This is a genomic window from Rhizobium sp. 05N430, from assembly GCF_056396985.1.
The window spans coordinates 505,105-618,679 of sequence record NZ_JBFTMO010000001.1 but is presented as its reverse complement, the minus strand read 5'-3'; the positions used below and the strand labels follow the sequence as shown (position 1 = coordinate 618,679).

The window sequence follows — 113,575 nt, the reverse complement described above, 5'->3', positions numbered from 1 at the left end:
TGCCGCTGGTCACAAAAAGACCCGCTGCTCATCGGAAACAGGCATGCCTGTTCCGGAATGATGCAGCGGGTCCAGCTTTGCGACTGATGCCTGGCTCTTAACGGCTCAGCTTCAGGATGAAATTCTCGGCCTCGACGACAGCAGCACCGACCGCTGCCATCGATGCGGCGTCACCGGCATTGTCCTCAAGCGTTTCCGCCGTCTCCGACACCCGGAAAGCGCCGACAGCGCTTGCCGCGCCCTTCAGCCGGTGCGCGGCTGCGACGATCTTCTGCGCCTCTCCAGAGGCGATCTCTCCGAGACACGCGCGTGCCTGGCGCGCGAACATCTGGAGCACTTCGATTTCGAGGGCCTTGTCGCCCATCGTCTGCTTTGAAAGATGCACCAGGTCGATCGGGCGGACCTTGGAGGAGCACGGCCCCTTCGAATTATCCGGCGCCTCGAACGCGATACTGACTGCTGCCATGTGCCAAACTCCCGTCTTTATCCCCGCGGTTGAACTCTACAGTGCGGTTGGAGAGTGGCGATCGCGTTAAATTCCGGCACATTGAGGGCGGGATTCTGGCGCTATGGTTAATATCCGTTAAACATCGCTAAATTATTGGTTTTTCAACAGGCTCTGCCGTTAAATCATGTTAACAACCCATTAACTGCAGATGATTAGCAAGCCTTCGTTAATTGTCTCCGAAGCCCGGATGTGTCACTACGATACTGGTACAGTGGGTTTGTGCTACGCGCCTTTGCGGGCCAAGTGGATAATGGTAATGTTTTGATACCGTCCGTTTGAAAAAGCGGCTATCCACTCTGAAATGACATGCTTATCCGTCCGTCGTCTCGGATGGTAAGGTCAGAGGCAAAAGGTTGACGTCCGGACGCGGCGATGTCCGGACCAGCGGCTGAACCGGCTGAGATGTAACGAGGCGTAACGGAATGGCGAACAACAAGTACAACGAGTCGATCGAGGACAAGGCGTTCAAGGCATTGGACGAGGCGCTCCAGATCGATTTCAGCCAGCAGAAAGCGCCGTCTCGCAGCGGCAAAACGCCCGACGCCCCGGAGGCCAATGTGTCTGAGAACCCATCTGCGCGTAATCAGCAGGACCAGGACGACAGCCAGCGCCGCCGCGGCCGCTCAAAGGCTGCAGAGCAGCAGGCACCCCGCGCTCCGGCCTTTGCCCCGGCAAACGATGCCAACCGCAACACGCCCGCTTCGCTTCTGAAGTCGCTCGACGGCAGCTCGACGCGCGTCGCCGTGCGCAACGCCACCCTGTTTTCGCTGATCTGGATTGTCGGCGGCATCGGTCTGATGTCCCTGCTCTATTCGCCGCAGATCTGGCAGATCCGTTCGGTCGCCGATCTGGTCGGCCTGCCTGGCGTGATCGCCGGCATCGTCGGCATCATCGTTCCCGTGCTGCTGTTCTACGCTTTCGCGATCATGATCTCGCGTGCCCAGGACATGCGCAATGCCGCCCGCTCCATGGCGGAAGTAGCCCTGCGCCTCTCCGAACCGGAGACGATCGCCTCCGAGCGCATTATGACCGTCGGCCAGGCCGTGCGCCGCGAAGTCTCCGCCATGAACGAAGGCATCGAGCGCACCATTGCGCGCGCCTCCGAGCTGGAAACCCTTGTCCATTCTGAAGTCAACGCGCTGGAGCGCAGCTACGCCGATAACGAACTGCGCGTGCGCGGCCTCGTCCACGAGCTTGGCTCCGAACGCGAAGCGATCGTCAATCACGCCGAGCGCATCCGCAGCTCAATCGTTGGCGTCCATGACCAGCTGAAGGAAGACCTGTCGCTGGCGACGGAAGAAATCGCCGTCCGCCTCTCGACCTCAGGCGAAGCCTTCGCCTCGATGATCGACACGCGCGCCGCGACGCTCACCGAAAAGTCGGAAGCCGCGATCCAGTCGCTCGGCTCACTGCTGGCCGCCAAGACCGATTCCCTGCTGCAGACCCTGACCTCGTCGGGCTTTGCGCTGGCCCATGAATTCGACACCCGCCTGGACACGCTGACATCCAGCCTCAGCGAACGCGGCGAGCACCTGCTCAGCCAGTTCGAGACGCGCGCTTCCACCATGGACAGCAGCGCCGAGAAGTTGAACGCCGCGCTCAACGACCGCGCCCGCCAGCTGAACGAAATCCTGATTGCCCGCACCCGCGAGATCAACGAGACGCTGACCGGCAGCGAACGCGAGATCACCGGCTCGCTGGATGGCGTGCTTGCCAAGCTCAACAGCGCTCTCGACGAGCGTGGCCAGAGCTTCCGCCAGAGCCTGCAGTCCAGCGCCGACGACGCGATCATGGACCTCGACCTGCGTTCGGGCTTCTTCGAAGAGCGCCTGCAGAGCACGGTCGCGCAGATGTCCACCGCTTTCGACGAGCGCGTCGCCGAATTCGCCACCGCTTTCGACAAGCGCGCAGGTTCTCTCGACACCAAGCTGATGGAAAGCCTTGCCCGCATCAACGAGACGCTGGCTGGCGGTTCGGAATCGCTGGATGGCATCCTGACCTCGAGCATCGAGCGTCTCGGCGCATCGCTGACCGACCAGTCCTTCGCGCTGGCAACGGCATTCGGCACCGGCCAGGAAGTTCTCGAAAGCTCGCTCGGCAGCAAGGTCGATGAGATTTCCGAGGCGCTGGCCGCCCGCACCAAGGAAATCAACCAGACACTCAAGAGCGCCTCCGGCGAAGTCAACGAAGCGCTGGCAGCAGGCATGGCCGATTTCCACGGCAGCCTCGCAGGCCGCACCAGTGAATTCTCCGCAGCGCTGCAGGGCGCTACCGGCGAGATCACCAACGCGCTTGCCACCGGCACGTCCGAGCTGCATGCCGGCCTTGCCGACCGCACAGCAGCCCTGTCGTCTGCCCTCCACAACGCCACCGGCGAAATCTCGCTGGCACTGGCAGCAGGCACTTCGGAACTGCACAACAATCTTCAGGCCCGCTCGACCGAATTCCGCGACACGCTGCTGTCGACGACATCGGAACTGACGGCAGCGGTCTCGTCGGGCACTGAGCAGATTACCTCGGCCTTCGGCCGCGCCGACGACCTGAACACCGTCATCTCCGAGCGCGCCGCAGCGATCACCACGGCCCTCGATTCCGCCCATGAGCGCATCGACAGCGCCATGGCCGAACGCGCCAACGCTCTGGAAAGCACGCTCTCCGGTCACCACGATCGTGTTGCCGACGCTCTCGACGAACGCACAATGGCTCTCGCCATCTCGCTCGACTCCGCTCAGGAGCGCTTCGAGAACACCATGTCCGAACGCAGCAATGCGCTCGTCGATGCCATGGCAGGTCACCATGACCGTCTGTCGGACTCGCTCGACGAGAAGACGATGGCAATGGCGATTTCGCTGGATGACAGCCAGAGCCGCTTCGACAGCGCCCTGGAGGCCCGCGCCAATGCGATGCTGGATACAGTTGCCGGCGCCGAAGCCCGCGTTGCCGGCGCTTTCGCCGACAAGTCGGAAGCCATCCGCAGCGCCTATATCGACAGCCAGGAACGCCTCGAGCGCTCCCTGAGCGACCACGCGGCCGCGCTGCACTCTTCGCTGTCGAGCAACAGCGACCGTATCGAAACCGTCACCGGCGATGCAGCCGCACGCCTGCAGACGCTGACCGGCGAAGCCGCCGATCGTATCGAGGCCGTTACCGGTGATGCCGCTGCCCGCATGCAGTCGCTGACGGGAGAAGCTGCCGATCGCATCGAAGCCGTCACCGGCGATGCTGCGCAGCGCCTGCGGACATTGACAGGCGAGGCTGCCGACCGCATCGAGGGTGGCCTGGCATCGGCGCATGACCGCATCCGCTCGACGCTCGAAGACCGCACCAACGCCATCAGCCTGGCGCTCGGCGAAGCCCATGCGCAGATCAGCGATACGCTGTCGGAGCAGGCAACGACGATCAGCGCCTCTGTCGCCGCCAGCGCCAGCATGCTGGAAATGTCGCTCGAAGATCACGAAGCCTCGCTGCGTCAGACGATCGACAACAGCTCCCGCGCACTCGACGAGCGTCTGCGCGAAGGCGCCGGCCAGATCGCCGAACGCTTCCAGGGCGCTGCGGCCGAGATTTCCCGTACGGCCGAAACCTTCTCGACCCATCTCGACCACTCCGTCGGCGGCATGACCGAACGCTTTGCCGAAACCGGCTCGCGTGTCGAGGCCGGCCTGACGGCGCTCGAAAACCGAATCCGCGACGGCGTCGGCGGCGTTGCCGAACAGGTGGATTCAGCTGGTGCGCGTCTCTCCGAAACGCTCTCCGACAGCATCAATCAGCTGCGCGAACTCGGCGATGATGCGGCCTTCCGCGTTACCACGGTTCTCGAAAGCACCAGCGACACGCTGACCGGCGCGATCGACGATCGCACCGCCAACCTCGCTTCGACGCTTGAAGAGCGCGCTCGCAGCCTTTCGTCCTCGATCGAGGCACAGGCCTCCAGCCTCGCTGCGAGCCTCGATGGCCGCGCATCGCAGATGAACGCCTCGCTTGCGGCGAGCTCCGCAAGCCTGACGACAGCACTCAATGAGCGCACCACGCAACTCTCCTCCGCGCTCGACGAGCGCACCGCCCGCCTCGCCTCGTCCCTCGATGATCGCACGGCGAGCCTGACCTCTTCGCTCGATCAGCGCACGGCGACGCTTTCGTCGTCGATCGACGAGCGCACCGCCAATCTCGGCGACACCATGGACCGCGGCGGCGAACGTCTCGGCGAACGCCTGTCCACCATGGACCGGGCGCTGACCATGGGCCTCGACGCCGTCAACCAGACGATCGAAGGCAAGGCTGCCGGCCTCGCCTCGACGCTGCGCAACGCCGTTGCCGATGCCGCACAGGGCATGGATGCCGAAGCACAGCGCACCGCCGACCTGATGGGCCGCACTGGCCAGCAGTTCACGGAAACGCTGGACAACAAGACCGGCGAGTTCGCCCGCTCCATGGACGAGCGTTCCGAGCAGATCGTCGGCCGCGTTTCCGAGGCGCAGAACCGGCTCGCAGGCCAGGCCGCTGCGGTCGCCCAGACCTTCTCCGAGGCCGGCAACGCCATCGTCAACAAGGTTGCCGAAGCCGAGACGCTGGTCAGTGGCCAGGTCAGCGCCATCTCACAGGCTCTCTCCGACGCCCAGTCGTCGCTCGAGACCCGCGGCGACGCTATCCGCACGACGATCACCAGCGCCAGCGAAGGCATCGCCAGCACCATGTCGAATGTCGACCGTGCGCTGGAAGCCCGTAGCACGGCGATCCGCACCGGCCTCGAAGATCGTGCCCGCGAAATCGACGCATCACTGACCGATGTCGAGAAGGCTCTCGAAGCCCGCGGCACCTCGATCCGTGCAACGCTCGACGAGCGCACCCGCGAACTGAACTCGATGCTGGCCGGCCGCTCCTCCGAGCTCTCGCGCCTCATCGACGAAACCGCCCGCCCGATGATCGAGCGTTATGCCGAGACCGGACACGAAGCCGCCGCCCGCATCGCCGCTGCTGCCGAGCAGAGCGCCGATCGCCTGCGTGCCGAAAATGCCGCTCTCGCCAACGCCATTGCCGCCCGCACGGAAAGCGCCTCGACGGCCGTCAACGCCATCGAGACCAGCCTGCTTGCCAACGTCAATTCGCTCATCGAGCGCCTGTCTGATAACAGCGCCTCGATGGCCCTGATGATGAACCGCGCCGCCCAGGATCTGACCGATGTCGACGGCCGCCTCGGCGATACGACCTCGCGCTTCACGGACTCGGCTGCCAAGGCTGCCGAAATGGTCTCCGCCTCCACCCGCCTTCTCGAAGGCAAGGTCGATCGCCTGTCGGATATCTCCGGCCAGACGCTCGCCCAGGTCGGCTCGATCATCGGCCGCTTTGACGAACACTCCAAGGTGCTGACGCAGGCCTCCGGTCTGCTGGGTGCCGCCCAGTCGAACCTGGTTTCGACCCTCGAAGAGCGCGAAGGCGCTCTCCAGAGCCTGTCGATCGGCCTCGTGCAGCGTTCGGAAGAAATCGAAAAGACGATGCGTGCGCTTGGCACCATGGTCGAAGGCGCCTTCGAGCGAGCCGAACAGCGTTCCAATCAAGTCAGCGGCAATCTGCGCCAGAGCGTGCAGTCCTCCTTCGCCGATATCGGCCGCGTGCTCTCCGATACCGAGAAGCGCGCCGAAGAAGCCGCCGAGGCGATGCGCAGCTCGATCGTCAAGGCCGGCGAAGAAGCAAATGCCACGATCGACGGCACCTTAGGCAATGCCGAACGCCGCTCCAGCGAGCTTGCGAACCGTCTCCGCGGTGGCCTCACGGCTTCCCTCTCGGATGTCGAGCGCATGCTCGGCGAAGCAGGCCGCGCCTCGGATGGCGCTGCCCAGCAGCTGCGTGAATCGCTGCGCGAAGCCGTCGATGAGGCGGTTGCCCGCTTCTCGGGTGCGACGGAAGAAATCCGCCGCTCGGCTGGCGATATCCGCAAGGAACTCGACATGACCCGCAGCGAGCTTAAGCGCGGTGCCTTCGATCTTCCAGAGGAAGCCAAGGAAAGCGCTGCCGCCATGCGCCGCGCCGTCGCCGAACAGATCAAGGCGCTGCAGGATATCTCGCATATCGTCGGCCGTTCGGTGCAGCAGTTCGAAGTCTCCGAACCGGCTCCGCGCGCCGCACAGCCGGCACCGGCGCCCGCGCCTCGTCAGGCTCCGCCCGCATCCGCTCCGGCTCCTGTTGCAGCACCGGTCGTTGCTGCACAGCCGGCCCCGCAGCCTGTCGCAGCTCCGGCACCCCGTCCGCAGATCGAAGATGGCTTCGCACTTCGCGGCACCATCGCTCCGGCACCGGCGGCAGCGCCGCAACGCGTCGCGCCGGTTGCGCCCGCGCCCGTAGCGGCTACGCCTGCCCGCCATGAATCCGGTGGCTGGATCAGCGATCTGCTGCGCGGCGCCTCGCGTGACGAAGATGCCGAAGAAGCGCCTGCCCGTTCGGCAGCACCGCGCGCCGAAGCAGCCGCCCCGGCACAGCAGCGCGCCGCTGACAGCCGCAATCCGCGCCACGTCGTCGAGTCGCTCAATTCGCTCTCGGTCGATATCGCCCGCGCCATCGATCACGACGCCTCGGTCGATCTCTGGCGCCGTTACCAACGTGGCGAGCGCGACGTCTTCACGCGCCGCCTCTACACGCTGAAGGGCCAGCAGACCTTCGACGAGATCAAGCGCAAGTATGACCGCGAACCGGAATTCCGCACCGCCGTCGATCGCTACATCGCCGACTTCGAAAAGCTGCTTGCCGACGTTGCCCGCAGCGACCGCGACAGGACGATCACCCAGTCCTATCTGACGTCCGATACCGGCAAGGTCTACACCATGCTGGCCCACGCCGCGGGCCGCCTGACGTAACGGAAGAGAACCTGGACTTCGCTACACAAAGGGCCGCTTCATCAGCGGCCCTTTTTCATTCGGCATGAAGCGCCTCACGGCAAAGTGAGACAAACGGCCGCCGCAAATCCGGGCTTATAAGCAAGACACGCTTGTCATAATGCCGTAGATTTGCTCAATCCGGTGGCCAGACAACGTCACTCCGTCACGACCCTATTCAGGTTGCCAGCGCGCTGCCGCCGTTTTTGAAGAGACCACATTCGATGCCAAAGACCATGCCGCTGCTTCTCTCCGCAGCGATCTCCGCTTCCCTGTTCCTCGGCCTCTCCTCCACATCCTCAGCCGGACAGGCGAGTTTCCTGATCGACGCGCAGACGGGCCAGGTGCTGGCAAGTGCCAATCAGGACGAGCTGAACTACCCGGCGTCGCTGACCAAGATGATGACACTCTACCTGGCATTCGAAGCCATGCATGCCGGCCGCCTCGGCTGGGATCAGAAGCTCACGATGTCCGAGAATGCCGAGAGCAAGGAGCCCTTCAAGCTCGCCGTCGGTGCCGGCCGCAAGGTCACCGTCCGCGAAGCCGTCGAGGGTATCATCGTTCTCTCGGCGAATGACGCGGCCGTGGCGATCGCCGAACAGCTCGACGGCTCGGAAGATGCGTTCGGAAAGCTGATGACCGCCAAGGCCCACCAGCTCGGCATGACCAACACCACCTTCAATAACCCGTCCGGCCTGCCCGATCCGGAACAGATGACGACGGCGCGCGACATGGCGACGCTCGGCGCCGCGCTGATCCGCGACTATCCGGAAGAGTTCAAAATGTTCTCGATGCGCGGCTTCCAGTTCCGCGGCATGAAGCTGCGTGGCCACAACAATGTCATGTATCGCTACCAGGGCGCCGATGGCATCAAGACCGGCTATACGGATGCATCCGGCTATAACGTCGTGACCTCGGTCAACAAGGACGGCCGCCACGTCGTCGGCGTTATCATGGGCGAAAAGACCGCAGCAATCCGCGACGACAAGATGGCCGCCATGCTCGACGCTGCGTTGATCGGCGCTCCCGCCGCGGCGACGGCCTCGGCCGATCCGGCGGCAGCCACCGCCGCCGTTCCCGCCAACTGATCGCGTCTACGCCGGCTGCTTCACATCGGCAGCCGCGAAATGTGCAAGCTGGTCCGCATGGGCCTTCGCAAAAGCCGGCCGCGCCGTCGCGCGGTTGACATAGGCGCGGCAGGCCGGAAAGGCCGACAGCCCGTCGAAACGATCGACGAGGCGCAGCACATCCGCCATCAGAATATCGGCGACGGAAAACTGCCCGGCCAGCCATTCGCGCGCGGCAAGCACCGGCTCCATATGCTTCAGTCTGGCCTTCAGGAAGGAATCCAGGCTTTTCCAGGCCGGCGTATCACCATCCTGCCCGGAGAAGATCATGATCGTCCAGGGCAGGCTTGCCGCCTCGACGGAGTTGAGCGCTGCAAACAGCCACTCCAGCGCCTCACTGCGGCCCTTCGCGTCACCTGGCATCAGCGCTTCGCTCTTGCTGCCGAGATGCAGCAGGATCGCGCCGCTTTCGAAGATCGAGAGATCGCCATCGGTCAGCCACGGTACCTGGCCGAACGGCTGATGCGCGAAATGCTGCGCATCTCGCTTTGTAAAGGGTATGCCCGCGACGCGGTAAGGCAATCCCGCCTCCTCCAGCGCCCAGCGCACGCGGATATCGCGCACATAGCCGCGCGGCAGATCGGGAACCCAATCGAAAGTGGTGAGGACGAGGCCGGTCATTCTCTGTCTCCTTGCTATCTCCTTAGCAAAGGACGTCCCGGCACGTCATGTTCCGACACCGGCAGCCGATTTTTCTCGCCGTATCAGATCGACTGGAGCGTCCAGTCGACGATCTCGGTCGTCACTGCCGAGAAGGACCGGTCGAGCGACTTAATCATGCCCTCGGCTGCACCTCCAGCCGGAGCAGCAGCCCGGAATACCTTCTGGGCGCGCACCGTGCCGTTGCGATCGTTGAGGATCTTCGCGGAGATCTCCACCACGGCCTGGCTGCCCTTGCTGCTGTCGATCTCGAAGGCGCGGATATCGGTCACGACCTGATAGTCGATCGCCAGTCCCTGGCCGGGCTTGCCGACGCCGCCGAACTTGCCGGAGTTTTCATAGGCCTCGATCAGCTTCGACTGCACCATGCGGGGCAGCTTGTCGCTCCATTGCGAGCGGGCCAGATACTGGATCTCGGAGGGCGAGACGCGAACGACGATCTGCTCGCTGTTCAGCGCTGCCAGCGCCGTCGGCTCCGGCACAAGGATCTGGCTGCGCTTGGCGGCCGGACCGGCACCGCTGCCGACGGCCGCCGACAGATCGTAGGTGTCGTTCTTGGCGCCCGTGCCGCAACCGGCAAGGGTCAGCGCCACCAGCGGCAGCGTGAAGGCTGCTCTCGCCAGCAATGAACGGCGCGCCAACAGATGCGATACGGCCATATTATGCTTCCCCTGCTTTTCTCATATCGAAATCAACGGCGCGAGCGGCCGTCGGTCTGTTTCACCGTATCGCCACCGAAGATCAGGCGCTGCGGGTTTCTGTCGAAATTGCTGATCGCGTCGTTGAGGTTCTGCACCGTGTTGCGCGTATCGTTGATCAGCGACTGCACGTCGCGTAGCCCGCCGCTCGAGAACTTCTGCAGATTGTCGGCGATCGGCCCGATACGCGAATTCAGATTGTCGGCGACCTTCTTGAAGGATTCCAGCGTGTCGCGTGCTTCGGCAAACAGCGACTGCGAATTGTCGGTGCCGAGCAGCGCGTCAAGCTTGATCAGGATGCCGTCGACGCGCGTCGAAGCCGAGTTCAGCTTGTTCGCCATCTGCGAGACGTCCTGGATCGTCTGGTTGATGTCCTTCTGGTGCGACGAGACGGTATTGGCAACATCGCGGATCGAAGCGACGGCAACGCGCGCGTCTTTGGTCGCCTGCGAGATATCGTCCACCGAGCCCTTCAGCTTCTGCGGGTCGATCTGCGCCACCAGCGTGTCGACGCGATCGAGCGCAGACTGCGCCTTCTTGCCGACATCGTTGAACGTTGTTGCCGTCTGGTCGAATTTGTCGATCGCGCCCTTCAGGCCGCCGGAGGCGTCGGCAATGTCCTTGCTGACCTTTTCGGCATTGGCGAGGATCGTATCGATCTTCTTTGCATCGACGGCCTTCACCAGCGCCTCGACGGCAGCCAATGTCGAATCCACCTTGCCGGAAACGTTGCGAACCGTCTCGGAAAGCTGCCCGACGCTCTGCAGGAAGCTGTCGATATTGCCGGAATTCTTGGCAAGCGCATCGGAGAAGGTCTCGGCATTCTGCAGCGTCTTGGTCAGCGGCCCGCGCGCATCCTGTACGAAACCCTGAACCTGGCCGACGGCATCATTGGCGCGATCGAGGATCTTGTCGGCGGTGGCGAGCAGGTTGGTCACGCTGGACTGGTCGGCGACGATCACCGCCCGCTTGCCTGAATCGATCGACTTCTGGAGAATGTTCTCTTCACCCACCTTGCCGCCCGACATTTCGATATAGGCAGCACCGGTCAGGCCCTGGATTTCAAGAATGGCCTTGGTCGACGGGTAGATCGGCGCATCGACGCGCACTTCGGTGAAGGCCAGCGAATATTGCGGATCGTCGGCATCGATCGACAGCGACTTCACCGAGCCGACCTGAATACCGTTGAAGCGCACCGGCGAACCGACGCTAAGGCCGTTTGCCGATCCCGGAATACGCACGACAAGCTCGGCCATCGGGCCGCTACGGCCATATTCCGCCATCCAGTAGACGAAGCCGAACGCCGCTGCGATCACCAGAACGGTGAAGATGCCGACAATCGTATAGTTCGCTTTGGTTTCCATCGTCTCCGGTCACTTCCCGCGGCTGTCGTGACTGCCCGCGCGCGAGGCGCCGGCAGTCTCTTCCTGCGGCACGATCGAGCGTGCGCGCTTGCCCTTGAAATAGGACTGAACCCACGGATCATCGTAGGCCAGCATGTCGTCGATCGTCCCTTCCACCATTACCCGCTTCTTTCCAAGCACGGCAATACGGTCGCAGACGGAAAACAGGCTGTCGAGGTCGTGGGTCACCATGTAGACGGTGAGACCCAGCGTATCGCGCAGCCTGGCAATGAGATCGTCGAATTCGGCGGCACCGATCGGATCGAGACCCGATGTCGGCTCGTCGAGAAAAACGAGGTCCGGATCGAGCGCCAAGGCGCGGGCAAGCGCCGCGCGCTTGATCATGCCACCAGAGAGTTCGGACGGATATTTGTCGGCAGCGTCAGCCGCCAGACCCACCAGCTTGATCTTCAGATGCGCCAGCTCGTCCATCAATGACTTCGGCAGATCCAGATATTCGCGCATCGGAACCTGGATGTTCTCTTTGACGGTCAGCGACGAGAACAGCGCGCCCTGCTGGAAGAGAACGCCGAGGCGCATGTCGAGCGAGTTGCGCTCGCTCTCGTTCAGCTCATCGAAATTCTGTCCGAGGATCTCGATCGAGCCGGAACGGCGCGGCAAAAGACGCAGGATCGTGCGCATCAGCACCGACTTGCCGGTACCGGAAGCGCCGACAAAGCCGAGGATCTCGCCGCGGTAGATATCGAGGTTCAGCTTGTCGAGCACGATCTTCGAGCCGAATCCGACCGTGACATCGCGCGCCGAAAGCACGATGTCCCGCTCTTTTTCTCCGCCCGTTTCCGTCTGTTGCTCGTTCACGCTCAAACCCTAGAAATTGATGGCCGCATAGAAGATGGCGAAAAGCCCGTCCATGAGGATGACAACGAAAATCGCCTTAACGACCGCAGCCGTCACATGCTGGCCGAGCGATTCGGCACTGCCGCCGACCTTAAGCCCTTCGACGGCGGCGACAATGCCGATAACCAGCGCCATGAACGGCGCCTTGATCATCCCGGCAAGCACGGTGGACAGCGTCACCGCCTCGTGGAGGCGCGACGTGAAGGTCGCGAAGGTGATGCCGGAATAGGCCCAGGCAACGGTCGCAGCCCCGAGTAGCGACGCGAAATTGGCGAGCACGGTCAGCAGCGGCAGCGCAACAGTCAGCGCCACCAGACGTGGAAAGATCAGCACGCCGACCGGGTTGAGGCCCATGACCTTCAGCGCATCGACCTCTTCGCGCATCTTCATCGAGCCGATTTCGGCAGTGATCGCGCTGCCCGAGCGGCCGGCGATCATGATCGCCGTCAGGAGCACGCCGATTTCACGAAGCTGCAGAATGCCGACGAGATCGACAACGAAGACCTCAGCGCCGAAATAGCGAAGCTGGAAGGCGCCCTGCTGCGCGATGATCGCGCCGATCAGGAACGACATCAGCAGGATGATCGGCACGGCCCGAACGCCCATATGATCGATCTGGTTGACGATCGAGGCCGGCGAAACGCCGCTGCCGCGGCCGAACTTCATCTGCGCGCCGCGCACTGCGGAACCGAGGATGTACATCGCTGCCGCAAAATTATCCCACAGATCGTAGGCCATCTTGCCGATAGGCGCAAAAATCCTCTCGGCAAGCGATCGCTTCTTCGCGGGTTCGGCTTCCTGCTTTTCCGGCCGCTGCGAGAATTCCTCGATCATCTCGTCGATGTGCTGATTGGTGCCCTCGAAATGCACCTGGCGGCCGGCGTCCTCCTCTTCGAGCTTCAGCCGCACCAGCAGCCAGACGCCCGCAGTATCGATATCGGTGACATCTGAAAGATCGAGCGTCAGGTCGCCGTTACCGCGAGACAGCGCTTCGAAATCCTTGAGAACGGTGTGGATGTTGCCGCTGCGCCAATTGCCTTCGAGACGCACCAATCGCCCGGAGCCGTTGGCTTGGTCGTCCACGTGGAGTGAGGCGGCTCTGCTGGGCTCGGGCTTCAAAATGCTTGTGTCTTTCAGGGCTTGCAGCGACATTGCCGACTCGCGAACATCTCGCGCGCCCGGCGGGTTAATATACTCAAGCCCCGCAGAATTTCCATGCTTTCAGGATTGCAAATATGCCACGGTCCCTCGAAATCCAAATGAATTCATTCCCGATCGCGGGCACTTTCACGATATCGCGCGGCGCAAAGACCTCCGCGGAGGTGATCAGCGTCACGCTGAGGGAAAACGGCAGAATCGGTTGGGGCGAATGCGTGCCCTATCGGCGCTACGGCGAGACGATGGAAAGTGTCGAGGCACAGATCGAAGCGGCACGGCCGTTGATCGAGGCCGGTATTTCAAGAGATGACCTACAGTTGGCGATGGCGCCCGGTGCTGCCCGCAACGCCGTCGATTGCGCCCTTTGGGATCTGGAGGCCAAGCTGACCGGTGCCACCGTCGCTGCCACCATCGGCCTTGCGGCGGCAAAGCCGTTGACGACTGCCTACACCATTTCGCTCGGCGAACCCGAGGTGATGGCGGCACAGGCACGGGAACATGCCGGACGCGCGCTGCTGAAAGTCAAAGTCGGCACCGGTGACGACGAAAGCCGCATCCGCGCCGTTCGCGCCGCCGCCCCCAGCGCGGCTATCATTCTCGATGCCAACGAGGGCTGGCCGGAGGCGACGCTCGAGCACCACCTGCGGATCTCCGCCGAAATGAACATCGCACTCGTCGAGCAGCCGCTACCGGCCGGCAAGGACGAGATGCTCGCGGTGATCAAGCGGCCTGTCATCGTCTGCGCCGACGAGAGCGTCCATCACACCGGCGATCTTGCCAGCCTCCGCGACCGCTACGATGCGATCAACATCAAGCTCGACAAGACAGGCGGCCTGACGGAAGCCTTGGCGATGAAGCGCGAGGCGCAGCGGCTGGGCTTCCAGATCATGCTCGGCTGCATGGTCGGCACATCGCTCGCCATGGCGCCGGCGGTGCTGCTGGCGCAGGACGCCGAATTCGTCGATCTCGACGGACCCTTGCTGCTCGCCAGGGATCGTGAGCCCGGCCTGCGCTACGAAGCTTCCCTCGTCTTCCCGCCGGACAAAGAGCTCTGGGGCTGAAGGTAATAGGCGACGAACACCAGCGCCATGCCGATCGCCGCGACCAGCGCCATGACGTAGTAGCTGGCGAGGCCGAGCCAGGCATACAGATAGCCTGAAGCGAGCGTCATCAGGCCCAGGAACATGCCGTTGTAGAAGAAATAGGCGCCCTGCGCCGAGGATTCCTGCGTCGCCTGCACCGAAGCCACGATCCGCCGCTGCACGCCCGTATGCACGAAGGCGTAGGTGCAGGAATGGAAACATTGCAGGAAGAAGAAGCCTGCGAAGTCCCAATGCATCGGAAACAGGATCCAGCGGCAGATGCACATGGCGCAGCCGAAGCGGATCAGCGTCCAGGCATTGAAGCGGCGGCCGAGATGCTTCGAGACGAAGAACACCAGCACCTCTGAGGCCACGCCGGCGCTCCAGAGAATACCGACCTGCGTGCCGGTGAAGCCGAGCTGATGCCAATAGATGGATGCGAAGGCATAGAGCAGCGCGTGGCTGGACTGCTGGATCGCCACGCCCCAGAGCAGCACTAGCAGATGCGGCTGACGCAACGAGCTACCCGTTGCCTGCTGCAGATCGACAGGCGTATTGCGGCGCCGCGTCGGGCCGATACGCGGACAGTAGATCGCCATCGCCATGGTCATCGCAAAGCCAAAGATCATAACCGGCAGCACCATATCGCCACCCCACACGCCGATCATTTCGCCGCCGATCATCGTCGAGACGATGAAGGCGATCGATCCCCAGACACGCATCGAACCGTAATCCAGACCCCAGCGCCGGACGCCCGAAATAACGATCGATTCGACGATCGGCACATAGGGCGCAAAGGTGGCGCCCTGGACGCTGTAGACGATCAGCACCGGCCAGAAGCTTGTCGTCCAGTAAAGTGCGATCGCCGTCAGCAGCGACAACCCGCCAGACCATAGGAGCACATCGGCGCGCTCCTTCATCCGGTCGGCATACATCGCAACAACCGGCGCCACGAGGACGCGCACGACCATCGGCACGGCAAGGATGACGCCGATCTCGTGATCGGTGAATTTGTGAACCGCAAGCCAGACAGGGAAGAACGGAAGCGCGACACCGTTGACGATCAGCGGGGCGCAGTAAGACAGGGCGCTGAGCAGCCGGAAACGCGGCGGAGCCCCCTCATCGACAGAGGCATTCTGGGCGGGAATCATGGTGGACCTGCAGGAAACTGTGCGCTGCCTAACACATCAACCTAGGGGCGACTATGGCGAGAAATTGCCCATTTGAAACGTTTTAAAAAATAAATAGGACCGTTGCCCCGAGGCAACGGCTAAATGTCTTGCATATGGCGGGATGAAAATCAGGCAGCCTGCGGCGCGCGCTCGGGCTGGTGCGTCAGCTTCAAAGTCACCGGCTCGCTGCTGGCGATCGCATTCCATGTGATCAGTTCGAAAGTGCCGTCCTCATGCTCGGCAATCGCCGTGCAGCTCTCGACCCAGTCGCCGGTATTGATGTAGCGCACACCGTCCATCTCCTCGATGACGGCATGGTGGATATGGCCGCAGATGACGCCGTCGGCACCGCACTTGCGGGCCTCGTCGGCGACGACGCGCTGGAACTCGCCGATGAAGTTGACGGCATGCTTGACCTGCAGCTTGGCCCAGGCCGAGAACGACCAGTAAGGCATGCCCATCCGGCGGCGAATGGCAGCCAGAACGATATTGATGCGGATCGCCATGTCATAGGCCCAGTCGCCGAGATAGGCGAGCAGGCGGGCATTGCGGACGACGACATCGAATTCGTCCCCATGCAGCACCAGATACTTCTTGCCGTCGGCGCCCTCGTGCATCATCCGCTCGGCCACTTCGATGCCGCCGAAATGCATGCCCGGGAAGTCGCGCAGGAATTCGTCGTGATTGCCGGGAATGTAGACGACGCGCGTACCCTTGCGCGCCTGGCGCAGCAGTTTCTGGATGACGTCGTTGCAGACCTGCGGCCAGTACCAGCTGCGCTTCAGGCGCCAGCCATCGACGATATCCCCGACGAGGACAATCGTGTCTGCCTCGTGGTGACGCAGAAAGTCGATCAAGAAGTCAGCCTTGGCAGCCTTGGAACCGAGATGCACATCGGAAATGAAGAGCGTACGGAAGTGTCGCGTATCCATGTAATCCATCACAGGCATCCTGCCCGTGCCCCATCGTTCATCTGGCCTTCCAAAATCAGACTCGTGTTTCAGGAAGATGACAGCGCGGTTGTTTGACGCATCCCCCGGGCACAAGAGTTTTCCGCTTTCAACCTCAAATTCCCGCTGTCCCGCCGCACCGATTGTTGTATGGAGAAGGCTTCAAACGACATGACTGCGGTATTGGAGAAGGCAATGGATAATCAGGACAAATCCAAGACGGAGAAGAACCTGACAGGTGGAACTCTTGACGAACAGGCGCTGTTCTTCCACCGCTATCCCCGCCCCGGCAAACTCGAAATTCAGGCGACCAAGCCGCTCGGCAACCAGCGCGATCTGGCGCTCGCCTATTCGCCCGGTGTCGCCGCGCCGTGTCTCGCGATCCGCGACGATCCGGAGACGGCCGCCGACTATACCTCGCGCGCCAATCTGGTCGCCGTCATCTCCAACGGAACCGCCGTTCTCGGCCTCGGCAATATCGGCCCTCTCGCCTCCAAGCCGGTGATGGAAGGCAAGGCCGTTCTCTTCAAGAAATTCGCCAATATCGACGTCTTCGATATCGAGGTCGATGCCTCGACCGTCGAGCAGATGGTCTCGACCGTCGCCTCGCTGGAGCCGACCTTCGGCGGCATCAACCTCGAAGACATCAAGGCGCCGGAATGCTTCGAGATCGAACAGCAGCTGCGCGCAAAGATGCGCATTCCCGTCTTCCATGACGACCAGCACGGCACCGCGATCATCGTCGCCGCCGCCATCCTCAACGGCCTGGAACTGGCCGGCAAGTCGATCAGCAACGTCAAGATCGTCACGTCCGGCGCTGGTGCTGCGGCACTCGCCTGTCTCAATCTGCTCGTCGAACTCGGCGCCAAGCGCGAGAACATCTGGGTCCACGATATCGAAGGCCTCGTCTACGAGGACCGCAACGTGCTGATGGACCAATGGAAAGCCGTCTACGCGCAGAAGAGCGATACCCGCACGCTCGCCGAAAACATCGGCGGCGCCGATGTGTTCCTCGGCCTCTCTGCTGCCGGCGTTCTGAAGCCGGAACTGCTCGAGCAGATGGCCGAAAAGCCGCTGATCATGGCGCTCGCCAACCCGACGCCGGAGATCATGCCGGAACTCGCCCGTGCCGCCCGGCCGGACGCGATGATCTGCACCGGACGCTCGGACTTCCCGAACCAGGTCAACAACGTTCTCTGCTTCCCCTTCATCTTCCGCGGCGCGCTGGATTGCGGCGCCGAGGAGATCAACGAAGCGATGAAGATGGCAGCCGTCCGCGCCATCGCCGGCCTCGCCCGCGAAGAGCCGTCCGATGTCGCCGCCCGCGCCTATTCCGGCGAAACCCCGATCTTCGGACCGAACTACCTCATCCCCTCGCCCTTCGATCCGCGCCTGATCCTGCGCATCGCGCCTGCTGTCGCCAAGGCAGCGGCCGAGAGCGGCGTTGCACGCCGTCCGATCACCGATTTCGACGCCTATCTCGACCAGCTGAACCGCTTCGTCTTCCGCTCCGGCTTCATCATGAAGCCGATCTTTACGGCCGCCAAGGCTGCCGAAAAGAAGCGGGTGATCTTCTCCGAAGGTGAAGACGAACGCGTACTCCGCGCTGCCCAGGTGTTGATCGAAGAAGGCATTGCTGAACCGATCCTGATCGGCCGTCCGCAGGTCATCGAGACCCGCCTGCAACGCTACGGCCTGCGCATCCGCCCGCTCTCCGACTTCGCCGTCATCAATCCGGAAGACGATCCGCGTTTCCGCGAATATGTCGATCTCTATCTGTCGCTCGTTGGCCGCCGGGGCGTCATCCCGGAAGCTGCCCGCACGATCGTGCGTACCAACACCACCGTCATCGGTGCGCTGGCGCTGCGCCGCGGCGAAGCAGACGCGCTGATCTGCGGCCTCGAAGGCCGTTACGAGAAGCACCTGCGCGACGTTCGCCAGATCATCGGCAAGCGCAAGGATGTCCGCGATTTCTCGGCACTCAGCCTGCTGATCTCGCAGCGCGGCGCCACCTTCTTCACCGACACCTACGTGACGTTCAATCCGAGCGCCGAGGAAGTGGCGGAATCCGCCGTTCTGGCTGCCGAGGAAATCAAGCGCTTCGGCATCACGCCGCGCGCCGCCCTCGTCTCGCATTCCAACTTCGGCTCGCGCGAAAGCGAAAGCGCCACCAAGATGCGCAGTGCCCTGCAGCTGATCCGTGACGCCGCGCCCGATCTCGAAGTCGATGGCGAAATGCATGGTGAGAGCGCAATCGCCGACGAAATCCGCAAGCGCGTCATGCCATCCACCACGCTGCATGGCGAAGCCAACCTGCTGGTCTTCCCGAACCTCGATGCGGCCAACATCACGCTCGGCGTCGTCAAGTCGATGACCGACGGCCTGCATGTCGGCCCGATCCTGCTCGGCACGGCCCTTCCGGCCCACATCCTGGCACCGTCGGTGACCTCCCGCGGCGTCGTCAATATGGCGGCTCTCGCCGTGGTCGAGGCGCAGCAGCCGGCGTGATTTGCCGTAGATCGGAAAAATGCGTTAGAATTCCTTCGTTAGCTTGTTAACGGAAGGCAGCTAGACAGAACGGATGCGGCAAATGCTCTGCCGCTTCCGGTTTACTATGCTGCGGGATGATACCGTGAAACGCCGAAGCCTGACCCTTGCTCTCTTTCTCGCTGCTACCGCGCCCGCGGCGGCGCAGACCAGCGCGATCTGCGAAGATCTGCGCGGACGCCTTGCCGACCTGCCGCAGGTGATCGGCAACGGCCCGGAGATCCGCCAATATGCAAGCGCCATAGCCGAACAGAACCTCGAGCTCCGCAAGCTGCGCAACGACCTGCGCAGCAACGGCTGCAGCGTAGACAGCATGGTTGTTATCGGCGGCGAGAATGACCGCTACTGCAGCGACCTGCAGGAATCGGAATCGCGGATGATCGACAACATCCACTACCTCCAGGACCGCCGCAACCAACTGCGGGAGGCCGGCGGCAGCGATGTCAACGAACGCCGCGAACTGATGGCCGCCCTCGACGATAACGGCTGCAACGACGATCCGGGTTATCAGCCGGACGAGCGCGCCGATGTCCCAGCGCCAAGTACCGAAGAACAGGCGATGCGCGGCGATACCTTCATTCCGCTCGGCAACGGCGAGGAAGGCAACACCCAATATGGCGTGCCCCGCGGCGAGATGATGTCGCATGTCAGCACCATGTGCGTGCGCATCTGCGACGGCGGCTTCTTCCCGATCAGCACCAATGCGACCTCGATCGATTTCAGCCGCGACGCCTCGACCTGCTCGAAAATGTGCCCCGGCATCGAGACGGAGCTGTTCTATCAGGACGTCTCCAACACCGACGCGGCCAACATGATCTCGGCCGCGACTGGCGCCCGCTACAGCGCTATGCCAAACGCCTTCGCCTACAAGAACCGAGCGCCCGGCGAGAAATCCTCCTGCACCTGCAATCTGACCGCCTATTACGAGCAGATGCGCAAGAACCAGACGGTCAGCGCGCCGCCGCAGAAAGGCTCGATCACGACGATCACCACCAAGCCGCCGGCAACTGCAGCCCCCACACCGGCTGCGCCGCAGGCACAGATACCCGACCGTCCCTATGACCCCGGCAACAGCAAGGTACGCCAGATCGGCCCGCAATTTCTCGCCGGCGACCAGGGCAGTATCGACCTAAAGAACCCGGCGACATCGGGCCCGCAGCCGCAGCAGCAACAGCGGAATTAGCGGCGGCCCCAGCCATCGCGGAAGATCAGCTCGTCGAGCGGCAGCCGCTGCCGCCAGCCTTTGACGGCCAGCTCGGGCTCGCTATAGAGCGCATCGACATAGCCAACGCAGAGCCAGGCGACGATCTCGATATGCGCGGGCACGCCGAGAATTTCCTTGAGTTCGCTCTCATGGAAAATGCTGACCCAACCAACGCCAATGCCTTCAGCCCGTGCTGCGAGCCAGAGGTTCTGCACTGCACAGACGGTTGAATAGCTATCCATACGCGGGTTATGTGTGCGCCCCAGCACGACGTCACCGCTGCGCGACGGATCGCAAGTGATGCAGATGCCGAGCGGCGCCTTGAGGATGCCCTCCAGCTTCAGCGAGCGGTATGTCGCCTGCCGCTCGCCATCGAACATCCCAGCCGCCTCGCGGTTCGCGCGATCGAAGGCGTTCCAGACGCGCTGCCGCACACCCGCATCTTCGACAACGATAAAATTCCAGGGCTGCATGAAGCCAACCGAAGGCGCGTGGTGCGCAGCTTCGAGTAGCCGCACCAGCACATCGGATGGCACAGGATCCGGCAGAAACTGGTCGCGCACATCGCGCCTGGTCATGATCGCCCGGTAGACGGCGTCGCGCTCGTCAGCGGAAAAGGCGGACGCGCCTTCAAGCGCATCCTTGTTCATGGGCCGCATCGTCAAATCCCCAACAACGCAACCGCCCCGCCGTCCGCGCGGGATCAGTCTATGATGCCAGGCCGGTCTTCTGACTTGGCGTCATCCGCCCGCCGCAGCCTTCCCGGTGTCAACCAGTGGCATGATGCGGCAGGCGTCGGCCTTACAGCGTTGGGCACGTTCCGGGCTTGCACCGGATTCCCGATTCTCCCGCGACAAGCGGGCACCTGACCAAAGCCTCTTGCCCGCTTTTCAGAGACGCTTCAAGTAGACGGGAAATACCGGACATAGGCAAACTCGTCACCTTCTGGTGACCAGCAGGAAACATTGATCGTGCCCTGCCCGCCGAACAGCTCGAAGAGCGTCGTCAGATTGCCGCCGTCCATATCCATCAACCGCAGGCGCACATGCAGGTCGCGCGGATGATCGAAGACGTCAGGGTCGTAGGAAAGCAGCAGCACCTTGTCGTTGGTAGGCGCCGGATGGGCAAACCAGTTGCCGTAATTGTCATGCGTGACCTGCTCCAAACCGGTCCCATCGGGATGAATGCGCCAAATCTGCATCAGCCCGGTACGGCTGGAATTGAAATAGATCCACTGCCCGTCAAAGGAATAATCCGGCCCGTCATTGCGCCCCTCGCCCTGCGTCAGCCGCCGCTCCGCGCCGCCATCGACAGAAATCGTGTAGATATCGAAGAGATCGCCGCGAATGCCGCAATAGGCGAGTTCCTTTCCGTCAGGCGACCAGCCATGCCAGTAGGACGGCAGGTTTTCCGTGATCTGCTTTGGCGCGCCGCCTTCCGACGGCAGCGTATAGATGCAGGATTTGCCGTGCTCGGTCTTGTCGGAAATCACATAGCGGCGGCCATCGGGCGAAATGCCGTGATCGTTGTTGCAGGCCGTGGCAAAGCCGGTATCGACCTGCTGCAAACCGCCCTCACCGTCCGGTGACAAGCGATAGAGAAGGCCATCACCGTTCAGCAGCAGGTAGCGGCCATCGGGCGAGAAATTCGGCGCCTCGATCAGCTGCTCCGTCTGGAACACGACCCGGCTCTTGGCCGTGCGGATATTGTAGATCTCGACCGAACTGCGCATGCATGCCTCCCGCATTTGCTGCGGCCCGGCGCTTAGCCGTTCCGCTTCATTCTGATTTGCATGCGGTTTGTGCCATGCATCTGCGTTTCGATAAAGGCGCATCGCTTCAAAAGCGAGCTGAGGTTCGGAGCGCCGAAATGCTGCGCCTTGAACTCCGGATAGACCTGCCGCAAGAGCGTCCCGAGTTCAGCGATATCGAGCCAGCCTTCGCCCTGCAGCTTGGCCGCCTGCAGCGCCTGGGTGATATAGGGCCGGATATTTGGAGAGGGCTGCAGCGCAATCACCTTCGGCAGCGCAAAGGTGGAATTCGCCTCACCAACATTCAGCTCGAAGAAATCATCGAAGGACTGCCGCAACAGCGCCGATGCGTTGGGCGCGCCCAGTCCGATCGCCTGCTTGCCGCGCATGCGGATACGCATCGCCAGATGGCCGACATCGCGGTCGCTGCTGGCGATACAGAAAAGATCGATCGCCGAACCGGCCAGATATTCCATTGCATCGATGGCAAGCAGGATATCCGCGCCGTTCTTGCCGGAATGGGAGCTGACAGCCGTCTGCAGGCTGAGTGCCTGACGTCCGGCCTCCGCGATCCACGGCTGCGCCGCCTCTTTCGTGAAGTCGCCGTAAGCCCGGCGCTCGATAAGGCGTCCGTATCCGCCGGCGATGCTGATGATCTCTCCCGCACAGCGCGCCGGCAGGTTTTCCGTATCGATGAAGACGGCGACTTTGGTTTCCCGCATGCTCAAACCTCCCGCGTTTCCAAAGCATAGAAACGCGAGAAGAGACTGCCGTCAGCAGCTTTCGGTTGATCGGGTTAACGATCGCTAACCACGATCCCTAAAACGGTTGGTGATCGGATAGCGGCGGTCGCGGCCGAAATTCTTCTTGGTGATCTTCACGCCGGGCGCCGACTGGCGGCGCTTGTATTCGGCAAGATAGAGCAGATGCTCGATCCGGTGCACGGTCGCGACATCGTGGCCGCGCGCGACGATCTCGTCGACACCCATTTCCTTTTCGACGAGGCATTCGAGAATGTCGTCGAGAACCGGATAAGGCGGCAGCGAATCCTGGTCGGTCTGATCGGGGCGCAGTTCGGCGGAGGGCGCCTTGTCGATGATATTTTGCGGGATCACCACGCCTGACGGTCCAAGCGCATCCGGCGGCACATGCGCATTGCGCCAGCGCGAGATCGCATAGACCTGCATCTTGTAGAGGTCCTTGATCGGATTGAAGCCGCCGTTCATATCACCGTAAAGCGTCGCATAGCCGACCGACATTTCCGACTTGTTGCCCGTCGTGACGACCATCGAGCCGAACTTGTTGGAGATCGCCATCAGGATCGTGCCGCGGGCGCGGCTCTGCAGGTTTTCTTCGGTGATACCGCTATCGGTGCCTTCGAAGAGGTCCGAGAGCGCCGAGGTAAAGCCTGTCACCGGCGCCTCGATCGGCACGATGTCGTAGCGGCAGCCGAGCGCCTTGGCGCATTCGGCAGCGTCCTTCAGCGAATCCTCGGACGTGTAGCGGTAGGGCAGCATGACGGTGCGCACCCGCTCCTCGCCCAGCGCATCGACGGCGATTGCCGCGCAGATCGCCGAGTCGATGCCGCCGGAGAGGCCAAGCACGACATTCTTGAAGCCATTCTTGTTGACGTAGTCGCGGAAGCCGAGCAAGCAGGCGCGGTAATCGGCCTCCTCCTTCTCCGGAATATGCGACATCGGTCCTTCACTGCAACGCCATCCATTGTCGCCGCGCTTCCAGGTGGTGACGGCAAGCGCCGGTTCGAACTGGCTCATCTGGAAGGCCAGCGACTTGTCGCCGTTGAAGGCAAAGCTCGCGCCGTCGAAGACCAGTTCGTCCTGGCCGCCGAGCTGGTTGGCGAAAATTAGCGGCAGGCCCGTTTCGATCACCTGACGCAGTGCCACCTGATGGCGCACATCCACCTTGCCGCGATAATAGGGCGAGCCGTTCGGCACCAGCAGGATTTCGGCGCCGCTTTCGGCCAGCGTCTCGCAGACGCCGAGATCGTTCCAGATCTCCTCGCAGATCGGCACGCCGATCCTGACGCCACGGAAATTCACCGGTCCCGGCATCGAGCCTTCGGCAAAGACGCGCTTCTCGTCGAATTCGCCGTAATTCGGCAGATCGATCTTGTCCCGGAACACCAGGATCTTGCCGCCATCGAGCACAGCGACCGAATTGTGCCGCCCGGTCTCGCCCTGCCGCGGGAAGCCGACAATCAGACCCGGTCCGCCATCCGCGGTATCGGCTGCGAGGTCCTCGATGGCCTTGAGGCAGGCCTTCAGGAATGCCGGTTTCAGCACCAGATCCTCGGGCGGATAGCCGGAAATGAACAGCTCGGTCAAAAGCAGCAGATCCGCGCCCTGACGGGCCGCATCGGCGCGTGCCTCGCGGGCTTTGGCAAGATTTCCAGCAACATCGCCGACCGTTGGGTTGAGCTGGCCGACGGCAATCCGGAGCGTGTTCAAGGGAGCGTTTTCCTGTGTCATGTCATCTATTTAGCGCGCGCGCGTTCGCCCCGCAACGTGTCCTGCCATGAAAAGCCGCCGGGTCTGCTCAGACGAAAATTCAAATCTTCGGGAAAAGCAAGGAAACATTAACGGTTCATCTAGCGTTCATGGCGGGCATGTGACAGTTCGGTGAAGGTTTTATGACGCCGGGATGACGGCGGGAATGACATTGGAGTCCGCCCTTGATCGCGTTGGTCATGAAGTCCGCGCAGGCCAGAAGAATGGCGCTGCTTTCTGCTGGTCTCGGCACGAATGTCCGCTCTCCCGCCGCCCGAGCCGCCCTCAGCATCGCATTCACCTTTTCGATGGCACTGCTCAGCGTCATCGCCGTCGAATGGATCGCCCGCAGCAAGCTTGCCGATGTCGGCGATTTCCTGACCTCGACGGCCCGCCCCGGCATGACTACCGTCGTCATGCTGACGATCCTGATGCTGACGCTCGATGCTGCCTTCGGCCGCCGCTATCTCTCGGCGCTGATCCTCGTTCCGCTTGTCTTGATCCCGGCTTTCGTCTCCAATCAGAAGCAGCATTACCTGTCCGATCCCTTCTATCCCTCGGACATCCTCTTCGGCCGCCAGATCATGGAGTTGCTGCCGGTGATGGTGCGTGACCGGCCGTTCACGGCGGTAGCGATCGTCGTTGGCCTGGTACTGCTCGCCGCCGGCATGGTGTTCGGCTGGCGCTATGCCTGGCGCACCTTCCCGAAGCTGTCGAACCAGGCGCGGCTGCGCCGCCTCTGCCTCGGCCTGCCGGTGATCGCCGCCTTCGGTTCACTGATGGATTATTCGCAATATTCCTATATCCGCGATCGCTTGCAGGTCGTGCCGATGATGTGGGACCAGAAGGAAAACTACCGCAGCAACGGCTTCATCCTGGCCTTCATTTTCAATGTGCCAATGGCCGATGTGGCAGCCCCTGCCGGCCTCAACGCCGAAGCGCTCGACGCGATCCCGGCCCGCAACTACGGCTATCTCGCCGGTCCGCGTGAAAAACCCGATGTCATCATGCTGATGAGCGAATCCTTCTGGGATCCGACGCGGCTGAAGAAGCTGAATTTCAGCGCCGACCCGATGCCGACGATCCGCGCCTCGCAATCCGGCTATGTGTTCTCGCCCGAATTCGGCGGCATGACCGCCAATGTCGAGTTCGAGGCGCTGACCGGCTTCTCCAATGCCTTCCTGCCCTACGGCAGCATTCCCTATCAGCAATATATTCGCCGCGACGTCCCCTCGCTTGCGACCTTCTTCCGCGGCGAAGGCTATACGGCGCGCGCGCTCCATCCTTTCAGCGGCTGGTTCTGGAACCGCAACGAGGTCTACAAGGATTTCGGCTTCGAGGAGTTCCGCACCGAGGAAACCCTGCCGCCGATGGAAAAGCGCGGCATCTTTGCCTCCGACGACTCGCTGATGAAGGAAATCATGCGCGAGGGCGACGGACTGGATAAGCCGTTCTTCTTCTTCGCTGTCACCCTGCAGGGACATGGCCCCTACGAGGCCAACCGTTACGCCCATAACTCGATCGACATCCAGGGCGACATCCCGGAAGCCGACCGCGCAACGCTCGCGACCTATACGCAGGGCGTTAAGGAAGCCGACGACAGCCTGAAGATGCTGATGGACTGGGCCTCGCACCGCGACCGCGAGACGATCATCGTGCTCTGGGGCGACCACCTGCCGCCGCTCGGCAATGTCTATATGAGCGCCGGCTACATGCCGGACCAGGTCGCCACCCGCAAGGCGCCCCTCGATGTGATGAAGCAGCAGCACGAGACGCCGCTGGTGATCTGGTCGAACAAGAAAGGCGTCAAGCGAGATGTCGGCACCATCAGCCCGTCGCTGATCTCCTACAATCTTCTGAAGTTCGCCGGCTTCGAGCATCCCTACTACACCGGCTTCCTCGGCCGGGTGCAGAAGAAATACGACATCATCGACCGCTACCAGCTGGCAACCCGCAAGAACGAGGTGACGCCTGACTGGGTGCTCGATCCGAAGAAGCTCGATCCCTTGGTGCGCTATTACCGCTACCTGCAGCACGACGTCATGTTCGGCAAGGCGCAGACGCTCGACCGCTTCTTCCCGCAGCATGTGATGGTCAACGAAGCCAGCCACTGAGCAGCTAAGACACTAATTCGCATTGCATTCAGGCCATCAGCGGGAATACTGGCTCCGACGCGATACAGCATCGGAGCCTCGCATGTATAACCTCCCCAATTTCATCCACACGCATTTCGGCAAGAGTGCCGACGAACTCGGCGACATCGAGAAGCGCGTGCTGCAGAAGGCGCATGAACGGAAGATCATCTCCACCAACGTCAACGCCGTCCTTTCGGCCGAGTCGTCCTTCGGCCAGCGCATTGCAGATGGCATCGCCCGCGTCGGCGGCTCCTGGTCCTTCATCCTGACCTTTCTGGCCTTCCTGGTGATCTGGACTGTCATCAACACCATCATCCTGGCGACGGGCGCCTTCGACCCCTACCCCTTCGTCTTCCTCAATCTCATCCTCTCGATGCTCGCCGCCATCCAGGCACCGATCATCATGATGTCGCAGAACCGCCAGGCCGAGCGTGACCGGCTGGAGGCAGCCAAGGATTACGAGGTGAACCTGAAGGCCGAGCTGGAAGTGCTGGCGCTGCACCAGAAGATCGACATGCGCGTGCTGACCGAGCTGACCTCTTTGCGCGAGGACGTCGCCAGGCTCAGTGCCGCGCTCGACGCCAAACGCATCTAGGCACTTCCGGGATATTGCGGCAGACCGTCGTTGATCTCGTAGAAATCGGCCTTGTCGGCGCAGTAGATATGGTAGCCGATGGACAGCCCGCTCGGCTGATCGAAGGCACCGGCAAGGATCGAAACCGTATCAGCGCCGGTGCGCTGCCAGAACAGCCCCGATCCGCAATTGCGGCAGAAGCCGCGCTCCGCCGCATCGCTTGACTGATACCAGTGCAAAGTCTCCCGGCCGTCAATGACGAGCCCCTCAAGCGGGACGTCGGTTGAGGTAAAATACAGCCCCGTCTGCCGCCGGCACTGCGAACAATGGCAGGCAACGACAGGCCCAGGTTTACCAGTGCCCCGAAACCGCACGGCGCCACAGGCGCATCCTCCAGCATAGTCTTCGCTCATTGCCGCCGTCTCCATTTGAACTCCTGCGAAAACTGATGGCAGACGGCGAAGGCGTCAAATCCAATCTGCTGATGGAAAAGCTCAGTGTTTTTGATGGTTTGAAAGACCGCCCCGCACTGGTCGAGTCAGGCCCTTTCCGGCCAAAAGCCATCGGGAGTTGCATGGAAAACCAGGAAGGCCTTCCCGAAATAGGTCATCTTGCCGCAGCAGAATACACGCATTACTTTTATTAGCTAATCCAAAATTAATAGTTTCAGGCCTATACAGAACGCAGCTTACAAAGCTCGCATGAGGCGCAGTATGACAGTGTTTCGCCGTTTCCGTTCGAACGACAAGGGAGCCGCCGCGATTGAATTTGCGATCATCGCTCCGCTGTTCCTGCTCGTGATGTTGACGCTGATCGCCTACGCGATCTACCTGACCGCCGCCCATTCCGTCCAGCAGATCACCGCCGACGCCGCCCGGACAGCTGTCGCTGGCATTTCCGCCAAGGAGCGCGAAACGCTGGTCGACAATTTCATCACCGCCTCGACGATTAATCATCCTTTGCTGCAGAAGGACAAGATCCACGTTACGGTGACCACAGATCCCGGCAACGTGAACCAGTTCACGGTGACGACGGAATATGATTCCGCCAATCTACCCATATGGAACTTATACACTTTTCCGCTTCCGGACCATACCATCAAGCGCTTCGCGACGATCCGGATGGGAGGCATCTGAATGACATTGAATGCCTTCAGGCTTTGCCGTGACAAGCGCGGCAACATTGCCATCAGTGCCGCTCTCTGCGCGCCCCTCATCATCTACTCCGTTGGCCTCGGGGTCGACTACGGCATGCTGACGCTGCAGCAGCGCCGGCTGCAGCAGATGAGCGACATAGGCGCCATCGCCGCTGCGTCGGACATCAACCGTGCCGCCGACCAAATTCTAGCCAATTTCACAGAGAACGGGATCAACGTGGCGGTGCTTACCGAGAACGGTTACCTGACCGGCAAGGGATCGCTCCCGAAGGGCGCGGATACGTCACAATTCCAGGCTGTCGTCAGCTATTCGCTGGGCGCTTATCTCGCCGACGAGACCGTCGCCCCCGATCAGCGCTTCGTTTCCGGAAAGCAGCCCTACGATGCCGTAAAAGTTGCAGTATCGCAGAAGGGTGAATTGGCCTTCGCCAATATCTTCGCCAGTGCCCCGACGCTGAGTGCCACCGGCACCGCCTCGGCTGCAAAAGTCGCAGCCTTTTCCGTCGGCTCGCGTCTGGCAAGCGTTAACGACGGCGTGCTGAATGCCCTGCTCAGCGCCCTCCTCGGCACCACTGTCTCGCTGAAAGCGGTCGATTACGAAGGCCTTGCTTCGACCGACATCAACCTGCTCTCCTATCTCGATCTCCTGGCGACCAATCTCAACGTCAACGCCGCCACCTATGACGAGTTGCTGGCGACCGATATCTCCTATCCGCGTCTGCTGAACACGCTTGGCAAGACGCCCGGTCTCCCGGCTGCGGTCAACAAGACGATCACGGCGCTGGAGAAGGGTCTCGGCTCCACCCAGCTCAAGGTGAAGCTTGAAGACATCGTTAATCTCGGCTCCACCGGCGAACGCGCCATCGGCAGCGGTTCGCATCTGCAGGTCGATGCCACGGCGATGGAGCTGATCTCGGCGACCGCGCTGGCCGCCAACCAGAAGAAGCAGGTAGCGGCCAACGTCAACAGCACCGTTCCCGGTCTGCTGAACGTCAAGCTCAGCGTCGCCGTCGGCGAGCGGCCGGTCGGCTATGCGGCGACAGCTGTGGGCTCTGCAGGTTCCGCCGTTCGTACCCCGCAGATCCGTCTGGCGATCGAAACCAGCGTGCCGGGTCTCGGCTTGCTGGGCGGCCTGAAACTCCGCGTGCCGCTCTATGTCGAGGTGGCCTATGCGGAGGCCAGACTTTCGAACATCACCTGCCTTGGCGGCGGCGCCAAGAATACCAGCGTCGGCGTCGAAGCCGTGCCTGGTGTTGCCGAGATCGCGCTCGGCGATGTCGATACGACGGCATTCGCGAATTTCGGCAGCAAGCCGCGCGTCAATCGCGCCACTCTTCTCGATGTCTTCGGACTTCTGAAAGCAAGCGCCGTGGCCGACGTCAATGTCACCAACCTCGACAAGAGCAAGCTGACCTTCCAGCCCGCCGACATCGCGGCAAAGACGGTCAAGAACATCTCGACGAAGGATAGCCTGACCTCAACGGTTCAGAGCCTGCTCGGCAACACCGATATCGAGGTACAGCTGCTGACCCTGACGCTCGGCACACCCAAAGCGGTGACCGCGGCCGTGGCGCAGACCCTGACGGGGCTGACCAAGCCGCTCGACGAGCTGCTCTACAACACGCTGATGATGCTCGGTATCAAGATCGGCGAAGCCGATATCCGCGTCACCGATGCGCGCTGCCAGCAATCGGTCCTCGTCCAATAAAAAAGCCCCGCAGTGCGGGGCTTTTCCAATTCAGATCATTTGCACTCAGGCGCTGACGGCCAGACGCTTCTCGTCGCGGCCGCCCTTCATGCGCTCGGCAAGCAGGAAGGCAAGCTCGAGGGCCTGGTCGGCATTGAGACGCGGGTCGCAATGCGTGTGGTAGCGGTCGGACAGCGAGTCCGCCGTCACGGCGCGGGCGCCGCCGGTGCATTCCGTGACATCCTTGCCGGTCATCTCGATATGGATGCCGCCCGGATGCGTGCCTTCGGCGCGATGGATCTGGAAGAAGCTCTCGACCTCCGACAGGATCCGTTCGAACGGACGCGTCTTGTAGTGGTTGAGCGTGATCGTGTTGCCATGCATGGGATCACAGGACCAAACGACCTTCTTGCCTTCCTTCTCGACGGCGCGGATCAGCTTCGGCAGGCTGTCGGCAACCTTGTCGTGGCCGAATCGGCAGATGAGCGTCAGGCGGCCGGCTTCGTTGGCCGGGTTCAGCGCATCGATCAGCTCGATCAGGTTGTCGGGCGTCAGCGACGGGCCACACTTCAGACCGATCGGGTTCTTGATGCCGCGGAAATATTCAACATGCGCATGGTCGAGCTGACGTGTGCGGTCGCCGATCCAGAGCATATGGCCCGACGTCGCATACCAGTCGCCCGAAGTCGAATCGACGCGGGTCAGCGCTTCCTCGTAGCCGAGAAGCAGAGCTTCGTGGCTGGTGAAGAAATCCGTCTCGCGCAGGCTCGGCTGGTTTTCGGCAGTGATACCGATCGCCTTCATGAAGTCCATGGTTTCGGAGATACGGTCAGCCAGTTTGCGGTAGCGGTCCGCCTGCGGGCTGTCCTTGATGAAGCCGAGCATCCACTTGTGAACGTTCTCGAGGTTGGCATAGCCACCCATCGCGAAGGCGCGCAGCAGGTTCAGCGTTGCCGCCGACTGACGGTACGCATCGAGCTGGCGCTCGGGGTTCGGAATGCGGGCTTCTTCCGTGAATTCGATACCGTTGATGACATCACCGCGGTAGCTCGGCAGCGACACGCCGTTCATCGTTTCGATATTCGACGAACGCGGCTTGGCGAACTGACCGGCGATGCGGCCAACCTTGACGACAGGAAGCTGCGCGCCATAGGTCAGAACCACGGCCATCTGCAGGAAGGCGCGGAAGAAGTCGCGGATATTGTCAGCGCCATGTTCGGCGAAGCTTTCGGCGCAGTCGCCACCCTGAAGCAGGAATGCGTCGCCATTGGCAACGCTGGCGAGCTGCTTCTTGAGGCGGCGTGCTTCACCGGCAAAAACCAGCGGCGGATAGGTGGCAAGCGTGGCTTCCGTTGCCGCCAGAGCGGCCTGGTCCGGATATTCCGGAACCTGCTGGATCGGTTTTTGCCGCCAACTGTTCGGGGTCCAAGTCTGTGCCATCTTACTCACCTTTGCTACACCGGATAACGCCGGGCATCGTCCTTGAAGAATAACGGCGGCTTATAAACCTTTAGGCCCGGCTTGCCTAGCGGCGTTTCGGACACTTTCAAGGGCAAAAGGCGACGTTTTTCCTGCATATAAAGGAACGCTGCGCCCGCACTTCAATCCCCGCCATTAAGACAAACTATACCACGTCGTTTTGCTGACGATTTAGCTTTCGCTGTTACAACACCCTTCAATATTAATGGGCCGCACTGGTGCCTTTCCTGAAAATGCAGGCAAGCGGCCGAGACAGGGATTTCGACGCCGATGACCATGCGCCGTTTGCTCGCCGACCGTTCCGGAAACTTCGGTTTGCTGACTGCCCTGCTCGCCGTGCCGCTGATCGGCTCGGCCGGCATGGCGATCGATTTCGGCCATGCGATGAGTCTGCGGACACAGCTTTATGCTGCGGCAGACGCCGCAGCTGTCGGCTCCATCTCGCAGCAGTCCAGCGCGGTCACACAGGCGATGACGAGTGGCGATGGCCCGCTTTCGACCGGCCTGGCGGATGCGCGCAGCATCTTCCTTGCCCAGATGCAGGGAGAACTGAAGGCAAGCGACGTCAGCCTCGACGTCCAGGTCAACAAGGTCGCCAATCAGCTGAATTCCCAAGTGTCGTTCAGCGCCAGCATTCCGACGACCTTCATGCAGATCTTCGGCCGGAACAGCATCCAGATCGACGGCACGGCAAATGCCGTCTTCCAGACCGCCGCCTTCATGAATTTCTACATCCTGCTCGACAACACGCCGTCCATGGGCGTCGGCGCAACGCCGACCGATGTCGCGACAATGGAAAAGAAGACGTCGGATACCTGTGCCTTCGCCTGCCACGTCGTTTCTGACGCCGGCGTCGAGGACCCGAACAGCTATTACAATCTCGCCAAGAAGAACAACGTCACCCTGCGCATCGACGTGGTGCGCCAGGCAACGCAGCAGCTGACACAGACAGCGAAAGTCCAACGCGTCACCGACAACCAGTTCGCCATGGGGGTCTATACCTTCGGCAAACGCGCGCAGGATGCCAACCTGACGACGATTTCCGACCCGATCACTGATCTCGACAAGGTGGCGAATTACACGAATGCCGTCGATCTGATGTCGATCCCCTTTCAGGGATATAACAACGACCAGCAGACCAGCTTTGACAACGCCCTGACACAGATGAAGACGATCATCGGCAACCAGGGTGACGGCAACAGCCAGACCCAGCCGCAGAAGATCCTGTTCTTCGTCTCGGATGGGGTCGGCGACAGCAACAAGCCGTCAACCTGCACCAAGGCGACGACAGGCGGACGCTGCCAGGAGCCGATCGACACATCCTTCTGCAAGCCGCTGAAGGACAAGGGCATCAAGATTGCCGTACTCTATACGACCTACCTGCCGCTGCCCAACAACAGCTGGTACAATAGCTGGATCAAGCCCTTCCAGAGCCAGATCCCGACCAAGATGGCAGAATGCGCCTCGCCCGGGCTCTATTTCGAGGTAACGCCGACCGACGGTATCGCTCAGGCGATGAATGCCCTGTTCCTCAAGGTCATCCGCATGCCGCGCATCACCAGCTGACGATCAGACCTTCTGGCCGTCGACGATGCGATAGCTCGGCGCATACATGGTGACGAGCTCTTCGGCGGCGGTCGGATGAACAGCCATCGTGCGATCGAAATCGTCCTTGGTGCAACCCGCCTTCAACGTAATGCCGAGGATCTGCGCCATCTCCCCGGCATCATGGCCGAGAATATGCGCACCAATCACCTTGCGGCTGGCGGTATCGACGATCAGCTTCATCAGCATCTTCTCGCCACGGCCTGACAGCGTCGCCTTCAGCGGCCGGAACTGGGCGCGATAGACCTCGATCTCTCGGTATTTTTTCGCAGCCGCTTCTTCCGTCAAACCCACAGTGCCGATTTCCGGCTGCGAGAACACCGCCGTCGCGATCAGATCGTGATCCGGTTTGGTCGGGTTGTTCTTGTACTCGGTTTCGATGAAGCACATAGCTTCGTGGATGGCGACCGGCGTCAGCTGTACCTTGTCGGTGACATCACCGAGCGCATAGATGTTATCGACACTGGTGCGGGAATAATCGTCGACGACGATCGCGCCCCGCTCGTTGGTCTTCACGCCCGCGGCCTGAAGCCCGAGGCCATCGGTATTCGGATCGCGGCCAAGCGCCAGCATGACGACACCGGCGTTCAGCGTGCCGTTGTTCTTGGTCTCGACCACGAGGCCTTCACTGCCCTTGGAGACCTTCTCGATCAGATCGTGGCAAAGAATGCGAATGCCCTTGGCCGTCATCGCCTCGTGCAGGCCGCGGCGCAGATCGTGGTCGAAGCGCGAGAGGATCTCGGCGCCGCGATAGATCAGCGTCGTCTCGACACCGAGGCCATGGAAGACATTGGCGAACTCGACGGCAATATAACCGCCGCCGGCAATGACGATCGATTTCGGCAGCACTTCAAGATCGAAGGCTTCGTTGGACGAGATGCAGAGCTCGTGGCCGGGAAGCGCTGCATGCGCATTCGGCTTGCCGCCCGTGGCAATCACGATCGTCTTGGCCGTCACCGTCTTGCCGGTGTTGATGAGCCGGATGGTATGATTGTCGACAAGCTCGGCGCGGGTCTCCAGAATCTCGGCGTTGGCGGTGGAAAGTCCCTTCTTGTAGAGCCCTTCCAGCCGTGAGATCTCGGCATCCTTGGCCGCGATCAGCTTCTTCCAGTCGAAGCTGGTTTCACCAACGGTCCAGCCGAAGCCGGCCGCATCCTCGAAATGCTCATGATACTGCGAAGCATAGACAAACAGCTTCTTCGGCACGCAGCCGCGGATGACACAGGTGCCGCCGTAACGATATTCCTCTGCGATCGCCACCTTCTTGCCGAGCGAAGCCGCCACACGCGCGCTTCTTACGCCTCCCGAACCGCCACCAATGACGAAGAGGTCGTAATCATATGCAGACATGAGGAAATGCTCCGGTTGGGAATCGGGAGGGAAGGCTGACAAAGCATATAGTATCGGTGGCCACGAAAACAAAAGCCCGGCGCGAGCCGGGCTTTCGTCATGGTAATCGTGAAACCGCTTATTGCGGGGTCTGCAGGTTGAGGGCCGGAGCAGCCGGAGCCTTGGCAGGTGCCTTTGCCGGAGCCTTGGCGGGCGCCTGAGCGGGAGCGGCGGAAGCATCGGCCGGTGCTGCCGGTGTGTCGAGCTGAACGGGCTCGACCTTGATGATCTTGCCAAGTTCGTCACTGGCATTCTTCTGCAGGTCGCGGGCGATGCCCTGAGCCCAGATATCAGCCGCACGGTTGGTTTCGCGCGAAGCGATCGGGCCGTCCTTGAGCAGCTTCTTGCCGACGTCGGAGCCGTAGAAATCGGCGATCGCCTTCAGCTCTTCAACGGTGAAAGCCTTGGCATAGTTGGTCGCAGCTTCCTTTTCGAGGTCAGCGCGGCGCGGCGCCAGGGCGAGAGCGGTCGCATCGACCGTCTGCGAAATCTGGTCTTCATAGTTCGGCGAGTCCTGGATCAGGCCGGCCTTGAGGCGCTCTGCCAGACCCGGCAGGATGTTGTCGAACTGAGCGGTGGCGCCGATCGCAGCGATTGCCGCGCGTGCTGCCTTCAGCTGCTCTTCCGTGACTTCCTGAGCCTTGACGGCAGTACCGAAAGCGAAGCTGGAGAGAATTACGGTCGCAGCGGCGATGCGGCCAAGACCTGCAAATGTCTTCATGAGTTCAATGCTCCTGTTATCTGTTCGCTTGCAGCGTGCGGGCACCGGATGGACCAGCAATGATCGCAAGTGCCGCCATATTGAGAAAAAGCCCGTGTTCAACGACACCGGGTATTGAATTCAGCTCGCTCGAAAGCGCCTCTGCATCAGGAATGCGGCCAAATGATGCATCGATAATGTGGTGGCCGCCATCCGTGGTAAAATCTCCGTCACCCGATCGGCGGATCGCAAGACTGCCGCTGAGGCCAAGCTTCGCGGCGACCTTTTCGATCGTGATCCGGGTCGAAACCAGACCGAACGGATTGACTTCGATCGGCAACGGAAACTGGCCGAGCGTCTCCACCAGCTTGCTTTCGTCGGCAATGACGATCATGCGTCCGGAAGCTGCGGCGACGATCTTTTCACGCAGCAGCGCACCCCCGCCACCCTTGATCAGACGCAGCGCGCCATCCACCTCGTCGGCGCCATCGATGGTCAGATCGAGTTCTGGCAATTCATCGAGCGATTTCAGGGGCACGCCGAGTTCGACGCAAAGCCGCGCCGTGCGTTCGGATGTCGGAACGCCCTCGATCTTGAAGCCGCCGGCGACCTTCTCCGCCAGCAGCCGCACGAACTCTTCAGCCGTGCTCCCCGTGCCGATACCGAGGCGCATGCCGCTCTCCACATGGGTCAGCGCAACCGCGGCAGCCTTGATCTTCATCTCGCGGGCATCCATGCGCCGCTTACTCCGATTGTTTCGTTGGATGTGCTGTTAACACGGCTCGCATGCCAAACGAAAGCCAAAATAACCGAAGCAAACTGAAAAGCAAAAGCATCGCGGCAGGCCCGAAACAGGCTAGTCTTGACGTTGCTTTTTCACCGCCCTTCGCCTACTCCGGACCGACCCGTTTTCATGAAGAGGCAACAGACCTTGACCCCTGCCCTTGTCGTATTCGATCTCGATGGCACGCTTCTCGATACCCATTCCGATCTCATCGAGAGCCTCAATCACTCGATCGGCTCGATCGGCCTTGAGCCCGTCAGTTATGACAACCTGACCCATCTCGTCGGTCACGGCGCCAAGGTGATGATCGAGCGCGCCTGCAAGCTACGCGGTCACCCGCTGACCGAAAGCGAGGCGCCGGTGCTGCTGGAGCGCTTCATCGCGCATTATACCGAAACGATGCCCGGCCAGACCAAGCCCTATCCGGGCCTAGTTGCCGCGATGGACAACCTGAAGACCAGCGGCTTCAAGCTGGCAGTCTGCACCAACAAGCTGGAATCGCTGGCGCGCACGCTGCTCGAAAAGCTTGAGCTGACCCACTATCTCGAGGTGATCACCGGCGGCGATACCTTTCCGGTCCGAAAGCCCGATGCCCGCCATCTCCTCGGTACGATCGAAAAGGCCGGCGGCACGCCTAAGCGGAGCATCATGGTCGGCGATAGTTTTAACGATATCGCCGTTGCCAAGAACGCCTCGGTCGCCTCTATCGGCGTCCCATTCGGCTATTCCGACGTGCCGATCGAGAGCCTGGAACCCACCCGCATCATCCAGCATTTCGATGAACTGACGCCCGATTTCGCCAACGCGCTGATCCGCGATTATGCGGCAGGCAACAAGGCCGTACAGACCGCCTGAGCCCGCCAGCATGGCAAACAAAAAAGGCGGCCACCGGCCGCCTTTTTCATGACTATTAAAACGCTCAAATCTGAGCGCCGCGCGCCTTACTGGTGATGTCGAAGGCCTTCATCGTGTAGGTATCGCGATCATAGACGTCGTTGAAATATTCAACATTGCCGTCCTTGTTCGGCCAGGCCGTGAAGTAGGCGATATAGATCGGGATCCGCTGCGGCACCGAAACAGCCTTGTTCTGGCCGCTGGCGATCTGTTTGGCGACATCATCGACCGTCGTGTTCAGCACGGCAGCCGCCATCGCCCGCGGATCGGCAAGGCGCACACAGCCATGGCTCAACGCGCGCATATCACGCTTGAAGAAGCTCCGCTGCGGCGTGTCGTGCATGTAGATCGCATGCGAATTCGGGAACAGGATTTTCAGTTCGCCGAGCGCATTGTCACCGCTCGGTGGCTGGCGCACGGAAACGTTGGCGGTCGAACCGTACCAGTCGACACTCGAAGACGGAACAGCACGGCCGTTGACGGCGACTTCATAGCCCATGCGATCGAGATAGTTCGGATCGGCGCGCAGCTTCGGCAGCATCTCGTTGATGATGATCGACTGCGGCACGCCCCAGAACGGATTGAACTCGACGGTTTGGATCTCATCTTCGAAGAAATTAGTCTGATGCGTCGGCTGGCCGACGACCACGCGCATCGACAGCTGTTCCTTGTTGTCGTTGTGGTAATAGACCATGAAGGCAGGCTGGTTGATTATCACGTAACGCGAGCCGAGATCTTCCGGCAGCCAGCGGGCCTGCTCCATGGCGACGACGAGCTTGTTGATCTTCGCCGTGTTGCTGTCGCCGCCGGTCATGACGCGGACGGTCGCCTGACCGATGACACCATCAGGCTTCAGGCCATGCTCTTTCTGGAAGTCCTCGACCAGTGACACCACCTCGGGCGAATAGTCCGAGCCGCCGGTATAGGCAGCGAGCATCGCAGCATGCTGGGTCTTCAGTGCTTCCGAACCATGTTTGCCGACCGCCTTGACGATATTGGCGATCTCCGGCGAGCTGTCGCCCGGACGCAGCAGGCCGTTGAGCGAGATGGTGATCTGCTCCTGGTCGCCGCCTTCGGCCTTCAGCTTGGCAAGCTCCTTCTTCAGGATATCGAATTCACGCCCATCCGGGCTGCGGCTGGCGAGATAAGAGCCGACATCCGGGCTCATGCGGGCAAGCTTCAGCACCGGATCGAGATTGACGACCTTGCGCTTGAAATCGTGGTAACCCGACAGCTTGTTCGGATCGATACGGCCGCGCACCGTGTCCTGAACATAGGCCAGAACCTTCGACGACAGCTCAAGTTCGAACTGCGTCAGCGCGTGGTCGCGAACGGTCGAGTCAGGATTGGCGGCATCGGCAGCCGGAAGATCGACGGCGTAGTCTGCCGGATCGAGACCGACGGAATCGGCGCTTGCCAGGAAGCTCATGGCTGCCTTGGCGCGATCGTTCACTTCCGTGCCGCTGACCCAGACGAGCGGGTTCTTGGTGTCGCCGTAATAGGCTTCGAGCGACTTCGCGACATTGCCGTCGGCGCGAACCTTGGCATCGGCGAGATAGCGGCGCTGAACGCCAGACTGGTCGCCCGACGTTGCCGACGCATCAACGACGGCACCGGTTACGACCGGGTCTGCAAACTTCGCCGTGTTCACCAGACGCATCGGGTCCGGCTTATACGTATAATAGGTCGGCGACGTCACCTTCGGCAGCGGCGCGTCGACGGGGGCCTGCATGGCCGGCATCTGCGCGGGATTGGAAGGATCGATGATGGTGCTCTGGGTGCGCGGCCGGTCACCGCGGATCATGTCCATCAGCGTATAGGCATGCGCGGGCGCAGCAAGTGCCGCAAAGCCGCAGGAAAGTGCCAGTGCGGAAACCGCACCCTTGAAAAACGATGTCATGCTTTTTCCAGTCCCAGTGTCATGCTGTCTTGGCGTGGGCCCGAGCCCATTCGAGATTTCTACCGCCTGGCTCACTGCTCCATTGGCAGAATCCAGCCTGCGCCGCCAGCGCCGGACGACTCAACTTTGCGTGACGTGATCCTTCGCGGCGGCGCTCCGCAGTTCACACAAAATTATGAAATTATTGGTTAATTTTTTACCCAATTTCGCGCCGCCGCCAAAGCCCGTTTTTCAGCTGTTCCGCATAAAATTCCGGCCGTGTCCCAAATACCACGCCAACCTGGCCTAAAACATGAAAATCACTGTCATATTTTAAGCCGCGAGACGGTTTTCTTGGCGGCGCTCCGGGCCTATAAGACGCCATCCTGACGACAGCAGAGGAAGGCACTGCGATGAGCACGACCCGTACCGAAACAGATACCTTTGGCCCGATCGAAGTTGCGAGCGACCGCTATTGGGGCGCACAGGCCCAGCGCTCGCTCGGCAACTTCAAAATCGGCTGGGAAAAGCAGCCGCTGTCGATCGTCCGCGCACTCGGTATCGTCAAGCAGGCGGCCGCGCGCGTCAACGTCGAACTCGGCCAGCTCGACCCTGAGATCGGCAAGGCGATTTCAGTGGCGGCGCAGGAGGTCATCGACGGCAAGCTCAACGACCACTTCCCGCTCGTCGTGTGGCAGACGGGCTCCGGCACGCAGTCGAACATGAATGCCAACGAAGCGATCTCCAACCGCGCCATCGAAATGCTGGGTGGCGTGATGGGCTCGAAAAAGCCTGTTCATCCGAACGATCACGTCAATATGAGTCAGTCGTCGAACGACACCTATCCGACGGCGATGCATATCGCCTGCGCCGAACAGCTCGCTCATCATCTACTGCCCGCCCTCAAGCATCTGCACGCCGCTCTCGACATGAAGGTGGTCGAGTTCAATCACATCATCAAGATCGGCCGCACGCATACGCAGGACGCCACGCCGCTGACGCTGGGACAGGAATTCTCGGGCTATGCTGCACAGGTGGGTTCGGCGATCAAGCGCATCGAGATGACGCTTCCCGGCCTCTGCGAGCTCGCACAAGGCGGCACGGCCGTCGGCACCGGCCTCAATGCGCCGGTCGGCTTTGCCGAAGCGGTTGCCGAGGAGATCGCCAAGATCACCGATATGCCTTTCGTAACGGCACCCAACAAGTTCGAGGCGCTGGCATCGCATGACAGCATGGTCTTCAGCCATGGCGCTATCAATGCCGCAGCTGCAGCGCTCTTCAAGATTGCCAACGACATCCGCCTCCTCGGCTCCGGCCCGCGCGCCGGTCTCGGCGAACTGGCGCTGCCGGAAAACGAACCCGGCTCGTCAATCATGCCAGGCAAGGTCAACCCGACCCAGTGCGAAGCGCTGACCCAGGTCTGCGCCCAGGTCTTCGGCAACAATGCCGCCCTCACCTTCGCCGGCAGCCAGGGCCATTTCGAACTCAACGTCTACAATCCGATGATGGCCTATAACTTCCTGCAATCGGTCCAGCTGCTTGGCGATGCCGCGATCTCCTTTACCGACAATTGCGTCGTCGGCATCGAAGCCCGCGAAGACAACATCAAGGCAGGCCTCGAGCGCTCCCTGATGCTGGTGACCGCCCTTGCCCCGACAATCGGCTACGACAACGCGGCCAAGATCGCCAAGACGGCTCACAAGAACGGCACGACCTTGAAGGAAGAAGCGCTCGCCAGCGGGCTGGTGACCTCGGAACAGTATGATTCGGTCGTCCGGCCGGAGCAGATGATCGGACCAAAGTAAGGCCGAGCAAGCAAAGCCTGTTGAACAAGAAAGGCTCGCGGAGGTCACTTCGCGAGCCTTTCGCCGTTTTTCCCGGCATAAACGGGCCTTGGGTTTGCCCGGGGCGAACCTCTAGCGCCGCTCCATGACGGACGTATAAAAGCGCCGTGACTTCGAAAAATAAGATTAAGATTCGAATATAGAAATGTAATTACAATATATTATAAAATATAAATTCAACATAAGGATTCATTATGATTATGTAATATATTACCTATAGTTCAGTATATTACAGTACGTTGGAGTTTATATATACATACGCGTGACAAATACGCAACATCGATACTTTACCACCCGTTGTGACAAACTTGTAATTTTGACGTTTCGTTCGCCCTGTACCCACCGCCTCGAAGTTGGGGGCATGCCACCTTCTTCTCAAAAACAAGGGCCGGGAAAGGGAATGCCGTTGGCAAAAAATCCCAGCCCAATCGAAACTTTGAATTGGAGGTTATCCATGAACATCAAGAGCCTTCTCCTTGGCTCCGCTGCAGCTCTCGCAGCAGTTTCCGGCGCTCACGCCGCAGACGCCATCGTCGCTGCAGAACCGGAAGCCGTCGAATACGTTCGCGTCTGCGACGCCTACGGCACCGGCTACTTCTACATCCCGGGCACCGAAACCTGCCTGAAGATCAACGGCTACATCCGTTTCGACGTCAACTTCGCGTTTGGCGACGGCACCGACAATCCGGCCACCGGCAAGGGCGGCGAAGACTGGAACGTCCGTACCCGCGGTCAGGTTCAGTTCACTGCCAAGAGCGATACCGAATACGGCCCGCTCACCGGCGTTATCGTTTACCAGGCCAACTATCGTGGCCCGTCAATCAAGGACGGCGCTCTGAGCCCAAGCGGCGCTCAGAACGCAACCGTTCTCGACACCGCCTACATCGACATCGCTGGCCTGCGCGTCGGTAAGTTTGTCAACTGGTGGGATAACGACTTCTCGGGCGAATTCGACATCACCAACTCCGGCACCACGAGCTTCAACACGGCCCGTTACCAGTACGAAGCCAACGGCTTCTACGCTGGCGTCGCGCTCGAAGAACTCGGCGGTAACGGCTTCGCTTGGGAAACTGGCGGCAACGACCTCGGTATCGACGCTGCAATCGGCGGCAAGGCCGGCAGCTTCACCTACGAAGTTCTCGCTGGCTACGACGTCGATGCTGACAACTTCGCCGTTCGCGGCAAGATCGGTGCCGACATCGGCCCCGGCACGCTCGGCATCGCAGCGATCTGGGCCGATGGTCCTAGCGCCTACTTCACCAAGGGCGAATGGACTGTTGCGGCCCAGTACGCCATCAAGGCGACCGACAAGTTCACGATCACCCCTGGCTTCCAGTACACCGGCAATGTCGATGTTACCGGCCTGGCTGGCGAGCAGGAATTTGACGGTGGTAGCGAGTGGCGCGCAGGCGTAACGCTCGACTATCAGGTCGTTCAGAATCTGGCAGCGAAGCTCGCAGTCACCTACGTCGATCACGACTCTGACACCTCTACGGTTGGCGCAAGCTACACCGGCGTTACGGGCTTCTTCCGCCTGCAGCGTGCATTCTAATCTGATCTGACTCCTTCGGATCGAGGCCCGTCCGGCTCTGCCGGGCGGGCTTTTTGCCGCGACGGAACCAAGACCCTTCTTCAGCGCATTGCATTTCGCCGCGCCCGGATTTAGATCGCTTCCAAACTAGCCCATTCGAAAGGTTTCCAATGGCTGACGATCTCTTCCCGCTCGGCAAAGACACGACGCAATACCGCAAGATCAGCAGCGACTACGTCTCGGTCGACACCTTCAAGGGTCAGGAGATCCTGGCGGTCGAGCCAGAGGGCATCCGGCTGCTTGCCGAGACCGCCTTTGCCGACATCAACCACCTGCTCCGCCCCGGCCATCTGAAGCAGCTAGCCTCGATCCTCGATGATCCCGAGGCCACCGACAACGACCGTTTCGTTGCCTATGATCTGCTGAAGAACGCCAATATCGCCGCCGGCGGCGTGTTGCCGATGTGCCAGGATACCGGCACCGCCATCATCATGGGCAAGAAGGGCCGCCGCGTCTGGACTGAAGGCGGCGATACCGCGGCGCTCTCCAGGGGCGTGCTTGACGCCTATGAAAAGAAGAACCTGCGCTATTCGCAGCTGGCGCCGATCAAGATGTTCGAGGAAAAGAACACCAGGAACAACCTGCCGGCCCAGATCGATATTTATGAAGAAGGCACCGACAGCTACGACTTCCTCTTCGTCGCCAAGGGCGGCGGCTCCGCCAACAAGACCTTCCTCTACCAGGGCACGCCATCGCTGCTGACGCATGACCGGATGGTGGACTTCCTCAAGGAGAAGATCCTGACGCTGGGTACGGCAGCCTGTCCCCCCTACCATCTGGCAATCGTTATCGGCGGCACTTCCGCCGAGATGAACCTGAAGACGGTCAAGCTCGCCTCGACGCGCTATCTCGACGACCTGCCGACCGAGGGCTCGGAAAGCGGCCACGCCTTCCGCGATATCGAGATGGAAAAGGAAATCCACAAGCTGACGCAGCAGATGGGCGTCGGCGCCCAGTTCGGCGGCAAGTATTTCTGTCATGACGTGCGCGTCATCCGCCTGCCCCGCCACGGCGCTTCGCTGCCGATCGGTCTCGGTGTTTCCTGTTCCGCCGACCGCCAGGCGAAGGGCAAGATCACCCGCGACGGTATCTTCGTCGAACAGCTCGAGACCGATCCCTCGAAATACATGCCGGAGATCGACGAAACGAAGCTGTCGGAATCGATGGTCCGCATCGACCTCAACCAGCCGATGGCCGGCATTCTCGCCGAGCTTTCAAAGCATCCGGTCAAGACCCGCCTGTCGCTGACTGGCACCATCATTGTTGCCCGCGACCTTGCGCACGCGAAAATCCGCGAGCGCCTGGAAAATGGCGAAGGCATGCCTGACTATATGAAGAACCATCCGGTCTATTACGCCGGTCCGGCCAAGACCCCGGCAGGCTATGCCTCCGGCTCGTTCGGTCCGACGACTGCGGGCCGCATGGACAGCTATGTCGACCAGTTCCAGTCCTTTGGCGGTTCGATGGTGATGCTCGCCAAGGGCAACCGCTCGCGCGCCGTGCGCGAAGCCTGCAAGAAGCATCAGGGCTTCTATCTCGGCTCGATCGGTGGCCCGGCAGCACGCCTCGCACAGGACTGCATCAAGAAAGTCGAGGTTCTCGAATATCCGGAACTCGGCATGGAAGCCGTCTGGAAGATCGAGGTCGAGGACTTCCCTGCTTTCATCGTTATCGACGACAAGGGCAACGACTTCTTCCAGGAACTCAATCTCGGCTGATACCGGGATCACACGCATTAGCTTCCGGAGCGCTCAAAGCGGCTCCGGAAGCAATAACCTTGATATTTCGCTGAGGGTCAGGCAAAGCCGCGTTCACAAAAGACGGACGCCGTCGCCGCCACCGTCAATGAAATAAGAACACGCTTATGCAAATTTTTTCAGAGATTTTCCGGGAAACTTTCAACCGGCCACAGCCGGAAGACAGCCTCAGGTGTGAGCATCCCTCAGATTCCTGAGTTTTTTCAATGCTATAGTATTTCTGGAATATACAACCAGAATAATCACATGTAATCGTTGGTATATATCGTCTTAATTGTTTCCCAACGAATTTAAGCTAACCAATAGAAGATTGCTTTTCTAATTCCTTGAGGAGTATGCCGGATGAATACGGCTGCAGCGCAGAAAGCGCAGATCCCGGATGTCGCAGGCCAGATCACTTTTGCCATGCGTTCTATGGGCGTCGCGCCAATCCCGCGCAATTACGAACTCTTCTACGAAGCCTATATCGGTTCCAATCCGGCCCTGACGCGCGATCTCGCGGCACTCGGCGGACAGGCGACGCAGGAAGAACTCGACGAGCTCGGCTCGCAATACTTCACCCACTCTCCCGCCCGCGTCTTCGACGATGTCCATTCCCGCATCGCCGCCGAACTTGAGGGACTGCTCAGAGTGCTGCGCCAGGAGCAGACCTCTCTCGAGAGCTACAACAAGCTGCTCGGCGAAACCTACCGCCGTATCAACACCAAGAACACCACCAGTGTCGATCTCCTCGAAAACGCCATCACCCTGCTGACCCAGGCAACCGGCGACACCATGGCCCACGGCGAACGTACCGTCGAGAATGTCGCTCAGCGCTCGCAGGAAATGGATGAGGTCCGCAAGGAACTCGACGAGTACAAGCGCATCGCCAACACCGACTCGCTGACCCGCCTGTCCAACCGCCGCGCCTTCGACGACCGGCTCGCCGCTGTCTTCGACAACGTCGCCCTGAAGCCTGTGACCGCTCTGGTACTGGCCGATATCGACAACTTCAAGAAGATCAACGACACCTACGGCCACCCGGTCGGCGACAAGATCCTTGCCACAGTTGCCTCGGTCATCCGCGCCAATGTCCGCCGCGATATCTTCGTGGCACGCACGGGCGGCGAAGAATTTGCCCTGATCATCGACGGCAACACGCAGGAAGAGGTCATGGGCATGGCAGAGCGGATCCGCCGCACCCTTGAAGCGACACCGTTCAAGAACTCCCGCACCCGGATCAACTATGGCCCGGTCACGGTCTCCATGGGTGTTTGCATGGCATCGCATGCCGACGACGCCGGAGAGCTCTATTACAAGACCGATATCGCCCTCTACGGCGCCAAGCACGCCGGCCGCAACTGCAGCGTCCTCTATGAGGATGGCATGCAGAAGGACTTCACCAAGAGCTGGCTGATCTACAAGGCCTGACCATCACCATCCGGTGACGCGCTACCACATCGTTTTCGCAGCGCGTCCCGCCCATTCGCGGTCATAGGTTTCGTAATCGAAATCGCCGGCCGCCGCCTTCAGCATCATGCCCGGTGTCGGCAGGCTTGCCGGATCAGCGAAGGTTTCCGGGTTCCAGATCTGCGAGCGCATCAGCGCCCTGGCGCACTGGAAATAAACTTCATCGACGGTGATCACCACGACAGTGCGCGGATGCCTGCCGTCCATCTCGAAGCTTTCGAGCAGGCTCTCGTCATCAGAGACCACGCCGCGGCCATTGATCCGCATCGTCGTGTTCGATCCCGGCACCAGAAACATCAGCGCCAATCGCGGATCGCGAACGATGTTGGAAAGCGAATCGACGCGATTGTTGCCGCGCCAGTCCGGAAGATGGAGGGTCTTCTCGTCGACGATCCTGACGACGCCGCCAATGTCGCCGCGCGGTGAGCAGTCGAGACCCTCAGGTCCAACCGTCGCCAGCGCCACGAATGGCGACGCCTCGATCATCTGCCGGTAGAGCGGCGTCAGTACCTTGGTGACCTTGGCAACCGAAGCCTGCGTCAGCCCACCGGCGTAGATCTCAGCGAGCTCTTCCACGGTCCTGATGATTTTCATGATCGCCTGCCATCCTGGTTCACGGCTTTCATTAGCCGCCTAAGATGACGCTACAATGACGCGCGCCTCGCCGGAAGCTCGAAAAGAGAAACGATCTCGGCATCGCTCTTGCCGGGCGCGGCATCAACAAACGACTTGATCTCCTGCAGCACCGGTTCGGCGCCGATGATCCGGCGGTGGCCGAAGCCGTTGGCCCAGAAGAGTCTGACATTCGCTCCCGACGCCGCATAGCGCCGCGCATGATGGGCGCTCACTTCCTTGTCGTCTTCGGCATGGACGGCAAGAACCGGCACTGCGAGACGGCCAGCCGAAGTGCCGACATCGAAATCGGCGAGCTTGCGCCCTGTTACGCGCTGAACCTTGCGCTCCAAGGCCGCCTGCGCCTGCCTGCCAAGGCCGATCATCCGGCCGAAATCATGAAACAGCCAGGCCATCTCGCTTGGCGAGCCGATGGTGACGATCTTCTCCGCTTCCAGTTTGTGGATCTGCGGCAGGATGCCGGTCGCCGATACCATCAAAGCGGCGCCACCGAAGGAATGGCCAATCGCGGCATCGAAGCGGCCGAAACGATCCTGCGCTGCGGCAATCGTCTCCACTGCCATCCCCATATGCAGCAAGCGCCCGCCGGAGATACCATGTCCTGGGAAATCGAGCGCGATGACCTCGGCACCGTCCTTGGCCAGCATTGCGATCAGATCGGTCATATAGGCCATGCCCGATCCCCAGCCATGAGTTACGAGATAGCGCTTGCGCTGCCCGCGCGCGCCGCCATTGATCCTGTAGGCTCTCGCGCAGCGGCCGTTCGCAAGCCGGATCGCGATGCGCTCCGCATCTTTCAGCCACAAGGATCCAGCGGCGTGTGCGGCCTTGGCCTTTGCTCCCTTCGGGCGCAGCGAGGGCGCACGGCAGAACAGGCGGAAGGCCGCCTCGCCCGCCAGATCGGGCGAAAGAGCCTGCAGCGCGCGAAATCCGAAGCGGGTGACCGCAAGCGCAAAGTTTGCCATAGTGGGAATCCAATAATGTTCAACACTGAACAATAAAGTACAACGATGAACAAAAATCAATCCCTTCCCTGGGATCATCCGCGTTTTCGCAGCTGGATCGCCGTTGCCCGCGCCTGCCAACTGATGCAGCAATCGCTCGGCCGCTCGCTTGCCGAACTCGATATCAAGACACCGCATCTCGATATCCTGATCAATCTCTACCGCTTCGAAGGGCTGACGCAGCAGGATCTGGCCCGCAAGCTGCTGGTCGGCCGCTCCAACATGAGCATGCTGCTGCCGCAGATGGAAAAGCGCGGCCTGATCGAGCGGCGCGGCGACGAGCGCGACAAGCGGGTGCTGCGGCTCTATTTGACGGAAGACGGCCGCGCGCTGACGGAAAAGGCCATGGTGATCCAGACCGACCTAATTGACCGCATGCTATCAGACGAGCCGCTGGAGCAATGCATGGCCATGGCGGGCTCCATGGAACGCATCATCACATTGCTGCAGCAGGACCTGAAAGACGACGACTGAGCGCTAGTGCAGCGTCGGCGCGGGCGCCGCCGAACCCAGCGACCGGTACTCCCAGACCGCGACGATGACGAGCACCAGTGCTGCCAGTATCCCCATCACGTAGATCTCGACGGCTGGCGAAAGAAACGCCAGCAGGATCAGAAGGACGATGCCTGCCAGATGCGAGAGCGGCGCTCGCCCGCTGACGGCACCCTTGAACCAGAGATTTCCCGCCAGGAACAACCCGGCGCCGCCAAGCACGGCAGCGGCAATGCCGATATCGCCAACCTCGTGCGGATGCGAGAACATGAATTCCACAGCCACGGCATCGACGATGATGCCAGCCAGAATCGGGATATGCGCATAGGTGAACGCCTGGCGTGCCAGACTTCCTGGCGTCTCCTCGTGTTCGATCCGATGCGCCGCCCGCTCATGGCCGAAACGGAAATAGAGCCACCACATGGCAACGGTTGATGCAAAGCTGGTGACCAGAACGAGGCCGGTCATCGGCGAGAACGGCATTTCGGAGAATGTGCGGCCCGAGACGAGAACGGCCTCGCCGAGGCAGATGATGATGAACAGAGCGCAGCGCTCAGCCATATGCGCACCGGAAACATCCCAGTCGGCGGTGGTCGATTTGCCAAGACCCGGCACGAAGAAACCAGACGCAGGACCGGCATATTCGATGGCGAGCGCAATCACCCAGGCGATCAGTCTTGCCTCATGCTCGAGCAGGCCTCCGGCGATCCAGAACACACCTGATACCGCCAGCCAGATGCTGATGCGCGTGAAATTCAGATAGTTGGAATGACTGGAATGCCGCACCGCATAGACGGTGAAAAGCGAGCGCCCCACCTGCATCAGCACATAGGCGCCGGCAAACAACAACCCCTTGTCGCCGAAGGCTTCGGGGATCGACGAAGAGAGAACGAGGCCGAGCAGCATCAGGACGATCAGCATCGCCCGCACCGGCATTTTATCGGGGTCTAGCCAGTTGGTCACCCAAGCCGTGAAGATCCAGACCCACCAGACCGCAAATGTCATCAGCGCCGCTTCAGCGGCACCGAGCGGTGTGTAGTGGGCGGCAAGCGCGTGTGAGAGCTGCGAAATCGAGAAGACGAAGACAAGGTCGAAGAACAATTCCAGAAAGGTGACCTTGCTGCCACCTGGGCTGCCCTTGGCCCGAAGCCAGTTTCTCATCGCAGTTCCCGCCATCCATGCCCCCTATGGCTGTTGTCAATCAGCGCGGCTGTTCCGCCACGTCCCGGCTCATGCCCTTGTCGGCCAGTTCCTTCTCGTAATCTGCAAACAGCTCGACACCCCGTTCGCCGAGTTCCCGCAGATAGGTCCAGGTGAAGATGCCGGTGTCGTGCATGTCGTCGAAGCCGATGCGCACCGCATAGTTTCCGGTCGGCGTCATGGCGATGATCGCCACATTGCGCTTGCCGGGAACGGTGAGCTTCTGGCCGGGACCATGCCCCTGCACTTCCGCCGAAGGCGATAGAACACGCAGCATTTCGGCCGAGAGATCGAAGCTCTGCCCGTCGTTGAACGTCACGGCAAGACGCTGCCGGTCTTTGGAAACCCTGAGTTCGGTGGGCCAGATGTCGCTCATTGCTGCACTCCGTTCGCATTCGTTGAGTAGGCATTGAGGCGTTTTCTGGCAAGCTCAATCTACCGTGTGCCTGCACCGTTTACCTTGACGACACAGTCACATATGACCACATTAACATGATTGCGGAGGTATTGGTGAACAGCAATGTCGGCACGATAGGAAGCGCTGCACCGCTTGTTGCGGATGCAAGCCCGATGATCGACCCGTTCGGACGGGCCGTCAGCTATCTGCGTGTGTCCGTCACCGACCGCTGCGACTTCCGCTGCACCTATTGCATGGCCGAGAACATGACCTTCCTTCCGAAGAAGGATCTGCTTTCGCTCGAAGAGCTCAACCGGCTCTGTTCCGCCTTCATCGCCAAGGGCGTCCGCAAGATCCGCCTGACGGGCGGCGAGCCGCTGGTGCGCAAGAACATCATGTTTTTGATCCGCGCGCTCGGAAAGCAGGTCGGCACCGGCCTTGAGGAGCTGACGCTGACCACCAACGGCTCCCAGCTCGCCCGTCATGCCGAGGAGCTCTATGATTGCGGCGTACGGCGCATCAATGTCTCGCTCGATACGCTCGACCCGGACAAGTTCCACAGGATCACCCGCTGGGGCGACCTGGAAAAGGTCATGCAGGGCATCGATGCGGCGCAGAAGGCCGGTCTGAAGATCAAGCTCAACGCCGTCGCGCTGAAGGATTTCAACGAGCATGAAATCCCCGGCATGCTGCGCTTCGCCCATGGCCGCGGCATGGACCTGACGGTGATCGAGACGATGCCGATGGGCGAAATCGATGAGGATCGTACCGACCAGTATTTGCCGCTTTCGGAGCTGCGCGCTTCGCTGGAAAAGCAGTTTACGCTGACCGATATCGGCTACCAGACGGGCGGCCCGGCGCGCTATGTGAGCGTCGGCGAAACCGGCGGCCGCCTCGGATTCATCACGCCGATGACCCATAATTTCTGCGAGAGCTGCAACCGCGTCCGGCTGACCTGCACCGGCACGCTCTACATGTGCCTCGGGCAAAACGATGCCGCCGACCTGCGCTCCGCGTTACGCGCCACCGAAGATGACGGCCTGCTCTACGCGGCGATCGACGAAGCCATCACCCGCAAGCCCAAAGGCCACGATTTCATCATCGATCGCACCCATAAAAAACCCGCCGTCGCACGCCACATGAGCGTCACCGGCGGGTGACTTCCTGGAATTTGCGTTAGCGCCTGCGCTACGCCGCCCCCGCGGGATCGCCGATCGGCAGCAATGCCGGATTGGGCGGCGTCGGGTCGTTGGGGTTCTTGTTGTCGGCCGGATCCTGAGCCGGCGTCAGCGACGGCTTCTCCTGAACGCGATCCGGTATCCCGGGTGTCGGCGTCGGGCCGCGGGGCGTTTCGGCAGGGTTTGGAATTTCGGTCGGCATGATGATCTCCCTGAATTTCGAAAGCCGGCGACGTGCTGCTTTCGCTCATGTGGGAAACGCTACCGCTCCGCTTTTGTTCAAGCGGCCGTCGTGGTCGGACTGCTGCCCTTTTGTGCACTGCGCCATCGATTTATGCAGACTGTGACTTGCAATCGATTTCATTCCCGCTTCTTCCCCTCTAAAAGGGCCTCAGCATTATCGGGAATCTCTTTGCATGCCGCGGTCTCGCAATACCCAGGGCGCCATTTTCATGAGCATGGCCATGGCCGGTTTTTCGGCCAGTGACGCCCTCTCGAAATCGGTGATCGGTGACATGAATGCCGGGCAGATCATGTTCATCCGCGGCCTGTTCACCAGCGTCCTGGTTTATCTGATCGCCCGCAAGATGGGCGCCCTGCGCTCCTGGACGATCATTCTGAAGCCGATCATCATCCTGCGCGTCATCTGCGAAATGCTGGCTGCCGTCACATACATCACGGCGCTCGGAATGATGCCGATCGCCAATGCCTCGGCGATCCTGCAATCGCTGCCGCTGGTGGTCACTTTCGGCGCAGCGCTGTTCTTCAACGAGCCGGTCGGCTGGCGCCGCTGGTCAGCGATCCTCGTCGGCCTGATCGGGGTGATGATCATCATCCGCCCCGGCCCGGAAGGTTTTACGCCGGCAGCCCTGCTCTGCGTTGCCAGCGTTTTGACAACAGCCGGACGCGATCTTGCCACACGCTCGATCGATCCGGAAATTCCGTCGCTGATGGTGACTGTCGTCACCGCCATATCGGTCGCCTTCTTCGGCGCCCTCTTGATGCCGCCGCTTGGCGGCTGGCATCCGACGACGTGGACAGCGCTGTCCCATCTGTTGCTGGCCTCAGTTTTGGTGCTGATCGGCTACCAGTCGGTGATCACGGCCATGCGGACCGGCGAAGTCTCCTTCGTGGCGCCCTTCCGCTACACGAGCCTGATCTTTTCCGGCCTCCTCGGTTTCCTGTTCTTTTCCGAACTGCCGGATGCCTGGACGCTGACGGGTGCAGCGATCGTCATCGCGTCCGGCCTCTATACGTTCTATCGTGAGGCCAAGCGCCGCGTTGCACCGCTGGCGCAGGAATCCGAACCGAGAAGCCCAGTCTGAGATCCACCATGGCCGATTTCCCGCCGCAGAAGATCAATATTCCGGGCGTCATCCTCGCCGGTGGACGCTCCTCGCGCATGGGCTCCGACAAGGCCTCGGCCCATCTCGGCGGCCGCACGCTGCTGGACCACGCGATATCGCGGCTCTCGCCTCAAGTCTCGTCGGTTGCCGTCAACGCCGGCAGCGAACCGCAATGCGGCCTTGCCTTCATTCCGGATATCATCCCCGGCAAGGCCGGACCGATGGCAGGCATCCACGCAGCCATGGCCTATGCGGCGAAGCTCAAAGGCGTCAGCCACGTCGTTACCATCTCGATCGACAGCCCGTTCTTCCCGGCCGAACTGGTGGCGGATTTCGTCAGTGCGCTCGCTCACCCGGAAAAGATCGCGATCGCCGCATCGGAAGGCCGCAGCCACCCGGTCTTCGGCCTGTGGCCGGTCGCGCTCGCGGCAGACCTGGAATCCTGGATCGCCACCGACGAAAAGCGCCGCGTCCGCGACTTCCTGTTACGTCATGACGTTGCGGAAGTCCAATTTCCGCTCCGCCCGACTCGTGCCGCCATGCTCGATCCCTTTTTCAACATCAACACCCCTGACGATCTCATCGAGGCCGAGCGCTGGCTGCAGGCGCTGCCGTCATGAGCGGCCCGCGGGTCTTCGGCATCGCCGGCTGGAAGAACTCCGGCAAAACCGGGCTTGCCGTGCGCCTCGTCGAGGAATTCACCCGCCGCGGCTATCGCATCTCGACGATCAAACACGCCCATCATGACTTCGACATCGACAAGGTTGGCGCCGACAGCTACCGCCACCGGCAGGCCGGCGCCCATGAGGTAACGATCGTCTCAGGTACACGCTATGCCATCATGCACGAGCTGCGCGGCGAACCTGAGCCCGCCTTTGAAGAGATCTTGGCCCGCCTCGCCCCTTGCGACCTGGTGCTGATCGAAGGCTACAAGCACGAGAAGATCCCGAAGATCGAGGCCCGCCGCCTGCAGGCCGCCAAGCGCGAACCGCTGGCACCCACCGATCCCTATATCTGCGCGATCGCCGCCGACCATCCCGTCACGGATACCGCCCTGCCGCGCTTCGACCTCGACGACACGCTGGCGATCGCCGATTTCATCGCCGCAACCCTCGGCCTTCCCGCCTTTCAGCCATAGAAAAAGCCGCCGGTCGCCCGGCGGCTCTTATTTCGATATCGGCCTCGCCTCAGTTGTTGGAGGCGACCGGACGCACCAGCGGCGTAACGCGGCGGATGGTGACGCGGCGGTTTTCCTGATTCGGACCGGCCGTGTTGACCTTCAGGTAGCGCTCGCCATAGCCCTGCGTCGCCATGTTTTCAGGCGGGATGCCATAGACATCCGACAGCACGTTGGCGACCGATTCCGCACGCTGGTCCGAGAGAACCAGATTGCTCTGGTCGGAGCCGACGGCATCCGTGTGACCTTCGATCAGGAAGGTCTCGCTCGGATCCTTCTGCAGCACCTCGTTCAGCGCATCCGCGACCTTGCGCAGGCTGCGCGCCTGGCTCATCGGGATTTCGGCACTGCCGGTCGCGAAGGTGATGGTATCGAGGTCGATACGGCGCACCTTGTCGCGGATACGAGCCGAATACTTCACTTCGTTCAGCGAATAGACTCGCTCGACCGGCTCGACCGGTGGCTCGCGCAGGAAGTCGTAATAGTCACGATCCGGGTCGCTGCTGGTGTCGATGATGTAGTCGCGAACCGGGATCCGCAGACGCATCGGCGGCAGATCGGCACCCGGATCCTCGAAATAGTCCTGATCCGGATTGTCGTAGAGCTCCGGCGAGTAATAGAGGACATACTCACGGCCGCGGCTATCGACACGCGAACGCTGGATGATGTCGCCATAGCGGTTGCGGATTGTCACGATGCGATAGCCGTCCGGGCGGTCGATCGTTTCGCGATAGCGGTCACGCGGCAGCTGCTCATACATCGGCCGTTCGCCATCGCGGATGAAGCGGCGGTCGTCGTCGCTACGCACCACGATATTGTTGTTGATCTGCAGCAGAACGCGGTTGTCGTCGCCGACACGTCCCTCGACCTGCGCGCCGTCGGGACGCTGGAACTGCGGACGGCGGTCGAGCCGGCGGCCTTCCTCGGCGGTAACGGCTTCGATCTTGACCGGCGGACGGGCTTCGCCGCCAGCTGCACGCTGTGCATCTGCATCCGACTTCGGCACGAAGACCGGCTGCTGCTCGTCCGCACGCTGCTTGTCGCGCTGGCGGCGGCCGTCACGGCCACCCGAGCGATCGGCATCCTTGTCGCTATCGAGAACGGCCGCACCATTCTCGACCGGCAGAACCACCGTCTCCGTGCTCTTGCTCGGATCGGCAGCGATCTGTTTGCGGCGCTCAAGCTCCTGCGGCGTCACCTTTTCAGGTGCCGGGATTGCCTGCTCAGCCACCGGCTGCTGACCGTTCACGGCCGGCTGTTCGGCAGTATTGGCACCAGGTTGCTGGCCGGGAGCCGGCTGCTGCTCACCCTGCTGCGGCTGGCCTTCGACTGCAGGCTTCTGCGCCTGGCCGGGTTCTGCCGGAACCGGCGGCTTTGCCGGTACCGGCGATTCGGCCGGTACGGGTGCCTGATCGGGGGCTGGCGATTCCGTCGGCACAGGCGTCTTGCCTTCGGCAGGCTGCTCGGCCTGCTGGGCATTCTTCTTGCCAGGCTTTGCGGCAGGCTCTTGCTGCTGCTCGCCTTCGGTCGCCGGCTGCTTCTTGTCGCCCTTGCGCGGACGCTGCTGCTCGGGCTGTGCCTCTTCGGTTACTGCAGGCTTCGCTTCACCGGCCTGCGGCTTGGCCTCTTCTGTCTGCGGCTTGGCCTCTTCGGCCTTTGGCTTTGCCTTTTCTACTTCCGGCTTCGCCTGTTCTACCTGAGGCTGGGCTTCATTCCGTGCCGGAGCGGCCTCCTGCTGTGCAGGCTGCTGATCGCGCTTGCGGCGCGGCTTCTCGGCTGGCTGTTCGGCAGGTTCTGCCTGCGGAGCTGCCTGCTCCTGCTGCTGAGCTTCGGGAGCCGCCTCGCGCTTCTTGCGGCGTGGCTGTTCCTGGTTTTCAGCGGGCTGTGCCGGCTCGGCCTGAGGGGCAGCCTGTTCCGGCTCGGGGGCTGCTTCCCGCTTCTTGCGGCGCGGCTGCTGCTCTTCCGATGGCTGCGCCTGTTCTGCCTGCGGGGCTGCTTCCTCGGCCTGCGGCGCGGCTTCGCGCTGCTTGCGGCTCGGCGCTTCCTGCTGCTGCTCGGCCTGCGGAGCGGCCTCCTGCTGTTGCTGCTGTTCGGCCTCCGGCTGCTTGTGGCGCTTCTTCAGCAATTCCTCTTCCGAAGGCGCATCCTGGGCAACCTCATACGAGCCGCTGATCGCCTGGGGCGACTGCGCCGCGCCGGTATCGCCGAGCGCTGACGCATGCACCGGCGTGACGGCCAGTGTCAGCGAAAGCAGCGGAAAGGCAGCGCTGGCGAACAATCTCGATTTCATTCCCATAGGGTTTCCTCGTTCCTTATTGGCTTTTCAGAGTGCTTGTTGCGCGCACCCCGCATGTTGAGTCGGGACCGAAATTTCCGAGGCCCGGATTTGTTCCATGCGTTTTTTAGGAACACCTCCATTAACCCGCTATGAACACCTCGGTCCGCCTCCGTTCATCTTCGCCATAGTTTGCGACGCAACAAAGGCGCGCGGATTCCAGTTGCAATTTGCGGCAAAAAGGTTTGATTATCGCGTCAAGGCGGTGCTCATGCCCGCCGCATTCTGGCCGCTGGCGGATAAAAAGAAGACGCAGCGGTCGCCAACAGAGAGGATCTCTATGCGTATCTCCAATCTCCTCGCCGCAGCGTCGCTTGCAGCGTTGTCCCTCTTCGCCGGCTCGGCAATGGCCGATGGCGAGAAGCTCGTGATCGGTACCGATTCCACCTACCCGCCTTTCGAATTCGTCGACGCCAGCGGCGAGATCAAGGGCTTCGACATCGACATCGCCAAGGCTCTCTGCGCTGAAATGAAGGCTGAATGCTCCTTCGTCAGCAACGACTGGGACGGCATCATCCCGGCTCTCCAGGCCAAGAAGTTCGACATGATCGTTTCGTCCATGTCGATCACGCCGGAGCGCTCGAAGCTCGTCGACTTCACCAACAAGTACTACAACACCCCGCCGGCAATCGCCGTACCGAAGGATTCGACGATCACCGACGTCGCCGGTCTGAAGGGCAAGACGATCGGCGCCCAGACCTCGACCACCCACGCCAACTATGCTGAAAAGCACCTGGCTGACACTGAGCTGAAGCTCTACCCGACCGCCGACGAGTACAAGCTCGACGTTTCGAACGGCCGTATCGACGCCGTCATCGACGACGTCGTCGTGCTCTCGCAGTGGGTCAAGTCCGACGCTGGCGCTTGCTGCAAGATCCTGACCACGCTTCCCGTCGACAAGGAAATCAACGGCATCGGCGCCGGTATCGCCGTCCGTCAGGGTGACCCGCTGAAGGACAAGCTGAACACCGCGATCGCCGCGATCCGCGCCAACGGCAAGTACAAGGAAATTCAGGACAAGTACTTCGATTTCAACGTTTACGGCGATTGAGAAAAACTGTAACTGACCTGTAAAGATGATGGCGGAAGGCTTGCTCTTCCGCCATTTTTGTCTGACAACATGCTAAAGATCAAAACGGCATAAGCCGTGAGGGGAAAAGTGGATGGGCGGATTGTTTTCCGCGCTGGGCTCGTTCTGGGCCTGGATAGGGTATGTTTTCGATCCGCTATGCGGACCTGCGGGTCTTTTCACCTGGTTCGGCCAGTCGACGATCCTCGCCTGCGGCGATACCGGCTGGGGCGATGAAATCGCCGTCGGCCTGAAGACCACGGTCGCCGTCGCGCTATTGACGCTACCCGTCGGTCTGGTGATCGGCTTTCTGGTGGCGCTCGGCCAGCAGTCGGAAGAGAAGTCCGTGCGGCTCGCCGCCGGCATCTACACCACGATCTTCCGCGGTTTGCCTGAGCTTCTTACGCTGTTCATCATCTATTACGGCATGCAGATCCTGATCCAGTCGGTGCTCGCCTCTTTCGGCTATGACGAGCGGATCGAGATCAACGCCTTCGTCGCCGGCATGATCGCCCTTTCCGTCGTCTTCTCGGCCTATTGCTCCGAAGTGCTTCTCTCGGCCTTCCGCGCTATTCCGAAGGGTCAGTACGAAGCAGGCGATGCGCTCGGCTTCCACCGCGGCCGCACCCTGCGCCTGATCGTTCTGCCGCAGCTGATCCGCATCGCCCTTCCCGGCATGACCAATCTCTGGATGATCCTGCTGAAGGATACGTCCTACGTCTCGATCATCGGGCTCGCCGACATCCTGCGCCAGACCGCCGTTGCCGTACGCGTCACCAAGCAGGCCTTCTTCTTCTATCTTCTCGCCTGCATCATCTATCTGGTGCTTGCAGTCATCTCCTCCTACGGCCTCAGCTATATCGAACGCTGGGCCAAGCGCTCGGAGGTTCGCCGGTGAGCGTCGCAGAAACCCTCATCCCGCCACAGCCGGCGCCGAAAGGCATCGCCAAGCCACTCTCGGCAGCGCGCGTCACCGGCACGGTTCTCGTCCTCATCTGGCTGGCGCTCGCGGCAACACTGATCTACATGGTCGTCGCCGGCTGGGATCCGGACAAGTTCACCCGCTACGGGCCCCGCTACCTGCATGGCCTGATGACGACGATCATCCTGGTGGCGATTTCCGTCGTCTGCGGCGCCGTCCTGTCGCTGCCGCTGGCCTTCGCCAGAATGTCGAAGAACCGGATCCTCAGCACCTTTGCCTATTGCTACGTCTACGTCTTCCGCGGCACGCCGCTGCTGGCTCAGCTCTTCCTCATCTATTACGGCCTTGGCGGTTTCCGGCCGCAGCTTGAATCCGTCGGTCTCTGGTGGTTTTTCCGCGATGCCTGGTATTGCGGCCTGTTCTCGATGACCATCAACACCGCCGCCTATCAGGCCGAGATCCTGCGCGGCGCCCTCGAAAGCGTGCCCAAGGGGCAGCATGAGGCAGCGGATTCGCTCGGCGTGTCCAAGGCAGTATCCTTCCGCAAGATCATCCTGCCGCAGGCGCTGATCGTCGCACTCCGCCCCTACGGCAACGAAATCATTCTGCTGATCAAGGGCTCAGCCGTCGTCGCCATCATCACCGTCCTGGACCTGATGGGCGAGACCCGCTACGCCTTCTCGCGCACCTTCGATTACCAGACCTATCTCTGGGCTGCGATCTTCTATCTGACGATGGTGGAAGCGCTGCGCCATTTCTGGAACTGGATCGAGCGCCGCCTGACCCGGCATCTGATCCGCTGACAGCTTTGGCAGCACTCGCGATGCGATGCTGCCAAACTATTGAAATCAAACAAAAATGAATGGTTCTTTTGCCCGCTTGATGTCAATCTTCGGTTAACCACGCCGTGTTTCCATTTTAACTGCCGCTCATAAGCGGGAGTGGGAACGAAAGCGAGACTGACATGACCAAGGACATGGAAAAGCAGCTCCAGGGTTACGGCCTGACGACGGCCCAGATCCTCTATCGCATGCCGGATCATCCGGCGATCCTGCAGACCTATCTCTGGCAGGAATACGACCTCGCCCCGGATTTTCCGGAGATGCGCGGCTTCCTGAAGTTCTGGCAGGAAAAGCTCGACGGCCCGCTGCATTCCGTCCGCTACATCCACCGCAAGCTGATCTCGGCGACCGAATGGCGCGCGCTACGCGGCGAATTCATCATTCACTGAGCAGCCCGCCGCGTTCCATCACCGTCACGCTTGCCATTGCCAAAGCCGCCTAGCCGGCTTAGAGGCATCCATAAAGCGAAAAGGTGGACCGGCAATGGCAAAGAAGATCGACGAAGACGCACTGGCAGAAGCCTATAACCGCGCGCTCGCCCTCGAAAAGGCAGGTGAAGTTGATGCGGCCGTCAAGGCTTACGAAGACGTGCTTGCAATCGATCCCGACGACCACGGCGGTGCTGCCGTCCGCATCGCCTCCATGGGCCGCGGCGAAACGCCTGCAAAGGCGCCGGACGCCTATGTCGAGACCCTGTTCGACCAGCATGCCGAAGTCTTCGAAGACGTACTCGTCGAGCAGCTCGGCTACCATGTGCCGATGATGGTGCGGCAGCGCCTGCAGGAGCTGAAGCTCGGACCCTTCAAGCGCCTGCTCGATCTCGGCTGCGGCACCGGACTGACCGGCGGCACGCTGCGCGATCTCTGCGAAGACATGACCGGCATCGATCTTTCGGAAAACATGGTCGAGATTGCCCATGAAAAGGATCTCTATGAGACGCTGTTCGTCGCCGAGGCCGAGGATTTCCTCGAAGACAACGACGAAGACGCCTTCGACCTGATCACCGCCACCGACGTTCTGCCCTATCTCGGCGCCCTCGAACCGCTGTTCTTCGGCGCCGCCGAAAACCTCACGCCGCGTGGCCTCTTCATCTTCTCGTCCGAAAGCCTGCCCGCCGCCGACACCCGCCCCTACGCCGTCGGCCCGCACCAGCGCTTCCTCCACGCCGACGCCTATATCCGCGAACGCCTGACGGCGACCGGATTCGAACTGGTCGAGATGACAGAGATCAACGTACGCATGCAGGAAGGTGAACCGAGCCCGGGGCATCTGGTGATTGCACGGCTGGCTGGGTAAACGCCGAATACAACCTATGAGATTATACCGTTGGTAGACAACGTCTGACAGCGGCCAGAAGCTCTCGATGGGAAATCGGGGGCTTTCTTGATGAGCATTTCGGACCAGCATCATGTTTGGGGCCTTATCGTGGCCCTCTTTGCGGATGTCCGCCTTTCGGCCATGGCGCTCGCGCTTTTCGTACCGATACTCCTGCTCTACAGCAGGAACGAAATCCGCGTCAGACGGCTGAGAACCATATCGGACTTCATCGGCACCTATCCCGCCACCAAAGTTCATCACGACGATGGCAGCGATGGCGGCAACCCATCGCTGGAATTCGTCGCATCGAAATACATCGCCGATCTCATCACACCCAAAGCGTCCTCCCACACTAGGAAATGGGACGCCGACAAAATGGTGGAGGAGATCGAGACGGCGATCCGCTCCTCCAGAACGATCGGCAATCTCGGCGATCTCAGGCTTTTCCTGTCGTCGTTTGGTCTTGTCGTCATTTGCTATTTCGGCTTCACCGCGCTCTACGACGTACTGGCCAAAGGCCTGCCGGTCTGGTGTGGACCGACACGCGCGGGTGGAGTTGGTTGCAGCGGCGACGTGGAATCGCTCAAGATTATCGGTGCTCTCGCCTTCGCCGGCGCCTTCGTTGCTGCCGCCCGCCAATTCGTTCGTAGCCTCGCCGTTTTCGATCTCTCGGCCTACACTTTCATCTGGCAGACGGTCGAAATGTTTGCATCGGTCATCTTCGTCCTCATTCTTTTCAGGACATTCCCTGATCCCGTCGGAGACGTGGCCGAGCTTTTGACCGGGCCGAAGACTCAGCCGTCAGGGAGCGGAGTTCCACTGACTTGGGTCGCCTTGGCACCCCTGCTCGGCCTCCTGCCTCAAAGTGCGACCAAATTTTTGGCCTTGCGCATGCAGTCCATCATCTCCTGGGTGAAGATGGATGACGACCGCTTCAACAGCGTGACGCGTCTAACGCCTCTCGATGTCATTGACGGCATAGACTACTTCACGCGCTTCCGGCTGGAAGAATGCGGAATCTACGATGTCCAGAACCTCGCGACCTATAACCCGATCCTGCTGCATATCGAATCGCCGTTCAAAATATTCCAGGCTGTCGATTGGATCAGTCAGGCACAGCTATGCCAGACAGTCGGCCTGGACCGCTTCCTGCTCCTGCGACAGATGAATGTCCGCACCATTTTCGATCTGGAACGTGCGTTGAGCTACAAGCGTAAGGATACCAAGAAAAACGATCCCGACGAGTTCGATAGAATTTTCGCCGGTTTGCTGTTTGCCGCGACAGATGAAATGCGAACGATTGCGAAGATCAGCGGCATGAAACCATTCATGCTGAAATCGGCGTCTTCAATTGAGCAGCCTGCTGACCAAGCGACGACCAGTGCGCAGGCCACAGCTTCTGTCGCTTCAACGCCCCCAACTCCAACGGACACGACCACATCACCGTCACCACCGGAAACGTCACCGGCCGATAAGGTCAAGACGAAAGCATCAAAAGGCTACATCGTCGAGCAGACTAATATCGAGAACTATTGCCGCTGGGTCTGCGAAGTTATCGCAAACCACCCGGAAACGACAACTCGATGTGTCGAACACATGATGAGCTGGATTGCGGACGACCTGCATGTAAGGCGGCTACGGCGCATCTGGCTGGAGATGTCCAAAGATCTGGGTCCGGCATCGAGAACGCTGGATTCCGAGGAGGATACACCATCAAAGAAAGAGGAAGCGAGTGAGACGAAGCAATAGTTACCCAATCAGCAAACTATCCATTGCCACAACCACCCCGTCCTGATACTTAGCCAATCAGCAAAGTTTATCCCAGCTGAAAGGCCGCCTCATGTCGCTCGTGCTTTACGGACATCCGCTCGCCTCCTTCTGCCACAAGGTCCTGATCGCGCTTTACGAAAACGGCACGCCCTTCGAAGACCGGCTGGTCGATCTCTCGGACGAAAATTCCCGGGCCGACCTCTTCCGCTACTGGCCAGTCGGCAAGATGCCGATCCTCAGGGATGAAGCGCGTGACAGCACCATTCCGGAAACCAGCATCATTATCGAATATCTCGACCGGCACTATCCCGGCGAAGCGCATCTGATCCCGGTTGATCCGGACCGCGCGCTGCAGGTCCGCCTATGGGATCGTTTCTTCGATCTCTATGTCCAGACGCCGATGCAGAAGATCGTCGCAGACACGATGCGCGCCGCCGATTCGAAGGACCCGCAGGGCGTTGCCGACGCCCGCGGCACGCTTGAGATGGCCTATGACATGATCGAGCGGCAGCTGGCGGGCAATCTCTGGATATCAGGCGATGCCTTCACCATGGCCGATTGCGCTGCCGCCCCTGCGCTCTTCTACAGCGAGACACTGGTGCCCTTCGGTACGGAACGGCCGAAACTTGCCGGCTACTACCGCCGGCTCGTCGAGCGCCCCTCTTTTTCCCGGGTATTGAAAGAGGCGCTGCCCTATTTCAAATTCTATCCCTACAAGCACCAGCTGCCCGAGACGATCCGCAAGGCTATGCCTGCCGAATGATCATGGAAGCCGCCACACTCGACCGGATGTTCCACGCGCTCTCGGATCGCAGCCGCCGCGGCATGATCGATCGCCTCGGCCGCGGCCCGGCATCGGTCACGGAACTTGCCGAACCCCTGACGATGGCATTGCCAACGGTCCTGAAACATCTGAACGTGCTTGAAGACAGCGGCCTTGTTCAATCTGAAAAGACCGGCCGCGTCCGCACCTACCATCTGCGGCAGGAGCGGCTGGCAGAACTCGAGCGCTGGATCGGCGAGCGCAAGGCCGGGTGGAACGCTGCCTTCGACCGCCTGGACCAGTTTCTTGTCGAAGAGGAACCGACACCGTGACCCAGCCATCCGCAACGCATACGACCTTCACGATCGAGCGTCAGCTGAAGGCGAAGCCCGAGCGCGCCTTTCGCGCCTGGGCCAATCCTGCCTCGAAGCAGACCTGGTTTGCCTGCCATGACGGCTGGGCGACGATCGAATACCGGCTGGATTTTCGCGCCGGCGGCAGCGAGCGCAATTACACCGCTGATGGCGAAGGGGTGCTGCATGCCTATGACGCCCATTATCTCGACGTCGTCGAGAATGCCCGCATCGTCTATGCCTACGAGATGAAGCTCGGCGAGACCCGCATCTCCGCCTCCCTTGCCACCGTCACCTTCGAGTCGTCAGCCGCGGGCACCCGCATGCTGTTTACCGAGCAGGTGGTGTTCCTCGACGGCTATCCCGACGATGGCTTGCGCCGCCAAGGCACGGAAATCGGCCTCGACAATTTCGAGGCCTTTCTCGATCGCGAGGCCAGCGGCACGCATTGACGCTTTCAGCGGCCGGTGCCGAGAATGGCGCCGAGCAGCTTGCCTTCGAGTTCGGCGAGCTCCGGATTGCCATGACGGCGCGGATGGGGATAGGGAACCGCGACGTCAAGCGCGATCCGTCCCTCTTCCAGAACGATCACCCGGTCGGCCAGATGCACGGCTTCACTGACGTCATGAGTCACCAGCACGGTGGTAAAGCCGAGCTCCCGCCAGACGCGGTTGATCAGTTCCTGCATGCTGATGCGGGTCAGCGCATCGAGTGCGCCGAGCGGTTCGTCCAGCGCCAGAACGCCCGGCTTGCTCACCAGCGCGCGCGCCAATGCCACGCGCTGGCGCTGCCCGCCGGATAACCGCGAAGGCCATTCGTTCGCCTTCTCCGCCAGCTGAACTTCGGACAGCACGGCCGCGGATTCTGCAAGTGCCCGCCGCTTGTCGACGCCGTCGCCAAGGCCGACCGCTACATTCTCGACAACGCTCAGCCACGGCAGCAGCCGCGGCTCCTGGAAGACGATGCGAGCGTTCGGCTGGCTTTCCTCGCCATTGCTGCTTTCGAAGCGGATGCTGCCCGCCGTCGGCTGGTCGAGGCCCAGCAGCACGCGCAGCAGCGTGCTCTTGCCGCAACCGCTCTTGCCAATGACTGCGATGAACTGGCCGGCCGGGATATGCAGATTGATGCCACGAAGGACGCGGTTGCCGTCAAAGCTCTTCTCGAGCCCCGTCAGGGTGATCGCGGCAGCAGTCCCCGGCGCGATCCGGGCGGCGTCGATGTCTGCCTCGTATTCGGCCTCGACAGGCTCGCGGAAGCGTTCATGGGTGATCGCGGTCATCGTCTCGCTCCTACTTCTGATAGATCGGGTTCCAGGTGAGCGTGCGCCGCTCCAGAGCCCGCGCCACGACATCGGCGAGCTTGCCGAGCACAGCGTAGATGACAAGCGCCAGCACCACGACATCCGTCATCATGAATTCGCGGGCATTGTTGGCCATATGGCCGATACCTGAGGAGGCGGCGATCGATTCCGAAACGATCAGCGTTAGCCACATGATGCCCAGCGCATAGCGCAGGCCGACGAAGATCGAAGGCAGCGCGCCCGGAAAAATGACCTTCCGGAACAGCGTCCAGTTGCCCATCCCATAGACCATGCCCATCTCAATCAAGTCGCGATCGACATTGCGAACACCATGATAGGTGTTGAGATAGACGGGGAAGAGAACGCCGAGCGCCGTCAGGAACAGCTTGGATTCTTCGCCGATGCCGAACCACAGGATAACAAGCGGGATCATCGCCAGATGCGGGATGGTGCGCAGCATCTGCAGCGTCGTGTCGGTCAGCTGCTCGGAGAGTTTCGATACGCCGTTGGCGATGCCAAGCAGGAAGCCGATCGAGCCGCCGACAAGAAGACCGGCGAAGGCGCGGCCGGCGCTGACCAGCACGTCGTGCGGCAGCTGGCCCGAGGTCGTGGTCGACCAGAAGGCGACGGCGACATCGGCGGGAGACGGCATGATGCGCGAGGAGATGAGCCCTGCCGACGACGCGATCTGCCAGCAGATCACGATTGTCACCGGCAGAAGATAGGGCAGCAGCGCGGAGCCGTCAGGCAGCCGCGGCAACGCCCGGCCCTTCCGGCTTGCCTGCCTTGCGGCGACGCGTGCGAGCGGCGTTTCCAATACCGACATGCTCTTCTCCTCGCTTATCCGTCTCAGGAGCCCGACACGACCTTGAGGTTGCCGCCATGGCTGCCGCCGCCGAAGACCTGCTTCGAGCCGAAATCATTGCGGAGACCGTGACGCTGCTCGCTCTGGCCAAGGCCGAGTTCTGGGAAGAGCAGTTCGGCGACGCGGTAGGCTTCTTCGAGATGCGGATAACCGGAGCCGATCACCGTCTCGATGCCGAGCTCCTGATATTCGCGAAGCCGCGCAGCAACCGTCTTCGGCGAGCCGACAAGCGCCGTCCCGGCACCAGCACGGACGAGGCCGACTCCGGCCCAGAGGTTCGGAGAAACCTCCAGATTGTCACGGCGGCCGTTATGAAGCGCTGCCATGCGAGCCTGGCCGACGGAGTCGGATTCCTTGGCGAAGCGCGCCTGCGCTTCCTCGATCGTCGCATCGTCGAGCTTGGAAATCAGCCGGTCGGCGGCGGCCCATGCCTCCTCGTCCGTCTCACGGACGATGAAATGCAGGCGGATGCCAAAGCTGACTTCGCGGCCCACTTTCGCGGCCGCCGCACGCACGCGCTCGATCTTCTCGCCGACCTGTGCAGGCGGTTCGCCCCAAGTCAGATATTTGTCGACGCGGCCGACCGCAAAATCGATCCCGGCATCGGAGGAGCCGCCGAAATAAAGCGGCGGGCGCGGGTTCTGGTAGGAGGGGAAGCCGAGGCGCGCATTGGTCGCCTTGATATGCTTGCCGTCGATGCTGGCCACACCCTTTTCGAGAAGCTCTTCCCAAACTTCAAAGAACTCGTTGGCATGGTCGTAGCGCTCGTCATGCGGCAGGAAGATGCCGTCGCCGGCGAGTTCTGCCGGGCTGCCGCCGACGACGATGTTGAGGAGAACGCGGCCGTTCGATACCCGGTCAAGCGTCGTCGCCAGACGCGCGTAGTAGGCCGGCGACGCCGTGCCGGGACGGATCGCCACCAGGAACTTCAGCTTCTCCGTATGCTGCGAAAGAGCCGCCGCCGTGACGAAAGATTCCTCGCAGGCAACGCCGGTCGGCAGCAGAACGCCGGAAAAGCCGAGGCGATCGGCCGCCTGGGCGATCTGCGTCATGTAGCCGATTTCCGGCGCACGCGTCTGGTCAGACGAACCGAGATAGGCGCCGTCACCTGAGGTCGGGATGAACCAGAGAAAATCAATTGGTTTGGAAGTCATGAAATTTACCTTTCTTCAAAAACGGATCAGCTGGCCTTCGGGCGCCAGACGATGTCGCCCGTCGTCAATTTCTTCGGCACGATGCCCAGATCGTAGAACTCGTCGGCCAATGCCTGCTGATAGGCGGCTGCGCCATCGGTAATCGTCGTCACCGCGCCGAGATCGGCGCCGGGACGGCTGAGCGTCACCCGGGTCACCTCGGCAGGCACTCCGGTGATCTCGGAAAGCTCCTTGGCCGTCTCGTCGAGCTTGCCCTGCGCCGACTTGCCGACCTTCGCGAGTTCGTCGATCACATCGACGATCACCTGGCCATTGTTGTCGGTGAAATCCTGGTTGGCCAGGAAGAAGCTGTAGGAATCGACGAGGCCTTCAGCCGTCGTCAGGATACGTGTATCCGGATCGGCCTCGGCGATCGCCAGATAGGGATCCCAGATCGACCAGGCATCGATGCTGCCGGTCTTGAAGGCGGCTGCGGCGTCCGGCGGCGACAGATCCAGCGCCTGCACATCTTCGACCTTGAGGCCACCCTTGCGCAGCGCCTTGACGGCGACGTTGTGAGCGCTCGATCCGCGCTTGAAGGCCAGCTTCTTGCCCTTCAGATCCTCAAGCGTCCGGATCGGTGAATCCTTGTGCACCAGGATCGCGGAACCGGCCGGGCTGCCGCGATAGGTGCCGACATAATAGAGATGGCCACCGGCTGCCTGGGCAAACAGCGGCGGGACGTCACCGGTGGCGCCGAAATCCAGGGCACCGGCGCCAAGCGCCTCCAGCAACGGCGGTCCGGACGTGAATTCCGACCAGCTGACAGTGATCCCCTTGTCCGCAAGCCGCTTTTCCAGCGCCCCGCGGCGCTTGGCGAGCGCCAGCACGCCATTCTTCTGCCAGCCGATGCGAAGCTCCGTTGCTGCTGCGGCACGCGCCGGCTTGATGGACGGAAGCACGGCTACAGCGGCGGCCGCACCAAGGAGACCGAGGGTCTGACGGCGTGAGATCATGGCTTTCCCCTTTTCGGCGGCAGTGCAGACGACGTGCCTGCGCGTTGTGATGGCTGATAATGAGAAACTCTATAAATTAGATCGACATTTATATTTGTGAGTTTTGTCCCAACGGAAACTTTCCTCACCTCAAACCGGCGATCCCGCAGAATTTTATTCCCCGACAGCCGGCCGCGGGCCGTACCGCGCTTGCCCGTGATGACTTTTCAGCAACGGCGGTTTCCGCTAAGCATGCCCCCACATCACGAAAAGGATCTGGCATATGGCAAAAGTCGCTTTCATCGGTCTCGGCGTCATGGGTTTCCCGATGGCGGGTCATCTGAAAACGAAAGGCGGCCACGACGTCACGGTCTATAACCGCACTGCCGCCAAGGCCGCCGATTGGGTCGCCAAGTTCGGTGGCGCCTCGGCACCAACCCCGGCCGAAGCTGTCGCCGGTGCCGATTTCGTCTTCACCTGCGTCGGCAACGACGACGATCTTCGCTCGGTGACCACGGCCAACGGCGGCGTTTTCGAAGGCATGAAGAAGGGCGCGATCCTGATCGACAACACGACGGCCAGCGCCGAAGTCGCCCGCGAACTCGATGAAGCCGCCAAGGCCAAAGGTTGCGACTTCATCGACGCCCCGGTTTCTGGCGGCCAGGCCGGTGCCGAAAACGGCGTGCTCACCGTCATGTGCGGCGGCGACGAAGCCGTTTTCGAAAAGGCCAAGCCCGTTATCGACGCCTATGCGCGCATGGTCGGCCTAATGGGACCAGCCGGTTCCGGCCAGCTGACGAAGATGATCAACCAGATCTGCATCGCCGGCGTTGTTCAGGGCCTTGCCGAAGGTATCCATTTCGGCAAGCGCGCCGGCCTCGACATCGAGAAGGTCGTCGATGTCATCTCCAAGGGTGCTGCAGGCTCCTGGCAGATGGAAAACCGCCACAAGACGATGAACCAGGGCAAATACGATTTCGGCTTCGCCATCGACTGGATGCGCAAGGATCTCGACATCGTGCTGACCGAAGCCCGCCGCAACGGCGCCAAGCTGCCCGTCACCGCGCTCGTCGACCAGTTCTACGGCGACGTTCAGGCCATGGGCGGCAATCGCTGGGACACGTCCTCGCTGCTCGCCCGCCTGGAAAAATGATCGGGGCCTCTTCCGGCGCAGCGGAGTTGATCACGCTGCGCAGGACCTGCCATGCGCAGGCGCTAAAACTGGCTCGCCGCCCTGCGGATAATTCCGGCAAGACGGCGAGATGTATCAGCAAGGATGCAATGAGCGAGCTGGCGAGCGATGCAATATCGCCTGTCTGAAATAGCTCAGTCCTCGTTGGACTTGGCGCTGTCGAGCAACATGTAGTCGAGCGGCAGCTGCGTCGAATACTTGATCTGTTCCATCGCGAAGGCCGATGACACGTCGCGGATCTCGATCTTGGCGATCATCCGCTTGTAGAAGGCGTCGTAGGCGGCAATGTCAGGCACCACGACACGCAGCAGATAATCGACATCGCCGCTCATCCGGTAGAACTCGACCACTTCGGGGAATTCCACAACGACCTCGGAGAAACGCTTCAGCCATTCGATTGAATGCGTCGCCGTGCGGATCGAGACGAAAACCGTGACCTTGGTGTTGACCTTCTCGGGGTCGAGGATGGCAACGCGGCGCTTGATGACGCCATCTTCTTCCATCTTCTGGATACGGCGCCAGCAAGGCGTTGTCGAAAGGCCGACCTTCTTCGCGAGATCAGCGACCGCCAGGGTCGAATCTTCTTGCAGCAGGCGCAGTATCTTACGGTCGAGACGGTCCATATGCGAAAGCCCTTTCGAATTATATTCTCTGTATATCGCGATTCCGGCGCAGGAAAAGAATTTTGTTTCAGTTTATAAGCAGTTTAATTCTACTGCGAAGAACTGGAAGCAACTCTTCCTCGAACCATGGATTGCGCTTCAGCCAGCCACTGTTGCGCCAGCTCGGATGCGGCAGCGGCAAGACCGCGGGTGACCGGTTCGAAAACAGCGTCTCGCGCCACGCCTTGACCGTATCAGTCATGTTGGCCTGCCGCGCCGTGCCCATATGCCAGTTCTGCGCATACTGGCCGACAGTCAGGATCAGCTCGATCTGCGGCATCAAATCCATCGCTTGCTTTCGCCATTGAGGCGCGCATTCCCGGCGCGGCGGTAGATCGCTTCCTTTCTCGTCATATCCCGGAAAACAGAAGCCCATCGGCACGATCGCAAAACGGCTTGCATCGTAGAAGGCCTCGCGGCCGACCTGCAGCCAGTCGCGAAGACGATCACCGGAGGCATCGTTGAACGGAATGCCGCTTTCATGGACGCGAAGGCCCGGCGCCTGTCCCGCGATCAGCACGCGCGCGGTTTGCGACAGGATGACAACAGGACGCGGCTCATGCGGCAAAGGTTTCGACGGATCAAGCGGCGCATCCCGGCAGATGCGGCAGGCAGCAATCTCGCCCTGCAACGTCTCGATCGTCATTCCCATCCGACCGCCTGCCCGATCATCCTGACGATGCCGCCGGAATGCGGTCTCTCGTCATCGCGAAAATCCCGCGGCCTCTCGAATGTCCCTGCCCAGAGACCCGAGCGCCTGGCGCGTGCCTCGTCCTCCTGCCACCGATAATCGCCATAGGAGACGGCCATGCCGGTTCGAACCATCTCGCCATTGATGTCGAGAGTGCCGCTCCGGCAGATCACCAGCAGCCGTTGATATTGGTCGCGCTCGGTCCCGCCGCATTGCGTGCCAGCACCGGCGACCAGCCGCTGCAGCGCATCCCGGGCCTCCCGGCCACATGACCACGGCCTGCCGTTCCGCTCGCAGCTCTGCACGAGCTCAGGCGCATCGATGCCTTTCAGCCGCATGCGTTCGCCGCCGATCGCAAGGCTATCGCCATCCGCCGCATGAAACGCGCCGCTATGCACCGTTTCCGGCTGATCGTTGAGCTTGGCCGCGATCAGCCAGATCAGCGCCAGCATGGCAAAGGCAGTCACGCCGTCGCGTATCGTCCTGAAGCCGCGCGTCACGCTTCCGCCTCCTTCAAAAACAAATCCTTGAGAGAAATGGCAAACACCTTCTTAAGATTTGCCGGTTACGGTGGAAACACCCGCGGATCAAGTATTCAAGTGCAAATGAGTAACGGCGTCAGCACATCGACCGATAAGATTATCGTCGACAAGTCCCGCAGTCACCGCAACAAGCCCGTTTCCAAGGCTGTTCGGCAGACACGCGAGCGCTTGCAGTCCGGCCACTCCTCGACCGCAGCTTTCGACCGCGACGTCCTGCGCATGTATATGACGGCCTTCACGCAGGGTGCCGCCCTGATGCCGCTCTTCGTCATCATCATCGCCGCTCTCGGCATCTATTTCACCGGCGACACGCAGATCTTCTTCTGGGCGGTCGCAACGCTGGTCGCCTATGCTGCCAACGTCTATCTCGTCCGCCGCGCCCGCAAACAGGAAATGACGGCAGAATCCGCCCGCAAATGGCGCCGCGCGCTGCTCGCCGGCCAGTTGCCGATCGGACTTGCCTGGGCCTTTTTCGCCTTCCAGAGCTGCCCTGCCTGCGAACCCTCCAGCTTCATTCTCTACAAGGGTGCGACGCTGCTGATCGCCTTGTCGGTGACGGCAATGTCGAATTTCATGCTGGCGCCATCGGTGCTCGTCACCTTTACGCCTGCGATCATAGCGCTCGCCGCCAAGGCCGGGATTTCCCGCGACGTCCTCGAACTCAGCCTCACGGCACTCTTCACCACCACCGTTATCTTCTTCAGCTATATCAGCGACCGTCTGTTCAAGCAGAATCTGCGCATCCTCTCCTTCCAGTCGGAAAAAGACGACCTGATCGCCGAGCTCGAAGTTGCCAAGTCGATGTCGGACGAAGCGCGCCGCCGCGCCGAAGAGGCAAACCTTGCCAAGTCCCGCTTCCTCGCCTCGATGTCGCATGAGCTGCGCACGCCGCTGAACGCCATCCTCGGCTTTTCCGAAGTCATGTCGTCGGAGGTGATGGGCCCGCTCAACAACCCTACCTACAAGGAATATACCGGCGACATCCACCGCTCCGGCCAGCATCTGCTGAACCTGATCAACGAGATCCTCGACCTCTCCCGCATCGAGGCCGGAAAATACGAGCTCAGCGAAGAGGCAATCTCGCTGCTCGATATTTCCGAGGATTGCATCGGCATGGTGCAGCTGCGCGCCAGCGGCAAGAACATCACCATCAGCCAGCAGTTCGAGCCAGAGCTTCCCTCTGTCTGGGCCGACGAGAAATCAATGCGCCAGGTGGTTCTCAATCTGCTGTCGAACGCCGTCAAGTTCACTCCCCAGGGCGGCGAGATCCACGTCAAGGTCGGCTGGACCGCCGGCGGCGGCCAATACATCTCGATCAAGGACAACGGCCCCGGTATTCCCGAAGAGGAAATCCCGATCGTGCTTTCTGCCTTCGGTCAGGGCTCGATCGCCATCAAGAGCGCAGAACAGGGCACCGGCCTCGGCCTACCGATCGTCCAGGCGATCCTCGCCAAGCACGACGGCCAGTTCGTGCTGAAATCGAAACTCCGCGAAGGCACCGAAGTCATCGCCATCCTGCCCGGCAAGCGCGTCCTGCAGAGCCTTCCTGCTGTCGAGGAAGCTCATGCCGTGTCCCGTAAGCGCAAGAGCTTCGCCTAAGGTCAGCCCGCGAGCAACGCCAGGAACGCGGGATCATCGCGGAAGTCTCCCAGGTCGTTGTCGATACTATCCAGCCGCGTCAGATTTCTCAGATTCTCCTTGTAGGACGGGTCGAGCAGGATCGCCTGCTTTGCCGCACTGAGCACCGCCTTCTTCGTCTTCGCCAACTCTTCGGGAGCAGCCTCGCCGACGCGCAATGCGCGATGCCTCTGCCCGTAGGCAGCAGCCATCAGGAACCAGAACTGGGCGATCTTCGAGGCCGGTGTGCTCGCAAGCTTGGTGCCGATCGCGATCGCCTGTTCATAGCCGCCGGGCTGGTAAAGCAGGTCGAAAATGATCTCGATCCCCTGATTGACCGACAGACGGTCACTGCTCGTCAGATATGACAGAAAGGCGTCTCGATCCTCGACAGGCACGCTATCGACGATCTGCTTTGTCGTCTGCTCGCCGAGCTTCTGCTCACCCGGATCCTTATCCAGCAGGATTTCCACCTGTTGGAACAGCGGCGACAGATAGATCCTCGTGTAGAGGTAGAAGAATATGAAGCCGGCGATAAGCCCGAAGACAAGCAGGAAAGGCGACGAGACAGTGACCGCATTGAGTAGCGGTGCATTAGCTCCGGCAAAGAGGCCACCGGCCTGCTTGTCGATAAAATCGGCAAATGAATTCAGATGCGAGGGCAGACTCGCCACCTGCGTCAGCCCGACGCCGACCAGCATCGTTGTCAGCCATTCCGAAATTCGCTCCAGGTTGGTATTCGACGCCAGCAGCCTCTCGCGCCGCGGCAACTTCAAGCCTTCCGCGCCGGCCTTCACATCCGCAGTTGGAACGGCAGGTGCCTCTTTCGTCATGATACGCGGCACGGAAAACAGAAATCCCATGACACCGCCGACGGCGGCGGAGGCAGCAACGATAAGCCCGCCGATGCCGATCGCCGACGAGACGCCGCCCTGTTGCGACAGCCATAAGAAAAGAAAGGTCAGGCCAAGCGCGGCCAGTCCCATATAGCCAAGGTCTCTGGCCTTCTCGCCGCCTTCAACCTCGTGAACCGCATTCGCCTGAAGATGTGCCAATCGTCGCCCCCGTGTGCACCTGTCGCGCAAAACAAAAACAACCTAAACGTACAATTATTATTTACACAACCTTAATATTTAAGGGTCGGTCTGAATATCATCCGAAGACGATGGCGATCAGATGCTTGCCGACGGTGAACAGCAGGTAGAGCCCGCAGGCGCCGAGCATGCAGAGCACAGCGAAGGAGCCGAGGTCCTTGGCATGCTTGCCGACCATCGAGATTTCAGGCGAAATGCGGTCGATGACCTCTTCGATCGCCGTGTTGAGTGCCTCGACTGCAAACAGTGCCAGCAGCAGGATCACCGCGATCACCAGCTCGGAAAGCGTGGCGCCGACAGCGATCAGCAGGATCAGCGAAACGGCGCCGAACAGCAGTTCCTGCCGGAAAGCAGATTCCTTGATCAGACGCTGAAATCCCGCCCAGGAATAGCTCGCAGCGGCAAAGAAGTGGCTGACACCGGTCAGCTTTCGAACGGCAGGTTTTTCCAAGGCGTCCTCGTCTTGCGGTCGGGGACGGCGTCCTGCGCCGTCCATCAGTGAAAATGCGAATACCGTTTCCCGGTCCGCGCCGCAAGCGTCCGTCATCAACCTGTCACAAAGCTGAACGCGAGGCGCCCAATCAATGCTTGTTGGTGACACCTGCCTGCGCGAAGGTCGCCATGCCGGAATGGCAGGCGGCAGCCGCCTTGACGATACCGGCCGCCAGAGCAGCACCCGTGCCCTCGCCGAGCCGCATGCCAAGCGCCAGAAGCGGCGTCTTGCCGAGCATTTCGATGGCGCGCAGATGGCCGGGCTCGCCAGAGACATGGCCGATCAGGCAGTGATCGAGCGCCGAGGGATTGGCCGCCTGCAGGATAGCACCGGCAGCCGTCGCCACATAGCCGTCGATCAGGACGGGGATCTTCTCGACGCGCGCCGCCAGGATCGCGCCGGCCATCGCCGCGATTTCGCGGCCGCCGAGACGGCGCATGATCTCCAGCGGATCGTCGAGATGATCGCGGTGCAGCTCGACGGCGCGCTCGACGGCCGCCACCTTGCGCTCCAGCATCTCGCCTTCCGAACCCGTACCGGGACCGACCCAGTCGCGTGCCGAACCGCCGTAAAGGGCGTAGTTGATCGCCGCCGCAATCGTTGTGTTGCCGATACCCATCTCGCCAATGCAGAGGAGGTCCGTACCGCCGGCAATCGCTTCCATGCCGAAGGCCATGGTGGCGGCGCAGTCGCGCTCGGAAAGTGCGGCTTCCTGGGTGATGTCACCGGTAGGGTAATCGAGCGCCAGGTCGAACACCTTGAGGCCGAGATCGTAAGCGACGCAGATCTGGTTGATCGCAGCACCGCCAGCGGCAAAGTTCTCGACCATCTGCTGCGTGACGGATGGCGGGAACGGCGTGATCCCCTGACGGGCAACGCCGTGGTTACCGGCAAAGATCGCCACCAGCGGCCGGTTGACGGCAGGCGCCCTGCCCGTCCACGCCGCCAGCCAGAAGGCGATTTCTTCCAGGCGGCCGAGAGCGCCCGGCGGCTTGGTCAGCTGCGCGTCGCGTTCGCGCGCCGCAACCAGCGCCCGGGCATCCGGTCCCGGCAACTCGCGCAGCAGCGCACGGAAATCGTCGAACGGCAGGCCTGAAACGCTCATGGATGGGGATTCCTTGTCTTCTTGCTCTTTCCCGGCGATCCGGGGCCAACTTGTCTTTTCGCAGCAAATCGGCTTCTTTCGTCGCGACTCTCTTAAAGCCAGCGGCAGAGGCGAACAACTCCAAAAGCGCCGCAGCTTCTATGCATGAAGTGGGGACATGATCATCAAGGCCTATGCGATCGATACCGCCCGCGCCGTCGCGTTCCTGAGCCGTATTCCCATGCCCGCTTTCGTCTTTGCAGGCGACGACGGCAAGCTCGGCCGGACTGCCCGCGCCTTCCCGCTGGCCGGCTTGCTGATCGGCATCATCCCTGCTGCAATTTTCCTGATGATGCTGGGCCTGCGTGCCGACCGGCTGATGTCGGCGCTGGTGGCGATCGCAGCGCTCACCGTCATTACCGGCGCACTGCACGAGGATGGCCTGGCCGATGCCGCCGACGGCATCGGCGGCGGACGTGACCGCGACCATGCGCTCGTCATCATGAAGGATAGCCGCATCGGCAGCTACGGCGCCATTGCGCTGATCCTCTCGATTGCGCTTCGCGCCGCAGCACTCGCCGCCATTGCCCGGGAAGCATCGGCCTTCGAGGCCGCGCTCGCCATCCCGGCCGCCGCCTGCCTCGGCCGCGCCGCGCTCGTCTGGCACTGGCATCGCCTGCCGCCGGCGAAGACGGACGGTGTTGCCGCCTCGGCCGGCAAGCCCGGCGAAGGTGCGATGCATATGGCGCTGGTCTCGGGATGCCTGCTCGCCGCCCTCATCATCTGGCCGGCACTCGGTCTGCTGCCGCTTGTCTGCAGCCTGCTGGCCTCCGGAATCTCGGTCCTCGCAGTGACCCTCTATATCCGCCGAAAACTCGGCGGCCATACCGGAGACACGCTCGGCGCCGCCGAACAGATTTCCGAGATCGCCGCGCTCTGCGCCCTTGCCATGGCCTTGTGAAACAACGATATATCCTTCATGCAAACACCCTGCATCCATGTATGCGCCATCGATCCTGCAACCGGTTTTTGCACGGGTTGCGGCCGCACGATCGAGGAAATCGGCGCCTGGATGCGCTATTCCGATGCCGAACGCGCCAGCCTGATGGCGATTCTGCCCGCCAGGCTCTTCGAAGGCGCGGCGCACGCGGAGAGTAGCCGGCAAAGCATCACTGCGGAGCAGCCTGCATGAGCCGTCTGACGATCTTTCTGCTGATCCTCGGCATCGGCCTCGCCATCCTCGTCTTCAACAACGGCAACGATCGCATCATGGGCATGGAGGCCGACGATTTCGGGCGCATGGTCTATCTTCTGCCGATCGCGCTGATGCTCTCGGCCGGCATCTGGGCGAGCCGCCGCAATATCGGCGAAACGATGCGCAACCTGATGATCTGGCTTGTCATCATCCTGGCGCTCGCCACCGTCTATCTCTACCGCCAGGATCTCCAGGGCGTCGGCAACCGGCTGCTGGCCGGCCTTGTGCCCGGCCGTGCCGTCGTCGTCACCACCAGCGAAGGCGGCAGCGAGATCATCCTGCACAAGCTGCTGAACGGCCATTTCGAGGCCGACGTCTCGGTCAACGGCCAGACAATTCAGATGCTGGTCGACACAGGCGCCAGCATGGTCGCGCTCTCGCATGCCGACGCCGAACGCATCGGCATCATCCCCGAAAACCTCGACTACTCGATGACCGTCATGACCGCCAACGGCCGCACCCGCGCAGCACCCGTCACGCTCGACCGTGTCGCCATCGGCCCCATCGTCCGCACCGGTGTCGCCGCCAGCGTCGCCGAAGACGGCAAGCTCGACCAGAGCCTGCTCGGCATGAGCTTCCTGGAAACGCTGGGCTCGATGCAGATGCAGACAGACGAACTGCGCCTGCGGGATTGAGAGCGGGTAAGGCACGGCTTTCGTAGCGGCACCCACGATTTGATTAATCTTTTTCGCCGATTATAGCCCGGTTCCTTTGGTGGTCGGCGCATGATGAGTCACGAATTCAAGGCAGACGCCGAATACGGCGCACCCTTTACGGGCGATGAGACCGGGATTGATCGCCCGGCCGAAGACACCAATATCGCGCTCGTCGTGGATCTCGATGGTACGCTGGTGCGTTCGGATCTCTTCCTGGAAAGCATATTCGACTCGATCGCCAGAAATGGATGGCGTGCCCTTCTCCCATCGAACTCTGCGATAGGCTCCAGAGCCGGATTAAAAGCGCATTTCGCCGGGCTATCGCAGATCGACTACGCCAGGCTTCCATTCAGCGAACAGGTGCTGGCATCGATCGTCGCCGCCAAGGATCAGGGGCGCAAGGTCTATCTCGCAACGGCGGCTAACCGGCAGCATGCAGAAGCCGTGGCCGCACAAATGCCGTTTCTTCTCGATGGGATCTTCGCGTCGGATGAAGCGATCAATCTGAAAGGCCAGCGGAAAGCCGATGCGCTGATCGCCGCGTTTGGCCGCAATGGCTTTGATTACATCGGCAATAGCGGCGATGATTTTCATATCTGGCCGCATGCCCGCAAGGCACTCAGCATCGGCTTATCGGCCCGTCAATCGAACCGGCTTGATGCCGCCCATCCCTCGCATGTGAAACTGGCACCCCGCCATGATGGATACCGGGCGCTCTGGGCGGCAATGCGGCCGCATCAATATGCCAAAAACGCCCTGATCTTCGTTCCGGCCCTGACGTCGCACGAATTTACACCTGCGGCCTTATTGGCCGCGGCGCTCGCATTCATTGCTTTCTCGCTGTGTGCCTCGGGCGTCTATCTGCTGAACGACCTGCTCGATCTGCAGGCCGACCGAGCTCACCCAAGCAAGCATCTGCGGCCGTTTGCTGCCGGCAGGGCATCCCTGGCATCAGGGCTGGTGCTCATACCTGCACTGACAATCGCAGCATTCGCCGTCGCGTCGTTGCTGCCGCCGCTATTTCCGCTCCTTCTGGCAGTCTATTTCGCCGGAACGCTGATCTACTCGCTGTCACTCAAGAAGAAAATGATCGTCGATGTGGTAACATTGGCAATCCTCTACACGATCCGGATCTTTGCAGGTGCAGCGGCGATCGACGTTGTCGTATCGGAATGGCTGTTCACGTTCTCGCTTATGATTTTCGCCGCGCTGGCGTTGACGAAGCGGCATATCGAACTCGCCGCGCGCTTCGACAACGGCCTCGCAGATCCGGACAATCGCGACTACCGTCTTACCGATCTTCCGGTGATTGCCGCACTTGCCGCCGCAGCCGGAATGAACTCGATCACCGTTCTCGCTCTTTATGTGTCATCTCCTGAAGTGGCCAGCCTATACAGCCATCCGCATATCCTCTGGGGTCTGTGCCCGCTCTTCCTCTACTGGACCAGCAGGACGCTTATGCTTGCCCATCGCCGCATGTTGCACGACGACCCGATCACTTTCGCGCTGCGTGATCGCAAGAGCTGGCTGGTAGGATTTTCCATCATTGCCGTCATCCTTGCCGCCCGTTGAGACATGCCTGTGGATAGCCAAGTGCTGACCCGATCTCGCAATCCCCTCGCCCGCATCCTGAGGTGGCACCCTTATTCAGTGGTTTTGCTGGCAACTGTGCTCAGCTTTCTACGCACCGGCTATCTGCCGATCGATAACAACAACGTCTATCATTTGCCGATACTGATGAATTCGTTTGCGCTGCCGCAGTTTGCCAGCGATCCCTTCATCCAGTCACTGCAGCACTTTTCGTCCGGTTTCTGGATCGTCTTCATCGGCGCCGGAGAGATCGTCAATCCCAAACTGTTCCTGGCGTTTTGGCTCGCCGTCACGCATTCTTCGCTGCTGGCCGCCGCGCTGCATCTGGCGCGAAGCTTCGGATTCCACGAAAGACGGGTGCTCAATATCTACGTGTTGCTGCTCGCTATGGCTGCCTGCCTGCAAGGCACGACAGTGGGCGGCGCCGGCGTGATGCTCAACTATTTCACCCATTCCGAGCTAGCGAACGCGCCGTTGATCCTCGGCTTTTCCTATGCCGTGCGCGGAAGATATGCGCAGGCCGCCATTGCCACGGCCCTGACATTCTTTCTCAACGCCTTCATGGCGGTGTGGATGATCCTGCCGCTTTGCTTTCTGGCGGCCTATCAACTCCGCATCGGCGCCATCTCTTGGCGTGCGTTGATGGTCCGCGGCCTGCTCGGATCACTGATCGGCGGCGTGCTCCTGGTGCCGCCGCTGCTCAACGTCCTGTCGAACCACCAGATCCTTGAAGCTCCAGCCTTCTCCTACAGGCAGTTTCTGAGAGGGTTCTATCCCGCTCACTTCTTCCTCGACGGCAACAGCTGGCTGGAAGTGGTTGCCTTGGCCGCTGCCGCCCTGTCATGCTTTCTCGCCGCCGCGCAGCTCGGCCGTCAGGCGAACGCCTTGCGACATCTGGCGGGAGGCGCGAGTGCGCTGCTTGTCATCGGCGCAGCAGCGCCGCTCGTCACCGATTCAGCGTTGGTCCTGAACCTGCACCTTATTCGCAGCGCGGTGATGATCATGATGCTTTCGACATTCGCTGTCGCACTGCTCGCTGCCGCATGGATGGCGGCGCCAGACCGAGCAGTTGCTTTTCGCGGACTGACCCTTTCCATCGCGCTCGTCGCCGTCTGGTTCAGCGCCGCCTTCGCTTGCGTGCTGCTTGCTTTCTATCGAGCGGCAAACCGTCGTGGAAAGGACGAGGATCGGCAAGGAAAGCATACCCTTGCGATCGTAGCCCTTTGCACGATTGCCGCGATGACCGTGATCTTCTTGTCTTATCCAACATACCTCTACCAGCGTAAAAACCTCGAAGTGAGCCATGAATGGCAGGCGCTGGGCAGTTGGGCCGATCACCAGCTTCCTCCGGATACAAAGTTCCTGATCTGGCCGAAACGGCTGCCCGAAATCGCGGCGCTCGGTTTCGAGTATACGTCTCGCCGGCAGCAGATATTCGCGACCAAGTTTGGCGCGGCCGTCATGTGGTCGCCTGCCTATTTCGATATATGGAACGGAAGCGAGCAACTGCGCCGCAAGTCTGCGACGTCCCAGGATATATTAGCCTATGCGAGCGCACACGGCGCCGCATATCTGGGTACGGATTGTGATCCGGTCTTCGGAGAAAGCGTTCATCAGGAAGGCGATAGCTGCGTTTATGCAGTGAGCAACCGCTAATCGAGGCATCCTTGCGCTCAGCCCTCAGCTCAACTGGAAGCCGAGAGCCAGAGGAAGCCTGAGCTTCCGTTGGTGTGGCTATCGCTTGTCTTCGAATGGTTGTAGCTGACCGCAAATGCCAGCGAACACATCGCAACCATGAACGCGACGGCGAATAGAATGTGAAGTCTGATCATAATCGGCGTCCGTATTCTAATGGCGGTAGAATATCGAAGCCCACCAGGTGGCGGGCCAGGAACGGAAACGCTAGCGATCCCCTCGCTTCGCAGGGCTTATTAAGCACACTATCGATAAGCTTGTCGCGTGACGAAGGCGTGACACGGGGCGATTTCCACACCTCTATCGCGATTTACGCCACCATAGGTGAAATATTCCCTGCCGACATCAGACATTGCACAGCCATGCATTGCAAAATGGCTCATGACGAGACAGCAGGGCGGCGACTGAAAATCAGCGGCAGAAGCCCCAGATAAACGGCAGCACCAAGCACCCAGACAAGTCCCGGAAAGATGTCCCGTGAGGCGAAATAGATGGTGCTGATCGCCAGCGGCCCGGCGATCGAGGCGAGGCTGACCATGCTTGCCAAAAGGCCCTGGACCCTGCCCTGCGCCTCCGCATCGACATTCGTCGTGACGAGCGATTGCAGCGCCGGCGCGCCGATGCCGCCTAGGCAAAACAACGGCATCAGGAAAAAAACCATCCACCCCTCGCTCAGGAAGGCGATCGTCACATAGGCGATACTGTCGGCAATGACGCCAATCAGCACTGCACGCCGCTCTCCCCAGCGTTCGCTGACCGGTCCGGCCACGAAAGCCTGTACCACCGCATGGAAAAACCCGAAGGCGGCCAGCGAAATGCCGACCATCATCGCCGACCAGGAAAACTTGTCCTGGCCATAGAGAACCCACACGGTGCCGCCGACTTCGCCGATGAAAGCCAGCAGGAAATAAGCCGCCATCAGCGCCAGCAGCGGCTTGAAGCTGAACAACCATTTGAAATGCGTGAAGGGCGACAGCGGTTGCCCCTCCTCTCCCTCGCCGCGCTTGCGGGTTTCCGGCAGCAGGAAAATCGCCACGGCAAAGTTCAGACCGTTCAGCACCGCGGCGGCAATGAACGGCAGCCGAACGGAATATTCGCCAAGGATCCCGCCGATAGCAGGCCCGGCAATGAAACCGACGCCGAAGCAGGCACTCAGCTGTGCGAAGCGGCGCGCGCGCTCATGTTCTTCGGTTACATCCGTGACGCAGGCCGCCGCGACGGCATTGCTCGCGCCGCTAAGGCCGGCAATCGCACGGCCGAGAAACAGCATCCAGAGTGCCGGAGCCAAGGCCATAAACACGTAGTCGATCGCAGCGCCCGCAAGCGAGACGAGCAGAACGGGCTTGCGTCCGAACCGGTCGGACAGCGACCCCAACACGGGCGAAAACAGAAATTGCATCAGCGCATAAAGCGCCAGAAAGGCGCCGAAACGCCATCCGAGATCGTCCGTATGGCCGATATCGCGCAGAAGACGCGGAAAAATCGGCAAGGTCAGGCCGATCCCCGCCGCATCCAGAACCACGGTGGCATAGACGACGCTGAGCGCTTTCTTCATATCGTTCACCAAAATTTATCAGTGATAAGCTACTTATCGCTGATAAGGTGAAAACGCAACCAGGATTGCCACGAGATGAAGATCGACCGCCAGCGTATCGTCGACGAGGCGCTTCTGCTTTTGAACGAAGCGGGATTGGACGCGCTTTCCACCCGCGCGCTGGCCGAGCGCCTCGGCATCCGCCAGCCAGCACTTTACTGGCATTTCAAGGGAAAGCGCGCGCTGATCGACGCGATGAATGCCGAGATTCTGAGACGCGGCCATACGCATGCGGCACCAAAACCCGGAGACGTGTGGAGCGCCTATCTGCTCGCCAACTGCCGCACCTTTCGCAACGCGCTGCTTGCCTATCGTGATGGCGGGCGCGTGCATGCAGGAACGGAGGCCGACCCGCAGGATCTTGCAAAGGTCGAGACTCAGATCGGCCTGCTCGTGGATGCCGGGATGACGCCGGAGACCGCGATGGAGCTTCTCGTCGCCCTCGGGCGCTATACGCTCGGCTGCGTGATCGAAGAGCAGGCGGAACCGCAGCCCAACACGAAGCAGCTTGACGCGGCAGCCGCCGATTATCCGCTGACGAGCCGCGCCGTTCTGCACTACCGCGACAGCGGCCCCGGCATCTTCTTCGAGGCCGGTGTCACCCTGATGATCGAGGCCGCGGCGATGCGCCTGGCAAAGCGACAGGCTTGATCCGGCGTCAGTTTCTCAGCCGGTAACCGGTCCTGAACATCCAGCCGAGTGTGCCAAGGCAGATCGCCAGGAACAGCGTGATCATCCCGAGGCTGATCAGCGGATTGACGTCGGCGATCCCGTAGAAGCTCCAGCGGAAACCGCTGACAAGATAGAGTACCGGATTGAAATGGCTGACAGCCTGCCAGAAGGGCGGCAGCATGTTGATCGAATAGAAGCTGCCGCCGAGGAAGGTCAGCGGCGGCACCACCAACATCGGGATCAGGTTCAGCTGCTCGAAATTGCCGGCCCAGATACCGATCATGAAGCCGAACAGGCTGAAGGTGATCGCCGTCAGCAGGAAGAATAGCATCATCATGAAGGGATGCTCGATCCTCACTTCCACGAAGGCATTGGCCGTCAGCAGGATGATCAACCCGATCAGCAATCCCTTGGTGGCCGCCGCGCCGACATAACCGAGCAGGATTTCCGTCATCGCAACAGGCGCCGACAGCACTTCGTAGATCGTCCCGGTGAATTTCGGGAAGTAGATGCCGAAGGAACCATTGCTGATGCACTGGCCGAGTAGCGTAAGCATGATCAGGCCGGGGGTGATGAAAGCGCCGTAGGAGACACCGTCCACCGTCTGGATGCGCGAACCGACGGCGGCGCCGAAGACAATGAAATAGAGCGAGGTCGAGATGACAGGCGACACGACACTCTGAAGCAGCGTGCGGCGCGTACGGGCCATCTCGAAGAAATAGATGGATTTGACGGCTTCGATATTCATTTGGCGCCTCCCACGAGTGCCACGAAGATATCCTCGAGCGAGCTTTGCCGCGTCGAGAGATCCTTGAAATGGATGTTGTCTGCCGAAAGCCGGGTCAGAAGCGCCGCGATGCTTTCCTGCTCGTTATGCGCATCGAAATTGTAGACCAGTCGCGTGCCGCCCTGTTCCAGCGACAGGCCGTTTCCGGCAAAATGCTCCGGAAGTTTTTCAAGCGGCTCGGTGAGTTCGAGGATCAGCTGCTTGCGGCCGAGCTTGGCCATCAGCGCTGCCTTGTCTTCGACGAGCAGCAGCTTGCCACCGTTGATGACGCCGACACGATCGGCGATCTCTTCGGCCTCTTCGATATAGTGGGTCGTCAGAATGATCGTCACGCCGGACTCGCGCAGCTGCTCAACGACGCGCCACATGTCCTTGCGCAGCGTCACATCGACACCGGCCGTCGGCTCGTCGAGGAAGAGGATCTCGGGTTCGTGGCTCAGCGCCTTGGCGATCAGCACACGCCGCTTCATGCCGCCGGAAAGCTGCCGCAGCGTGTTGTCCTTCTTGTCCCAGAGAGACAGGTCGCGCAGCACCTTCTCGATATGCGCCGGGTTCGGCTTCTTGCCGTGCAGCCCGCGCGAGAAGCTCACCGTATTCCAGACGGTCTCGAACTGGTCGGTCGTCAGCTCCTGCGGCACAAGGCCGATCATCGTCCGCGTCGCGCGAAAATCCTTGACCACGTCGTGGCCGCCGACGAGCACCTCGCCGCCGCTCGGATTGACGATGCCGCAGACGATCGAGATCATCGTCGTCTTGCCTGCGCCATTGGGGCCGAGCAGCGCCAGGATTTCGCCCTTCTCGACATCGAGATCGATGCCCTTCAGCGCTTCAAATCCATTGGCGTAATGCTTGGTGAGATTGCGGATCGAAATGATGGGTGTCATGCGGCTTTTGGATGTTTCCTCTTATTGGGCCGCTATATAGCCCCTTTGTGACACTTTGACATCCCGTACCCCGTGAACACACTATTCAGCGGGCAAGCCATAGTGGCGCGAAGAAAAGCGGCCAGCGGAAAATCGTCTTTCCACCGCCCTTGTCATCAACCGGTGATCTTCGCGGAGGATAACCGCCACAGAGGCAAGCAACGGTTTCCGCCCTGCCGCCCATCCCTTTGCGGAACCGTCAACGGGCGCTCGTTACGCCCATATTTCCGCTGCCTCTATTTGTAGAGAAATGCCGCCGTAAGCACGAACACTTTTAAAATCCGGTCGATTTCCCCTGAAGACCGGTCAGTCTGAGCCGGCGTTTCGCCGGCTTTCTTTTTGAGCGCTCACCACTGTCCGTTGAGGCCGCAGCCGAAGGGCGGCAACGTCTTGCCTTCGAAACGGCTCTTCAGCATGCCGCAGCCGATCTCGCGGATGGGTCCCGGCATCATCGTATTGAGACTGATGCCGACCTCGTCGAGGGGGTCGCTCGCATAGGCAACATAGACATACCACCGCCCGCCGAAAACGGCGGCTGCGGCAATCACCACCACAAGAAAAAGCATGACGAAATTCGGGCGCCTGCGGTCTGCCATCTCTGCTCTCCTCTTCCAAGAGTGCCCGTCAGATCAGATTCCCCGGCATGCGCCAAGAAGGCACGCTAGCTGCAATAGACCCGGCCGCTCTTGCGGTCTCTCAGATCGAAGTGGAAGTGATTCCAGTGTTCGGGGTTGCTGCCGGGGCCAAGCACCGTGTTGAAATACTTGCAGCTGTCGCTGCGCACGGCTTTCAGCAGCCGCCCTTCACGGAAGGAGAACAGCCCCTTCTTGCGGATATCGATCTCGTGACCGTTCTTCAGCACGAACTTGCCGACATCGATCGCATTGCCATGCGCATGCTCCGACATCGGATTGTATTTCTGGCGGCTGTTGTTCATGCGCCGGCAGGAATAACCGCCGAGCGGCTCGATCGTCTTGATGCCCGACCAGTAGCGAAAGCGTGCCGACGGCGCGAGCTCGTTCTTCACCCATTTGGCGAAGGCGAGCGTCACCTGGCAGTTCAGCGTCACAGCAGGCCGGACGCCGATATTGCCGGAAAGCCCCTGCAAGGAGATTGGGTAAGGCACCTGGCAGGCGGGACCATTGGAGATCGCCGGCTTGTCGGTGAAGACCACGCCCATGCGCTTCAGTTCGCGGCGACAGGAAAGCTCCGAGGCCGGCATGACGCTCGGATCAGCAGGCATGGCCGGCGTGCTCATCATCGGATCGTTCGGCCGCAGCATCGCCACTTCCTGGCTCTCGCTCTCTTCGGGAACGCGCTGCGGAGCAACGACTGCGCTGCCATCATTCCAGACGGCGGCCTGGTTCATCTCGGCCTGTGCGGCCGGGCGCGGCATGTGGCGCTGGTTGGTCTGAACAGGCGCATCGGTGCCGATGCCATCGACAACGGGCTCAGCCGTTTCGCCTTCGGCGATCTGCTGCTGTTGCTCCTGGGCAAGGCCGACGACCGGTTCGGCGCCGAGTTCGGAATCCATGTTGACGCCGCCCTCGGGAACCGAAAGCTGGCGCGTGCCACCCCAGTTGCCGGGCTCATTCTGAGAGCGCGGCACCTGTTGCTGGGCAAGCGCCTCGTCACTGTCGATCATCGGCAGCTTGCGGCCGGGCGCCGGAGCGGCATCGCTGGCGGAACGTCCCGCGCCCGCAAGGTTCGGCGTATCGAGGTAATCGACCGATCCGCCGGCGCGTGAGACGGGCGCCGAAGCGGGATAGGATTGCGCCGTTTCCATCGGCGCCATGCGCATAGCGGACTGTCTTGGCGGAGAAATGGAGCTGACTTTGGTGCCGCGATCGACATTGGCAGGCGGCACGAGGCCGTCACTGATGGAACAGGTCGTAAGCGCCGTGGAAACCAGCGTGGTCAGCACAATACGCCGCAGAAGAGAGACAGACACAATACCCTCCATCGCCCCGCAGCCCTGCTTGCAACCTGAAGAATTCCAATCAAATTTAAATAAAACTGGTGAAGGAAAGCTTACCCCTGGTGGAAAAGGCGGTTTCCCGCCTTTTCCGGATGCTCTCAGGCCGCCCGGTTATAGGCGCGCGGCGCCGCCGCCTGGCTCTGTCCGAGGCGGAAGTTGGAGAGCAGGGTGCGCAGCTGGTTGCTCTCGGCGGCCAGCGTTTGGCTGGCTGCGGTCGTCTCCTCGACCATCGCCGCATTCTGCTGCGTCATCTGATCCATGTGATTGACCGAAGTGTTGATCTCCTGCAGCCCGGTTGCCTGCTCGCGCGCCGCAGTGGCGATCGAATTCACGTGGTCATTGACCTTGTTGACCAGCGCCTCGATTTCCACCAGCGCATCGCCGGTCGAGCGAACCAGCGACACGCCGTTGCCGACTTCGGCAGCCGAATTGCTGATCAGCGTCTTGATCTCCTTGGCGGCGTTGGCCGAGCGCTGCGCCAGCTCGCGGACCTCCTGCGCAACGACGGCAAAGCCGCGGCCGGCCTCGCCCGCACGCGCCGCCTCGACACCGGCATTGAGCGCCAGAAGATTGGTCTGGAAGGCGATCTCGTCGATGACGCCGATGATCTGGCCGATACGGCTGGACGAATCCTCGATCCGGCTCATCGCCGCAACGGCATTGCGGACGATCTCGCCCGACTTGCCGGCGCTGGTCTTTGTCTCGGACACCATCTCGCGCGCTTCCGTCGCCCGCTCGGAGGCTGTGCGAACGGTCGCGGTGATCTCATCGAGCGCAGCCGCCGTTTCTTCCAGAGCGGCCGCTTGCTGCTCGGTACGCTTCGAAAGATTGTTGGTCGCTTCGCTGATATTGGCGGCGCTGTCGTTGACGATATGGCTCGATTCCGAAATCGCCTGGATGACGCTGCTGAGCGCACCGGCAGCCGCATTGAAGTCCGAACGCAGCTTGGCATATTCCTCGCCGAGATCGCCGACCGTAACCGTCAGATCGCCGGCCGCGAGCCGCTCCAGCCCCTGGCCGAGCGCCATCATCGCGTGGTTCTGGCGTTCGGCGGAGCTACGCATCCGCTGCTCGCTGCTGCGGCGCTCACCATCCAGCTCGCGCTGACGGGAATCCTCGCGTGATCGCATCTCGCTACGCTCGATCATCGAGTCCCGCAGGACAAGCAGCGCCTTGGCCATGTGGCCGATCTCGTCACGGCGTTCGCTGTCAACCACTGCGGCAGTGGAGTCGTCGGCAGCAATGGCATGCATCGCAGCACCGATCCGCGCAACCGGACCGGTAACACTGCGAACGATCGCATAGGCAATGAGCAGGGTGACGATAGCGCCCGCACCACAGAGCAGCGCGGCCCAGAGTGCGTTCTGGCGGTAAAGCGCGGCAAGGTCGTCGCCATAGACGCCGGTGCCGACAACCCAGCCCCAGGGCTCGAAGCCGGCGACATGCGAGTATTTCAGAACAGGCTGCTCGGCGCCCGGCTTGGGCCAGTAGTAATCGACGAAGCCCTGCCCATGCGCCTTGACCGTATTGACGAACTCGACGAACAGGAACTTGCCGTTCGGATCCTTGTTCTGCGACAGGTCGGTGCCATTGAGCTCCGGCTTGATCGGATGCATCACCATGTTGGGATGCATGTCGTTGATCCAGAAATAGCCGCTGTCGCCATAGCGCATGGAAGCGATGACGTCCTTGACCGCCGTCTGCGCCTGTTCGCGCGTCAGCGTGCCGTCCTGCTCCATCTTGTGGTATTTCTTCATGATATTGATGGCCGTCGCATCCATCTGCGCCAGACCGGCTTTCCGCTCAGCCTCAAGCTCCGAGTAGGAATAGTTCAGGAAGAACGCCATCACGCCGACGAAAATCGCCAGTGTAAGCCCGACAAGCCCGTACAGACGGGTCGAAATCTTTGTATTGCGCACGAAGTCCCCTCGCATTCACGCACTGATGATCGGCGCAAATTCTGCAGGGCATGTCTTACCGGCCAGTGAAGCATTATTAGCTCGACTTCACATAACGTAACGGAAACAACCTCCCTGAACCGCCACGCAAGAGATAAATATATGAATTCTATTATATTTAAGCTCAGCGAATTTTTTGCGGGCTACCAAGAATAAAAATTGCCCGGTCAGACATGGGAGACATGCGGAGCACTGTTCCAGCCGTGGGATCCCAAGATCTTACGATACCGCACCTCCCCCATTTTGAGTATTTCGCTCGCCATCCTAACGCGTCTTGGCGGACACGAAGGGATTGGGGCTCGCGTCTGGGGTCGCGAGCCCCTTTTAACCACGAGGGGGGAGCTCCCATGACGGAACGCGCAATCGGTTTTCTGGTAGCCGCCGAGCTTTCGGCGCTCTTCTGGGCCGCACTCTTCTTCACGCTCGGCCGTCTCTGACAAATCCCGCACGCCTCCCTGCATAACCACCGCATTGCCCTTGCCATCCGGCCGTCAAGCCTGCCATCTTCACCCTCCGTGACATGACAAGGACTTGACAATGAACGACAGCCCGAAGCCGAAAGGTGAACTGACGCTCCGCACGCTCGCCATGCCCGGCGACGCCAATCCGGCGGGGGATATTTTCGGCGGCTGGGTCATGGCGCAGATGGACTTGGCGAGCGGCATCCGCGCCGCCGAGCGCGCCCGCGGCCGCGTCGTCACCGCCGCCGTCAAGGAAATGGCCTTCGAACTGCCGGTCAAGATCGGCGATACGCTCTCCGTCTATACCGATATCGACCGCGTCGGCCGCACCTCGATCACCCTCTGTGTCGAGGCCTGGGCGCACCGATCGCGCTACAACAAGATGGAGAAAGTCACCGCCGGTACCTTCATCATGGTGGCGCTGGACGAGAACGGAGCGCCGAAGCCTGTCCCTGCCGAGTGACTTGGCTCTCATCAGGCTCGCAGGAACTGCGAGCCCTTGTCAAAACTCAACCCCGGAAAGATCTTCGCCGTCAGGTCTTCGGCAGTAACGTCGAACTGCCGGTAGAGCATCGCCGCGGCGATCTCCCGAACATCGGCCGTCGGCATCAGATCACGGTCGTCGAGCAATTGGGCATCGCCGATCCCCGGCCATTTGCCGAGGATACGGCCGCCGTAGATAGCTCCGCCCGCAAGCAGCGCGCAACCGCCCGTTCCATGATCCGTGCCGCCGGAACCATTCTGGCGAACGGTGCGGCCGAACTCGGTCATCGCAAGGACGACCGTCTTCGACCAGATGTCAGGGCCTAGCGTGGTTTTCAGTGTATTGATCGCTTCCGCCAGATCCTGAACCGGCCGCTTGAACTGCGCGGCTTGCCCGACATGCGTATCCCAGCCGGTGATCGAGAAACTGGCGATCCGATAGTCGCCCTTCAGCATGTTGCCGGCAAGTGCGGCGACATCGGCGATCTTCTCGCCTCGCTTGCCGTCGGGTTCGGCGATGATCGCCGCGCCATTGGCCCTGGTCGCCTCCTCCATCGCCTTCGCAAAGGCGGGGTCTCCGGCATAGAGCCGCATCAGAAACTGCATTTCGTCCTTGGCGGTGCCGAGATTGGAATCCGATGCCCACACATCGACATTGTTCGGACCTGAAAGGATCAGCTCCGTCGATGTGTTGACGTCGATCGCCTTGCGCGCATCCGAGCGCGGGATGACGGCAAGCGCCTTGTTGAGCCAGCCCGTCTTTTCTTCGGCCACATGTTCGCCGCCCGATTCCAGCATATCCTGGCCGTCGAAATGGCTGCGCTGGTCGCGATAGGGCGTCGAGACCGCATGAACGAATGCCAGCTCCTTCGATTTCCACAATGGCAGAAGATCCGCGCCCGCCGGATTAAGGCCGAAATGACCGTCGAGATCGATGAGCCCCTTGTCCGGAATTAGCGCCAGGGTCGGGCGAAGCATCGCAAAACCGGCCTCGCCATAAGGCTGGACCAGATCGAGGCCATCCATGGCGCCGCGCAGCACGATGGTGACGAACCTGTTGTCGCCCGGCATGGCGGCGAAGGTGACGGGCGTGAAAACCGGGGCAGCGGCGAGACAGCAGGCGGAGGCCAGAAAACCGCGGCGGGAAAGCAGAAACTCTGTCATGGCCGGTCTCCTTATCGGCGGTTGAATTCGGGTGAGGCAAGAACCAGCGTCAGCCCGCTGACCTTGCTCGGCGCCTGCGAAACAACGCGGATCGTCTCGTCGCGCGCCGCATCGCCAAGCGTTGCCTTGAGGAAGTCGCGAGGATCCCCGTCCCTCCCGAATTGCGCCGAAGCCCGCCGGGCCCACGCGAGCCGCTCGGCAAGCTGGCTTGCGGTGATCCAGGCGCCGAACGTCTCCTCGAAGCCTGCGGGGCTCGGCGGCAACCAGACCGGCTGGCCCATGCGGCGCAACGCACCCTGCCCCAAAGCTCTTGCGGTTTGAGACGCCTTGCGCCGCTTGACCGCCTCTTTACCGGCGGGATCGGCAGGCGCCATGGTCTTCATCGCATCCCCGCCAGCCATCGCCGCAGGCGGTGCGGCCATCGCAGTATTGGCATCGCCGTCATCATCCTGATTGGCTTCCATGAAGCTCCCGGCATTCAGCGCCCGCAGCCCGGCAACCACGAAATCGAAAGGCTGGCGCGCCTTCGAGCCCTCGTCGCGCCAGGCGGCCGGGTGGTCGAGCATCGCGCCATAGACAGCCGTCAGATCGCCGTCTGCGCGCTTCCAGACATCCGCCATCGCCGAGATCATTTCGGACGGCGGCTGATCGGAGATGAAATGGATGCAAAGCTTGCGGCAGATGTGCTCGGCCGTCTTCGGATGCGCCGCGAGGTCATCCAGCATCGCGAGGTAATCCTTGCGCGTTCGCCGTTCGCCGCCGTAGCCAATGCCAAGCACGCTATGCTGTCCGGGTTCGGACAGACGCGGACGAAAGACGGTATCTACATCGTCACGATCCACGGTAAGTCCAGTCAGCACCATGGCGGCGCCCCGCACGTCGGCTTGAGTATAGCCGCTGCCTGCGCCGAGCGTGTGGAGTTCCAGCAATTCGCGCCCGAGATTTTCGTTGAGGCCTTTCTTCTGCTGTATCCCGCCGGGCGAATCAGGCCCCTGCGACTGTGCCTGATCGAGATAGATCAACATCGCCGGATGCTCGGTCGCCGCCCGCAAGAGATCGCGGAACGAGCCGCCGAGATTCGGGCGGATCGCCTCGGCCTCATAGAGCGGCACGATCATCCGCATCGGCAGGCTCTTGTTGGCGCTGGTCGAGAAGTGGTTAGTCCAGAACGCCGCCAGCCGCTCGTAGAAGCCGTTGGGGGAAAGCACCGGCTGCATCAGCCGCTGATTGGCATCGCGCTGGAACCCGCGCTGCACCTGCCGTTGCAGCTCGCGGCGCCGGTCGCGGCGCTCGCCGTCGTCGCCGCCAGCATTGGCATCCTGACGCATCGCTTTCAGCTGATCCTGCAGCGCCGTCAGCCGCTGGCGGCATGCATCAGTGCCGCCGGCCGGAAAAGACGGCGGATTCTGCGCCCCGGTCTTCAGCTGGCCGAGAAGCGCCTGAATATCCTGCGGCCCAGACTCGCCGGGCCTGAAGCCGTAACCGAAACGGATAGCGGCCATCGTCTGAAATGACACGCTCATGGCCGATCACCTCACCATCACCTGATGGTGACAAGGTCTCAACCAAATGCGACTGCATTCAGGCAGATTGCAGACATGGACTATTTGTAATTATTGGGTTTTCGGCCCGCTGAACTGACAGACGCAGCAGCATGCTGCTCCAGCTCCTCGATCGGAATATACACGTCCGTCTCGCCTGCCTTATGATCGGGATGCGAGACCTTGGCGTCGATATCATCGGGCAGAGCCAGCGCCTGCTCCGTGTTCATGATGCCCATCGGCACCTTGCCTTCGGCGGTGGATACGACGACTTCGACGAGTGGTTTGTTCTTCTGCATTATTGATCTCCGGTTCTGGAAACCAACGCAGAACGCCTCCACCCGTTCCCCGCCGGCCGGTCACTCGATGTTACCGGCCGTCATGAGGCCACCACCTCCCCGTTGAAAAACGCCGCTCGTTTTGATGTCGCGGCTGTGTCCGGCGCGATAGGGGCTGCGCGTTTGAAACGCAGATCCAGCCAGCCGACAGTCGATGCCAGATCCCAATCCTCTCAGCGAATATATGCGCGTCGTGCGCACGCTTAACCTCTACAAGCTCCAGCTTCTTGCAATCGAGTCCAAGCTTCGCAAGGGCGGCACGCCGGCGCGCAAGAGTTTGCTGGAACAACGCCACGGCGACATTTCGGCCGAGATGGAAGTGCTGCGGGCAGAAGGCGATGACTGGCTGGACAAGCTCCGCCGCCGCGTCCGCTGAATCACGCCTCGGCGATCCGCAGTCGCAGGGTGGCAAGCGACCGCTCGGTCTCGCTGATCTCGTTGCGGACGAGCGCTTCCCGTCTGTGGTCCATTCCGCCTCCGGCGAGTGCAGCATCGACAAGCTCCAGGATGCCGGTTGCGTCGACAACCACCCGCGTCGCGATGCGCTGGAGGCCGATCGTCTCGGCCGGCTGGCCATCGTGGCCCGCGGCATCAGGCACTGGACGATCGGCAGCCACGAACCCCGTTTCCTTCAGCAGGCAATTGACGAGCCGCACATCCGGTACCGCCCGCACCAGGGCATTGATTTCGTCGGCAGAAAAGCAGGTCCGGTTGATCAGCCTTGAATGCAAGACGGCATAGGTCATGCCGAGCGCCGCGGCCACCGCCTCGATACCCGGCTTTTTCTCGACGACGAGGACGGTATAGGCGATATCTGCAAACTCGCGGCCGCGCTCTGCCATGGTCCACTCCCTCTATGGGTAAGAGTGTCCATGCAGCGAAAGACAATGGCAAGTGGCAACGTGCTGTTGAAAAGACGGCGCCGATTTGATGGAACTCGCATGCGCGGCCGGCTAGGCAACCGGCGCGCTGCGATCACCACCCCGGTCGCGGCGAAGGCCGCCCGTTCGCTTACGCCGCATCGCGGGCGGCCGCTTGCTCATCCGCGGAAGATGAAGGACGCGCCGAGCGCAATGAGCGCAAAGCCGATCGCGTGGTTCCAGGTCAGGTTCTCGCCGAGCCAGAAGATCGAGAAGCCGGCGAAAACGATCAGCGTGATCACCTCCTGCATCGTCTTCAGCTGCGCCGTCGAATAGACTTCCGAGCCCATCCGGTTGGCGGGAACGGCGAGGCAATATTCGAAGAAGGCAATGCCCCAGCTGGCAAGAATGGCCAGGAAAATGGCGCTGCTCTTGTGCTTCAGATGCCCGTACCAGGCAAAGGTCATGAAGATGTTGGAGGCAAAAAGCATGATGACCGGCCAGACGGCGGCGGGGCTCAGCGAAAACGGCATATGAGAATCCTTGGAAGGGTGACTGCTGGCGCCAGCATGTATCCCGAAATTCACGCTCTTCAAGCCCCGCGGAACCCATTGGGTGCATTTGAAGAAAATCGAAGCGGCCTGCCGCAGGCGCGGAACTTTTGATCCGGGCCGCCGTTCATGGCGAGCGCCGGAAGCGGCCCGCAAACCGCGGAGCCACCTTCAGGACACCACCGTCCTGAAGGAAGAGCAGAGATGCCATCGCCGCAACAATCCGCCCTCAGCCGCCGCTCGCTGGTCGCGCTGGCGACGCTCAACTTTTTTCTCGCTGACGCCCGCGACGGACTGGGGCCATTCCTCGACGGTTTCCTCGCCACGCATGGCTGGTCACCGATGACGCTCGGCATTGTCGCAACGCTCGGCGGCATCCTCGGGCTGATCGCCACGCCGTTGTTCGGCGCCTTGGTCGATGCCTCGCCACACAAACGGCTGCTGATCATCATCCCTGTCGTCCTGGTCACCGCAGCTGCGCTCTGGACGCTGGCCAGCCCCGGAAACGCGTCCGTCTTCGGCGGCCAGTCGGCAACCGCAATTGTTGGCGCTGTGATCGGCCCGGCGCTGATGGGCCTGACGCTTGGTCTCGTTGGCGAGGCAGCCTTTCCGGATCAGGTGGCGCGCAACGAATTCTGGAACCATGCCGGCAATGTTGTCTCTCTGGCCGGGGTCTATCTCGCCACTCTGCTTTTCGGGCTCAACGGCATTATCTGGCTAATGATCGCGACGGCCATCGCCACGATCGGCGCCACGCTGGCGATCGATCCGCGCAGTATCGACAACGCCGTCGCGCGCGGTCTGGCCCACGACGACGGCACGCCAGGCCCGTCGGGCTATTCGATCATCGCCAGCTCGCGCGGCCTCATCCGCTTGCTGTAACGCTCCTGATCTTCCATTTCGGCAATGCGCCGATGAGCCGCCTGATCGCCCAGGATTTCTCGATCCAGCTCGGCACACCCTTCCGCACGACGGCAATCGTCACCGGCGTCTCTCAACTGTCGATGATCGCCATGGCGCTGGCCGCACCTTTCCTGATCCGCCGCTTCGGCCTCGCGCTCGTCTTCATCATAGCGCTCTGCGCCCTGCCGCTGCGCGGCGCCATCGCCGGAAGCTTCGGCAATTTCGCAGCCATCTATCCGGTGCAGTTCCTCGACGGCGTCGGCGCCGGACTGATCGGCATCGCCACGCCGCTTGCCGCCGAGCGCATCCTCTCCGGCACCGGGCGCTTCAACGCCGGCCTCGCCGCCGTCATGACGGTCCAGGGTATCGGCGCATCCCTCAGCAATATCGTTGCCGGCTGGTTGACCAAGGAAGGCGGCTATGCGCTCGCCTACTGGGTCCACGGCGCCGCAGCTATCGCAGCCATCGGGGTGTTCTGGTATGGGCGGCGGGCGATCGTGCCAGAGCGCCCGAAGGCCCAGACACCCGCGCCGGCCGCTACCACCGCAGCCCTCTAGATTGCCGCATCTGATTGTACTCAACTCGTTTCAAATGACCCAGCGGCTTCGCAATCGAAAAAGCGCCGGCGTCGTCTCGTACGCCGCATTGGAAACGGTGCAAAAATCGAGATGCCGGCTGGTCTGCAAGAATTCATTGGGAAAGGTAACGGCGAAATTTATCGCCTTCATGATACCGGCCATCGTGTAAACCGGATCATAAAAAGTCGCAGTGGAACGCAATACCTGACCACCGCAGGGGAAGATTAGAAGACGCTGGTTAAGAAAAGACTACAGTCGGCGAAGATCGGCGGCGGACGGCTCGCGTCCGCCGCAGTTACTCAGGCCCGGAATGCGCCTTCTGGCGTCTCGGCCTTCGCCGCGCCAAAGCGCACATCCTTTTTCTCGTACCCGAAGCCCGCAAGCAGCGCGACGACGGCGGCGACAATCGCCGCGACGACGAGCAGCGCTGTGGCATAGTCGCCGTTCCAATGGGCAGCCAGCCCCGCCTGCATCGTCGCATTGCCCGAGGCCAGCAGATTGCCGAGCTGGTAGGCAAAGCCGGGGAATGTGCCGCGCACTTCGTCTGGCGACAGTTCGTTGAGATGCACAGGCACGATGCCCCAGGCGCCCTGCACGAAGAACTGCATCAGGAACGCGCCAATCGCCAGCAGCACTGGCCCGGGCGCGTAGACCCATAGGGGTGCCACGGGGATCGCCAGCAGCGCCGCGATAACGATCGCCTTCTTGCGGCCGATCCGCTGCGACAGCGCACCGAAGAACAATCCGCCGCAGATCGCCCCGATATTGTAGACGATGGCGATCGCCCCGGTCGTGTAGCTGTCATAGCCGCGCTGGGTTTCCATGAAGGTCGGATAGATATCCTGCGTGCCATGGCTGAGGAAATTGAACGCAGTCATCAGCAGCACAGACCAGATGAACAGCGGCACGTTTTCACGCAGGATCGTCAGGAACGGCCTGCGCCCTTCCCGCTGCCTTCGAAGAAAGGCCGGGCTCTCCTCGACGTTACGGCGGATATAGAGCACCAGCAGTGCCGGCAGCGCGCCGACGAAGAACATGCCGCGCCAGCCGATGACCGGAAATAGCAGGAAGAAGACGATCGACGCCAGAAGATAGCCGGAAGGATAGCCTGCCTGCAGGATACCCGAAACGATCCCACGGGATTCGTCTGGCACCGTTTCCATGACGAGCGAGGCGCCGACGCCCCATTCCCCGCCCATGGCGATGCCGTACAGCGCCCGAAGGATCAGGAACATCGTGAGCCCGGTCGAAAAGCCGGTCAGGAACTCGAAGATCGAATAGAGCAGCACATCCGCCATCAGGGTGACGCGGCGGCCGAAACGGTCTGCCGCCAGCCCGAAGACCAGAGCACCAACCGCGCGCATCGCCAGCGTCAGGAAGATTGCCGCCGAGACGGCCGGAACGTCGGTGTGAAATTCTTCGGCAATGTGTTTGAGAACGAAGACGAGAATGAAGAAATCGGAGGCATCGAGGGTCCAGCCGAGATAGCTGGCGATCAGCGTATTGCGCTGCTGCGGTGTAAGTGCACGCAGACTTGCCAATGCGGACATCTGTTGTCCTCCATCCGAAAACGGCGGCGAGGCGGGGCAATTCCGGATGCCGTCGGAAAGAGTGCCCTGGAAGCGGGCGGGAGCGCTGTTTGAAGACAGCGGATCACAACGTCAGCGCTGCTGACATTGTTCCCCCAAGCTGACTGCGGCATTTTGGCAGGCCTCGGAAGGCTTTAGCGGCCGGCTGGCCGGGATGCGACGAGCGCCGGACGGCTCGGCTTTGCGGGCGTGGAATCGATTGCCTGAACCGGCGCCGGGCGGCCGAGATGATAGCCCTGCGCATAGTCGATCCTGAGCTGGCGCAACAGCGACAGCTGATCCGCCGTCTCCACGCCTTCAACGAGGATCTTCGGTCCACGGTTGCGGATCAGCCCGACGATGTCTTCGAGCATCGCCTTGCCGCGCGGCGTGGCGCTGCCATGCAGGAACGAGCGGTCGATCTTGACGGTGTCGAAATCGATGAGGCGCAGCCAGGAGAGGCCGGCAAAACCGGTGCCGAAATCGTCGAGCCAGATCTTGATGCCCAGCGTCTTCAGATCGCTGATGCACTTCAGGACGTCGGCATGCATTTCCATTTCCTGGCCTTCGGTGATTTCGAAGGCAAGGCGGTTACCGGCAACGCCGGTCTCATAGAGCACGGCCGCAACGCTGGCAGCAAAGCCCGGCATACGCAGCTGGATCGGAGAAACATTGACGCTGGCGATCTGTGCCAGATTCGGCGCCAAAACCTCGCGGCAAGCCGTCTGGATGACCCAGCGGCCAAGCTCGAGAATCATGCCGGTGCGCTCGGCAATCGGGATGAACAGACTCGGCGGTATCGAGCTGCCATCCAGCGTCTTCAAACGCATCAGCGCTTCGACCGCATCGCGGCGGCCGGTGCGGATATCCTCAATCGGCTGGTAGACCAGCGAAAGCAGATCCTGCGCCACGGCAATCCGCAGCAGGGCCGCGATATTCTCGCTCTCGTCGCTGCTGAACGGATCGTTCGGATCGAACAGGCGGGCGCAGTTGCGACCAGCAGCCTTGGCACTGTAGAGCGCCCGGTCGGCCTCGTGGATGATCTTTTCAAGCTTGCCGCTCTGATCACGCGTATAGGCCGCGCCGACGCTGACGGTAACGATCGAGGTGCCATCACGGCGCTCCTCGTGGATCAGCCCCATCTGCTCGACAGTATCGCGAATGCATTCGGCCAGATCGGTAACGCGCGCGACCTCGTCGAACTGCGCCAGCACGATGAATTCCTCGCCGCCGTAACGGCCGATCGACGCGCCATAGGGCTCGATCGCGTCCTTGATCGTACGCGCAACATGAATGAGGCAGCGGTCGCCTTCCTGGTGACCGTAGCCGTCATTGAACTTCTTGAAGAAATCGACATCGACGAGGATGGCGGTGAAGCCGACGCCCTTGCGCTGCCATTCCTTCCAGTAGTCGCGCAGCCGCTGATCGACGGCCCGGCGGTTTTCGAGACCGGTCAGATAGTCGGTGTTCGACATGCGAAGCAGCGCCTCGCCGCGATCCGTCGCTTCTTTCTGCTGCATCCTGGCTTCAAGCGCATTGAGGAAGACGTGATAGCGCTCGTGGTTCAGCTTCCAGTTCACATAGGAGGTGAAGACGAAGCACGACACGTAAAACATGCCGAAGGCCATGGCGTAGACGCTCGTCGGCCAGAAGAATACCAGCGAGATCAGGAAGGTCACCAGCACAGCGCTGGAGGCCAGAACCGAAAGGCCGAACCGGAAATTGAAGAACTGGTTGGCGCCCATCATGAAGATGGCGCCGAAGATCATGTAATAGGAAAGGCTGTCGGCGTGGACGGTGCGCACGGCCGGAAAGCACCAGATCGCGAAGCCCAGCACCAGCGCCAGCGCACTGGTGCGGTCGAGCCACTGGATGCTTTTCTTCAGATAGACTTCTGCTTCCAGGAACAGCAGCGCGAAGCTGCCGACGCTGACGCGGGCCAGAATCGTGAAGGCGGCAACATCGGGGATCAGCAGCAGGTCGGTGGCGGAAAACAGGATATAGACGATAACAGCGATCCACAGCCCCTGCCGTGTCGCCATCTTTCGTTCAGCTTCCCCCTCGATGCGATAGAGATCCCGCAGTTCGCCCGGCGTCGGCCGCAGCAACTTCGGTTCAAGATCGATCTCTGCCGCATAGGCAATTTCGTGCTTCATGCACTGTTCCACCGCTCCGTACTACGCTTCGCCAGAGCTCTCCGCTGATACTCTGGGCGGAATTGACTGACGCATTCGTGCGGTTCGCTTAGCCCCTTCTGATGAGGAAGCCACGGCAACACCGGCAATCTAATACCACCAAAATACAGGGGCTCGATTAAAGCTTGCTAAATGAGCGGCAGACCGGCGCCGTTAATCATGTTTATGGATTTCAATGGTTAATGAAAAGTTTCTCGCTAATATACAATTCAAGGTAACGCCCAAAACGGTACAGGTGTGACCCGGTAATATAACCCCAATTGATTAGAGGACGTATCGCGTGACCCAGCCCAAGATGGATTTCGACGGCCATAGCCTTATTACGCCCAAAGCCATAGCGACCGAGCTCGAAGCGCCGAAGAGCGACCGATTCGAAGAGCATCTGGCCATCAGCAAGGGTGAAGTCGCCCTGCTGCTCGAACTGGCCCGCCAGCAGTTTGCCAAATCCGAAGACCCGACGAAGATTATCGATCGCGTCACGATCTCGCTGCATGAGATGCGCGCCCGCATTCATCCGCGCGTCTGGCAGGAACTGGTGCCGCTGATCCAGAATCACGCCGTCACCAGCTATTTCCTTGAGGACCCGCTGACCAAGTGGTCCTGGGACAAGCCGCGCGGCTATTCGGGCGATGCTACCCTGCTCGACTTCATCTACCGCCACGAAAGCGTGATGGATAGGGTCGCGGCCGCCTCCGATCTCGGCAAGGCGCTGTTCGAATATACCAGCACCGCGCCCTCCTCGCAGGCCAACTGGGACCGCCGCGACATCCTCGCCCGCCAGGTCGACGAAGTTGCCGCCGAACGCGGCCCGGGCACGGAAGTGCTCAGCGTCGCCGCCGGTCACCTGCGCGAAGCCGCCTATTCCGAAGCGATGAAGCAGAAGGCGCTGAAGCGCTGGGTCGCTCTCGACCAGGATCCGATCAGCATCGGCACCATCGCCCGCGATTTTCAGGGCACGGCCGTCGAAGCGATCGATGGTTCGGTGCGCGAACTGCTGATGCGCCGCTCCAACCCCGGCACTTTCGACCTCGTCTATGCCTCCGGCCTCTACGACTATCTGGTCGATCGCGTTGCCATCAAGCTGACGCAGCGTTGCCTGGAGATGGTCAAGCCGGGCGGGACCTTCCTGTTCGCCAACTATTCCTACCCGATCCTCGTCGACGGCTACATCGAGACCTTCATGAACTGGGCACTGCTGCTCCGTTCGGAAGCCGACATGTGGAAGATCATCCACGAGGCGACGGCGGGCCAGGATTGCGAATCCAAGGTCTTCTTCGGCAAGAACCGCAACATCGTCTACGGCGTCATCAAGAAGCGCGGCTGAGACATCTGACAAGCATGACAAAGCCGGCCGGGGCGACCCGGCCGGCTTTCCGTTTGGCGCCATTATTCGCCGAATCCGAACGATTCATTCGTTTCCCTTTTGTACCCTTTGCCTCTTCACTTTCGCGCTGACTCTCTCCATATTCCGGCCATGGCAAAACCGACGAAGAAATCCCCCGCCCCGAATGGTTTCGAGGAAGCTCCCCAGTCGTCTTTCGAAGGCGCCCCGCTCGAGGGTTCCGTCGCCGATTGGGTGAAGCAGCTGGAGGCCGATGCGGAAGCATCCTCCGTCGAGACGCAGCGCCAGATCGCCTCGAAAGCCGGCAAGCACCGCAAGAAGGTGGAGATCGCCGCGTCGAAATCCGCCCGCGGCACGTCAATGGGCGGCTCCACCGACCCGAAGACCCGCGCCGCCGCCGGTCTCAATCCCGTCGCCGGCATGGATACGACGCTGGAAGAGGCCGCCTCGCTGCAGGCAGGCACCGCCGTGACCGCCACCGTCGAGGCGCTGTCGGCGCTGATCGAGTCAGGCAATCCGCTGCACAAGAACGGCAAGATCTGGACGCCGCACCGCCCCGCAAGACCCGACAAGTCGGAAGGCGGCATCACCATCCGCATGGACTCCGAATACAGCCCCGCCGGCGACCAGCCGACGGCGATCCGCGACCTCGTCGAAGGCCTGGAGAATGGCGACCGCAGCCAGGTGCTGCTCGGCGTCACCGGCTCGGGCAAGACCTTCACCATGGCCAAGGTGATCGAGGCGACGCAGCGCCCCGCCGTCATCCTGGCGCCGAACAAGACGCTGGCCGCCCAGCTCTATTCCGAATTCAAGAACTTCTTCCCGGATAACGCGGTCGAATATTTCGTCTCCTACTACGACTATTACCAGCCGGAGGCCTACGTCCCGCGCTCCGACACCTATATCGAGAAGGAATCGTCGATCAACGAGCAGATCGACCGCATGCGCCACTCGGCGACGCGCTCGCTGCTCGAGCGCGACGACTGCATCATCGTCGCCTCGGTTTCCTGCATCTACGGTATCGGCTCGGTCGAGACCTATACGGCGATGACCTTCCAGATGGCGGTCGGCGACCGCCTGGATCAGCGCCAGCTGCTCGCCGACCTCGTCGCCCAGCAATACAAGCGCCGCGACATGGATTTTGTCAGAGGCTCGTTCCGCGTCCGCGGCGACACGATCGAAATCTTCCCTGCCCACCTGGAAGACGCGGCCTGGCGCATCTCGATGTTCGGCGACGAGATCGACGCCATCACCGAGTTCGACCCGCTGACCGGCGCCAAGACCGGCGACCTGAAATCGGTGAAGATCTACGCCAACTCGCACTATGTCACCCCGCGCCCGACGCTGAACGGGGCCATCAAGTCGATCAAGGAGGAGCTGAAGCTCCGCCTCGCCGAGCTCGAAAAGGCCGGCCGCCTGCTGGAGGCCCAGCGCCTGGAGCAGCGCACCCGCTACGATATCGAGATGCTGGAGGCCACCGGCTCCTGCCAGGGCATCGAGAATTATTCGCGCTATCTGACCGGCCGCGACCCCGGCGATCCGCCGCCGACGCTGTTCGAATATATCCCCGATAACGCCATCGTCTTCATCGACGAGAGCCACGTCACCGTGCCGCAGATCGGCGGCATGTACCGGGGCGACTTCCGGCGCAAGGCGACGCTGGCCGAATACGGCTTCCGCCTGCCCTCCTGCATGGACAATCGCCCACTGCGCTTCGAGGAATGGGACGCGATGCGCCCCGACACGATCGCCGTCTCGGCGACCCCGGGCGGCTGGGAAATGGAACAGTCCGGCGGCGTCTTCGCCGAACAGGTGATCCGCCCGACCGGCCTGATCGATCCGCCCGTCGAAGTCCGCTCCGCCCGCTCCCAGGTGGACGACGTGCTCGGCGAAATCCGCGAGACCGCCGCCAAGGGCTACCGCACGCTCTGCACCGTGCTCACCAAGCGCATGGCCGAGGACCTGACCGAGTATCTGCATGAACAGGGCGTGCGCGTCCGCTACATGCACTCCGATATCGACACGCTCGAACGCATCGAGATCATCCGCGATCTGCGCCTCGGCGCCTTCGACGTGCTGGTCGGCATCAACCTCCTGCGCGAAGGCCTCGACATTCCCGAATGCGGCTTCGTCGCCATCCTCGACGCCGACAAGGAAGGCTTCCTGCGCTCTGAGACTTCGCTGGTGCAGACCATCGGCCGTGCCGCGCGTAACGTCGACGGCAAGGTCATCCTCTATGCCGACAACATCACCGGCTCGATGAAGCGGGCGATGGAGGAAACCACCCGCCGCCGCGAAAAGCAGATGGCCTACAATGCGGAACACGGCATCACCCCTGAATCGGTGAAGGCGAAGATTTCCGACATTCTCGACAGCGTCTACGAGCGCGACCACGTCCGCGCCGACATTTCAGGCGTCAACGGCAAGGGCTTCGCCGATGGCGGCAACCTCGTCGGCAACAACCTGCAGGCCCATCTCAACGCGCTGGAAAAAAGCATGCGCGACGCCGCCGCCGACCTCGACTTCGAAAAGGCCGCCCGCCTGCGCGACGAAATCAAACGCCTCAAGGCCGCCGAACTCGCCGTCATGGACGACCCGATGGCCCGCGAGGAAGCCAAGTCGATGGAGGCCGGCAAGCGGGATGCTGCGAGGCTGCGGTCTACGGCGTCAAAGCCCGAAAGTGGAGCGAGCGGCGGCCCCCAGCCAATCTCCCCACCTGTGGGGGAGATGGCCGGCAGGCCAGAGGGGGGCGATCTTGCTCCAACTTCCCTCTTCCGCCGCAACGACCTCGACGAAATGACCGTCGGCCGCACCGAGAAACCGGTCAGCGGCAAGCTGCCGGAAAAGCCGGATGCATCAAAGAGCACCAAGCGCTTCTCGCCCCTGCTTGAGGGGCAAGCGGAGCGCGACGACGTCCGCCCGCTGGTGCGCGGAAAGACGGGTGTCGGGAGCTATGAGGATCCGGGCGAGCAGAAGCGGAAGAGCCGCACGAAGGGGAAGACCGGGCGGCCGGGGCGGTGAAACTACTTTTTCAAAATTCGAACTGAAGTTGGCCTATTCCGAGTTCTTTCATAATAAGCTCTTTAGTTTTTCCAGACCTGAATATTCTATAGAAAGATTGAGACTTATACTTTTCTGCTATCTGAGACATGACACTTCTCGCGCGTTCAAAGTAACTTTCAAACTCAGAAACAGCGGGTACAATTTCGGAATCGTCTACCATAAGCGATATGCAATACATGATATACCATTGCGTATAGGCGATGAATTCCTTATTACTTTCGAAATTTTCTTGCTTGCGTATACCTATTAGCTCGGTTTCTCTGACTGAGTTAACAAACAAATAAAGTCTCGCCAATTTCACAAGATAGTCGCCATTCAATTTCTCAGAGAAGATCTGGCTATACATAGAGCCAAAGATCTCATCGGATGCTGTCTTAGCCAGATGAGGCTCGTGGAGCCGATATGCCAAAATTGCCTGACCAAGCTTCAATGAGTCAATACGATCCCGCTCATCACCGCTTTCAAATTGATTTTTCTTTCGCTCATAAAGTAGGTCGTTGTCCTCGAAAACTGCGGCTATTTTCTTCTGAATTGGATCATTCGCCTTTAGATCCCTAGGCGCGATTCTTGCTTGGCTGTTCGTAGCAATGGCAATGTGCTCTGAGATGTCAGCACGACTTGAAGCGAAGATTTTCACGAGCAAGACTACTTCAGAGACTTTATCAGGGTCTCGCTTATACGCTTCCAGCAAAGAGTAAGACGTTTGAGCGCCATTGACGATCTGGAAATCAGTGAGAAGTATTTTGGAACCCCTGACCTTCTGATGGGTGAAATCTTTTGCGATTACAGTGATGCCGTTATTCAGATACCAAAATAAATGGTTCTCTTCGGAAAGAGCACTTTGATGTATCTGACGATTGTAGCCGCCATCTAGACCCAGAAATCCGCGAATATTCTCGTCAAATAGGTGCCTCTTTATATAGCCTGACTCGCTTGAGATCATTCTGATGTAGGAGCCAGCATCTACGTTTGCCACCAGACCACGGATGTCGCAGTCCGCGCGCTCATATTTCTGAACATCAACCGTATCTAAGACTCCGTTTTCCCTCACCCTTCCGTCAGTGGAAATTAGACTAATGATACTCTCGTAGGACAGCTCCTCGACCGACACGAAATCATATTGCGTGCAGAATGAATCCATTCGATCTCGCTCGTGGGAAACCAATGGAAGCGCATTCGAGACGAGAAAGATCTGGATTTGAATAATCTTTCCCATATCTATGAGGCGCCAAACGTCTACGATTTTCTCCCGCAACAGAGGATTCACAGATTCAAGCAAACCAGGAGAGCGATCAGCAACATCCCGTATCAACGAAATAAGTTTATCTATTTCACTACCGGGAAAATTCTTCTTCGCATTGCGAATGGTAGATGCATACTTGCATTGAACGATACTAACCTGAACGGAATTCCCAATTTCTTGAATATAGACGGCGTCAGCGCCGCGATCATTGCCACCGTCGGTTATAAGCGACGATACTTCTTCTGCAGAACGGGGAAAAAGGGCATCGAGAGCCAAATGAAGAAAGGCTGTTGAACGGTCATCTAACCCAATTTTATCGGCAGCTTTCTTTACTTTACTTTCAATAAGAGAAAATTCTAGATCAGTTATCTGTCGCATAAACGTGCCATAGAATTGAAATCAACCAAGAATAGATCGATTCCATCAACGCACAACTGGTTTTGCTATTGCCGCGATATTTATCGACAGGGAATTTCGCTAGCTGGCCAAAGTTGAGCCGCGCAAGCTACTCCGCAGCCTCCCCCCTTCTCACCACTTGCGGCTCGCTCTCCCGCTCCGCCACCATCACCAACGCCTCCAGCTCATAACTATACCCCTCGAGCATCTGATACGCATGTTCGATCGCCTCGATCTGGCCCTGCGCCTTCTGGATGGCGTCGGTGATCGACTGGCTGCGGGCGCGCAGCATGGAGCCGAGGACGTCGGTTTCGGGGCGGCGACCGAGGCGGTCGATGTGCTGGCGGACGCGGTTGCGGTGGCGCTCCAGTTCCAGGATGTGGAAGCGGTTCTTGACGATGTCGTCGGAGAGTTTGCGGCGGATGGCGGCGACGGGGTCGAAGCTGCCGGGCTCGCGCTCATCGAGGATGATGTCGTTGACCAGCTTTTCCAGCATCAGCACCCCCTCGAGATCCTTGGGATCGGCAAGCTGCGGGTCGTAGCCGGTATCGTCATAGACGCGGCGGCGCACCGGGTCCTTCAGGAGATCGTAGGCGGCCTGCAGCTTGCCGAAATGCTCGGCATCGCCGCCGGAATCGGGATGCGCGGTCTTGGCGGCCTTGCGCCAGGCGCTGCGGATCGCAGGCTCTCCGGCATCGCGGTCAATTCCGAGCATAACATAGGGATCGATCAAACCGCCCACCTGTCCTTCCGCATTCGCATTCCTGTCTCCGGCACCCGTCGAAATCAGCCCGGCGCCGGCCGCCGCGAGGCCGCATTTGCGCCGAAAGCGGCACGCGCGAAAGCGCCTGCCTCTGACCTACGCCCTCACCCTGATTGCATCAAGTCCCGGCATCCGGCACCCACATTATTCCGCCGGTCGGGACGAAATTGTGAACGGCGGGCGATTTTCACAGCCTAAACGCCGCCCCGCATCCGGATTTTGCCGCTCGCCATGCCGGGATTTGTTCTGTATAGGACCTCGTCCCCGGCGGTTGCGCATCGCGCGCCGTATTCCCATCTCTGATGGGCCATTTGATGGCGGGACCACAGCGAAAACAGGATCGGGACGGCATGACGGCGCAGGGCGGCGGCACATTGGTGACGGAAGGCAAGGCTCATTATGCGAATGGGCCGGTGTTCTCCGTGGCACCCATGATCGATTGGACCGATCGTCATTGCCGCTATTTTCACCGCCAGATCAGCCGTAACGCTCTGCTCTATACCGAAATGGTGGTGGCCGATGCGATCATCCATGGCCCGCGCGAGCGGCTGCTGTCCTTCGACACGGCGGAACATCCGGTGGCGCTGCAACTCGGCGGCTCCGATCCGGCCAAGCTTGCCGAGGCCGTGAGGATCGCCGCGCCCTATGGCTATGACGAGATCAATCTGAATGTCGGCTGTCCCTCCGACCGCGTGCAGTCAGGCACCTTCGGCGCCTGCCTGATGCTGACGCCCGAGGTGGTGGCCGATTGCGTGCGTGCCATGAAGGCGGTGTCGGCGGTGCCCGTGACCGTGAAATGCCGCATCGGCGTCGACGACCAGGAGCCCGAGGCCGCCCTGCCCGATCTGATCACCCGCGTGCTCGATGCCGGCGCCGACGCAATCTGGATCCATGCCCGCAAGGCCTGGCTGAAAGGTCTGAGCCCGAAGGAAAACCGCGAGATCCCGCCGCTCGATTACGAGATGGTCTATCGCATGAAGCAGCGCTGGCCCGATGTCTTCATCGGCATCAACGGCGGCATCCACACGCTGGATGAGGCTGAGGCGCATCTCGGGCATGTCGATGGCGTCATGCTCGGCCGCGCCGCCTATCAGAATGCCGCCATTCTCGCTGACGTCGACCAGCGCTTCTATGGCGCCCCGGCCCGTGAGATGGATTGGGATCACCTGCGCGACCGGATGATGGCCTATGCGCAGGCGCATATCGACAATGGCGGCCGCGTCCAGCATATCGCCCGCCACATGGTCGGCCTGTTCACCGGCCTGCCCGGCGCCCGGCGCTACCGGCAGATCCTGTCGACCGATGCCACCAAGCCGGGCGCCGGTCCGGAGGTGATTGCCGCCGCTTTCGCAGCGGTCGATTTCAGCGCCGCACCGGCCGAAGCGCTGAGCGCCTGATCGCAGCATTGCGCACAAACGAAAAACGGCGCCCGAAGGCGCCGTTCTCATCCCTGCCGGATGGCAGAAACTGAATTAGTTGGCCGAGATGTTGACGGCCTTCGGGCCCTTGCCCATGCGATCCGGCTCGGTGTCGAACGTGACCTGCTGGCCTTCGCGCAGCGACTGGATGCCCGAAGCCTGGAGAGCGGAGATGTGGACGAATACGTCCTTAGCGCCGCCTTCCGGAGTGATGAAACCAAAACCCTTGTCCTGGTTGAAGAATTTTACGGTGCCCTTGGTGGCCATGTGGGATAGTCCTTTTCCCTTAGTCTTGTCTTAGTATCCGCCCCCTCGAGAGGAAGCGGACGGCTTTAGCTTTCGTCCCGCGAACCGGGCGCGAAGGGTCAGTCGGAGAAGTCACGTACGGGGAAAGAACGTCTACGAAGCGGTTTTGCCGCTCTGCCACCCTTGCGGGAGAGCTACCAATCTGTCCAGTCACCGGCATGCTAATGCCCGAGTACTGCATGACGTGACAGCATTCGGAATAAAAAGCAAGCGGCAATATTGTGGCACGCCCTCCGCGAAGCCCGGAAATACCAAAGATTCAGATAGTTGACCAAATGTGACAACCCACAGATTCGGCTGTCCCATTTCGGGACTCCGTGCCGGAACGGGACCGTTATACAACCTGCAGAGATATATCAGGCCGCAATCAACAGCATCAGATGGGCGATTACAGTTACCATCGATCCGTGGAAGGCGAGCGTCATGCGACGGTACTTGCCGCGGGCGATCGCAATCGCTTTGTTGCCGGTGTTCGCTGCACGGCACGCGACCGATAATCGCGCCCGCGTCCTTTCATTGCCTGCCGCTTTGCGTCTAAGATCGCCGGACACCAACAGCAAGAGCATGCCATGTCATCCGCCATCAACACCGTCATTCCTGTTCCGCAACCCGTTCTCCTGCCGGTCGAAGGCAGCGCCAGTTTCTTTCCGGTGCGCCGCGTCTATTGCGTCGGGCGCAACTATGCGGACCACGCGATCGAGATGGGCCATGATCCGAGCCGCGAGCCGCCCTTCTTCTTCCAGAAGAACCCGGACAATCTTCTGCCCGCCGGCCAGCCCTTCCCCTACCCACCGCTCTCCGAGGACGTGCATTACGAAGCCGAGTGCGTGATCTTCCTGAAGGAAGGCGGCGAGAACATTCCGGTCGAAAAGGCGCTCGCCTGCATCTACGGCTACGCCATCGGCATCGATTTCACCCGCCGCGACCTGCAGGCGGTTGCCAAGAAGATGGGCCGTCCGTGGGAGGTGGCGAAGGCCTTCGAATATTCGGCACCCGTCTCGCCGATCGTCCCCGCCGATGAGCTCGGTCATCCCGAAAGCGGCCGGATCTGGCTCGATCACAACGGCAAGCGCGTCCAGGAAGGCGATTTGAACCAGATGATCTGGAAAGTGCCGGAGATCATCGCCGAACTCTCCAAGCTCTTCATCCTCGCCCCCGGCGACGTCATTATGACCGGCACGCCGGCCGGTGTCGGCGCTGTCAAGAAGGGCGACACGGTCGAGTGCGGCATCGACGGCGTCGCCACCCTCACCGTTACCGTCGGCTGAGGCGCGCCATGCCCGTCTATGCACTTGCAGGATTGAAACCGAGGCTGCCGGCAGACCGCCTCTATTGGATCGCCCCGGATGCCCATGTGATCGGCGACGTCGCGCTCGGCGAAGGCGTTGGCATTTGGTTCGGCGCGGTGCTGCGTGGCGACAATGAGCCGATCACCATCAGCCGCAACACCAATATCCAGGAAGGCGCCATGCTGCACACCGATCCGGGCGCCCCGGTGACGATCGGCGAAGGCTGCACCATCGGACACCACGCCATCGTCCACGGCTGCACAATCGGCGACAATTCATTGATCGGTATGGGCGCGACGGTGCTGAACGGCGCCAAGATCGGCAACAACTGCCTGGTAGGCGCCAATGCGCTGGTCACCGAAGGCAAGGAATTTCCGGACGGTTCGCTGATCGTCGGCTCACCGGCGCGCGCCATCCGCACGCTGGATGAGAAGGCAATCGAGGGACTGAAGCGCTCGGCGGAAAAGTATGTGTCGAACTGGCAGCGGTTTGCGCGGGATTTGCAGCGGCTGGATTGATCAGAACAGAAGAGTGACGCCGGTGACGTTTTTCACCGCCACCTTGATAAGGCCGAACACCGCGGAGAGGATCTTCTGGGCGGCGTTGTAGAGAAGGAATTCGAACTCCTTCAGAGCGCTGTTGAGATTGATCTCAAGCAGATGAAGCGTCAGGTCGGCGTTCTTGTCGCTAATTTCCCCGGCAGCAAGCTGCGCGATGACCTTGGCGGTTTTCTGGGCGATGAATTCAAGCTGGAAGGTCATCTCCTGCTTGATACCGCTCCATTGGTCTTTTGCCTTGAGGATCGCCACCTCGAGGAGCCCTTCGAAAAGCTCCTTGGCAGACCCCGGTGCGAAACTCGCAGTATCGATCGGCATGAACAACCCCCCTATTATTTCAAGGCGCCTTCCATCGTCTTTGGAATGGCGCAGACGTTTCGAACAACGGAAATATTGTCGGCCTCATTAGGCGCCTGGCCGTCGGCCTTGAATGCTGCGCGCGAGGCCTCGATCGCCCGGCGGCAATTATCGATATTATCGACAAGAAGCTGTGCGGCATTGGCCGCCGGACGCCCACGGAGGTAGGCAGGCCGCTTGCCGGCAATGTCCGCAGCCTCCTTCACACCCGCCAAGGCGTCGATGTAATAGGGCTCCACCTTGCCATAGGGCACACGTGAAGGGCTGCTTGCCTCTATAGACGTTTCGATCTTGGTGAGGCTGGCATGCGCGCCGTCCAGCTTCACATAAATCGCCTCATTGTAACTGGGCGCGAAAATGGTACAGCCGCCGAGCAGCAGCGGTAGCGTCAAGCTCATCAGTTTGCGGATAAGACCCATAGGATGCCCTCCATTCACGGACATCCTAGCGCGTGCAAAATCAAATGCAATCTTAAATTACATACAAAATAAAGTACACCAAATAGATGCATTCGATTGCATGACGTCAGGCCGCGCAGCTCTCGCAAACGCCGCGGATCTCGATCGTCGTCTTCTCCGCCTTGAACTTCTTGCTGCGCATCCAGTTCATCAGCTGATGATCGACAGCGTGGTCGTGGAATTCGATGACCTGACCGCAGCTCTCGCAGATGGCGAAGGCGACGGTGCCGTGGCTGTGGCAATTCTCATCCGGATGAGCGCAGACGACGAAGGAGTTGATGCTCTCCAGCCGATGCACGACGCCATACTCCAAAAGCTTCTCCAGCGCCCGGTACACCTGCAACGGCGCCCGGAACCCATGATCGCGCAATTTGTCGAGGATCGTGTAGGCGCTGAGCGGGCCCTCCGCCTTTTCCAGGACATCGAAGACGAGCGCCTGGTTCTTGGTCAGCTGTGGCGTGTTCATGTGCCTTGTCCTTGCGGTTCCTTGCGCCCCAGCCGCGGCAGCAGGCTGAGGATGAAGAGAATGAGGGCTGCGACGACGATCGACGGGCCTGACGGCGTGTCATAGGTGAGCGAGCCGAAGAGACCGCCGACGACGGCAGCGGCGCCGATCAGCGATGCCAGCACCGCCATGATCTCGGGCGTCGGTGAAAAGCGGCGCGCCGCAGCTGCCGGAATGATCAGCAGCGAGGTGATCAGCATGATGCCGACGATCTTCATGGCTATGGCGATGACGACGGCCATCAACAGCATGAAGAACAGCCGCGCCCGCTCGGGCTGCAGGCCTTCGGCTTCGGCAAGCTCCGGATTGACGGTCGAGGCCAGCAGTGGCCGCCAGAGCCAGGCGATCGCCGCGACGACGAACAGCCCACCGACCCAGATCATCGCGATGTCGGTCTTCGATACGGCAAGGATATCGCCGAACAGGAAGGCGATCAGATCGATCCGCACCCAGCTCATGAAGGCGACCATGACAAGGCCGATGGCGAGCGTGGCATGCGAGAGAATGCCGAGCAGCGCATCGGCCGATAGCGCCTGACGCTTCTGCAAAAAGAGCAGCAGGATCGACACCGTGGCGGCAACGCCGAAGACCGCGAGCGTCAGATTGAGCTGAAAGAGCAGCGACAACGCCACCCCGAGCAGCGCCGAATGGGCGATAGTATCGCCGAAATAGGCCATTCGCCGCCAGATGATGAAGCAGCCGAGCGGCCCTGTCGTCAGCGCCAGACCGACGCCGGCGAGAACGGCACGGACGAAGAAATCGTCAAGCATGGCGCTCTCCCGCATGGTGATGGTGATCGTGATCGTGGCCATCATGATCGTGAGCACTATGATCGTGCCCGTCCCCATGATCGTGGTGATGGCCGTCTTCGGGATGGCAGTGATCGGTCACCGAACCGTCCGAATGCAGGACGCGCCCATCGGGCAGATGCGTATGGTCGTGGTGGTGGCTATAGACGGCAAGCGTCTGCGCCGCACGGCTGCCGAACAGCCGCACATATTCGGGGCTCTGGCTAACGGCCTGCGGCGTACCGCGGCAGCAGACATGGCCGTTCAGGCAGATCACAGTATCGGTCTCGGCCATCACGACATGCAGGTCATGGGAAATCAGCAGAATGCCGCAGCCGGTTTCGTTACGGATCTGCTTGATCAGATCGTAGAGCGCGATCTCGCCGGAAAAATCGACGCCCTGCACAGGCTCGTCGAGAACCAGCAGATCGGGCTTGCGGGCAATGGCGCGCGCCATCAAGGCGCGCTGGAATTCGCCGCCGGAGAGATGCTGAACTTCGGCGTTCAGCATATGCGCCATGCCGGCAGACTCGAGCGCGGCCATCATTTCCTTTTCGGCGAGCGGGCCGGTTAACGTCATCAGCCGGCGCACAGTCAGCGGCAGTGTCCAATCGACGGCAAGCTTCTGCGGCACATAGCCGACCTTCAGTCCAGGCAGCCGTTCGACGCTGCCCTCGTCAGGCTTGAGCACGCCGATAGCAGTCTTGGCACTTGTCGATTTTCCGGAGCCGTTCGGCCCGATCAGCGTCACGATCTCGCCGCGCGAAACGGAAAAATCGACGCCGCGCACCAGCCAGCGGCCATTGCGGCGGATACCGGCATTATTGAGGGAAACCAGTGGCTTCACCCCGGAATTGGCGGGAGATAACATCATTTTTCCTGATGTGCTGTTGCGTCCTGCTATCGCACACGTTATAGCATTACGCAATTGATGTAATAACATAACAAACGCAATTCAAGCGGAGCGTGCACATGAAACTGGCTGCCGGCCTCTCCCTCGCCCTTCCGGCTCTGATGCTGGCAGGAACAGCCAAGGCTGCCGATGCGCCTGTTGTCGTCACCTCGATCAAGCCCATTCATTCACTGGTCGCCTCGATCATGCAGGGCGTCGGCACGCCTGAGCTGATCGTCGATGGCGCCGCCTCCCCGCATACCTACAATCTGAAACCATCCAACGCGCGGGCGCTGCAGGATGCAAAGGTGATCTTCTGGGTCGGCGCCGGGCTGGAAGCATTTCTCCAGAAGCCTCTGGAGGCGCTGGGCAGTGATGCCAGTATTGCTGAACTCGACAATGCGCCCGGCCTCACTAAGCTGAAATTCCGCGAAGGCGGCGCCTTCGAGCCGCATGATGACGGCGACGAGGCCGAAGGCCACGATCATGACCACGATCACCAGGCTGCGGAGGCCACCGGTCACGATGGCGGGCACGACAATGACCACGATCACGGGCATGGCGAATTCGACACGCATCTCTGGCTAGACCCGATGAACGCCAAGGCGATGGCCGCCGAAATCACCACCACGCTGGTCGCCGCCGACCCGGCGAACGCGTTGACCTACCAGGCAAATGCCAAGACGCTCGATGACAAGCTCGATGCACTCGACAAGGAACTGGCGGCGACAGTCGCTCCGGTCAAGGACAAGCCTTTCATCGTCTTCCACGACGCCTACCAGTATTTCGAACATCGCTACGGCATCAAGGTGGCCGGATCGATCACCGTCAGCCCCGAAACCATTCCCGGCGCCGAGCGAGTGTCCGAGATCCACCAGAAGGTCGGCGAACTCGGCGCCACCTGCGTCTTCGCCGAACCGCAATTCGAACCGCGCCTCGTCGATGTCGTCATCGAAGGCACCAAGGCCAAATCGGGCGTGCTCGATCCGGAAGCTGCAACGCTGAAGGCCGGCCCCGATCTCTATTTCACCCTGATGCGCGGCATCGCCGCCAGCATGAAGGATTGCCTCAGCCGCGATAGCTGAGCGCATTCGAGCACCGGCCAGAGAAGGCGAGCGCTTCTGCTCGCCTTTTTTAGGTCATCATATGTAATGGTATAACATTTATAATGGAGATATCCATGGACGGCAGACTTCCGGTCACGGTTCTCTCGGGCTTTCTCGGCGCGGGCAAGACGACGCTTCTCAATCATGTCCTCTCCAACCGGCAGGGCATGCGGGTGGCGGTCATCGTCAACGATATGAGCGAGGTCAATATCGACGCCGCGCTGATCCGTGACGGCGGCGCCAATCTTTCGCGCACCGAGGAGCAGTTGGTCGAAATGACCAATGGCTGCATCTGCTGCACCCTTCGCGACGATCTACTGAGCGAAGTCCGTAAGCTCGCCGCCCAAGGCCGGTTCGACTATCTGTTGATCGAATCGACCGGCATCGCCGAACCCCTACCCGTCGCCACCACCTTCGAGTTCCGCGACGAGAAGGGTGAGAGCCTCTCCGATATCGCCCGGCTGGATACGATGGTCACTGTGGTTGATGCCGCAAATCTCCTGGCCGACTATGGCTCGACCGATTTCCTGGCCGACCGCGGTGAAACGGCGGGCGATGGCGACAACAGGACGATCGTCGATCTTCTCGTCGAACAGATCGAATTCGCCGACGTCGTCGTGCTGAACAAGAGCGCGACGGCAACACCAGAACAACGCCACGCCGCCCGCACCATCATCACCGGGCTGAACCCGGACGCGCGGCTGATCGAAACCGATTTCGGCCGCGTGGACCTTGGCGACGTCCTCGGCACCGGCCGCTTCGATATCGACAAGGCCGAGACCCATCCCCTCTGGTACAAAGAGCTCCACGGCTTCCGCGATCATGTGCCGGAGACTGAGGAGTATGGTATCCGCTCCTTCGTCTATCGCGAGAAGCGTCCCTTTCATCCCGCCAGGCTGCAGGCCTTTCTCGATCAACCGTGGCCGGGCGTGGTGCGTGCCAAGGGCTTCTTTTGGCTGGCCACCCGGCCTCACTATGTCGGGGAGATCAGCCAGGCTGGCGCGATCGTGCGGACCGGCAAGATGGGATTGTGGTGGGCAGCCGTGCCGAACGAACAATGGCCCCGCGATCCGGGCTTCACGGCAGCACTCGCGCCCTATCTTGACCCGATCTGGGGCGATCGGCGTCAGGAGATCGTCTTCATCGGCGCCGATCCGATGGACGAGGCGGCGATCCGCGCCAGCCTCGATGCATGTCTTGTCGAAGCCGACGATTTCACACCGCACCAATGGCGCCACCTGCCGGATCCCTTCGCCAGCTGGGCGCTGCGTGCTGCATGACCGCAAGGCCGATCAAGCCGTTCCGCTGCGTCTGCGAGGAATGCGAACCGCTGCCGCCGATCCCCGGCCTCAGCACTCCGGAAGAAGAGAAGAGCAAGCCAGCAGCGCTTGGAGCGGCACTCCTCACTGCCGCTATCTGGCGCCGTCCATCCGGCACCAGGAACAAATGAAAAGGGCGGCATC

General features: G+C 61.1%; 103 protein-coding genes, 1 pseudogene and 1 riboswitch. Of the genes and pseudogenes, 48 read left to right on the top strand and 56 right to left on the bottom strand.

The annotated features are described in order from the left end of the window. Positions 1–97: 97 nt before the first annotated feature. A complete protein-coding gene (locus tag AC1DJO_RS03010; protein ID WP_477968985.1) occupies positions 98–466 on the bottom strand; it encodes an Hpt domain-containing protein in 369 nt (122 codons plus the stop codon). A gap of 464 nt (positions 467–930) precedes the next feature. On the opposite strand from AC1DJO_RS03010, the gene AC1DJO_RS03005 reads away from it, so the two are divergent. Then, positions 931–7,356 carry an apolipoprotein A-IV repeat region-like domain-containing protein gene (locus AC1DJO_RS03005; protein ID WP_477968983.1) on the top strand — a complete coding sequence of 2,142 codons (6,426 nt, stop codon included), beginning with the start codon at positions 931–933 and terminating at the stop codon, positions 7,354–7,356. 242 nt (positions 7,357–7,598) lie between these two features. Continuing rightward, positions 7,599–8,462, top strand: a complete 864-nt coding sequence (locus AC1DJO_RS03000) for a D-alanyl-D-alanine carboxypeptidase family protein (protein WP_477968981.1) — start codon at positions 7,599–7,601, stop codon at positions 8,460–8,462. Between the two features lie 6 nt (positions 8,463–8,468). Here the strand turns inward: AC1DJO_RS03000 and AC1DJO_RS02995 are convergent, their stop codons facing one another. The 5 genes from AC1DJO_RS02995 to AC1DJO_RS02975 all read right to left on the bottom strand — a co-directional run bounded on the left by AC1DJO_RS02995 (position 8,469) and on the right by AC1DJO_RS02975 (position 13,257). Then, positions 8,469–9,122, bottom strand: coding sequence for a glutathione S-transferase family protein (locus tag AC1DJO_RS02995; protein WP_477968979.1), 654 nt, complete (start codon positions 9,120–9,122; stop codon positions 8,469–8,471). Between the two features lie 83 nt (positions 9,123–9,205). Beyond that, positions 9,206–9,820 (bottom strand): ABC-type transport auxiliary lipoprotein family protein, encoded by a 615-nt coding sequence (locus AC1DJO_RS02990; RefSeq protein ID WP_477968977.1) that lies wholly within the window; start codon positions 9,818–9,820, stop codon positions 9,206–9,208. Between the two features lie 32 nt (positions 9,821–9,852). Further along, positions 9,853–11,223 (bottom strand): MlaD family protein, encoded by a 1,371-nt coding sequence (locus AC1DJO_RS02985; RefSeq protein WP_477968975.1) that lies wholly within the window; start codon positions 11,221–11,223, stop codon positions 9,853–9,855. 9 nt (positions 11,224–11,232) lie between these two features. Further along, complete coding sequence (locus tag AC1DJO_RS02980; RefSeq protein ID WP_112387477.1) at positions 11,233–12,081, bottom strand: ABC transporter ATP-binding protein; 849 nt, start codon at positions 12,079–12,081, stop codon at positions 11,233–11,235. Between the two features lie 9 nt (positions 12,082–12,090). Further along, positions 12,091–13,257 carry an MlaE family lipid ABC transporter permease subunit gene (locus tag AC1DJO_RS02975; protein WP_477969223.1) on the bottom strand — a complete coding sequence of 389 codons (1,167 nt, stop codon included), beginning with the start codon at positions 13,255–13,257 and terminating at the stop codon, positions 12,091–12,093. A 98-nt stretch (positions 13,258–13,355) separates the two neighbouring features. On the opposite strand from AC1DJO_RS02975, the gene dgcA reads away from it, so the two are divergent. Then, positions 13,356–14,339: an N-acetyl-D-Glu racemase DgcA gene (dgcA, locus tag AC1DJO_RS02970; RefSeq protein ID WP_477968973.1), complete on the top strand. Its 984-nt coding sequence runs from the start codon at positions 13,356–13,358 to the stop codon at positions 14,337–14,339. Here dgcA and AC1DJO_RS02965 read toward each other — a convergent pair. Further along, positions 14,291–15,511 carry an MFS transporter gene (locus tag AC1DJO_RS02965; RefSeq protein WP_477968971.1) on the bottom strand — a complete coding sequence of 407 codons (1,221 nt, stop codon included), beginning with the start codon at positions 15,509–15,511 and terminating at the stop codon, positions 14,291–14,293. The genes dgcA and AC1DJO_RS02965 overlap by 49 nt on opposite strands. A gap of 149 nt (positions 15,512–15,660) precedes the next feature. Continuing rightward, positions 15,661–16,464 (bottom strand): UDP-2,3-diacylglucosamine diphosphatase, encoded by an 804-nt coding sequence (locus AC1DJO_RS02960; protein ID WP_112387475.1) that lies wholly within the window; start codon positions 16,462–16,464, stop codon positions 15,661–15,663. Positions 16,465–16,677: 213 nt separating this feature from the next. On the opposite strand from AC1DJO_RS02960, the gene AC1DJO_RS02955 reads away from it, so the two are divergent. Next, positions 16,678–18,990 (top strand): NADP-dependent malic enzyme, encoded by a 2,313-nt coding sequence (locus AC1DJO_RS02955; RefSeq protein ID WP_477968969.1) that lies wholly within the window; start codon positions 16,678–16,680, stop codon positions 18,988–18,990. A 124-nt stretch (positions 18,991–19,114) separates the two neighbouring features. Beyond that, complete coding sequence (locus AC1DJO_RS02950; RefSeq protein ID WP_477968967.1) at positions 19,115–20,212, top strand: DUF2865 domain-containing protein; 1,098 nt, start codon at positions 19,115–19,117, stop codon at positions 20,210–20,212. On the opposite strand, the gene bluB is transcribed toward AC1DJO_RS02950, so the two are convergent. The 4 genes from bluB to AC1DJO_RS02930 form a co-directional block, all read right to left on the bottom strand. Then, on the bottom strand, positions 20,209–20,892 hold the full coding sequence (gene bluB, locus AC1DJO_RS02945) for a 5,6-dimethylbenzimidazole synthase (protein ID WP_477968965.1): 684 nt from the start codon (positions 20,890–20,892) through the stop codon (positions 20,209–20,211). The two genes, AC1DJO_RS02950 and bluB, sit on opposite strands and share 4 nt — an antisense overlap. 43 nt (positions 20,893–20,935) lie before the next feature. After that, positions 20,936–21,117: riboswitch (cobalamin riboswitch) on the bottom strand. 17 nt (positions 21,118–21,134) lie between these two features. After that, positions 21,135–21,965: a TolB family protein gene (locus AC1DJO_RS02940; RefSeq protein ID WP_477968963.1), complete on the bottom strand. Its 831-nt coding sequence runs from the start codon at positions 21,963–21,965 to the stop codon at positions 21,135–21,137. Positions 21,966–21,997: 32 nt separating this feature from the next. After that, positions 21,998–22,705 carry an NYN domain-containing protein gene (locus AC1DJO_RS02935; protein WP_477968961.1) on the bottom strand — a complete coding sequence of 236 codons (708 nt, stop codon included), beginning with the start codon at positions 22,703–22,705 and terminating at the stop codon, positions 21,998–22,000. A gap of 84 nt (positions 22,706–22,789) precedes the next feature. Next, positions 22,790–24,472, bottom strand: a complete 1,683-nt coding sequence (locus AC1DJO_RS02930; RefSeq protein ID WP_112387209.1) for an NAD+ synthase — start codon at positions 24,470–24,472, stop codon at positions 22,790–22,792. Between the two features lie 242 nt (positions 24,473–24,714). Here AC1DJO_RS02930 and AC1DJO_RS02925 point away from each other — a divergent pair, with 242 nt between their 5' ends. Together AC1DJO_RS02925 and AC1DJO_RS02920 are read left to right on the top strand one after the other, a co-directional pair. Then, the gene (locus tag AC1DJO_RS02925) at positions 24,715–26,604 is read left to right on the top strand and encodes an LTA synthase family protein (RefSeq protein ID WP_477968959.1); all 1,890 of its coding nucleotides are present in this window, start codon (positions 24,715–24,717) and stop codon (positions 26,602–26,604) included. Positions 26,605–26,686: 82 nt separating this feature from the next. After that, entirely contained in the window at positions 26,687–27,220 is a 534-nt protein-coding gene (locus tag AC1DJO_RS02920) for a DUF1003 domain-containing protein (RefSeq protein ID WP_112387207.1), read from the top strand. Here AC1DJO_RS02920 and AC1DJO_RS02915 read toward each other — a convergent pair. Then, positions 27,217–27,612, bottom strand: coding sequence for a GFA family protein (locus tag AC1DJO_RS02915; protein ID WP_477968957.1), 396 nt, complete (start codon positions 27,610–27,612; stop codon positions 27,217–27,219). The two genes, AC1DJO_RS02920 and AC1DJO_RS02915, sit on opposite strands and share 4 nt — an antisense overlap. A gap of 35 nt (positions 27,613–27,647) precedes the next feature. Between AC1DJO_RS02915 and AC1DJO_RS02910 the strand changes: the two genes are divergently transcribed. The 3 genes from AC1DJO_RS02910 (at position 27,648) to AC1DJO_RS02900 (ending at position 30,063) form a co-directional block, all read left to right on the top strand. After that, positions 27,648–27,845, top strand: coding sequence for a hypothetical protein (locus tag AC1DJO_RS02910; RefSeq protein ID WP_477968955.1), 198 nt, complete (start codon positions 27,648–27,650; stop codon positions 27,843–27,845). A 67-nt stretch (positions 27,846–27,912) separates the two neighbouring features. Further along, on the top strand, positions 27,913–28,335 hold the full coding sequence (locus AC1DJO_RS02905; protein WP_112387206.1) for a TadE/TadG family type IV pilus assembly protein: 423 nt from the start codon (positions 27,913–27,915) through the stop codon (positions 28,333–28,335). Beyond that, positions 28,336–30,063, top strand: a complete 1,728-nt coding sequence (locus AC1DJO_RS02900; protein WP_477968953.1) for a pilus assembly protein TadG-related protein — start codon at positions 28,336–28,338, stop codon at positions 30,061–30,063. It begins immediately after the preceding gene. A 45-nt stretch (positions 30,064–30,108) separates the two neighbouring features. On the opposite strand, the gene AC1DJO_RS02895 is transcribed toward AC1DJO_RS02900, so the two are convergent. Beyond that, positions 30,109–31,482 carry a class II 3-deoxy-7-phosphoheptulonate synthase gene (locus AC1DJO_RS02895; RefSeq protein WP_112387204.1) on the bottom strand — a complete coding sequence of 458 codons (1,374 nt, stop codon included), beginning with the start codon at positions 31,480–31,482 and terminating at the stop codon, positions 30,109–30,111. Between the two features lie 315 nt (positions 31,483–31,797). Here AC1DJO_RS02895 and AC1DJO_RS02890 point away from each other — a divergent pair, with 315 nt between their 5' ends. Beyond that, positions 31,798–33,087 (top strand): TadE/TadG family type IV pilus assembly protein, encoded by a 1,290-nt coding sequence (locus AC1DJO_RS02890; protein ID WP_477943144.1) that lies wholly within the window; start codon positions 31,798–31,800, stop codon positions 33,085–33,087. A 3-nt stretch (positions 33,088–33,090) separates the two neighbouring features. Here the strand turns inward: AC1DJO_RS02890 and gor are convergent, their stop codons facing one another. The 3 genes from gor to rpiA form a co-directional block, all read right to left on the bottom strand. Then, positions 33,091–34,476: a glutathione-disulfide reductase gene (gor, locus tag AC1DJO_RS02885; protein ID WP_310300160.1), complete on the bottom strand. Its 1,386-nt coding sequence runs from the start codon at positions 34,474–34,476 to the stop codon at positions 33,091–33,093. Positions 34,477–34,594: 118 nt separating this feature from the next. Continuing rightward, positions 34,595–35,236 (bottom strand): DUF2059 domain-containing protein, encoded by a 642-nt coding sequence (locus AC1DJO_RS02880; RefSeq protein WP_112387202.1) that lies wholly within the window; start codon positions 35,234–35,236, stop codon positions 34,595–34,597. 16 nt (positions 35,237–35,252) lie between these two features. Continuing rightward, positions 35,253–35,951 (bottom strand): ribose-5-phosphate isomerase RpiA, encoded by a 699-nt coding sequence (rpiA, locus tag AC1DJO_RS02875; protein WP_112387201.1) that lies wholly within the window; start codon positions 35,949–35,951, stop codon positions 35,253–35,255. 177 nt (positions 35,952–36,128) lie between these two features. On the opposite strand from rpiA, the gene AC1DJO_RS02870 reads away from it, so the two are divergent. Further along, positions 36,129–36,854 (top strand): HAD family hydrolase, encoded by a 726-nt coding sequence (locus AC1DJO_RS02870; RefSeq protein WP_477968951.1) that lies wholly within the window; start codon positions 36,129–36,131, stop codon positions 36,852–36,854. Positions 36,855–36,918: 64 nt separating this feature from the next. Here the strand turns inward: AC1DJO_RS02870 and AC1DJO_RS02865 are convergent, their stop codons facing one another. After that, a complete protein-coding gene (locus AC1DJO_RS02865; protein ID WP_477968949.1) occupies positions 36,919–38,793 on the bottom strand; it encodes a L,D-transpeptidase family protein in 1,875 nt (624 codons plus the stop codon). Positions 38,794–39,185: 392 nt separating this feature from the next. Between AC1DJO_RS02865 and fumC the strand changes: the two genes are divergently transcribed. The 4 genes from fumC (at position 39,186) to AC1DJO_RS02845 (ending at position 45,374) form a co-directional block, all read left to right on the top strand. Beyond that, positions 39,186–40,577, top strand: a complete 1,392-nt coding sequence (fumC, locus tag AC1DJO_RS02860) for a class II fumarate hydratase (protein WP_477968947.1) — start codon at positions 39,186–39,188, stop codon at positions 40,575–40,577. A 493-nt stretch (positions 40,578–41,070) separates the two neighbouring features. Further along, positions 41,071–42,168: a porin gene (locus tag AC1DJO_RS02855; protein ID WP_112539281.1), complete on the top strand. Its 1,098-nt coding sequence runs from the start codon at positions 41,071–41,073 to the stop codon at positions 42,166–42,168. Between the two features lie 149 nt (positions 42,169–42,317). Next, a complete protein-coding gene (locus AC1DJO_RS02850) occupies positions 42,318–43,925 on the top strand; it encodes a fumarate hydratase (protein ID WP_477968945.1) in 1,608 nt (535 codons plus the stop codon). Positions 43,926–44,306: 381 nt separating this feature from the next. Beyond that, on the top strand, positions 44,307–45,374 hold the full coding sequence (locus tag AC1DJO_RS02845) for a GGDEF domain-containing protein (RefSeq protein ID WP_112387195.1): 1,068 nt from the start codon (positions 44,307–44,309) through the stop codon (positions 45,372–45,374). A 21-nt stretch (positions 45,375–45,395) separates the two neighbouring features. Here AC1DJO_RS02845 and AC1DJO_RS02840 read toward each other — a convergent pair whose 3' ends face one another. Then, positions 45,396–46,007, bottom strand: coding sequence for a pyridoxamine 5'-phosphate oxidase family protein (locus tag AC1DJO_RS02840; RefSeq protein ID WP_477968943.1), 612 nt, complete (start codon positions 46,005–46,007; stop codon positions 45,396–45,398). A gap of 50 nt (positions 46,008–46,057) precedes the next feature. After that, entirely contained in the window at positions 46,058–47,011 is a 954-nt protein-coding gene (locus tag AC1DJO_RS02835) for an alpha/beta hydrolase (protein WP_477968941.1), read from the bottom strand. Between the two features lie 45 nt (positions 47,012–47,056). Here AC1DJO_RS02835 and AC1DJO_RS02830 point away from each other — a divergent pair, with 45 nt between their 5' ends. Next, positions 47,057–47,524, top strand: a complete 468-nt coding sequence (locus tag AC1DJO_RS02830; protein ID WP_477968939.1) for a MarR family winged helix-turn-helix transcriptional regulator — start codon at positions 47,057–47,059, stop codon at positions 47,522–47,524. A gap of 3 nt (positions 47,525–47,527) precedes the next feature. Here the strand turns inward: AC1DJO_RS02830 and AC1DJO_RS02825 are convergent, their stop codons facing one another. Continuing rightward, positions 47,528–48,718, bottom strand: a complete 1,191-nt coding sequence (locus AC1DJO_RS02825; protein WP_477968937.1) for a low temperature requirement protein A — start codon at positions 48,716–48,718, stop codon at positions 47,528–47,530. A 25-nt stretch (positions 48,719–48,743) separates the two neighbouring features. Next, the gene (locus AC1DJO_RS02820; protein WP_477968935.1) at positions 48,744–49,118 is read right to left on the bottom strand and encodes a gamma-butyrobetaine hydroxylase family protein; all 375 of its coding nucleotides are present in this window, start codon (positions 49,116–49,118) and stop codon (positions 48,744–48,746) included. A gap of 134 nt (positions 49,119–49,252) precedes the next feature. Between AC1DJO_RS02820 and moaA the strand changes: the two genes are divergently transcribed. Further along, positions 49,253–50,299 (top strand): GTP 3',8-cyclase MoaA, encoded by a 1,047-nt coding sequence (gene moaA, locus AC1DJO_RS02815; RefSeq protein ID WP_477968933.1) that lies wholly within the window; start codon positions 49,253–49,255, stop codon positions 50,297–50,299. Between the two features lie 28 nt (positions 50,300–50,327). Here the strand turns inward: moaA and AC1DJO_RS02810 are convergent, their stop codons facing one another. Further along, positions 50,328–50,519, bottom strand: coding sequence for a hypothetical protein (locus AC1DJO_RS02810; protein ID WP_477968931.1), 192 nt, complete (start codon positions 50,517–50,519; stop codon positions 50,328–50,330). Positions 50,520–50,733: 214 nt separating this feature from the next. Between AC1DJO_RS02810 and AC1DJO_RS02805 the strand changes: the two genes are divergently transcribed. From AC1DJO_RS02805 to mobB, 3 genes are read left to right on the top strand one after another with little or no spacing between them, the layout of a single operon-like run. Beyond that, positions 50,734–51,642, top strand: coding sequence for a DMT family transporter (locus AC1DJO_RS02805; protein ID WP_112539287.1), 909 nt, complete (start codon positions 50,734–50,736; stop codon positions 51,640–51,642). A gap of 8 nt (positions 51,643–51,650) precedes the next feature. Further along, positions 51,651–52,283 (top strand): molybdenum cofactor guanylyltransferase MobA, encoded by a 633-nt coding sequence (gene mobA / locus AC1DJO_RS02800; RefSeq protein WP_477968929.1) that lies wholly within the window; start codon positions 51,651–51,653, stop codon positions 52,281–52,283. Continuing rightward, entirely contained in the window at positions 52,280–52,801 is a 522-nt protein-coding gene (mobB, locus tag AC1DJO_RS02795; protein WP_112387185.1) for a molybdopterin-guanine dinucleotide biosynthesis protein B, read from the top strand. Before mobA ends, mobB begins: the two co-directional genes overlap by 4 nt. A 49-nt stretch (positions 52,802–52,850) precedes the next feature. Here mobB and AC1DJO_RS02790 read toward each other — a convergent pair whose 3' ends face one another. Next, positions 52,851–55,136 (bottom strand): OmpA family protein, encoded by a 2,286-nt coding sequence (locus tag AC1DJO_RS02790; protein ID WP_477968927.1) that lies wholly within the window; start codon positions 55,134–55,136, stop codon positions 52,851–52,853. Positions 55,137–55,455: 319 nt separating this feature from the next. Between AC1DJO_RS02790 and AC1DJO_RS02785 the strand changes: the two genes are divergently transcribed. From AC1DJO_RS02785 to AC1DJO_RS02745, 9 genes are all read left to right on the top strand, one after another. Beyond that, positions 55,456–56,226 carry an ABC transporter substrate-binding protein gene (locus AC1DJO_RS02785; RefSeq protein WP_112387471.1) on the top strand — a complete coding sequence of 257 codons (771 nt, stop codon included), beginning with the start codon at positions 55,456–55,458 and terminating at the stop codon, positions 56,224–56,226. Positions 56,227–56,338: 112 nt separating this feature from the next. After that, positions 56,339–57,142 carry an ABC transporter permease gene (locus AC1DJO_RS02780; RefSeq protein ID WP_477968925.1) on the top strand — a complete coding sequence of 268 codons (804 nt, stop codon included), beginning with the start codon at positions 56,339–56,341 and terminating at the stop codon, positions 57,140–57,142. Next, entirely contained in the window at positions 57,139–57,969 is an 831-nt protein-coding gene (locus AC1DJO_RS02775; RefSeq protein ID WP_477968924.1) for an ABC transporter permease, read from the top strand. Before AC1DJO_RS02780 ends, AC1DJO_RS02775 begins: the two co-directional genes overlap by 4 nt. A gap of 161 nt (positions 57,970–58,130) precedes the next feature. Continuing rightward, entirely contained in the window at positions 58,131–58,397 is a 267-nt protein-coding gene (locus AC1DJO_RS02770) for an usg protein (protein WP_112387181.1), read from the top strand. Positions 58,398–58,491: 94 nt separating this feature from the next. Next, entirely contained in the window at positions 58,492–59,304 is an 813-nt protein-coding gene (locus tag AC1DJO_RS02765; RefSeq protein WP_477968922.1) for a class I SAM-dependent methyltransferase, read from the top strand. A 90-nt stretch (positions 59,305–59,394) separates the two neighbouring features. Further along, the gene (locus tag AC1DJO_RS02760) at positions 59,395–61,074 is read left to right on the top strand and encodes a hypothetical protein (protein WP_477968920.1); all 1,680 of its coding nucleotides are present in this window, start codon (positions 59,395–59,397) and stop codon (positions 61,072–61,074) included. A gap of 91 nt (positions 61,075–61,165) precedes the next feature. Beyond that, on the top strand, positions 61,166–61,858 hold the full coding sequence (locus AC1DJO_RS02755; RefSeq protein ID WP_477968918.1) for a glutathione S-transferase family protein: 693 nt from the start codon (positions 61,166–61,168) through the stop codon (positions 61,856–61,858). Then, positions 61,855–62,190 (top strand): ArsR/SmtB family transcription factor, encoded by a 336-nt coding sequence (locus AC1DJO_RS02750; RefSeq protein ID WP_477968916.1) that lies wholly within the window; start codon positions 61,855–61,857, stop codon positions 62,188–62,190. Before AC1DJO_RS02755 ends, AC1DJO_RS02750 begins: the two co-directional genes overlap by 4 nt. Next, positions 62,187–62,663: an SRPBCC family protein gene (locus tag AC1DJO_RS02745; RefSeq protein ID WP_477968914.1), complete on the top strand. Its 477-nt coding sequence runs from the start codon at positions 62,187–62,189 to the stop codon at positions 62,661–62,663. The genes AC1DJO_RS02750 and AC1DJO_RS02745 overlap by 4 nt, the downstream gene beginning before the upstream one ends. Before the next feature lie 5 nt (positions 62,664–62,668). Here AC1DJO_RS02745 and AC1DJO_RS02740 read toward each other — a convergent pair whose 3' ends face one another. From AC1DJO_RS02740 to AC1DJO_RS02725, 4 genes are read right to left on the bottom strand one after another with little or no spacing between them, the layout of a single operon-like run. After that, positions 62,669–63,490, bottom strand: a complete 822-nt coding sequence (locus AC1DJO_RS02740) for an ATP-binding cassette domain-containing protein (protein WP_477968912.1) — start codon at positions 63,488–63,490, stop codon at positions 62,669–62,671. Positions 63,491–63,500: 10 nt separating this feature from the next. Further along, entirely contained in the window at positions 63,501–64,337 is an 837-nt protein-coding gene (locus AC1DJO_RS02735; RefSeq protein ID WP_477968910.1) for an ABC transporter permease subunit, read from the bottom strand. Between the two features lie 23 nt (positions 64,338–64,360). Next, positions 64,361–65,530 carry an FMNH2-dependent alkanesulfonate monooxygenase gene (gene ssuD, locus AC1DJO_RS02730; RefSeq protein ID WP_477968908.1) on the bottom strand — a complete coding sequence of 390 codons (1,170 nt, stop codon included), beginning with the start codon at positions 65,528–65,530 and terminating at the stop codon, positions 64,361–64,363. A 26-nt stretch (positions 65,531–65,556) separates the two neighbouring features. Beyond that, complete coding sequence (locus AC1DJO_RS02725) at positions 65,557–66,525, bottom strand: aliphatic sulfonate ABC transporter substrate-binding protein (RefSeq protein ID WP_477968906.1); 969 nt, start codon at positions 66,523–66,525, stop codon at positions 65,557–65,559. A 262-nt stretch (positions 66,526–66,787) separates the two neighbouring features. Between AC1DJO_RS02725 and AC1DJO_RS02720 the strand changes: the two genes are divergently transcribed. Beyond that, positions 66,788–67,657 (top strand): NAD(P)-dependent oxidoreductase, encoded by an 870-nt coding sequence (locus tag AC1DJO_RS02720; RefSeq protein WP_477968904.1) that lies wholly within the window; start codon positions 66,788–66,790, stop codon positions 67,655–67,657. Between the two features lie 173 nt (positions 67,658–67,830). Here AC1DJO_RS02720 and AC1DJO_RS02715 read toward each other — a convergent pair whose 3' ends face one another. The 3 genes from AC1DJO_RS02715 to AC1DJO_RS02705 all read right to left on the bottom strand — a co-directional run bounded on the left by AC1DJO_RS02715 (position 67,831) and on the right by AC1DJO_RS02705 (position 69,549). Further along, on the bottom strand, positions 67,831–68,319 hold the full coding sequence (locus tag AC1DJO_RS02715) for an Lrp/AsnC family transcriptional regulator (RefSeq protein WP_112387170.1): 489 nt from the start codon (positions 68,317–68,319) through the stop codon (positions 67,831–67,833). 67 nt (positions 68,320–68,386) lie between these two features. Further along, a complete protein-coding gene (locus tag AC1DJO_RS02710; protein WP_477968902.1) occupies positions 68,387–69,004 on the bottom strand; it encodes a uracil-DNA glycosylase family protein in 618 nt (205 codons plus the stop codon). Next, positions 69,001–69,549 carry a thermonuclease family protein gene (locus AC1DJO_RS02705; RefSeq protein ID WP_477968900.1) on the bottom strand — a complete coding sequence of 183 codons (549 nt, stop codon included), beginning with the start codon at positions 69,547–69,549 and terminating at the stop codon, positions 69,001–69,003. Before AC1DJO_RS02705 ends, AC1DJO_RS02710 begins: the two co-directional genes overlap by 4 nt. A 105-nt stretch (positions 69,550–69,654) precedes the next feature. Between AC1DJO_RS02705 and AC1DJO_RS02700 the strand changes: the two genes are divergently transcribed. After that, complete coding sequence (locus AC1DJO_RS02700; protein WP_112516042.1) at positions 69,655–71,190, top strand: sensor histidine kinase; 1,536 nt, start codon at positions 69,655–69,657, stop codon at positions 71,188–71,190. 2 nt (positions 71,191–71,192) lie between these two features. Here the strand turns inward: AC1DJO_RS02700 and AC1DJO_RS02695 are convergent, their stop codons facing one another. The 3 genes from AC1DJO_RS02695 to cobT form a co-directional block, all read right to left on the bottom strand. Then, on the bottom strand, positions 71,193–72,263 hold the full coding sequence (locus AC1DJO_RS02695) for a hypothetical protein (RefSeq protein ID WP_477968898.1): 1,071 nt from the start codon (positions 72,261–72,263) through the stop codon (positions 71,193–71,195). Positions 72,264–72,360: 97 nt separating this feature from the next. Further along, entirely contained in the window at positions 72,361–72,798 is a 438-nt protein-coding gene (locus AC1DJO_RS02690) for a diacylglycerol kinase (RefSeq protein WP_477943145.1), read from the bottom strand. A gap of 85 nt (positions 72,799–72,883) precedes the next feature. After that, on the bottom strand, positions 72,884–73,900 hold the full coding sequence (gene cobT, locus AC1DJO_RS02685; protein ID WP_112387164.1) for a nicotinate-nucleotide--dimethylbenzimidazole phosphoribosyltransferase: 1,017 nt from the start codon (positions 73,898–73,900) through the stop codon (positions 72,884–72,886). Between the two features lie 157 nt (positions 73,901–74,057). Here cobT and AC1DJO_RS02680 point away from each other — a divergent pair, with 157 nt between their 5' ends. The 5 genes from AC1DJO_RS02680 (at position 74,058) to AC1DJO_RS02660 (ending at position 79,036) form a co-directional block, all read left to right on the top strand. Beyond that, a complete protein-coding gene (locus AC1DJO_RS02680; RefSeq protein ID WP_477968896.1) occupies positions 74,058–74,840 on the top strand; it encodes an adenosylcobinamide-GDP ribazoletransferase in 783 nt (260 codons plus the stop codon). A gap of 18 nt (positions 74,841–74,858) precedes the next feature. Then, positions 74,859–75,071: a DUF1289 domain-containing protein gene (locus tag AC1DJO_RS02675; protein WP_477968894.1), complete on the top strand. Its 213-nt coding sequence runs from the start codon at positions 74,859–74,861 to the stop codon at positions 75,069–75,071. Beyond that, complete coding sequence (locus AC1DJO_RS02670) at positions 75,068–75,769, top strand: TIGR02281 family clan AA aspartic protease (RefSeq protein ID WP_477968892.1); 702 nt, start codon at positions 75,068–75,070, stop codon at positions 75,767–75,769. Before AC1DJO_RS02675 ends, AC1DJO_RS02670 begins: the two co-directional genes overlap by 4 nt. Positions 75,770–75,859: 90 nt before the next feature. Further along, complete coding sequence (locus AC1DJO_RS02665; protein WP_477968890.1) at positions 75,860–77,362, top strand: UbiA family prenyltransferase; 1,503 nt, start codon at positions 75,860–75,862, stop codon at positions 77,360–77,362. 21 nt (positions 77,363–77,383) lie between these two features. After that, on the top strand, positions 77,384–79,036 hold the full coding sequence (locus tag AC1DJO_RS02660) for a hypothetical protein (protein ID WP_477968888.1): 1,653 nt from the start codon (positions 77,384–77,386) through the stop codon (positions 79,034–79,036). Positions 79,037–79,454: 418 nt separating this feature from the next. Here AC1DJO_RS02660 and tet read toward each other — a convergent pair whose 3' ends face one another. Continuing rightward, complete coding sequence (gene tet / locus AC1DJO_RS02655) at positions 79,455–80,630, bottom strand: Tet(A)/Tet(B)/Tet(C) family tetracycline efflux MFS transporter (protein ID WP_477968886.1); 1,176 nt, start codon at positions 80,628–80,630, stop codon at positions 79,455–79,457. A gap of 75 nt (positions 80,631–80,705) precedes the next feature. Here tet and AC1DJO_RS02650 point away from each other — a divergent pair, with 75 nt between their 5' ends. Beyond that, on the top strand, positions 80,706–81,320 hold the full coding sequence (locus tag AC1DJO_RS02650; RefSeq protein ID WP_477968884.1) for a TetR/AcrR family transcriptional regulator C-terminal domain-containing protein: 615 nt from the start codon (positions 80,706–80,708) through the stop codon (positions 81,318–81,320). 7 nt (positions 81,321–81,327) lie between these two features. Here the strand turns inward: AC1DJO_RS02650 and AC1DJO_RS02645 are convergent, their stop codons facing one another. The 5 genes from AC1DJO_RS02645 to AC1DJO_RS02625 form a co-directional block, all read right to left on the bottom strand. After that, positions 81,328–82,089 carry an ABC transporter permease gene (locus AC1DJO_RS02645; protein WP_477968882.1) on the bottom strand — a complete coding sequence of 254 codons (762 nt, stop codon included), beginning with the start codon at positions 82,087–82,089 and terminating at the stop codon, positions 81,328–81,330. Further along, the gene (locus tag AC1DJO_RS02640; RefSeq protein WP_112539333.1) at positions 82,086–83,012 is read right to left on the bottom strand and encodes an ABC transporter ATP-binding protein; all 927 of its coding nucleotides are present in this window, start codon (positions 83,010–83,012) and stop codon (positions 82,086–82,088) included. The genes AC1DJO_RS02645 and AC1DJO_RS02640 overlap by 4 nt, the downstream gene beginning before the upstream one ends. 386 nt (positions 83,013–83,398) lie before the next feature. After that, positions 83,399–83,647, bottom strand: coding sequence for a hypothetical protein (locus AC1DJO_RS02635; RefSeq protein ID WP_477968880.1), 249 nt, complete (start codon positions 83,645–83,647; stop codon positions 83,399–83,401). 65 nt (positions 83,648–83,712) lie between these two features. After that, positions 83,713–85,002: an extensin-like domain-containing protein gene (locus tag AC1DJO_RS02630; RefSeq protein WP_477968878.1), complete on the bottom strand. Its 1,290-nt coding sequence runs from the start codon at positions 85,000–85,002 to the stop codon at positions 83,713–83,715. A 125-nt stretch (positions 85,003–85,127) separates the two neighbouring features. Beyond that, positions 85,128–86,948 (bottom strand): methyl-accepting chemotaxis protein, encoded by a 1,821-nt coding sequence (locus AC1DJO_RS02625; RefSeq protein WP_477968876.1) that lies wholly within the window; start codon positions 86,946–86,948, stop codon positions 85,128–85,130. A 576-nt stretch (positions 86,949–87,524) separates the two neighbouring features. Between AC1DJO_RS02625 and AC1DJO_RS02620 the strand changes: the two genes are divergently transcribed. After that, positions 87,525–87,911: an acyl-CoA thioesterase gene (locus AC1DJO_RS02620; RefSeq protein ID WP_112516033.1), complete on the top strand. Its 387-nt coding sequence runs from the start codon at positions 87,525–87,527 to the stop codon at positions 87,909–87,911. 11 nt (positions 87,912–87,922) lie between these two features. Here the strand turns inward: AC1DJO_RS02620 and AC1DJO_RS02615 are convergent, their stop codons facing one another. The 3 genes from AC1DJO_RS02615 to AC1DJO_RS02605 form a co-directional block, all read right to left on the bottom strand. Continuing rightward, positions 87,923–89,095 carry a DUF1501 domain-containing protein gene (locus AC1DJO_RS02615; RefSeq protein ID WP_477968874.1) on the bottom strand — a complete coding sequence of 391 codons (1,173 nt, stop codon included), beginning with the start codon at positions 89,093–89,095 and terminating at the stop codon, positions 87,923–87,925. 11 nt (positions 89,096–89,106) lie between these two features. Next, positions 89,107–90,618 carry a DUF1800 domain-containing protein gene (locus tag AC1DJO_RS02610; protein WP_477968872.1) on the bottom strand — a complete coding sequence of 504 codons (1,512 nt, stop codon included), beginning with the start codon at positions 90,616–90,618 and terminating at the stop codon, positions 89,107–89,109. Between the two features lie 80 nt (positions 90,619–90,698). Then, positions 90,699–90,935: a hypothetical protein gene (locus AC1DJO_RS02605; protein ID WP_477968870.1), complete on the bottom strand. Its 237-nt coding sequence runs from the start codon at positions 90,933–90,935 to the stop codon at positions 90,699–90,701. A gap of 193 nt (positions 90,936–91,128) precedes the next feature. On the opposite strand from AC1DJO_RS02605, the gene AC1DJO_RS02600 reads away from it, so the two are divergent. After that, entirely contained in the window at positions 91,129–91,350 is a 222-nt protein-coding gene (locus AC1DJO_RS02600; RefSeq protein WP_112539343.1) for a hypothetical protein, read from the top strand. A gap of 1 nt (position 91,351) precedes the next feature. Here the strand turns inward: AC1DJO_RS02600 and AC1DJO_RS02595 are convergent, their stop codons facing one another. After that, positions 91,352–91,816: a phage regulatory CII family protein gene (locus AC1DJO_RS02595; RefSeq protein ID WP_112539345.1), complete on the bottom strand. Its 465-nt coding sequence runs from the start codon at positions 91,814–91,816 to the stop codon at positions 91,352–91,354. A gap of 197 nt (positions 91,817–92,013) precedes the next feature. Further along, entirely contained in the window at positions 92,014–92,367 is a 354-nt protein-coding gene (locus AC1DJO_RS02590; RefSeq protein ID WP_112387466.1) for a DMT family protein, read from the bottom strand. A gap of 222 nt (positions 92,368–92,589) precedes the next feature. Here AC1DJO_RS02590 and AC1DJO_RS02585 point away from each other — a divergent pair. Beyond that, positions 92,590–93,845: pseudogene (locus AC1DJO_RS02585) on the top strand (MFS transporter). Positions 93,846–94,165: 320 nt separating this feature from the next. Here the strand turns inward: AC1DJO_RS02585 and AC1DJO_RS02580 are convergent. Continuing rightward, entirely contained in the window at positions 94,166–95,416 is a 1,251-nt protein-coding gene (locus tag AC1DJO_RS02580) for an MFS transporter (protein ID WP_477968868.1), read from the bottom strand. Positions 95,417–95,589: 173 nt separating this feature from the next. Next, the gene (locus AC1DJO_RS02575; protein ID WP_477943121.1) at positions 95,590–97,590 is read right to left on the bottom strand and encodes a putative bifunctional diguanylate cyclase/phosphodiesterase; all 2,001 of its coding nucleotides are present in this window, start codon (positions 97,588–97,590) and stop codon (positions 95,590–95,592) included. A 319-nt stretch (positions 97,591–97,909) separates the two neighbouring features. Between AC1DJO_RS02575 and AC1DJO_RS02570 the strand changes: the two genes are divergently transcribed. Both AC1DJO_RS02570 and uvrB read left to right on the top strand, forming a co-directional pair. Then, positions 97,910–98,953 carry a class I SAM-dependent methyltransferase gene (locus AC1DJO_RS02570; RefSeq protein ID WP_477968866.1) on the top strand — a complete coding sequence of 348 codons (1,044 nt, stop codon included), beginning with the start codon at positions 97,910–97,912 and terminating at the stop codon, positions 98,951–98,953. Between the two features lie 150 nt (positions 98,954–99,103). Beyond that, the gene (gene uvrB / locus AC1DJO_RS02565; protein ID WP_477968864.1) at positions 99,104–101,992 is read left to right on the top strand and encodes an excinuclease ABC subunit UvrB; all 2,889 of its coding nucleotides are present in this window, start codon (positions 99,104–99,106) and stop codon (positions 101,990–101,992) included. A 10-nt stretch (positions 101,993–102,002) separates the two neighbouring features. Here uvrB and AC1DJO_RS02560 read toward each other — a convergent pair whose 3' ends face one another. Next, complete coding sequence (locus tag AC1DJO_RS02560; RefSeq protein ID WP_477968862.1) at positions 102,003–103,655, bottom strand: AIPR family protein; 1,653 nt, start codon at positions 103,653–103,655, stop codon at positions 102,003–102,005. Positions 103,656–103,782: 127 nt separating this feature from the next. Next, positions 103,783–104,388 carry a J domain-containing protein gene (locus AC1DJO_RS02555; protein ID WP_112516125.1) on the bottom strand — a complete coding sequence of 202 codons (606 nt, stop codon included), beginning with the start codon at positions 104,386–104,388 and terminating at the stop codon, positions 103,783–103,785. Positions 104,389–104,786: 398 nt separating this feature from the next. Here AC1DJO_RS02555 and dusA point away from each other — a divergent pair, with 398 nt between their 5' ends. Further along, entirely contained in the window at positions 104,787–105,833 is a 1,047-nt protein-coding gene (gene dusA / locus AC1DJO_RS02550) for a tRNA dihydrouridine(20/20a) synthase DusA (protein ID WP_477968860.1), read from the top strand. Positions 105,834–105,908: 75 nt separating this feature from the next. Here dusA and AC1DJO_RS02545 read toward each other — a convergent pair whose 3' ends face one another. Both AC1DJO_RS02545 and AC1DJO_RS02540 read right to left on the bottom strand, forming a co-directional pair. Continuing rightward, entirely contained in the window at positions 105,909–106,121 is a 213-nt protein-coding gene (locus AC1DJO_RS02545) for a cold-shock protein (RefSeq protein WP_007533154.1), read from the bottom strand. Between the two features lie 395 nt (positions 106,122–106,516). Further along, on the bottom strand, positions 106,517–106,726 hold the full coding sequence (locus AC1DJO_RS02540; protein ID WP_477946651.1) for a hypothetical protein: 210 nt from the start codon (positions 106,724–106,726) through the stop codon (positions 106,517–106,519). Between the two features lie 3 nt (positions 106,727–106,729). On the opposite strand from AC1DJO_RS02540, the gene AC1DJO_RS02535 reads away from it, so the two are divergent. Further along, a complete protein-coding gene (locus tag AC1DJO_RS02535) occupies positions 106,730–107,428 on the top strand; it encodes a fumarylacetoacetate hydrolase family protein (protein ID WP_477968858.1) in 699 nt (232 codons plus the stop codon). 8 nt (positions 107,429–107,436) lie between these two features. Beyond that, on the top strand, positions 107,437–107,967 hold the full coding sequence (locus AC1DJO_RS02530) for a gamma carbonic anhydrase family protein (RefSeq protein ID WP_477968856.1): 531 nt from the start codon (positions 107,437–107,439) through the stop codon (positions 107,965–107,967). Here AC1DJO_RS02530 and AC1DJO_RS02525 read toward each other — a convergent pair whose 3' ends face one another. From AC1DJO_RS02525 to AC1DJO_RS02505, 5 genes are all read right to left on the bottom strand, one after another. After that, complete coding sequence (locus AC1DJO_RS02525) at positions 107,968–108,324, bottom strand: hypothetical protein (protein WP_477968854.1); 357 nt, start codon at positions 108,322–108,324, stop codon at positions 107,968–107,970. 14 nt (positions 108,325–108,338) lie between these two features. Continuing rightward, positions 108,339–108,782 carry a hypothetical protein gene (locus AC1DJO_RS02520; RefSeq protein ID WP_477968852.1) on the bottom strand — a complete coding sequence of 148 codons (444 nt, stop codon included), beginning with the start codon at positions 108,780–108,782 and terminating at the stop codon, positions 108,339–108,341. Between the two features lie 106 nt (positions 108,783–108,888). Next, positions 108,889–109,287: a Fur family transcriptional regulator gene (locus tag AC1DJO_RS02515; RefSeq protein WP_112387139.1), complete on the bottom strand. Its 399-nt coding sequence runs from the start codon at positions 109,285–109,287 to the stop codon at positions 108,889–108,891. After that, complete coding sequence (gene znuB / locus AC1DJO_RS02510) at positions 109,284–110,096, bottom strand: zinc ABC transporter permease subunit ZnuB (RefSeq protein WP_477968850.1); 813 nt, start codon at positions 110,094–110,096, stop codon at positions 109,284–109,286. Before znuB ends, AC1DJO_RS02515 begins: the two co-directional genes overlap by 4 nt. Next, positions 110,089–110,985, bottom strand: coding sequence for an ATP-binding cassette domain-containing protein (locus AC1DJO_RS02505; protein ID WP_477968848.1), 897 nt, complete (start codon positions 110,983–110,985; stop codon positions 110,089–110,091). The genes znuB and AC1DJO_RS02505 overlap by 8 nt, the downstream gene beginning before the upstream one ends. 101 nt (positions 110,986–111,086) lie before the next feature. Here AC1DJO_RS02505 and znuA point away from each other — a divergent pair, with 101 nt between their 5' ends. Together znuA and zigA are read left to right on the top strand one after the other, a co-directional pair. Next, positions 111,087–112,091 carry a zinc ABC transporter substrate-binding protein ZnuA gene (gene znuA / locus AC1DJO_RS02500; protein ID WP_112516015.1) on the top strand — a complete coding sequence of 335 codons (1,005 nt, stop codon included), beginning with the start codon at positions 111,087–111,089 and terminating at the stop codon, positions 112,089–112,091. A gap of 95 nt (positions 112,092–112,186) precedes the next feature. Next, the gene (zigA, locus tag AC1DJO_RS02495) at positions 112,187–113,392 is read left to right on the top strand and encodes a zinc metallochaperone GTPase ZigA (RefSeq protein WP_477968846.1); all 1,206 of its coding nucleotides are present in this window, start codon (positions 112,187–112,189) and stop codon (positions 113,390–113,392) included. Positions 113,393–113,575: the final 183 nt, after the last annotated feature.

Coding starts and splice junctions, on each gene's coding strand:
- AC1DJO_RS02555 (WP_112516125.1), bottom strand. CDS start 104,388: ATGCTCGGAATTGACCGCGATGCCGGAGAGCCTGCGATCCGCAGCGCC.
- AC1DJO_RS02910 (WP_477968955.1), top strand. CDS start 27,648: ATGGCAGACGGCGAAGGCGTCAAATCCAATCTGCTGATGGAAAAGCTC.
- AC1DJO_RS02515 (WP_112387139.1), bottom strand. CDS start 109,287: ATGAACACGCCACAGCTGACCAAGAACCAGGCGCTCGTCTTCGATGTC.
- AC1DJO_RS02620 (WP_112516033.1), top strand. CDS start 87,525: ATGAACGACAGCCCGAAGCCGAAAGGTGAACTGACGCTCCGCACGCTC.
- AC1DJO_RS02955 (WP_477968969.1), top strand. CDS start 16,678: ATGGATAATCAGGACAAATCCAAGACGGAGAAGAACCTGACAGGTGGA.
- AC1DJO_RS02665 (WP_477968890.1), top strand. CDS start 75,860: ATGATGAGTCACGAATTCAAGGCAGACGCCGAATACGGCGCACCCTTT.
- AC1DJO_RS02530 (WP_477968856.1), top strand. CDS start 107,437: ATGCCCGTCTATGCACTTGCAGGATTGAAACCGAGGCTGCCGGCAGAC.
- znuA (WP_112516015.1), top strand. CDS start 111,087: ATGAAACTGGCTGCCGGCCTCTCCCTCGCCCTTCCGGCTCTGATGCTG.
- AC1DJO_RS02905 (WP_112387206.1), top strand. CDS start 27,913: ATGACAGTGTTTCGCCGTTTCCGTTCGAACGACAAGGGAGCCGCCGCG.
- AC1DJO_RS02845 (WP_112387195.1), top strand. CDS start 44,307: ATGAATACGGCTGCAGCGCAGAAAGCGCAGATCCCGGATGTCGCAGGC.
- AC1DJO_RS02895 (WP_112387204.1), bottom strand. CDS start 31,482: ATGGCACAGACTTGGACCCCGAACAGTTGGCGGCAAAAACCGATCCAG.
- zigA (WP_477968846.1), top strand. CDS start 112,187: ATGGACGGCAGACTTCCGGTCACGGTTCTCTCGGGCTTTCTCGGCGCG.
- gor (WP_310300160.1), bottom strand. CDS start 34,476: ATGTCTGCATATGATTACGACCTCTTCGTCATTGGTGGCGGTTCGGGA.
- AC1DJO_RS02820 (WP_477968935.1), bottom strand. CDS start 49,118: ATGAGCGACATCTGGCCCACCGAACTCAGGGTTTCCAAAGACCGGCAG.
- AC1DJO_RS02995 (WP_477968979.1), bottom strand. CDS start 9,122: ATGACCGGCCTCGTCCTCACCACTTTCGATTGGGTTCCCGATCTGCCG.
- znuB (WP_477968850.1), bottom strand. CDS start 110,096: ATGCTTGACGATTTCTTCGTCCGTGCCGTTCTCGCCGGCGTCGGTCTG.
- AC1DJO_RS02535 (WP_477968858.1), top strand. CDS start 106,730: ATGTCATCCGCCATCAACACCGTCATTCCTGTTCCGCAACCCGTTCTC.
- AC1DJO_RS02890 (WP_477943144.1), top strand. CDS start 31,798: ATGCGCCGTTTGCTCGCCGACCGTTCCGGAAACTTCGGTTTGCTGACT.
- AC1DJO_RS02560 (WP_477968862.1), bottom strand. CDS start 103,655: ATGCGACAGATAACTGATCTAGAATTTTCTCTTATTGAAAGTAAAGTA.
- AC1DJO_RS03005 (WP_477968983.1), top strand. CDS start 931: ATGGCGAACAACAAGTACAACGAGTCGATCGAGGACAAGGCGTTCAAG.
- AC1DJO_RS02765 (WP_477968922.1), top strand. CDS start 58,492: ATGGCAAAGAAGATCGACGAAGACGCACTGGCAGAAGCCTATAACCGC.
- rpiA (WP_112387201.1), bottom strand. CDS start 35,951: ATGGATGCCCGCGAGATGAAGATCAAGGCTGCCGCGGTTGCGCTGACC.
- AC1DJO_RS02915 (WP_477968957.1), bottom strand. CDS start 27,612: ATGAGCGAAGACTATGCTGGAGGATGCGCCTGTGGCGCCGTGCGGTTT.
- AC1DJO_RS02935 (WP_477968961.1), bottom strand. CDS start 22,705: ATGCGGGAAACCAAAGTCGCCGTCTTCATCGATACGGAAAACCTGCCG.
- AC1DJO_RS02650 (WP_477968884.1), top strand. CDS start 80,706: ATGAAGATCGACCGCCAGCGTATCGTCGACGAGGCGCTTCTGCTTTTG.
- AC1DJO_RS02545 (WP_007533154.1), bottom strand. CDS start 106,121: ATGGCCACCAAGGGCACCGTAAAATTCTTCAACCAGGACAAGGGTTTT.
- AC1DJO_RS02960 (WP_112387475.1), bottom strand. CDS start 16,464: ATGGATACGCGACACTTCCGTACGCTCTTCATTTCCGATGTGCATCTC.
- bluB (WP_477968965.1), bottom strand. CDS start 20,892: ATGCGGCCCATGAACAAGGATGCGCTTGAAGGCGCGTCCGCCTTTTCC.
- AC1DJO_RS02670 (WP_477968892.1), top strand. CDS start 75,068: ATGAGCCGTCTGACGATCTTTCTGCTGATCCTCGGCATCGGCCTCGCC.
- AC1DJO_RS02610 (WP_477968872.1), bottom strand. CDS start 90,618: ATGAGCGTGTCATTTCAGACGATGGCCGCTATCCGTTTCGGTTACGGC.
- AC1DJO_RS02640 (WP_112539333.1), bottom strand. CDS start 83,012: ATGACACCCATCATTTCGATCCGCAATCTCACCAAGCATTACGCCAAT.
- dgcA (WP_477968973.1), top strand. CDS start 13,356: ATGCCACGGTCCCTCGAAATCCAAATGAATTCATTCCCGATCGCGGGC.
- AC1DJO_RS02540 (WP_477946651.1), bottom strand. CDS start 106,726: ATGCTCTTGCTGTTGGTGTCCGGCGATCTTAGACGCAAAGCGGCAGGC.
- AC1DJO_RS02830 (WP_477968939.1), top strand. CDS start 47,057: ATGAACAAAAATCAATCCCTTCCCTGGGATCATCCGCGTTTTCGCAGC.
- AC1DJO_RS02990 (WP_477968977.1), bottom strand. CDS start 9,820: ATGGCCGTATCGCATCTGTTGGCGCGCCGTTCATTGCTGGCGAGAGCA.
- AC1DJO_RS02675 (WP_477968894.1), top strand. CDS start 74,859: ATGCAAACACCCTGCATCCATGTATGCGCCATCGATCCTGCAACCGGT.
- AC1DJO_RS02805 (WP_112539287.1), top strand. CDS start 50,734: ATGCCGCGGTCTCGCAATACCCAGGGCGCCATTTTCATGAGCATGGCC.
- cobT (WP_112387164.1), bottom strand. CDS start 73,900: ATGAGCGTTTCAGGCCTGCCGTTCGACGATTTCCGTGCGCTGCTGCGC.
- AC1DJO_RS02920 (WP_112387207.1), top strand. CDS start 26,687: ATGTATAACCTCCCCAATTTCATCCACACGCATTTCGGCAAGAGTGCC.
- AC1DJO_RS02755 (WP_477968918.1), top strand. CDS start 61,166: ATGTCGCTCGTGCTTTACGGACATCCGCTCGCCTCCTTCTGCCACAAG.
- mobA (WP_477968929.1), top strand. CDS start 51,651: ATGGCCGATTTCCCGCCGCAGAAGATCAATATTCCGGGCGTCATCCTC.
- AC1DJO_RS02575 (WP_477943121.1), bottom strand. CDS start 97,590: ATGAAGCACGAAATTGCCTATGCGGCAGAGATCGATCTTGAACCGAAG.
- AC1DJO_RS02855 (WP_112539281.1), top strand. CDS start 41,071: ATGAACATCAAGAGCCTTCTCCTTGGCTCCGCTGCAGCTCTCGCAGCA.
- AC1DJO_RS02590 (WP_112387466.1), bottom strand. CDS start 92,367: ATGCCGTTTTCGCTGAGCCCCGCCGCCGTCTGGCCGGTCATCATGCTT.
- AC1DJO_RS02840 (WP_477968943.1), bottom strand. CDS start 46,007: ATGAAAATCATCAGGACCGTGGAAGAGCTCGCTGAGATCTACGCCGGT.
- AC1DJO_RS02720 (WP_477968904.1), top strand. CDS start 66,788: ATGGCAAAAGTCGCTTTCATCGGTCTCGGCGTCATGGGTTTCCCGATG.
- AC1DJO_RS02760 (WP_477968920.1), top strand. CDS start 59,395: ATGAGCATTTCGGACCAGCATCATGTTTGGGGCCTTATCGTGGCCCTC.
- AC1DJO_RS02790 (WP_477968927.1), bottom strand. CDS start 55,136: ATGGGAATGAAATCGAGATTGTTCGCCAGCGCTGCCTTTCCGCTGCTT.
- AC1DJO_RS02740 (WP_477968912.1), bottom strand. CDS start 63,490: ATGACCGCGATCACCCATGAACGCTTCCGCGAGCCTGTCGAGGCCGAA.
- AC1DJO_RS02965 (WP_477968971.1), bottom strand. CDS start 15,511: ATGATTCCCGCCCAGAATGCCTCTGTCGATGAGGGGGCTCCGCCGCGT.
- AC1DJO_RS02700 (WP_112516042.1), top strand. CDS start 69,655: ATGAGTAACGGCGTCAGCACATCGACCGATAAGATTATCGTCGACAAG.
- AC1DJO_RS02865 (WP_477968949.1), bottom strand. CDS start 38,793: ATGACATCGTTTTTCAAGGGTGCGGTTTCCGCACTGGCACTTTCCTGC.
- AC1DJO_RS02735 (WP_477968910.1), bottom strand. CDS start 64,337: ATGTCGGTATTGGAAACGCCGCTCGCACGCGTCGCCGCAAGGCAGGCA.
- AC1DJO_RS02810 (WP_477968931.1), bottom strand. CDS start 50,519: ATGCCGACCGAAATTCCAAACCCTGCCGAAACGCCCCGCGGCCCGACG.
- dusA (WP_477968860.1), top strand. CDS start 104,787: ATGACGGCGCAGGGCGGCGGCACATTGGTGACGGAAGGCAAGGCTCAT.
- uvrB (WP_477968864.1), top strand. CDS start 99,104: ATGGCAAAACCGACGAAGAAATCCCCCGCCCCGAATGGTTTCGAGGAA.
- AC1DJO_RS02505 (WP_477968848.1), bottom strand. CDS start 110,985: ATGTTATCTCCCGCCAATTCCGGGGTGAAGCCACTGGTTTCCCTCAAT.
- AC1DJO_RS02780 (WP_477968925.1), top strand. CDS start 56,339: ATGGGCGGATTGTTTTCCGCGCTGGGCTCGTTCTGGGCCTGGATAGGG.
- AC1DJO_RS02925 (WP_477968959.1), top strand. CDS start 24,715: ATGGCGCTGCTTTCTGCTGGTCTCGGCACGAATGTCCGCTCTCCCGCC.
- fumC (WP_477968947.1), top strand. CDS start 39,186: ATGAGCACGACCCGTACCGAAACAGATACCTTTGGCCCGATCGAAGTT.
- AC1DJO_RS02525 (WP_477968854.1), bottom strand. CDS start 108,324: ATGCCGATCGATACTGCGAGTTTCGCACCGGGGTCTGCCAAGGAGCTT.
- AC1DJO_RS02940 (WP_477968963.1), bottom strand. CDS start 21,965: ATGCGCAGTTCGGTCGAGATCTACAATATCCGCACGGCCAAGAGCCGG.
- mobB (WP_112387185.1), top strand. CDS start 52,280: ATGAGCGGCCCGCGGGTCTTCGGCATCGCCGGCTGGAAGAACTCCGGC.
- AC1DJO_RS02595 (WP_112539345.1), bottom strand. CDS start 91,816: ATGGCAGAGCGCGGCCGCGAGTTTGCAGATATCGCCTATACCGTCCTC.
- AC1DJO_RS02635 (WP_477968880.1), bottom strand. CDS start 83,647: ATGGCAGACCGCAGGCGCCCGAATTTCGTCATGCTTTTTCTTGTGGTG.
- AC1DJO_RS02715 (WP_112387170.1), bottom strand. CDS start 68,319: ATGGACCGTCTCGACCGTAAGATACTGCGCCTGCTGCAAGAAGATTCG.
- AC1DJO_RS02725 (WP_477968906.1), bottom strand. CDS start 66,525: ATGATCTCACGCCGTCAGACCCTCGGTCTCCTTGGTGCGGCCGCCGCT.
- AC1DJO_RS03010 (WP_477968985.1), bottom strand. CDS start 466: ATGGCAGCAGTCAGTATCGCGTTCGAGGCGCCGGATAATTCGAAGGGG.
- AC1DJO_RS02615 (WP_477968874.1), bottom strand. CDS start 89,095: ATGACAGAGTTTCTGCTTTCCCGCCGCGGTTTTCTGGCCTCCGCCTGC.
- AC1DJO_RS02680 (WP_477968896.1), top strand. CDS start 74,058: ATGATCATCAAGGCCTATGCGATCGATACCGCCCGCGCCGTCGCGTTC.
- tet (WP_477968886.1), bottom strand. CDS start 80,630: ATGAAGAAAGCGCTCAGCGTCGTCTATGCCACCGTGGTTCTGGATGCG.
- AC1DJO_RS02930 (WP_112387209.1), bottom strand. CDS start 24,472: ATGACACAGGAAAACGCTCCCTTGAACACGCTCCGGATTGCCGTCGGC.
- ssuD (WP_477968908.1), bottom strand. CDS start 65,530: ATGACTTCCAAACCAATTGATTTTCTCTGGTTCATCCCGACCTCAGGT.
- AC1DJO_RS02880 (WP_112387202.1), bottom strand. CDS start 35,236: ATGAAGACATTTGCAGGTCTTGGCCGCATCGCCGCTGCGACCGTAATT.
- AC1DJO_RS03000 (WP_477968981.1), top strand. CDS start 7,599: ATGCCAAAGACCATGCCGCTGCTTCTCTCCGCAGCGATCTCCGCTTCC.
- AC1DJO_RS02900 (WP_477968953.1), top strand. CDS start 28,336: ATGACATTGAATGCCTTCAGGCTTTGCCGTGACAAGCGCGGCAACATT.
- AC1DJO_RS02520 (WP_477968852.1), bottom strand. CDS start 108,782: ATGGGTCTTATCCGCAAACTGATGAGCTTGACGCTACCGCTGCTGCTC.
- AC1DJO_RS02645 (WP_477968882.1), bottom strand. CDS start 82,089: ATGAATATCGAAGCCGTCAAATCCATCTATTTCTTCGAGATGGCCCGT.
- AC1DJO_RS02750 (WP_477968916.1), top strand. CDS start 61,855: ATGATCATGGAAGCCGCCACACTCGACCGGATGTTCCACGCGCTCTCG.
- AC1DJO_RS02600 (WP_112539343.1), top strand. CDS start 91,129: ATGCCAGATCCCAATCCTCTCAGCGAATATATGCGCGTCGTGCGCACG.
- AC1DJO_RS02825 (WP_477968937.1), bottom strand. CDS start 48,718: ATGGCGGGAACTGCGATGAGAAACTGGCTTCGGGCCAAGGGCAGCCCA.
- AC1DJO_RS02835 (WP_477968941.1), bottom strand. CDS start 47,011: ATGGCAAACTTTGCGCTTGCGGTCACCCGCTTCGGATTTCGCGCGCTG.
- AC1DJO_RS02605 (WP_477968870.1), bottom strand. CDS start 90,935: ATGCAGAAGAACAAACCACTCGTCGAAGTCGTCGTATCCACCGCCGAA.
- AC1DJO_RS02985 (WP_477968975.1), bottom strand. CDS start 11,223: ATGGAAACCAAAGCGAACTATACGATTGTCGGCATCTTCACCGTTCTG.
- AC1DJO_RS02710 (WP_477968902.1), bottom strand. CDS start 69,004: ATGACGATCGAGACGTTGCAGGGCGAGATTGCTGCCTGCCGCATCTGC.
- AC1DJO_RS02785 (WP_112387471.1), top strand. CDS start 55,456: ATGCGTATCTCCAATCTCCTCGCCGCAGCGTCGCTTGCAGCGTTGTCC.
- AC1DJO_RS02870 (WP_477968951.1), top strand. CDS start 36,129: ATGAAGAGGCAACAGACCTTGACCCCTGCCCTTGTCGTATTCGATCTC.
- AC1DJO_RS02690 (WP_477943145.1), bottom strand. CDS start 72,798: ATGGACGGCGCAGGACGCCGTCCCCGACCGCAAGACGAGGACGCCTTG.
- AC1DJO_RS02770 (WP_112387181.1), top strand. CDS start 58,131: ATGACCAAGGACATGGAAAAGCAGCTCCAGGGTTACGGCCTGACGACG.
- AC1DJO_RS02580 (WP_477968868.1), bottom strand. CDS start 95,416: ATGTCCGCATTGGCAAGTCTGCGTGCACTTACACCGCAGCAGCGCAAT.
- AC1DJO_RS02850 (WP_477968945.1), top strand. CDS start 42,318: ATGGCTGACGATCTCTTCCCGCTCGGCAAAGACACGACGCAATACCGC.